The sequence below is a fragment of the Desulfomicrobium norvegicum genome, assembly GCF_900114595.1.
GTDB lineage: Bacteria > Desulfobacterota > Desulfovibrionia > Desulfovibrionales > Desulfomicrobiaceae > Desulfomicrobium > Desulfomicrobium macestii.
Genome location: NZ_FOTO01000004.1, coordinates 115,344 through 230,686, shown reverse-complemented (window position 1 = coordinate 230,686; position 115,343 = coordinate 115,344). Strand labels below are relative to the sequence as shown.

Annotated in this window: 91 protein-coding genes (1 of these 91 only partly in view); 27 read left to right on the top strand and 64 right to left on the bottom strand. The window is 61.1% G+C overall.

Going from position 1 to position 115,343, the window contains the following annotated elements:
• Positions 1 to 68, bottom strand: the beginning of a protein-coding gene (ilvN, locus tag BMZ24_RS08515) for an acetolactate synthase small subunit (protein ID WP_092191237.1). Its footprint begins 223 nt before the window's first position; the window shows 68 of its 291 coding nt (coding positions 1-68); its start codon is at positions 66 to 68; its stop codon lies off the left edge, out of view.
• Positions 61 to 1,740, bottom strand: coding sequence for an acetolactate synthase large subunit (gene ilvB / locus BMZ24_RS08510; RefSeq protein ID WP_092191235.1), 1,680 nt, complete (start codon positions 1,738 to 1,740; stop codon positions 61 to 63). Before ilvB ends, ilvN begins: the two co-directional genes overlap by 8 nt.
• A 436-nt stretch (positions 1,741 to 2,176) precedes the next feature.
• Here ilvB and BMZ24_RS08505 point away from each other — a divergent pair, with 436 nt between their 5' ends.
• Positions 2,177 to 2,728, top strand: coding sequence for a hypothetical protein (locus BMZ24_RS08505; protein ID WP_092191233.1), 552 nt, complete (start codon positions 2,177 to 2,179; stop codon positions 2,726 to 2,728).
• Positions 2,729 to 2,794: 66 nt separating this feature from the next.
• Here the strand turns inward: BMZ24_RS08505 and BMZ24_RS08500 are convergent, their stop codons facing one another.
• On the bottom strand, positions 2,795 to 4,336 hold the full coding sequence (locus BMZ24_RS08500; protein ID WP_092191231.1) for an NAD(P)/FAD-dependent oxidoreductase: 1,542 nt from the start codon (positions 4,334 to 4,336) through the stop codon (positions 2,795 to 2,797).
• A gap of 25 nt (positions 4,337 to 4,361) precedes the next feature.
• Positions 4,362 to 5,027 carry an HAD family hydrolase gene (locus BMZ24_RS08495; RefSeq protein WP_143077859.1) on the bottom strand — a complete coding sequence of 222 codons (666 nt, stop codon included), beginning with the start codon at positions 5,025 to 5,027 and terminating at the stop codon, positions 4,362 to 4,364.
• A gap of 156 nt (positions 5,028 to 5,183) precedes the next feature.
• Here BMZ24_RS08495 and BMZ24_RS08490 point away from each other — a divergent pair, with 156 nt between their 5' ends.
• The 4 genes from BMZ24_RS08490 to BMZ24_RS08475 all read left to right on the top strand — a co-directional run bounded on the left by BMZ24_RS08490 (position 5,184) and on the right by BMZ24_RS08475 (position 10,028).
• The gene (locus BMZ24_RS08490) at positions 5,184 to 5,495 is read left to right on the top strand and encodes a J domain-containing protein (RefSeq protein WP_092191227.1); all 312 of its coding nucleotides are present in this window, start codon (positions 5,184 to 5,186) and stop codon (positions 5,493 to 5,495) included.
• A 673-nt stretch (positions 5,496 to 6,168) separates the two neighbouring features.
• Positions 6,169 to 6,720 (top strand): cytochrome c3 family protein, encoded by a 552-nt coding sequence (locus BMZ24_RS08485; protein ID WP_092191225.1) that lies wholly within the window; start codon positions 6,169 to 6,171, stop codon positions 6,718 to 6,720.
• 34 nt (positions 6,721 to 6,754) lie between these two features.
• Positions 6,755 to 8,140, top strand: a complete 1,386-nt coding sequence (locus BMZ24_RS08480) for a multiheme c-type cytochrome (RefSeq protein ID WP_092191223.1) — start codon at positions 6,755 to 6,757, stop codon at positions 8,138 to 8,140.
• Positions 8,141 to 8,327: 187 nt separating this feature from the next.
• Positions 8,328 to 10,028 carry a potassium channel family protein gene (locus BMZ24_RS08475; protein WP_092191221.1) on the top strand — a complete coding sequence of 567 codons (1,701 nt, stop codon included), beginning with the start codon at positions 8,328 to 8,330 and terminating at the stop codon, positions 10,026 to 10,028.
• Positions 10,029 to 10,081: 53 nt separating this feature from the next.
• On the opposite strand, the gene BMZ24_RS08470 is transcribed toward BMZ24_RS08475, so the two are convergent.
• From BMZ24_RS08470 to BMZ24_RS08455, 4 genes are all read right to left on the bottom strand, one after another.
• On the bottom strand, positions 10,082 to 11,254 hold the full coding sequence (locus tag BMZ24_RS08470; RefSeq protein ID WP_092191219.1) for an iron-containing alcohol dehydrogenase: 1,173 nt from the start codon (positions 11,252 to 11,254) through the stop codon (positions 10,082 to 10,084).
• Between the two features lie 126 nt (positions 11,255 to 11,380).
• Positions 11,381 to 12,274: a serine O-acetyltransferase EpsC gene (gene epsC / locus BMZ24_RS08465; RefSeq protein WP_092191217.1), complete on the bottom strand. Its 894-nt coding sequence runs from the start codon at positions 12,272 to 12,274 to the stop codon at positions 11,381 to 11,383.
• A gap of 2 nt (positions 12,275 to 12,276) precedes the next feature.
• The gene (gene cysK, locus BMZ24_RS08460; RefSeq protein WP_092191215.1) at positions 12,277 to 13,206 is read right to left on the bottom strand and encodes a cysteine synthase A; all 930 of its coding nucleotides are present in this window, start codon (positions 13,204 to 13,206) and stop codon (positions 12,277 to 12,279) included.
• Positions 13,207 to 13,315: 109 nt separating this feature from the next.
• Positions 13,316 to 13,621 carry an HU family DNA-binding protein gene (locus tag BMZ24_RS08455; RefSeq protein ID WP_092191213.1) on the bottom strand — a complete coding sequence of 102 codons (306 nt, stop codon included), beginning with the start codon at positions 13,619 to 13,621 and terminating at the stop codon, positions 13,316 to 13,318.
• Positions 13,622 to 13,780: 159 nt separating this feature from the next.
• Between BMZ24_RS08455 and BMZ24_RS08450 the strand changes: the two genes are divergently transcribed.
• Entirely contained in the window at positions 13,781 to 18,346 is a 4,566-nt protein-coding gene (locus BMZ24_RS08450) for a glutamate synthase-related protein (protein ID WP_092191211.1), read from the top strand.
• 82 nt (positions 18,347 to 18,428) lie between these two features.
• On the opposite strand, the gene BMZ24_RS08445 is transcribed toward BMZ24_RS08450, so the two are convergent.
• The 7 genes from BMZ24_RS08445 to BMZ24_RS08405 form a co-directional block, all read right to left on the bottom strand.
• A complete protein-coding gene (locus BMZ24_RS08445) occupies positions 18,429 to 18,743 on the bottom strand; it encodes a hypothetical protein (RefSeq protein ID WP_092191209.1) in 315 nt (104 codons plus the stop codon).
• A gap of 75 nt (positions 18,744 to 18,818) precedes the next feature.
• A complete protein-coding gene (locus tag BMZ24_RS08440; RefSeq protein WP_092191207.1) occupies positions 18,819 to 19,463 on the bottom strand; it encodes a GNAT family N-acetyltransferase in 645 nt (214 codons plus the stop codon).
• Positions 19,464 to 19,663: 200 nt separating this feature from the next.
• Positions 19,664 to 20,392, bottom strand: coding sequence for a GNAT family N-acetyltransferase (locus tag BMZ24_RS08435; RefSeq protein WP_244150310.1), 729 nt, complete (start codon positions 20,390 to 20,392; stop codon positions 19,664 to 19,666).
• Between the two features lie 926 nt (positions 20,393 to 21,318).
• The gene (locus tag BMZ24_RS19975; RefSeq protein WP_092191203.1) at positions 21,319 to 22,320 is read right to left on the bottom strand and encodes an MBL fold metallo-hydrolase; all 1,002 of its coding nucleotides are present in this window, start codon (positions 22,318 to 22,320) and stop codon (positions 21,319 to 21,321) included.
• A 618-nt stretch (positions 22,321 to 22,938) separates the two neighbouring features.
• The gene (locus BMZ24_RS08415) at positions 22,939 to 24,234 is read right to left on the bottom strand and encodes a glycosyltransferase (protein WP_092191199.1); all 1,296 of its coding nucleotides are present in this window, start codon (positions 24,232 to 24,234) and stop codon (positions 22,939 to 22,941) included.
• Complete coding sequence (locus BMZ24_RS08410; RefSeq protein ID WP_092191197.1) at positions 24,231 to 26,498, bottom strand: hypothetical protein; 2,268 nt, start codon at positions 26,496 to 26,498, stop codon at positions 24,231 to 24,233. Before BMZ24_RS08410 ends, BMZ24_RS08415 begins: the two co-directional genes overlap by 4 nt.
• Entirely contained in the window at positions 26,495 to 27,259 is a 765-nt protein-coding gene (locus BMZ24_RS08405; protein WP_167364140.1) for a TVP38/TMEM64 family protein, read from the bottom strand. The genes BMZ24_RS08410 and BMZ24_RS08405 overlap by 4 nt, the downstream gene beginning before the upstream one ends.
• 438 nt (positions 27,260 to 27,697) lie before the next feature.
• Here BMZ24_RS08405 and BMZ24_RS08400 point away from each other — a divergent pair, with 438 nt between their 5' ends.
• Together BMZ24_RS08400 and BMZ24_RS08395 are read left to right on the top strand one after the other, a co-directional pair.
• Positions 27,698 to 28,561, top strand: a complete 864-nt coding sequence (locus BMZ24_RS08400) for a hypothetical protein (protein WP_092191193.1) — start codon at positions 27,698 to 27,700, stop codon at positions 28,559 to 28,561.
• A 12-nt stretch (positions 28,562 to 28,573) separates the two neighbouring features.
• Positions 28,574 to 31,114, top strand: coding sequence for a hypothetical protein (locus BMZ24_RS08395; protein ID WP_092191191.1), 2,541 nt, complete (start codon positions 28,574 to 28,576; stop codon positions 31,112 to 31,114).
• A gap of 92 nt (positions 31,115 to 31,206) precedes the next feature.
• On the opposite strand, the gene BMZ24_RS08390 is transcribed toward BMZ24_RS08395, so the two are convergent.
• Positions 31,207 to 32,574, bottom strand: coding sequence for a peptidoglycan DD-metalloendopeptidase family protein (locus tag BMZ24_RS08390; protein WP_161949089.1), 1,368 nt, complete (start codon positions 32,572 to 32,574; stop codon positions 31,207 to 31,209).
• A gap of 307 nt (positions 32,575 to 32,881) precedes the next feature.
• Between BMZ24_RS08390 and BMZ24_RS08385 the strand changes: the two genes are divergently transcribed.
• Both BMZ24_RS08385 and BMZ24_RS19675 read left to right on the top strand, forming a co-directional pair.
• On the top strand, positions 32,882 to 34,399 hold the full coding sequence (locus tag BMZ24_RS08385) for a B12-binding domain-containing radical SAM protein (protein ID WP_092191187.1): 1,518 nt from the start codon (positions 32,882 to 32,884) through the stop codon (positions 34,397 to 34,399).
• A gap of 252 nt (positions 34,400 to 34,651) precedes the next feature.
• Positions 34,652 to 34,828, top strand: coding sequence for a hypothetical protein (locus BMZ24_RS19675; RefSeq protein ID WP_153304607.1), 177 nt, complete (start codon positions 34,652 to 34,654; stop codon positions 34,826 to 34,828).
• Between the two features lie 84 nt (positions 34,829 to 34,912).
• Here BMZ24_RS19675 and BMZ24_RS08380 read toward each other — a convergent pair whose 3' ends face one another.
• A complete protein-coding gene (locus tag BMZ24_RS08380; protein WP_092191453.1) occupies positions 34,913 to 35,758 on the bottom strand; it encodes a TylF/MycF/NovP-related O-methyltransferase in 846 nt (281 codons plus the stop codon).
• 326 nt (positions 35,759 to 36,084) lie between these two features.
• On the opposite strand from BMZ24_RS08380, the gene BMZ24_RS08375 reads away from it, so the two are divergent.
• Positions 36,085 to 36,387, top strand: a complete 303-nt coding sequence (locus BMZ24_RS08375) for a nucleotidyltransferase domain-containing protein (RefSeq protein ID WP_092191185.1) — start codon at positions 36,085 to 36,087, stop codon at positions 36,385 to 36,387.
• Here BMZ24_RS08375 and BMZ24_RS08370 read toward each other — a convergent pair.
• Positions 36,384 to 44,168, bottom strand: coding sequence for a tetratricopeptide repeat protein (locus BMZ24_RS08370; protein ID WP_143077858.1), 7,785 nt, complete (start codon positions 44,166 to 44,168; stop codon positions 36,384 to 36,386). The genes BMZ24_RS08375 and BMZ24_RS08370 overlap by 4 nt on opposite strands.
• A gap of 440 nt (positions 44,169 to 44,608) precedes the next feature.
• Here BMZ24_RS08370 and BMZ24_RS19670 point away from each other — a divergent pair, with 440 nt between their 5' ends.
• Positions 44,609 to 48,529, top strand: a complete 3,921-nt coding sequence (locus BMZ24_RS19670; protein ID WP_092191181.1) for a hypothetical protein — start codon at positions 44,609 to 44,611, stop codon at positions 48,527 to 48,529.
• A 100-nt stretch (positions 48,530 to 48,629) separates the two neighbouring features.
• Here the strand turns inward: BMZ24_RS19670 and BMZ24_RS08360 are convergent, their stop codons facing one another.
• From BMZ24_RS08360 to BMZ24_RS08295, 14 genes are all read right to left on the bottom strand, one after another.
• Positions 48,630 to 49,250, bottom strand: coding sequence for a hypothetical protein (locus tag BMZ24_RS08360; RefSeq protein WP_143077857.1), 621 nt, complete (start codon positions 49,248 to 49,250; stop codon positions 48,630 to 48,632).
• Between the two features lie 65 nt (positions 49,251 to 49,315).
• On the bottom strand, positions 49,316 to 51,931 hold the full coding sequence (locus BMZ24_RS19895; protein ID WP_167364138.1) for a TolB family protein: 2,616 nt from the start codon (positions 51,929 to 51,931) through the stop codon (positions 49,316 to 49,318).
• A 23-nt stretch (positions 51,932 to 51,954) separates the two neighbouring features.
• On the bottom strand, positions 51,955 to 54,099 hold the full coding sequence (locus tag BMZ24_RS08350) for a hypothetical protein (protein ID WP_092191175.1): 2,145 nt from the start codon (positions 54,097 to 54,099) through the stop codon (positions 51,955 to 51,957).
• Positions 54,096 to 54,806, bottom strand: coding sequence for an SEL1-like repeat protein (locus BMZ24_RS08345; protein WP_143077856.1), 711 nt, complete (start codon positions 54,804 to 54,806; stop codon positions 54,096 to 54,098). The genes BMZ24_RS08350 and BMZ24_RS08345 overlap by 4 nt, the downstream gene beginning before the upstream one ends.
• A 261-nt stretch (positions 54,807 to 55,067) precedes the next feature.
• Positions 55,068 to 56,171, bottom strand: coding sequence for a TolB-like translocation protein (locus BMZ24_RS08340; protein ID WP_092191171.1), 1,104 nt, complete (start codon positions 56,169 to 56,171; stop codon positions 55,068 to 55,070).
• 113 nt (positions 56,172 to 56,284) lie between these two features.
• Complete coding sequence (locus BMZ24_RS08335) at positions 56,285 to 57,388, bottom strand: S41 family peptidase (RefSeq protein WP_092191169.1); 1,104 nt, start codon at positions 57,386 to 57,388, stop codon at positions 56,285 to 56,287.
• Positions 57,385 to 57,927, bottom strand: coding sequence for a hypothetical protein (locus tag BMZ24_RS08330; RefSeq protein WP_092191167.1), 543 nt, complete (start codon positions 57,925 to 57,927; stop codon positions 57,385 to 57,387). The genes BMZ24_RS08335 and BMZ24_RS08330 overlap by 4 nt, the downstream gene beginning before the upstream one ends.
• Positions 57,924 to 58,571 carry a glycine zipper domain-containing protein gene (locus tag BMZ24_RS08325; RefSeq protein WP_092191165.1) on the bottom strand — a complete coding sequence of 216 codons (648 nt, stop codon included), beginning with the start codon at positions 58,569 to 58,571 and terminating at the stop codon, positions 57,924 to 57,926. Before BMZ24_RS08325 ends, BMZ24_RS08330 begins: the two co-directional genes overlap by 4 nt.
• Before the next feature lie 27 nt (positions 58,572 to 58,598).
• Positions 58,599 to 60,308: a formylglycine-generating enzyme family protein gene (locus tag BMZ24_RS08320; protein WP_208599818.1), complete on the bottom strand. Its 1,710-nt coding sequence runs from the start codon at positions 60,306 to 60,308 to the stop codon at positions 58,599 to 58,601.
• Complete coding sequence (locus tag BMZ24_RS08315; protein ID WP_092191163.1) at positions 60,298 to 62,127, bottom strand: ABC transporter permease; 1,830 nt, start codon at positions 62,125 to 62,127, stop codon at positions 60,298 to 60,300. Before BMZ24_RS08315 ends, BMZ24_RS08320 begins: the two co-directional genes overlap by 11 nt.
• A complete protein-coding gene (locus BMZ24_RS08310; protein ID WP_092191162.1) occupies positions 62,124 to 62,882 on the bottom strand; it encodes an ABC transporter ATP-binding protein in 759 nt (252 codons plus the stop codon). The genes BMZ24_RS08315 and BMZ24_RS08310 overlap by 4 nt, the downstream gene beginning before the upstream one ends.
• An 11-nt stretch (positions 62,883 to 62,893) precedes the next feature.
• Positions 62,894 to 65,002, bottom strand: a complete 2,109-nt coding sequence (locus BMZ24_RS08305) for a vWA domain-containing protein (RefSeq protein ID WP_208599817.1) — start codon at positions 65,000 to 65,002, stop codon at positions 62,894 to 62,896.
• Positions 65,003 to 65,297: 295 nt separating this feature from the next.
• Positions 65,298 to 67,829, bottom strand: coding sequence for an ABC transporter permease (locus tag BMZ24_RS08300; protein WP_161949088.1), 2,532 nt, complete (start codon positions 67,827 to 67,829; stop codon positions 65,298 to 65,300).
• The gene (locus BMZ24_RS08295) at positions 67,829 to 68,503 is read right to left on the bottom strand and encodes an ABC transporter ATP-binding protein (protein ID WP_161949087.1); all 675 of its coding nucleotides are present in this window, start codon (positions 68,501 to 68,503) and stop codon (positions 67,829 to 67,831) included. Before BMZ24_RS08295 ends, BMZ24_RS08300 begins: the two co-directional genes overlap by 1 nt.
• On the opposite strand from BMZ24_RS08295, the gene BMZ24_RS08290 reads away from it, so the two are divergent.
• From BMZ24_RS08290 to BMZ24_RS08270, 6 genes are all read left to right on the top strand, one after another.
• On the top strand, positions 68,502 to 69,152 hold the full coding sequence (locus BMZ24_RS08290) for an arylesterase (RefSeq protein ID WP_092191447.1): 651 nt from the start codon (positions 68,502 to 68,504) through the stop codon (positions 69,150 to 69,152). The two genes, BMZ24_RS08295 and BMZ24_RS08290, sit on opposite strands and share 2 nt — an antisense overlap.
• A 33-nt stretch (positions 69,153 to 69,185) precedes the next feature.
• Positions 69,186 to 69,899, top strand: a complete 714-nt coding sequence (locus BMZ24_RS08285; protein ID WP_092191157.1) for a hypothetical protein — start codon at positions 69,186 to 69,188, stop codon at positions 69,897 to 69,899.
• A complete protein-coding gene (locus BMZ24_RS20355) occupies positions 69,896 to 70,024 on the top strand; it encodes a hypothetical protein (protein WP_279625519.1) in 129 nt (42 codons plus the stop codon). The genes BMZ24_RS08285 and BMZ24_RS20355 overlap by 4 nt, the downstream gene beginning before the upstream one ends.
• On the top strand, positions 70,021 to 70,728 hold the full coding sequence (locus BMZ24_RS08280; RefSeq protein ID WP_092191155.1) for a pseudouridine synthase: 708 nt from the start codon (positions 70,021 to 70,023) through the stop codon (positions 70,726 to 70,728). The genes BMZ24_RS20355 and BMZ24_RS08280 overlap by 4 nt, the downstream gene beginning before the upstream one ends.
• Positions 70,729 to 70,882: 154 nt before the next feature.
• Positions 70,883 to 71,386, top strand: a complete 504-nt coding sequence (locus BMZ24_RS08275) for a DoxX family protein (RefSeq protein ID WP_092191153.1) — start codon at positions 70,883 to 70,885, stop codon at positions 71,384 to 71,386.
• A complete protein-coding gene (locus BMZ24_RS08270; RefSeq protein ID WP_092191151.1) occupies positions 71,383 to 71,907 on the top strand; it encodes a rhodanese-like domain-containing protein in 525 nt (174 codons plus the stop codon). Before BMZ24_RS08275 ends, BMZ24_RS08270 begins: the two co-directional genes overlap by 4 nt.
• Before the next feature lie 141 nt (positions 71,908 to 72,048).
• On the opposite strand, the gene BMZ24_RS08265 is transcribed toward BMZ24_RS08270, so the two are convergent.
• From BMZ24_RS08265 to BMZ24_RS08210, 12 genes are all read right to left on the bottom strand, one after another.
• On the bottom strand, positions 72,049 to 72,474 hold the full coding sequence (locus tag BMZ24_RS08265; protein ID WP_092191149.1) for a type II toxin-antitoxin system VapC family toxin: 426 nt from the start codon (positions 72,472 to 72,474) through the stop codon (positions 72,049 to 72,051).
• On the bottom strand, positions 72,471 to 72,722 hold the full coding sequence (locus tag BMZ24_RS08260; protein WP_092191147.1) for a type II toxin-antitoxin system Phd/YefM family antitoxin: 252 nt from the start codon (positions 72,720 to 72,722) through the stop codon (positions 72,471 to 72,473). Before BMZ24_RS08260 ends, BMZ24_RS08265 begins: the two co-directional genes overlap by 4 nt.
• Before the next feature lie 89 nt (positions 72,723 to 72,811).
• Positions 72,812 to 74,818, bottom strand: coding sequence for an elongation factor G (locus BMZ24_RS08255; protein ID WP_092191145.1), 2,007 nt, complete (start codon positions 74,816 to 74,818; stop codon positions 72,812 to 72,814).
• 20 nt (positions 74,819 to 74,838) lie between these two features.
• Positions 74,839 to 75,552, bottom strand: coding sequence for a hypothetical protein (locus BMZ24_RS08250; protein ID WP_092191143.1), 714 nt, complete (start codon positions 75,550 to 75,552; stop codon positions 74,839 to 74,841).
• A gap of 97 nt (positions 75,553 to 75,649) precedes the next feature.
• Positions 75,650 to 76,723 carry a 3-isopropylmalate dehydrogenase gene (leuB, locus tag BMZ24_RS08245; protein ID WP_092191142.1) on the bottom strand — a complete coding sequence of 358 codons (1,074 nt, stop codon included), beginning with the start codon at positions 76,721 to 76,723 and terminating at the stop codon, positions 75,650 to 75,652.
• 225 nt (positions 76,724 to 76,948) lie between these two features.
• Entirely contained in the window at positions 76,949 to 77,443 is a 495-nt protein-coding gene (locus BMZ24_RS08240) for a 3-isopropylmalate dehydratase small subunit (RefSeq protein ID WP_092191141.1), read from the bottom strand.
• Between the two features lie 12 nt (positions 77,444 to 77,455).
• A complete protein-coding gene (leuC, locus tag BMZ24_RS08235) occupies positions 77,456 to 78,718 on the bottom strand; it encodes a 3-isopropylmalate dehydratase large subunit (RefSeq protein ID WP_092191139.1) in 1,263 nt (420 codons plus the stop codon).
• Positions 78,703 to 80,235 (bottom strand): 2-isopropylmalate synthase, encoded by a 1,533-nt coding sequence (locus tag BMZ24_RS08230; RefSeq protein WP_092191137.1) that lies wholly within the window; start codon positions 80,233 to 80,235, stop codon positions 78,703 to 78,705. The genes leuC and BMZ24_RS08230 overlap by 16 nt, the downstream gene beginning before the upstream one ends.
• 124 nt (positions 80,236 to 80,359) lie before the next feature.
• Complete coding sequence (pssA, locus tag BMZ24_RS08225; protein ID WP_092191135.1) at positions 80,360 to 81,118, bottom strand: CDP-diacylglycerol--serine O-phosphatidyltransferase; 759 nt, start codon at positions 81,116 to 81,118, stop codon at positions 80,360 to 80,362.
• A gap of 26 nt (positions 81,119 to 81,144) precedes the next feature.
• The gene (locus BMZ24_RS08220) at positions 81,145 to 81,786 is read right to left on the bottom strand and encodes a phosphatidylserine decarboxylase family protein (RefSeq protein ID WP_092191133.1); all 642 of its coding nucleotides are present in this window, start codon (positions 81,784 to 81,786) and stop codon (positions 81,145 to 81,147) included.
• Positions 81,787 to 81,863: 77 nt separating this feature from the next.
• Entirely contained in the window at positions 81,864 to 83,138 is a 1,275-nt protein-coding gene (locus BMZ24_RS08215) for a CgeB family protein (protein ID WP_092191131.1), read from the bottom strand.
• On the bottom strand, positions 83,131 to 84,393 hold the full coding sequence (locus tag BMZ24_RS08210; RefSeq protein ID WP_244150308.1) for a glycosyltransferase family 9 protein: 1,263 nt from the start codon (positions 84,391 to 84,393) through the stop codon (positions 83,131 to 83,133). Before BMZ24_RS08210 ends, BMZ24_RS08215 begins: the two co-directional genes overlap by 8 nt.
• Positions 84,394 to 84,532: 139 nt before the next feature.
• Between BMZ24_RS08210 and BMZ24_RS08205 the strand changes: the two genes are divergently transcribed.
• The 6 genes from BMZ24_RS08205 to BMZ24_RS08180 all read left to right on the top strand — a co-directional run bounded on the left by BMZ24_RS08205 (position 84,533) and on the right by BMZ24_RS08180 (position 89,392).
• Positions 84,533 to 85,222 (top strand): precorrin-2 dehydrogenase/sirohydrochlorin ferrochelatase family protein, encoded by a 690-nt coding sequence (locus tag BMZ24_RS08205; RefSeq protein WP_092191129.1) that lies wholly within the window; start codon positions 84,533 to 84,535, stop codon positions 85,220 to 85,222.
• Positions 85,200 to 86,027 carry a cytochrome C assembly family protein gene (locus BMZ24_RS08200; RefSeq protein ID WP_092191127.1) on the top strand — a complete coding sequence of 276 codons (828 nt, stop codon included), beginning with the start codon at positions 85,200 to 85,202 and terminating at the stop codon, positions 86,025 to 86,027. Before BMZ24_RS08205 ends, BMZ24_RS08200 begins: the two co-directional genes overlap by 23 nt.
• A 21-nt stretch (positions 86,028 to 86,048) precedes the next feature.
• Positions 86,049 to 87,377, top strand: a complete 1,329-nt coding sequence (gene hemA / locus BMZ24_RS08195; RefSeq protein WP_092191125.1) for a glutamyl-tRNA reductase — start codon at positions 86,049 to 86,051, stop codon at positions 87,375 to 87,377.
• A gap of 11 nt (positions 87,378 to 87,388) precedes the next feature.
• Positions 87,389 to 87,721, top strand: a complete 333-nt coding sequence (locus BMZ24_RS08190) for a hypothetical protein (RefSeq protein ID WP_092191123.1) — start codon at positions 87,389 to 87,391, stop codon at positions 87,719 to 87,721.
• 11 nt (positions 87,722 to 87,732) lie between these two features.
• Entirely contained in the window at positions 87,733 to 88,737 is a 1,005-nt protein-coding gene (gene tilS, locus BMZ24_RS08185; protein ID WP_161949086.1) for a tRNA lysidine(34) synthetase TilS, read from the top strand.
• A 310-nt stretch (positions 88,738 to 89,047) separates the two neighbouring features.
• Positions 89,048 to 89,392 (top strand): PilZ domain-containing protein, encoded by a 345-nt coding sequence (locus BMZ24_RS08180; protein ID WP_092191119.1) that lies wholly within the window; start codon positions 89,048 to 89,050, stop codon positions 89,390 to 89,392.
• A gap of 39 nt (positions 89,393 to 89,431) precedes the next feature.
• On the opposite strand, the gene BMZ24_RS08175 is transcribed toward BMZ24_RS08180, so the two are convergent.
• The 10 genes from BMZ24_RS08175 to BMZ24_RS08130 form a co-directional block, all read right to left on the bottom strand.
• Positions 89,432 to 91,069, bottom strand: coding sequence for an FAD-dependent oxidoreductase (locus BMZ24_RS08175; protein ID WP_092191117.1), 1,638 nt, complete (start codon positions 91,067 to 91,069; stop codon positions 89,432 to 89,434).
• Between the two features lie 177 nt (positions 91,070 to 91,246).
• The gene (locus BMZ24_RS08170) at positions 91,247 to 92,329 is read right to left on the bottom strand and encodes a glycosyltransferase family 4 protein (RefSeq protein WP_092191115.1); all 1,083 of its coding nucleotides are present in this window, start codon (positions 92,327 to 92,329) and stop codon (positions 91,247 to 91,249) included.
• Complete coding sequence (locus BMZ24_RS08165) at positions 92,326 to 93,276, bottom strand: aminotransferase class IV (RefSeq protein WP_092191113.1); 951 nt, start codon at positions 93,274 to 93,276, stop codon at positions 92,326 to 92,328. The genes BMZ24_RS08170 and BMZ24_RS08165 overlap by 4 nt, the downstream gene beginning before the upstream one ends.
• A 111-nt stretch (positions 93,277 to 93,387) precedes the next feature.
• Positions 93,388 to 94,413, bottom strand: coding sequence for an aspartate-semialdehyde dehydrogenase (locus tag BMZ24_RS08160; RefSeq protein ID WP_425266268.1), 1,026 nt, complete (start codon positions 94,411 to 94,413; stop codon positions 93,388 to 93,390).
• 18 nt (positions 94,414 to 94,431) lie between these two features.
• Positions 94,432 to 95,319 carry a methylenetetrahydrofolate reductase [NAD(P)H] gene (gene metF / locus BMZ24_RS08155; protein WP_092191109.1) on the bottom strand — a complete coding sequence of 296 codons (888 nt, stop codon included), beginning with the start codon at positions 95,317 to 95,319 and terminating at the stop codon, positions 94,432 to 94,434.
• Between the two features lie 170 nt (positions 95,320 to 95,489).
• Positions 95,490 to 96,695 carry a type II secretion system F family protein gene (locus tag BMZ24_RS08150; protein WP_092191107.1) on the bottom strand — a complete coding sequence of 402 codons (1,206 nt, stop codon included), beginning with the start codon at positions 96,693 to 96,695 and terminating at the stop codon, positions 95,490 to 95,492.
• 66 nt (positions 96,696 to 96,761) lie between these two features.
• Complete coding sequence (locus tag BMZ24_RS08145; RefSeq protein WP_092191105.1) at positions 96,762 to 97,166, bottom strand: (deoxy)nucleoside triphosphate pyrophosphohydrolase; 405 nt, start codon at positions 97,164 to 97,166, stop codon at positions 96,762 to 96,764.
• On the bottom strand, positions 97,163 to 99,106 hold the full coding sequence (gene abc-f, locus BMZ24_RS08140) for a ribosomal protection-like ABC-F family protein (protein WP_092191103.1): 1,944 nt from the start codon (positions 99,104 to 99,106) through the stop codon (positions 97,163 to 97,165). Before abc-f ends, BMZ24_RS08145 begins: the two co-directional genes overlap by 4 nt.
• The gene (locus tag BMZ24_RS08135; protein ID WP_092191101.1) at positions 99,106 to 99,528 is read right to left on the bottom strand and encodes a hypothetical protein; all 423 of its coding nucleotides are present in this window, start codon (positions 99,526 to 99,528) and stop codon (positions 99,106 to 99,108) included. Before BMZ24_RS08135 ends, abc-f begins: the two co-directional genes overlap by 1 nt.
• Positions 99,529 to 99,567: 39 nt before the next feature.
• A complete protein-coding gene (locus tag BMZ24_RS08130) occupies positions 99,568 to 100,569 on the bottom strand; it encodes a glycosyltransferase family 2 protein (RefSeq protein ID WP_092191099.1) in 1,002 nt (333 codons plus the stop codon).
• Between the two features lie 210 nt (positions 100,570 to 100,779).
• On the opposite strand from BMZ24_RS08130, the gene mutY reads away from it, so the two are divergent.
• Together mutY and BMZ24_RS08120 are read left to right on the top strand one after the other, a co-directional pair.
• On the top strand, positions 100,780 to 101,904 hold the full coding sequence (gene mutY / locus BMZ24_RS08125; RefSeq protein ID WP_167364139.1) for an A/G-specific adenine glycosylase: 1,125 nt from the start codon (positions 100,780 to 100,782) through the stop codon (positions 101,902 to 101,904).
• Positions 101,901 to 102,752, top strand: a complete 852-nt coding sequence (locus BMZ24_RS08120; protein WP_092191097.1) for an alpha/beta fold hydrolase — start codon at positions 101,901 to 101,903, stop codon at positions 102,750 to 102,752. The genes mutY and BMZ24_RS08120 overlap by 4 nt, the downstream gene beginning before the upstream one ends.
• A gap of 44 nt (positions 102,753 to 102,796) precedes the next feature.
• On the opposite strand, the gene BMZ24_RS08115 is transcribed toward BMZ24_RS08120, so the two are convergent.
• The 6 genes from BMZ24_RS08115 to BMZ24_RS08090 all read right to left on the bottom strand — a co-directional run bounded on the left by BMZ24_RS08115 (position 102,797) and on the right by BMZ24_RS08090 (position 110,350).
• Positions 102,797 to 103,657, bottom strand: a complete 861-nt coding sequence (locus BMZ24_RS08115) for an ABC transporter permease (RefSeq protein ID WP_092191095.1) — start codon at positions 103,655 to 103,657, stop codon at positions 102,797 to 102,799.
• Positions 103,654 to 104,490, bottom strand: coding sequence for an ABC transporter permease (locus BMZ24_RS08110; RefSeq protein ID WP_092191093.1), 837 nt, complete (start codon positions 104,488 to 104,490; stop codon positions 103,654 to 103,656). The genes BMZ24_RS08115 and BMZ24_RS08110 overlap by 4 nt, the downstream gene beginning before the upstream one ends.
• The gene (locus tag BMZ24_RS08105; protein ID WP_092191091.1) at positions 104,487 to 105,572 is read right to left on the bottom strand and encodes an ABC transporter ATP-binding protein; all 1,086 of its coding nucleotides are present in this window, start codon (positions 105,570 to 105,572) and stop codon (positions 104,487 to 104,489) included. The genes BMZ24_RS08110 and BMZ24_RS08105 overlap by 4 nt, the downstream gene beginning before the upstream one ends.
• Before the next feature lie 68 nt (positions 105,573 to 105,640).
• Positions 105,641 to 106,696 (bottom strand): extracellular solute-binding protein, encoded by a 1,056-nt coding sequence (locus BMZ24_RS08100; RefSeq protein WP_092191089.1) that lies wholly within the window; start codon positions 106,694 to 106,696, stop codon positions 105,641 to 105,643.
• A 203-nt stretch (positions 106,697 to 106,899) separates the two neighbouring features.
• On the bottom strand, positions 106,900 to 109,134 hold the full coding sequence (locus tag BMZ24_RS08095; protein ID WP_092191087.1) for a response regulator: 2,235 nt from the start codon (positions 109,132 to 109,134) through the stop codon (positions 106,900 to 106,902).
• 178 nt (positions 109,135 to 109,312) lie between these two features.
• On the bottom strand, positions 109,313 to 110,350 hold the full coding sequence (locus BMZ24_RS08090; protein WP_092191085.1) for an acyltransferase family protein: 1,038 nt from the start codon (positions 110,348 to 110,350) through the stop codon (positions 109,313 to 109,315).
• A gap of 212 nt (positions 110,351 to 110,562) precedes the next feature.
• Between BMZ24_RS08090 and BMZ24_RS08085 the strand changes: the two genes are divergently transcribed.
• Positions 110,563 to 111,468, top strand: coding sequence for a VgrG-related protein (locus BMZ24_RS08085; RefSeq protein WP_092191083.1), 906 nt, complete (start codon positions 110,563 to 110,565; stop codon positions 111,466 to 111,468).
• 1 nt (position 111,469) lies between these two features.
• Here the strand turns inward: BMZ24_RS08085 and BMZ24_RS08080 are convergent, their stop codons facing one another.
• From BMZ24_RS08080 to BMZ24_RS08065, 4 genes are read right to left on the bottom strand one after another with little or no spacing between them, the layout of a single operon-like run.
• The gene (locus tag BMZ24_RS08080) at positions 111,470 to 111,973 is read right to left on the bottom strand and encodes a GNAT family N-acetyltransferase (RefSeq protein WP_092191081.1); all 504 of its coding nucleotides are present in this window, start codon (positions 111,971 to 111,973) and stop codon (positions 111,470 to 111,472) included.
• Entirely contained in the window at positions 111,966 to 112,988 is a 1,023-nt protein-coding gene (locus BMZ24_RS08075; RefSeq protein ID WP_092191079.1) for a D-alanine--D-alanine ligase family protein, read from the bottom strand. Before BMZ24_RS08075 ends, BMZ24_RS08080 begins: the two co-directional genes overlap by 8 nt.
• Positions 112,985 to 113,983, bottom strand: coding sequence for a D-alanine--D-alanine ligase family protein (locus BMZ24_RS08070; protein ID WP_092191077.1), 999 nt, complete (start codon positions 113,981 to 113,983; stop codon positions 112,985 to 112,987). The genes BMZ24_RS08075 and BMZ24_RS08070 overlap by 4 nt, the downstream gene beginning before the upstream one ends.
• Positions 113,968 to 115,203 (bottom strand): KamA family radical SAM protein, encoded by a 1,236-nt coding sequence (locus tag BMZ24_RS08065; protein ID WP_092191075.1) that lies wholly within the window; start codon positions 115,201 to 115,203, stop codon positions 113,968 to 113,970. The genes BMZ24_RS08070 and BMZ24_RS08065 overlap by 16 nt, the downstream gene beginning before the upstream one ends.
• Positions 115,204 to 115,343 lie beyond the last annotated feature (140 nt).

The following is a 115,343-nucleotide window of genomic DNA, read 5'->3' as shown; positions in this document are numbered from 1 at the left end:
TGGGACATGACCCCGGGATGGTTCTTGACCAGCACATCGAGGACGGTGCGTGACGTGTTGCTATGCATGGCATTCACCTCCCAGCATGATTCTGTTGGCGGACCCGGGAGGGACCATGGGCCAGACTTTCTCGTCGCGGTCCACCGGGACATGGATCAGGGTCGGCCCCCTGTGGGCCAGGGCCTCGCTCAGCACGGCATCGGGATCGGCGGCTCCGGCCAGGTCCCAGGTCTTCCATCTGAACCCTGTGGCAATGAGCGGAAAATCGACGCTCACGTCGTAAATGGATGAAAAATAATTGGCCTTGAAAAAAAGCTCCTGCTGCTGGTGCACAAGGCCGAGGCAGGCGTTGTTCATGAGGATGATAGTCACGTCCACGCCCTGTTCGGCGGCCGTGGCCATCTCCTGGATGTTCATGAGCAGGCTGCCGTCGCCGCTGAAGCAGACGACCTTGCGCTCGGGAGCGGCCAGGGCCGCGCCGATGGCCGTGGGCAGGCCAAAACCCATGGTGCCGAGCCCGCCCGAGGTCAGCCAGCCGGTCCCGGGCATGAAGGGATAGCTCTGGGCCGTCCACATCTGATGCTTGCCCACGTCCGTGACCACGATGGCGTTTTCTCCGGCCAGTTCCCCGACCCGGCGGATCAGTTCCTGCGGGGTGTCGTGCCCGCCCTGCTCCGGGACCTGGGAGGGAAAGGCCAGCTTCAGGGCCTCGATGTACCCGATCCATTCCTGGCGCTCGGCCGGTGCGATCCTGGGCAAAAGAGCGCCGACGACTTCGCGCACGTCGCCAAGGATCGCCACGGAGGCGGCCCTGAGCTTGTCCAATTCGCTGTGGTCGATGTCGATATGAATGACCTTGGCCTGGGGGCAGAACTCCTGCACCTTGCCCGTGGCGCGGTCGTCGAAGCGCACCCCGGCAGCCAGGATCAGGTCGCAGGCTTCAAGCGCCATGTTGGTGTGACGCTGGGCGTGCATTCCAAGCATGCCCATGTTCAGCGGATGGTCATGCGGCACGGCTGTCAGTCCCATCAGCGTCGATGTCACGGGCATGGAGGCGCGTTCGGCGAGGGTCAGCATCTCCTGGCCCGCGCCCGAGGCGACCACCCCTCCGCCGAGCCACAGAATGGGCCGCCGGGCGGAATTGAGCATTTCCACGGCCGCGTCCAGATCCCCGTCGAAACAGGACGGAACGGGTTCGCGCTCGCCTATCTCGGGCCAGTGAGTAAAATCGGCCGTCTCCAGCTGGACGTCGCGCGGGATGTCGATCAGCACCGGTCCGGGACGGCCGCTGGTGGCGATGGCGAAGGCCTCGGGGATGATGTGCAGCAGGTCGCGGGCCTCGCGCACCAGAAAATTGTGCTTGGTGATGGGGATGCTCATCCCGTAGGTGTCCACCTCCTGGAAGGCGTCGGTGCCGATCATGGCCCGGGGGACCTGGCCGGTGATGCAGATGACGGGGATCGAATCGAGCTTGGCGTCGGCGATGGCGGTCAGGATGTTGGTCGCGCCGGGCCCGGAGGTGGCGAAACAGACCGCGGGCAAGCCAGTGACCCGGGCCATGCCCTGGGCCAGAAAGCCCGCGCCCTGCTCGTGCCGGGTCAGGACGTGACGGATGCGTGTGCTGCGGGAAAGTGCGTCGTAGAGGGGGAGATTTGCGCCGCCGGGGATGCCCGCGATGGTGCGGATGCCCTGACGTTCAAGAAGGCTGATGGTCAGCTGCGCGCCGGTCATGGAAAACATCGTGCACTCCTTTTTCAGCTCGTCTGTAGACCGGCGGAGGGTGAGCTGAAAAAGGAAAACCCCCGCCGGCGCCTGCGCTGGCGGGGGAAGAATTCGTCCGTATCCCGTTACAGCGTCAGGGCGTCCATAACGACGCATACTACTACGACTACTACTAGGCTTACGGAGACGTCGGTAGTGATGCGGTTCATGGGGCTCTTCCTTGGGATTTGGATAATCAAGTATCGAAAGAATTTTTTAGGCTGTTCAAAAAAAACTGTCAAGCAGGCGCTTGACCTCGAAGACTCCGGCAGGACAGATAAAGCTTCCCCGGCCACACCGGTCCATGACACTCGAAAACAATGCCGGACCTTGATTCAGAAACGGTTTGCGGGCATGGTGCTCTTGCGGCCGACAGATTCATCGTATCGAACTTCAACCACTCACAGGAGGGCTCATGCCCACATCGGAATACACGCTTTTCAGCGGCGGCGCCCAGGGTACTGAAACGGAATTTGGCCGTCTGGCCGAACAATACGGCATTCAGGAAGTGACCTACACCTTTGAAGGCCACAAGATCGAGCGGACCCGAGGGCTGCGCGTGCTGACCCCCGAAGAGTTGATGCGCAAGGATGTGAGCCTGAGCTATGTCTCCAAGCTCCTGAACCGGACCTTTACCAACGCCCCCATGATGCGCAGCATCCTGCAGACCGTCATGTACCAGATCGAATCCGGTTACGAGATCTTCGTGGTCGGAAGCATCATGGAAGACGGCACGGTCAAGGGCGGAACGGGCTGGGGCACGGAATTCGCCAAGATCTGCAACAAACCCCTGTACTGCTTCGGCCAGGTCCGCAATTCCTGGCACAAATGGACCGGTGAGATCTGGGAACGCTGCGAAACCCCGACCATCACCAGCCACCATTTCTGCGGCACGGGCACCCGTTTCCTGGAAGACAACGGCCGCCAGGCCATCGCCGACCTGTTCGCAAAATCTTTCGCAAAATAGCTCGGCAGCGCAGTAGCGCAGCCTGCCTTTTCATAGGTCCTATAGGTCCCATAAGACCCATAGGACCTATTTTTTCAGCTTGCGCACCACTGCCTTGGCCACCGCCACCCCATCCATGGCAGCCGAAACAATGCCGCCCGCATACCCGGCCCCCTCGCCGCACGGGAAAAGGCCGCGCACCTGCGGGTGCATGAGCGTCTCGCGATCACGCGGGATGCGTACCGGGGAGCTGGTTCGTGATTCCACGGCCAGAAGCGTCGCCTCGGCGCTGTCGAATCCCTTGTGTTTCCCGCCCAGAATGGTCAGCCCCTCCTGCAGGGCCCGGACCACGAAGCCCGGCAGCAGGTCGTGCAGCGGCGCGCTGTGGATGCCGGGAATGTACGATGTCGCGCCCAGATTCTCAGACACCCTGCCCTGCAGAAAATCATCGGCCCGCTGGGCCGGAGCGCGCTGAGTCCGGCCGTCTCCGGCGCGGAACATGGTCTGCTCGACCTCGGACTGAAAGCGCAGCAGCGCCAGCGGATCGTCGCCCGGCACGTCGGAAGGACGGATCTCGGCCACCAGTCCCGCGTTGGCGAAGGGAGCCTTGCGGCTGGCCAGGCTCATGCCGTTCAGGACCAACTCGCCCGGAGCGGTTGACGCCGGAACCACGAATCCGCCGGGGCACATACAGAACGAAAAGACGCCCCGCTCACCCGTCTGGCAGGACAGGCGGTAGCTGGCCGCGGGCAGGGCCGGATGGCGCGGGCTGTGATGGTAGAACATCCGGTCGACCAGCTCCTGCGGATGTTCGATGCGCACGCCCAGGGCGAAGGGCTTGGCCTCGATGAGCACCCCGCGTTTGAGCAACAGATCGTAGATGTCGCGGGCCGAATGCCCGGTGGCCAGGATCACGGCATCGCCCTCCACCGTCTCTCCCCCGGCCAGGCGCACTCCGCGAACCTCCCCGGAGTCCAGGACCAGATCGGTCACATGCGCCTCGAAATGAATCTCTCCGCCGGCGGCGATGATGGCATCGCGCATGTTGCGTACCAGCTTCGGTAGCACGTTGGACCCAAGATGCGGGTGCGCGTCCACGCCGATATCCGGGGACGCCCCGTGGGCCACGAAAAGATCGAGAATGCGGTCCACATCGCCACGCTTCTTGGACCGGGTGTAAAGCTTGCCGTCGGAATAGGTGCCCGCCCCACCTTCGCCGAAGCAGTAGTTGGAGTGCGGGTTGACCAGTCCTTCGGAGTAGATCTTCTTCACGTCCTTGAGCCGGGCGCGAACGTCGCGTCCGCGCTCCAGCAGCACGGGCTTTATGCCTGCCTCAAGCAGGGTCATGGCCGCGAAATATCCGCCCGGACCGGCTCCGACCACGACCACCCGCTCCCCGCCCAGGGGCCTTGGCGTGAACACAGAGGGGGCCGTGTCGTTCCCGCCCACGGCGATGCGCAGCAGAAAACGAGGCATCTTGGCCCGCGCATCCACCGAGCGGCGCACCACACGCACCCTGACGCCGCCGTCGTCATCCATTCCGGCCTTGGCCAGGGCCTGGGCCCGTATGTACGCCGCGTCATCGATATTGTCGGGCTCCACGAGCAGATCGACGTGAATGAGTTCCATGAGGTGTCTCCGTATTGAAATATTTTTAAAACCATTCTTCGCGGCTGGCCAAAGCCTGCGTCAGCGAAGGATAAATTCGGGCCGCGCCCTCGCGCACGTCGGGCTCCGGCGTGGACAGATCGGGAATCATCATGGCGCGCGCCCCGGAGGCGATGGCCGCGCGCATGCCGGGATTGGAATCCTCGAAGATGACGCAGTCCCCCGGCTGCACCTTGAGGGCGGCGCAGGTCCGCAGATAGATGTCCGGGTCCGGCTTGGGCCGCTCGATCTGCTCAATGGTCATGATCGACGCGAAACGGAACAGTTCCGGCCAGGCCTCGCGATTGCGCTCGACCATCTCGCGCCGGGACGATGTGGCCAGGGCCAGCGGCACTCCCTGCCCGTCAAGCCAGGTCACAAGCTCGACCGCTCCAGGCATGGGCGGTATGGCGCATGCGCGGCGTTCCTCTTCGCGCACCGCTTTCCAGTTCGCCCGAAATTCAGCCAAAGGAAAGTCTTTAAACCAGCACTTGAGCTTTTCCTCGCAGAGCACATTGGGAACCCCTACCAGGTGGGCATACAGACCGTCATTCAAGTCAAAGCCCAAACGGGCCGACTCGCGCTGCCAGATCCGCTTCAGGGTGGCCTCGGTATCCAGGAGCAGCCCGTCCATGTCAAAAAGGACGGCCGCGGGTCGTTGCGCTTTCTTCATGGCGTTGGAGCTAAGCGCGAACTGGGGAAGTGGCAAGGGGAATTGCGTCGCAGCCTCCGGCGGATCGTCTTTACAGGCGGATTCGCCGGGGATACTCGTTGTGCATGTTCACGGTCAAAACCGCCCAGACCGCTCGGAGCAAGCAGGAAAATCAAAATGGCCACCTACAAGGAACTCATCGCGGCAAAAGCCGTGCTGGAATTGCCCGATCGCGCCTCATTGCGGGAAATCAGAACCTCCTACATAAGCCTGCTCAAGCGCTGGCATCCCGACACGTGCACAGAAGGCAAAGAAAAATGCAGTGAAATGACCCAGAGAATCGTGTCAGCCTACAGGACGGTTTGCGCCTACTGCGAAGCCTACGAATATTCCTTCGATGATCAGGAACTCAGGCGCCATCTCTCCAATGAGGAATGGTGGCTGGAAAAATTCGGCGAAGACCCCTTGTGGTCAAAAAATCATAAATGACAGACTATTAAATCACTCCCAGCCTTCCCCCACCTTCATAGACAAGACTTTTTGGCGGCACTCCGAAACCGAACGCTGCAACGGCAAAGTCTTCTTCATCAAAGCTCCGGTCGAAAGCTCCTTGCGCCTGGCAATCTCTCCAATCCAAAAGACTCCTCCTCACACGCACTCTTCCGTATTTTAAAGACATACCAATGCTCTTTTGAAATTGCGGTAAAAACATCAATTATTTTATTTATAAAATCATTTGATTCTTATATTATATTTGATATGATTCTTTTAAAAATTCATAATTATAGTTCATCGTATTGAAATTTAAATACTTTTTAATTCAATAATATTTTTTTTGGAATCTTTGAATGATAGATTAATTCTTGACAAAATCAATCAACAAAAAAACAAACTTCGACCCAGCAATGCAAATCATAACATTTCAACTCTTGAAATAAAGCACGCACAATGCACACAACCAGAAAAGAAAATCTGAAATAAAGTAGGCTCTTGTACAAAAAAAATAAGACATTTTTTTGAAATGGACATTTCGAAGAAAAATCAAAACGCAGGAAAACGGGAAAGACAATCATAAGTACAGCCGCATTCGCCCCCAAGTCAGGATAAAAACAGACTGAACGTCCAAACTTGATTCTTGCCGGGTATGCAAAAGGGGAAGTCCATGAAAAAATTCCTGAAGCCGACCCTTCTCATTGTTTTTGGAATCGTCATCGCTTTTCCACTCTTCAGCATGACCTATTACACGATGGTCAGGACCAGCACGCCGCAGTTCTGCGCTTCATGTCATGAAATCCAGTGGGCGTACAACACCTGGAAGACATCGACCCATGTCAACAACATGCAGGGTTTCGTGGCCGATTGCATGGACTGTCATCTTCCTGCACCGCATGACACGGCAAACTTCTTCTACATGAAGACAATGCACGGCCTCAAAGACGTGATCGCTCACTTCATGATGGATTCCCCCGACGATTACGATCATGCCAAAAATCGCAGGAATGCTTACGCTTCCTTCAAAAATGACCAGTGCCTCAAATGCCACCGCAATATCGAAAACATTCCCTACAAGCGAGGCGCCATGCTCGCCCACAAGCAGGTTCTGCATCCGATGCCTGGAATGGAAAAGCGCTGCGTCGAATGCCACTACGACCTCGTGCACAACGATCGCACATATTATGACTACAACAACCCGGATTTGCTTGCGAAAAAATAATCATTTCGGGGAGTCCACCTCAAGGAGGAAACGAATGAAACACCGTTACGCTTTTTTCATCATCTCCACCCTGCTCATCCTCGGCCTTGGCGCATGGGCAGGAGCGGACATGAACAAGGTCAAGGAGTTCCGCATCGAGCGGGGCATGTCCGAACAGGCCAGGGCCTGCATTGAATGTCACAAGGCCGAAACTCCCGGCCTGTTCGCGGACTGGGCGAACAGCAGACACGCAAGCGCCAATATCGGCTGCCTGGACTGCCATCAGGCCGAGGCGCATGACGCCGATGTGTCCGAACCCCACTACAAGCAGTATCAGCGGGCGGACAACAAATGGGGCAAGCAGGAGTACCGCATGCCCATCGCCGCGGCCGTGACGCCCAAGGACTGCTCGCGCTGCCATCCGGACGAGGTCAAGCAGTACGCCAAGAGCAAGCACGCCAACACCATCGAGATCATGTGGAAGATCGATCCCTGGCTCAACAACGGCATGAACAGCGACTGGGAGCGCACCGCCGGGTGCTACTACTGCCATGGCACGGTGCTCAAGAAGGACAAGGACGGCAACCTCGACGCCTCGACCTGGCCCAACGTCGGCGTCGGACGGGCGAATCTGGACGGCTCGCTCGGAAGCTGCACATCCTGCCACACCCGGCACCGCTTTTCCGTGGCCGAAGCCCGCAAGCCCGAAGCCTGCGGCCAGTGCCATCTTGGTCCGGACCACCCGCAGATCGAAATCTACACCGAGTCCAAGCACGGAGCCATCACGGAAGCCAACAAGCATGAATATCGCTGGGATTCCGCGCCCGGAACCTGGACGGCAGGCGTGGACTACCGCACGCCGAGCTGCGCTGGCTGCCACATGTCCGGCTCGGGAGCCGTCATCGGCACCCATGACGTGACGGAGCGCCTGGGCTGGGAACTGCAAGCCCCGCTGACCGTCCGGCCGCAGGATTTCGCACCTTTCCCGGCCCAGACCAGCTGGCAGGACGAACAGGAGAAGATGAAGACGATCTGCGTGCAGTGTCACGCAAGAAGCTGGGTCGACGCCCATTACGTCAAGACGGACAACTCCGTGACCGAATACAACGAGGTCTATTTCAAGCCCGCCAAGGCCATGCTCGACCAACTGTACGAGAAGGGTCTTCTGGATAAAACCCGGTTCTTCGACGAAAAGCTGGAGGTCGAATTCTACGAACTCTGGCACCACGAAGGACGTCGGGCCCGCATGGGCACGGCCATGATGGCTCCGGACTACACGTGGTGGCACGGCTTCTACGAGTGCAAGCACCGCTTCAACAATTTCATGGCCGAAGCGCGCCACCTCATCGCCACCAACCAGAAGGCCGAGATCTTCAAGGATTTCCCCAACGCCAACGGCGACACCACCAAGCCGGAGGTCATTTTCGGCCCGAAACAGTGATCGTCCCCAAACAACTCGATAAAGGCGGCGGGGTCCTGGGCGCAGTGCCCAGGACCCCGCCGCCTTTATGCAACTTTCATCTCCGTCCCGCCCCAATCCGCCCCTCCGAGCTCTTGAAGCTGCCTTGATCCCCCATGCCCGTTAAGCTAGGGTCCTATAATCCCACCGAAAAACAGTGAGCGCAGCAATGAAATTTCTCGTTTCTCAAATGGCGGCCCTGGTCAAAAGCGGCCAACAAAAGGCCAATACGCGACTGATGATCCGTTTTCTGTTCATCCTGCTCAGCTTCTTTGCCGCCTTCACCGTTCTGTTCCACTTCCTGATGGCCTACGAAGGTCAGACACATTCCTGGATCACCGGTCTGTACTGGACCCTGACGGTCATGAGCACCCTGGGCTTCGGAGATATCACCTTCACCTCGGATCCTGGGCGCCTCTTCTCCATTTTCGTGATGCTGAGCGGCGTCGTGTTCATGCTCATCGTCCTGCCCTTCACCTTCATCCAGTTTTTCTACGCGCCCTGGCTTGAAGAACAGAACAAGGCCAGGGCCCCGCGCAAGGTTCCCGAGACCATGTCGAACCACGTCATCCTGACCTTCTGCGACGCGGTCACCCTCAATCTGGTGGAAAAGCTCAACCAGTACGGCATCCGGAGCGTGATCCTGGTTTCGGATCTGCAAGAGGCCCTCAATCTGCATGAGACGGGCCTGAACGTGGTCCTCGGCGAACTTGACGACCCGGAAACATATCTGCGGCTGCGTGTGCGCGAAGCGGCCATGGTCGTGGTCATGAACGATGACGTGGCCAGCACCAACATCATCTTCACCATCCGCGAGGTCGCGGACAAGATCCCCGTCATCACCAACGCCGATCAGGAGGACTCCGTGGATATCCTGGACCTCGCGGGCAGCACGCACACCTACCAGTTCACCAGGATGCTGGGACAGGTACTGGCGCGGCGGGTCATGGGGGTCAGCATGAAGGCCAACATCATCGGCAATTTCGATGAACTGCTCATCGCCGAGGCGCCCGCCATGCATTCCGCCCTCCAGGGACGTACCCTGGCCGAAAGCAGGCTGCGCGAACTGACCGGCGTGAACGTGGTCGGCATCTGGGAGCAGGGCCGCTTTCAGCTGCCCGACCCCATGACCATGATCGGCGCTTCCACGGTGCTGGTTCTGGCGGGTTCCGAGGCGCAGCTCGACACCTATGACGCGCTCATGGGCGCGACAAAGCTCAGCAGGGAACACAGCGGGCCGGTGGTGGTTCTGGGTGGGGGCAGGGTCGGCATGTCCGTGGCCAGGACCTTGACCGAAAGGGGCGTCGACTATCGCGTGGTTGAAAAGAAGACACTCAGGAACACGGAGGATTCGAGAATCATCCAGGGCAGCGCGGCCGATCTGGACATCCTTGTCCTGGCCGGAATCAACGAGACGCCGTCCATCATCATCACCACCCACGACGATGATCTGAACATCTTCCTGACCATCTACTGCCGCCGCCTGCGGCCCGACGTCCAGATCATCAGCCGGGCCAGTCTGGACCGCAACATCAACACCCTGCACCGCGCCGGGGCCAATCTGGTCATGTCCTTTTCATCCCTGTTCTCGACCACCATCCTGAACCTGCTCAATCCGCACAAACTGCTCATGCTCTCCGAAGGGCTGAACATCTTCCGCTCGGAACCGAGCCCGGCCATCGTGGGCAAGCCCCTGCGCGAACAGAAGATCCGCCAGTCCACCGGGTGCAGCATCATCGCCATCAAGCGGGGCGAGGAAATGCTCCTGAATCCCGAGCCGGATACCATCGTGTCCAAGGATGACGAGCTCATCCTGATCGGAACGGCGCAGGCGGAGAAGAACTTCATGGAGCAGTACCCGGCCTCCTAGAAAAACGGCCCGGGCGCACGTTCACGAACCGGCGCGCGCAGTGCCCTGCTCCGTCACTGCGTGGAGGAGCCACTGTCCATGGCCCGGCGCAAGATGCCTAGCAGTTCGCCCTTGTCCAGCACGATCGGATTTCCGTGCATGCTCGATGCCCGAGCAGCCTTTTCGACCGCCTCCTCCATGACCTCCCCGGTCAGCCCCAGCGCCCCGAGCCCCCGGATGCCAAGCTCGGAGCAAAGCGCCCGCACGAATTCCAGTCCGTCCTCGGCCCGGGCGTCCTGAGTGCCGGTCAGCAGTCTTCCGACCTCGTCGTATCTGGCAAGCGCCGGATGTTCCGGGGCCACGTGACGCAAAACACGGATATTGGCCTCCATGACATGAGGCAACAGGGCCGCGCAGATCTCGCCATGCGCCGCGCCGAGCATTCCCCCCAGGGGCGCGGCGAAACCGTGCACGGCTCCGAGCTTGGCGTTGGCCAGGGCCATGCCCGAAAACAGGCTGGCCAGGGCCATGTCCGAACGCGCGCGCATGTTTGCCCCGTCCTGCACCGCGACGCGCAGCGAACGCGCCGCCCGCGTCAGACCGTCGCGACAGAGCGGATCGGTCAGAGGGCTGGCCGCGTGGGACACGAAGCACTCCATGAGCTGGGTCAGGGCGTCCATGCCGGAGGCGGCGGTCTGCGCGGGGGGCAGGGACACGGCCAGCTCGGGATCGACGACGGCCAGGGTAGGGATCAGATCCGACGCGCGCAGACTGGCCTTGACCCCGTGCGCGGGGGAAAGGAGCACGGCGTTGGCCGTGACCTCGGACCCGGTCCCGGCCGTGGTCGGCACCGCGACCATGGGCAGGGGCTCATGCTCAAGGGGCGCGCCGCGTCCGACCACCTCCAGGTAATCGAACAGGTCGCCCGTATTGGCGGCCAGGGCGGCCAGGGCCTTGCCCGCGTCGATGACGCTCCCGCCCCCGACGGCCACGACCACATCGCAACGCGCCCGCCGCGCGGATTCGGCCTGCGCGGAGATGAACCCGGTTTCGGGCTCGCCGCCGGCGGCCACACAGAGCACGTCATCCATGACGGCCTTCAAATCCTCAAGCAGCCAGTCATAGCGCTCGGGGCGGCTCCCGGTCACAAGCAGGCAGCGTCTGCCCATGTGGGAGGCGTGCGTGGCTACGCCCGCCCTTGAACCAATGCCGAAAACCACGCGCGCGGTGGAAAAGGAATATATCATGTCGCCTCCAGAACTCCCCTTTTATGCCCTCGCGCAGCCGTCCACAAGCAGGAGCGTTCCGACCGGCGCAAAAAAAAACCGCAATCTCTTGCGAGTGCGGTTTTTAAAATGGGAAAGCAGCCGGTTCTAGAGGTTGCGATAAACCCTGCTCCCGGGAGCCACGTCGTCCACGACCCAGACATTGCCGCCGATGACCGCGCCCTCTCCGATGGTGATGCGCCCGAGGATGGTCGCGCCGGAATAGATGGTCGCGTTGTCCTCGACGATGGGATGACGGGCGATGCCCTTGACCAGATGTCCGTTCTCGCCCTTGGGGAAGCTCTTGGCACCCAGGGTCACGCCCTGGTAGAGGCGCACGTTCCGACCGATGATGCAGGTCTCGCCGATGACCGTGCCCGTGCCGTGATCGATGAAGAAGGACTCGCCGATGGTCGCGCCGGGATGGATGTCGATGCCGGTGGCCGAATGGGCCATCTCGGTGATGATGCGCGGGATGAGCGGCACGCCCAGCAGATAGAGCTCGTGGGCGATGCGGTAGTTGGTCACGGCCCTGATGGACGGATAGCAGAAAATCGTCTCACCCGGATTCTTGGCCGCCGGATCGCCGGCAAAGGCGGCCTGCACGTCCGTGGCCAGCATGTGTCGGATGCGCGGCAGGGTCTTCAGGAATTCATTGGAAAGATTTTCGGCCCTCACCTCGCATTCCACGGAACATGAGTTCTCGTCCTTCTCGCAGGCGAAGCAAAAACCGCGCTCCACCTGCTGGGTCAGTTCGCGGCGCACCTTCTCAAGCTTCGAGCCCACGAAATAGGCCATGTTCTGGGGCGTGATGAAGGATTCCTTGAAAAAACCCGGAAAAAGCACGGAGCGCAGCCGTTCCACGATCTCCGAAAGGAGCTCCACCGAAGGCATGGGCGAACCAAAAGACGGCTGGTGGTAGACGCCTCTGTAGGATTCCGGGGCGCACAGGCTTTCCACCACCCCGCTCAGGACATTGTCGATCTTCAAATATTTGGCCATGCTCAGCTCTTGGATGCAAAAAGTTCAGTGGACAGATAGCGCTCGCCTGTGTCGCAGATGATGGCGACGATGAGCTTGCCTTCCATTTCCGGTTCCCGGGCAAGCTGCAAGGCAGCCCAGACATTGGCTCCCGAAGAAATCCCGCACAGGATTCCCTCTTCGCGGGCAAGGCGGCGGGCCATGATCATGGCGTCCTCGTTGGAAACGGCGACTATGCGGTCAATGGTGCCGCGATCAAGCACTTCGGGAATGAAATTGGCGCCGATGCCCTGGATCTTGTGCGGTCCGGCCTTCCCGCCGCCAAGGAGCGGAGAGGCTGCCGGCTCCACGGCCACGGCCATGAAACCCTGCTTGCGGCGCTTCAGGGTGCGGCCAACCCCGGTGATGGTCCCGCCCGTGCCCACCCCGGCCACCAATACGTCGATGCGGCCGTCGGTGTCGTGCCAGAGCTCTTCGGCCGTGGTGCGTTCGTGCGCGGCCGGATTGGCCGGGTTGACGAACTGCCCGGGCATGAACCCGTCCTCAAGGGACGCCAGGATCTTTTCCGCCTCGGCCACGGCTCCGGCCATGCCCGCCGACGCAGGCGTGAGCACGAGCTCCGCGCCCATGGCGGCAAGGAGCATGCGTCGCTCAACGCTCATGGACTCGGGCATGGTCAAAATGAGATGATAGCCGCGCACGGCGCAGACAAAGGCCAGACCCACGCCGGTGTTGCCGCTGGTGGGCTCGACAATGACCGAACCGGGACGAAGCCTGCCGCTACGTTCGGCCTCGTCGATCATACTCAGCGCGATGCGGTCCTTGATCGAGGACAGGGGGTTGAAAAATTCGAGCTTGACCACAACATCGGCCAGACAGCCGGTGGCCATGCGGTTCAGGCGAACCAGGGGGGTATTGCCGACCAGGTCGGTCATGGAATTTGCGATCTTCATAAAGCCTCCTGAAAAGGACTGACGGCGCGAAAATGAACCAGGACGCGGGGTAAGTCCAGGCAAAAAAAATCCGGCCCTGAGGCCGGACGGGTGCTTGAAAAAATTGTTTTTACTCCAATCCCTTGGTTATAAAATCAAGAGAAGTGAGAGCATCTTTCAGGCGCTTGCCGGGAGAAAATTTGATGTCTTTTCCCGGATGCGGATCCTCGCCCTTGCGCGGGGCGCGCTCGACCACGGCCATGGTCCCGATGCCAGGCAGGTTGATCTTGTCCCCCTTGCTCAAGGACTCGGTGATGCTCTCCATCATGGCGTCCACGACCCGTTCGGCCTCCTCCTCGGAGTAGCCCATTTCGGCCTTCAGGCGTTCGATGAGATCGGCTTTTTCAACTTGAATCTCGGCGTTGTCCGCTACCATAAACGTCACCTCGCATTGGTATGGCTCATTAGATAGACAAAACCGGCCATGCGGTAAAGAGCTTCACAAAGCTTTGTGAAATATTTATTGAAATGGCCCCCAATACCACTTCAGGCTATGGGGATTTATCCTTGCCTTGTCAATCCCGGGAGATCCGTAATGAATAGACCACACCTGCTCGTGGAAGAACGTGACGCCTGCGCCATAATCGCCTTCGTGGACAAACGCGGTCGCGCCACCCACGCCAATATCGTCAAGACCATCGACGCCTTGAAAAAAATGGCTCACCGCTCCGGCGACATCAACAGCGAAGGCGACGGCTGCGGCATCCTGACCGACATTCCACGCTCCATCTGGGGGCAACGGCTGGAAGATGCGGGACTGAGCCGCCACCTGAGCGAAAGCCGGGGCTTTTTCGTCGGCCACTTTTTCCTGCCCATGGATGCGCCGGCGCAAACCGGGGAACTCAAGGAGCGGCTGCGGGCCATCCTGACCGCATCCGGCGCGGAAACTCTCCTGGAGGTGGACGACCAGATGCACCCCTCCGAGCTCGGGCCCATGGCCCGGACCGAAGCGCCCCTTTTCCTGCAGATCTGCGGCCTGGTCCGCGACGACACCCGACAGGAAGGCGGCAAGCGCCTCTTCAACATCCAAATGGAACTGGAACGCGACCTGCCCGAAGCGCACGTCTGCTCGCTCAGCCTCGACAGCGTCATCTACAAGCTGCGCGGCACTCCCGATCTTCTGATCCGGGTCTACCCGGACCTGCAGAACCCGGACAGCAAGGCGCTCATCACCCTCGGCCACAGCCGCTACTCCACCAACACCCTGCCCACGGCCCACCGCGCCCAGCCCTTCTCGCTGCTGGGGCACAACGGGGAGATCAACACCATCGAGAAGCTGCGCAGCTCGGCCCGCGCGCTCGGCATCATGCCCACGCCCGGAGGCAGCGACTCCCAGGACCTGAACCGCATCCTCGAAGGGCTCATTCATGTGCACGGCTTTGAATTCATGGAAGCGCTGGAGATGGTCTTCCCGGCCATCCATACCGAAGTCGAGCGCATGCCCGCCGATCTGCGCCGCATGTACGGCTTCTACCGCTGGTTCTTCGCCCCTTCCGCCCAGGGCCCGGCGGCCGTGGTTTCGAGGTTCGGGGACATGTGCATGGGCAGCGTCGACGCCCTGGGCCTTCGCCCGCTCTGGTTCGGGGAGAGCGACTACGACTATTTCCTGTCCTCGGAGAAGGGTGTGGTCGATCTGCAAAGCACCATCCACGACCCGCGCCCGCTGGCCCCGGGCGAAAAAATCGCCATCATTTCCGGCGCGGGCAAGCGCGGCGAGGTGCTTGACTATTGCGCCCTGCAGGAGCGCCTGAAGCGCCTGTTCGAGCAGGGACGCCTGACCCCGCTGGCCGACAACCTGCACGGCAAGATCCCCGAATCCATCCTGAACTGCCCGGAAGGGGCCTGCCACGAGCTGCGCCGCTTCTTCCTGGACCGGCCCGTGTTCGACGACGGGGCGTGCCCGGCCGTCTCGGCCCTGCTGGCGGCTTTCGGCTGGCACAAGTACGACCAGAACATGCGCAAACACGTCGCGGCCACGGGCAAGGGGCCCATCGGCTCCATGGGTCATCAGGGCCCGCTGTCCTGCATGGACGACAAGAGCCTGTCCAACGTGAGCGACTATTTCAAGGAAAACGTGGCCGTGGTCACCAACCCGGCCATCGACCGCGAGCGCGAGGCCGAGCATTTCTCCACGGCCGTCATCCTCGGCGACCGCCCGGACAACCCGGATCGCCCGCCCGTTGGCCTGCGCCTGAGGACCCCCATCCTGCTCGGCGGCGAGTTCAGCCCGGCCCTGTCCTCCCTCGATATCCTGTCCGTATGCCGGGAGCACGGCACGCACACCCTGGAGCAGGTCCTGGATTTCTTCACCGCCCAGCAACGCGACCCCTCGCGCATGGCCATCCTCGACGCCACCTATGTCCCGGACCAGGGACTGGCTGCGCGGCTGGACGAGCTTGAGGACGAAGCCTCCCAGGCCGTCGGGCGCGGAGCCGCCATCCTCGTTCTGGACGACAGCGCGAGCTTTGTGGACGGACGGGTCTACATCGATCCGGGCCTGACCGTGGCCCGGCTGCACCGCGCCGCCGAAACGGGCCGCATCCCCCGCCTGCCCTCGCTCATCGTGCGCAGCGGAGCCATCCGCAACCTGCACGACATCATGTTCATGCTCGGTCTCGGCGCCGCCGCCGTGAACCCCTACATGCTCTGGAAACAGGCCTATGCCCAGGCCGAGAGCGCCGAAGGTCTCCAGCGCACCCTCTCCAACACCCTGACCGCGCTGCAGACGGGCGTGGAAAAGATCATGTCCACCATGGGCATCCACGAGCTGTGCGGATATGGCCGGATCTTCTCCTCCATCGGCCTCAAACGGGAGCTTGAGGAAGTTTTCGGATGCGCCAATTTCTGCTCTTCCGCATCCGCGGGCCTTGGCTACACGGAGCTTGAAGCGCAGGGCCGCAAGCGCGCGGAGCTGGTCCGCCAGGGCCTTGAACGCAAACTCGCTGGCGACCCCAAGCGCAACGCCAGGACCGGAAAAATCCTGCGCTCCGTGGCCGTGGGCAAGACAGGCTACCTGCAAATGGGCGAGGCCCTGGACGAGGTTGACCGGGACAACCCCGTCGGACTGCGGCATCTGCTGGACATCGCCACCCGCGACACCGCGCCCCTGCCTCTTGAGAACGTGGACATCTCCATCGGCCGGCACTCCATGCCGATTCTGATCTGCGCCATGTCCTTCGGCTCCCAGGGGGAAAGCTCATTTCGGGCCTATGCCGAGGCCGCGCGCAAGACGAACATCGTGTGCATGAACGGCGAAGGCGGCGAAATCCCGGACATGCTCGGCAAATATCGGGAAAATCGCGGCCAGCAGGTTGCCTCGGGACGCTTTGGCGTGTCCATGGAACTTCTGAACTCCGCCCGCTACCTCGAAATCAAGGTCGGACAGGGCGCCAAGCCCGGCGAGGGCGGACACCTGCCCGGCTCCAAGGTGACCGAGATGGTGGCCCAGGCCCGGCACTGCAAGCCCGGCATCGCGCTCATTTCACCGTCCAACCATCACGACATCTATTCCATCGAAGATCTCTGTCAGATCATCACCGAGCTCAAGACCGCAAACCCCGAGGCGCGCATATCCGTCAAGATCCCGGTCACCAGCGGCGTGGCCACCATCGCAGTGGGCGTGGCCAAGGCCGGGGCGCACATCGTCAACATCAGCGGCTTCGAGGGCGGCACGGGGGCGGCACGCGAACACGCCAAGAAATATGTCGGCCTGCCCGTGGAGATTGGCGTCACACAAGCCCACCGGGGGCTGGTCGAGGCGGGACTTCGGCATCAGGTCGAGCTGTGGTGCGACGGGGGCGTGCGCTCCGGAGCGGACGTGGTCAAGCTCATCTGCCTTGGTGCGGACCGGGTCGGGGTGGGCACGGTCGCGCTCATGGGCGTGGGCTGCATCAGCTGCGAGCAATGCCACCTGGACACCTGCCCGCGCGGAATCTCCACCCAGATCCGTACCGTGGAAGAGGCCAAGGCTCGCGGCGTGAAGCTCTTCAAGCCCCTGCAGAGCGATGTCGAGGCCGAGAACCTGGCCCGCCTGCTGCGCGCTTTCGGCGACCAGATCCGTCACATCCTGGCCGGACTCGGCGAAAGGAAACTGGCCGACCTGGTCGGGCGCACGGACCTTCTGGTCCAGGCCAGGGGCCGTGATCAGGTCGACCTGACCGACCTCCTCGTGCCCGCGCCCATGGACTCCGCGAAATCGTACTGCCCGGTGCCGCGCATCGTGCGCAGGCCGCTGGACAACCTGACCCGGCTCATCTCCGACATGGCCCTCTCGACCCTCGGCCAGGAGTGCGGATTCGTGCAGTACAAGGAAGAGAACGTGCGCTCGGTGGACCGCGCCGTGGGCACCTATCTTGCGGGAGCCATGGTCCGGGAGCGCGCGGCGGGCGACCGGGGCAAGGTGGAGCTGCTCCTGACCTCCTCGGTTCCCGGCAACGGCCTGTGCGCCTTCAATATCGACGGGATCGGCACCGTGGTCGAGGGCGGCGGCCAGGACGGCATTGCCAAGGGGGCGCGCGGCGGAGAGGTCTGCATCCTCAAAGGCGTGAACATCCTCGGCCAGCGCGTGGACGGATCCGTAGGCAAGTCCCTGGCCTACGGCGCGCTTTCCGGCACGATCATGGTCCAGAACCAGGCCGACTCGCGCGCCTGCGTGCGCATGTCCGGAGCCGACGCCATCTTCGGGGGACGCATCACCGCGTCCGTGCGCGACGAACTCGGGAACATCGCCTCAAGAGCGCACCTGAAGGGCTTTGCCTTCGAATACATGACCGGCGGCCGCGCCGTGGTCCTGGGCGATCCGGGCCCCTGGATGTGCGCAGGCATGACCGGCGGCGTCATCTACCAGTGCCTCTACCCGGAATGGAACTTCGGACGCGAAAATCTGCAGCGCCGCTTTTCGAGCGGAGCGCACGTGGTCATCAAAAACCTGGACGAAGACGACATCGTGCAGGTGCGGGAATTGCTGGGTAAATATGTGAGCACCCTGGAGCAGAGCTTCCAGAAGGAGGAGGCGGTGATCGTGCAGGGATTGGCGGACGAGGCCCAGGAGCGCTTCGTCAAGATCGTGCCGGGGAAAGGCACGGGCATCAAGCCGGAATAAAAAGGCACATGGCGCCGGGACATCCAATCCGGCGCCATGCCGCCATACATTGACGGACGGCGTGCGACGCAACCGCTGGGAGTCAAATCAGGCTGAAACCGCCGTACATGATCCCGGCGAAAATGCCGAAATTGAAGGCGCTGATCCAGGTCGTCCACGTGTAGCGACTCTTGTATATGGCCACTGCAATGACCCCAACGGTGATGAGTATGACGGCCAGCCATTCCAGGCTGCCCCCACCCCATTCCAGCAGATCCCTGGCGACATAGATCTGCCCATAACCGAGCAACCCGCCATGCAACGCCGAAACCACACCGAAATGACTCAAGAAATCGTCGATAGCCTGGATGAACAGACAGATGATCACGGCGCCTATGACCAAGATGAATTGCGTCATGCTCCTCTCCTGAACTGCGCATAAGGCTTGACGGAAATTCCAGACAAAACCTCTGCAATAAACAGGTTACACCAATCAACTTTTTTTCAAAAGCGGCGCCTTGAGCCGCATCCTGGAAAAATCCGCCTCCAGTACCGGGACTCCCAAGACAAATCTGTTCCGAACTTGCATGGCGGCTTGCGGGCGGGGAACGTATTCACAGCAGGCGTGGGGCAATCTTTCCAGGACGCACTCCCCGCTTGAATCAGAGCGTGTCAGATCCAGGGTGAGAACAACGTGTTCTCGCTCATCCTCGAAGCCCTTCTTGGCGAAGAACCTGATGGCCGCCGCATTGCCGGCATCCGTATCCACGACGAACTGGCAGGCTCCGGCGTTGACCATGCGCTCCTGCAACTCATCGTAGAGTTTGTGAGCCACGCCCATGGACTGAAATTCCCTTTCCACTCCCACCCAGACAATATAGCCGTACGCCCATGAATCCTTGCAGGTGAGGGTGCCGATGATGAATCCGGCCAGGGTGTCGCCCGCATGGGCCACGAGGCTGAGTTCTGGTTCCGTGCTGAAGTGTCCGACTACCTCCCGCTTGTCCCAGGTGCTGTACAGGAAGGGGTAGAGCTCTTTTGTGAAAAGACGCTCGCCCATGTGATAGACCTCGGCCAGATCGTCCAGCTCCATCTCACGGATGCAGATTTTACTGGCAGAGTGATTTTTTGTGCCCATGATTCAGCTCACTTCCTGTTTACGGTTGCACAACCATTTTATGAAATATTCACGATCCGCTTCACTTCCTGCACCATCAAACCAGATAATGCTCCCTTACCGTTGAACGATTGCATCGAACTTTCGCTCAGGCCCTGTTTATCCTTATCTTCGAACTGCCACCAAGAGTACATCTTGAGCATGATGCATATACAGCGATCTCATTTGATGTTTCTTGAATCTGCATTCAAGGTTGCGTCACCCTGCCCGAACAAAGCGCCATGAACCAGGCTGGTCAATGTGGCAATCCTGTTCCATGATCGCAGTCCGGCGGAAAAATTCTTCCATGATCGCCCGGCGGCCTTGGAGCGTGGTTCGCATTCGGGGCAGTCCTTGTCGCCTTTACCCGCAGCGGCATTCTTGGCACCGCCCAGACTCAAGGTCAGGACCACATGCTCCCGCTCATCCCTGAAGCCCTTCTTGGAAAAGAACCGGATGGCGGCGGTATTGCTGGCATCCGTGTCCACGACTATCTGGTGCGCCCCGGACTCGGCCATGCGCAGGGCCACTCTGCCGTAGAGCTCATGGGCCACGCCGAGCGACTGAAACCTGCTGTCCACACCCAGCCAGATAATATAGCCGTAGATACGTGATGTCTTGGTAATGAGGGAGCCGATGATGAACCCGGCCAGCTCGCCGTCCACATCGGCCACGAGACTGAGCCCTGGTTCGGTGTTGAAGTGCCCGACCACCTCGCGCTTGTCCCAGCTGCTGTACAGGAAAGGATAGAGCTCCTTGGTAAAGAGTCGCTCGCCCAGGTGATAGACTTGGGCCAGGTCGTCCAGCGCCATCTCGCGAATGGAGATCGGGGGAACTGTTCGAGGCGTTGTGCTCGTGATTTTTGCATCCCACTGCTTCACCATGGCGGACCAATTTCGCGAGGGTTCCATGCTTTCCTCCGTTGTCTGCATGATTCGTTCACCTGATTTTGCTCATTATTTGTTCCCTAATATTTTACTCTTACGCCAAAGTAATCTTATGCCCATACTTCTACCGATCGCATTCTGCGAATGTAATGCATAACAATATTAAAATATGAATGCCCATAATACGTATCTGTACGTATTATGGGCATTCAACACCTTGGGTATCTAACCCATCAATCGAAAATCATACTGAAATAATTGTATTTTATTTTTCAGAAGACTGTCGCCTGAGCGCCAAACGGCGTACTACTCAAACAATAACCGGAAAAAGATGTAGCATATCGAAATAAAAGAAAAATTTAACAAGAACACTAGGTAGTACGTAGTATCGAGCGGGACCACTCTTTCTCGGTCCGTCAAAGCAGGCTCCCTGCCGGCTTGGTTGCCCCGGGATTCACCGGCAGAAAAAATGAGCCTTCGGTCGCAGGCAAGCGCCTGTTTGGACGGAATTATGTCAGTCCGTCCAAGAGGACCAAAGGCTCATCTTCCCAAAATCACAAAGGCAGGCCCAAGGCGATAACGGCCACGGCGACACAAACCGGAGTAACCAGAAAGGCGGCCACGAAACGCCGCAGTCGTCTCTCCTTGATACAGACGGCACATATCCCCTTGCTGTCATCTGCAAAGTACAACCCGCATTTTGGACACGCATAAATAGTCATGAGAAAAACCTCCATTCATTTTCCGGATGACTATCATTTTTTGCGGACTCTTCCATCATTTACAGGGTGATATAGTAATAAATATGCATATATAATAAGCCAAAAACATTCAGTCATACTTATAAAAATAGGTATATAATTATATTCGCTACGTAGTTTATACTTATAAATCTGAAATGCAGCTAAAGAATCAATGACAAATCTGATCCCGAAATCCACCAACACCGCTTATTGCCGTGAAGACCCGGCCAGAAATTCGCCCACGCCGATCCGTCCTCCAGCATACGGGACGGGCGGATTGGCGGACAGCCCTTCAAAATACGCCCGTACGTCCGTCTCTGCATCTCTGTACCTCGCGTGCCATCCTGCAGGGACAGGCATTTCCTCGTAAAGCTCCACTCGCCTGGCCTCAAGCAGCCGCACGGGACGTCCCATCCATTCGGCGGCGCAGTACACCCGTCTTCCCGCATGTTCCGACAGAGCCTTCAGCCACTCCAGACCTTCCACGCAGCGCAGCAAATGATGATCAAGGATGACGTTCCCGACGTTTTCGACCAGACGCACGGCATTGCGCCAGGCCTGTTCACGCTCCGCCGCGCCCAGTTGGTCGCGATACAGGGGCGGACCAGCGGCGAACACGGTTGTCGGCCGCCACTCGATGATGTGGTCCACGGCGCGATCGTCCAGGAGCTGAATGTCGGAGGCATGCACGAAAACATGGCCGTGATCCGTGACCCTGGTCATCATGACCGAGCCACCACGACTTTCGCAAGCGCCATGGGGATAAAGGGGCGAAAAGGAGATTTCCCCGAGGTCCAAGCCTTGCGCAACGCGCAGTTTCAGACCGAATACGCGCATGAGATTGTCGAAACGATTGCGCATGCCGGGCAAAAGCGAGGTCGCGGATGGACACCAGCAGCGCCGCGAGCCTGTGCCCGGTGGCAGATGGCGGATATCCAGCTGGTAGGGATTGGCGTTTGCCAAGGGGATGTGGTCGCCGTGAAAATGGCTGAAGACAACGTCCGTCGCCGTTTTGAGCGCAGCCAGAATCCGCCTTCTGACCATGATTCCCATGGCGATCTGCATGGGATGAGGCAGCAGGCCGTGGCGAACATAGCCGAGGGCTATGCCGGGATCGATGACGATGCGCCGCTCCGACGTTTCGACCAGGCAACACAGTCCGCGAACCCCAAGGGATTCGGTGCCAAGGATGTCGATGGTCATGCCCATGGTCAGACTCCGCCGTAGTGCCCATATGCCTGATGAACGGCCTTGAGCGCCCCCGCCGTATTTTCGATCATGAAACTCCGCGCCCTTGGGCACGCAAAAAAAGATAAGACATCCGCCAAAGCCCAGGCAAGCCGCGACCCAGCCTTGCGATCCATCTCAGCTGACTTGCGCCCCCGGTACAAGCAGAAAAACTCCAATTCTGAACCGCCTGCCTCAGACAAATTTAACGCATTGTAATCAATGTAAATTTACCGACCTTAACTGCCACCCAAGCGAGCAGCGCGACGATCGTGATCCGAGCCGAGCCGAGCCCCATCGATGAGAGATTTCAGACAGTTTCAGATCTTTAATATATTGAAATTTCATCATGGAAACGACTGTAACAATTGTCGACGCGAGGAGCCTGCAGCGAATGTAGTCGGGGCAAATTCAAACACTGATTCAAAGAGTTACATGGATGCCTAGCGATGTAAGAAATTCCGAAAAACATTGTTACTTTTAACCTTGAAGCCACAGCCCGGTCACTCGGCATGGGCACTCAGCTGCGTTTTCGTTCATGGAGCGGCTCAGGTGACGGCGCACCTCCCTGCATAGCGGAGCCGGGATCAAACGGCAGCTTCACCGCTTCATTTTCCGGTCGGAGGAGAAGAGGCTTTCGTTCAGCGCTTCGTCGCCGGCCTGCGCAAATGTCTTCAGGATATCCCATTCGGCCTTGATGCGGACCCTGATCTGATCCCAGCCGAGTTCGTCATCATGCCACCGGGTGGAGGGACCGGATCGCAGGTTTTCATACGCCGCGAGGGCCTTGCGCGCGGAAGCCGCCATCGAAAAGACATCGGCCGTGGCGCGGGCGGAGGCGGCCAGGGCCTCTTTCTGGTCCCGCGAGCGCGCATGAACCCACTGTAGCGCAGCGGCGAAGGCCTCCCTGGTTTCCTCCCTGATCATCCTACCGTTGTCCCCGTCCACGACGACTTCCCTGACACCCGGCGCATCGAGGGCCACCACCGGAAGGCCTGCTGCCATCGCTTCGGTCAGGACCATGCCCTGGGTTTCGCTTTTCGACGCGAACGCGAACACGTCCATCGCATTGAGCGCATCGGCGAGATCGTCCTTCTCCAGCACGCCGCAGGCATGGAGGCGCTCGGTCATGCCGGCCTCGGCAAAGATATGCCCGATCGCCTCCAGCGAAGGTCCGGCGCCGACCAGCAGAAACACCGCCGCGCCATGCTCCTCCATGAAGTCCGCAACCGATCTTGCGAGAAACTCCAAATTCTTTTCAGGCGCCAGGCGGCCCATGTGCCCGACCACGAACGCATCCTCGGGGATATGCTTTTTCATCCTGAAATCCCGACCCTTGCCCCTTGCAAAACGCTCCACGCTGACCCCCGTGGGCACCACCAGCACCGGCGAGGTGACTCCGCGCCGGATCAGCATGTCGCGAATGCTCTCGCTTGGCGCAAAAACCTGATCGGCGAGATTCGCATAGCGGGTGGACAGCTCGATGACGAAACGCTTCATCGCCGGCGAATCACCCGGCACATAGTGCGTGTACTGCTCGTAAAGCGTGTGGTGTGTGAACACCAGCGGCAGGTCGAACTTTCGCGCTATCCGCAGGGCGGTCATGCCGAGCAGGAAAGGATGCTGGGAGTGGATGACGTCGGGGGCGAAGTCCTCCATCCTGTCGTACAGTCCCCGCGATACTGGCAGCACCACCGAAAAGTCGCTGCCGTTGAAATGCTGGATGGCGGGAATGCGGAAGACATCGGTTTCATACTCCGGCGCATTCTCGAATTCCGGCGCCACGACCAGCACGCGGTGACCCATTTCCCGGTATGCCTTCGCGAACGCTTCCACCGAGCGCGCCACGCCCCCCACGTGCGGCGTGAAGGTATTCGTGATGAGCGCGATGTTCATGCAGGGAGTTCCTCTCTTGTGACGATCACGGTTGTGGTGCTTTGTTCCAGCGTGACAGGCTCATGGCCCGGGAGACGAACGTCGATGGGTGGTTGCTGACCGCGCCATGCCGTCCGCAGGACGATTTCGACGCTGGTGTCCGAGACTGGATTCAGGGCAATCGACACCGGACCGAAGCTTGTGGGAGCCGGTCCGAACAGCACGGGTCTGCCCTCTTTCAGCCAGCGCACGGGAATACCCGCGCACAGAATCAGACGATCGCCCTCTTCGCGCACAAAAGAGTTGCGCACCATCAGGACCCATTCGGCCGCCGCCCACACATGATGGCCATCACCCATGCACCCTCCCCGGGTTTGCGGATGAATCGCTTCAGGCCACTGGCCCGTCGGCGTCGCCAGCCCTGCCACCGCGTCCATCAGTTCCAGATGCCGGGGGTCATTGGCACGTAGCAACACCTGCGCCACATGCAGGGTCAGATACGCGTTGAGACCGGAATGGATCATGTCCTGAAAAAAAGCGCCGTCGATGAAACAGGCTTTCAGCAGAAACTCCGCGCAGTCGAGCAGCCGGGGATCGTCCGCGGCATGCAGTTGCAGGGGGTAGCCGGATACGATCGACCCGATGGCGCCGGAATCCAGCCGCCGGTAGGGCGAAGCCGGCATGCCCGGACCTCCCAGCCGCTGCGCGCAGGAAGCCAGGCTGCGGTCCACCGACGCGGTGAAATCGACGGCGGCGCGCGTAAACTCGGCGGCCATGTCGGCATCATGGCCGAGGACCAGGTCCGCGGCGCAATGCAGTCCGGCGATGCCCCAGAAGTCATCCCAGTAGTAGTAATCGTTGGGACCGAGGTGCTCGGCGCTGAATCCCGCGGGCAGCAAACCCGCATGCGGCGCGGCGAGCTTGCCGGAAAGCCGCTTGCGCATGATCCAGCGCGCACCGCGTGCTATCACGTTGCGCCAGTCGGCGGTCAGTTTCCTGCCGGTGAGTTCCTGGTAGCGGTGCAGGATCCACAGCACCTCACCGTTGGAATCCCACTCGCCGTCCTGCGACCGGAAATAGCCAAGCGGAGTCTGCCGTTCCGGAAAGCGCCTCAGCGCGCGTTCGGCCCGCGCTTCCAGGCCCACGCACAGCAGGGCATGGATGATGTAGGCGGCATCACGAAACCAGAAACGCCTGTAGGTCGATGGGCCCGGATACACATCGTCCGGCGAATGCAGAATCAACGAGGTGATCGCCGCGTCATAGAGTTCCTGGTATCTGCGCTCGGGACACTGCAACATGCACGCGGATTCGCGAAGGTCCGCCCAGGCATTTTGCGCAAGTACGGGCGTCTTGTGCGGCAGCGGAATACGGGCGGTCAGGACCCTCTCGCCGTCTTCGGGTATCGCGAACAGCGCCGCCGCCGTCACCATGCCGTGGTCGCAGCTGCCTGCGCCGTGTTCTTCGATTTCGGCACGGGCTTGCGCCTGCTTCAAATGGAGCGCGACATCGCCATGACCATAATCGGATACCAGGTGACGTTCCACCGGCACGCTGAACACGACACTCTGTTCCTCGTTCACGGTCCAGGTCCTGCGATCAGGGGAAAGTGCCACGTCGTTGATGAAGCTGATCCCTTCCGCATTGGCCGGGCGCAACGCGAGCGCCAGCCAGGCGGGACCGTCGGCCCGGGCCGTCAGGGTCAGCACGCACACCGGCATTCCGCCTTCGAGCTCGACGCTCGCCGTGCTGCTAAGGATAAGGCCGCCCTCCTGGATCCGTGTCGTGATCGCAAGGCCCCTGGACATGTCCTGCCGCTGATCGCCGCTTAGGCAACGCGACGGAAACAGGTTGCGCCCACCTTCCGTGCACACCCAGCCATCTAGGGACCAGCCGTCCAGGCAGGGCGTCAGGAGGCCGCGCGGATCGACCAGCGGAAATTCCTCGCAGTCGGGATAACCGAGCGCGGTCCAGTTGCGATGGGTGAGATTGATATGCGAGACCGAAAAGGCGCGTGGAATGAATGATTCGTCATTGGGGTTGAACTGGCGTTCGACCCAGTAGGGCCACACCCAGTCCATGTTGTACTGGATCACGCGACTGTTGATCAGGCCGCGCGCGTGAAACACGACACCCGCACGCAACAGTTCAACCGGTTCGCCCACTTCGGAGGGCTGCGCGAAACTGCGGAGCCGCGCGAGCAGTTCGATCGGATCGAGGAAACCCTGGCGACGCGCCGCACGCCGTATGATGTATTGCAAAAAGGTCCATTTCGAAAATTTCATGAGCTGTCCTTGGCGGGTCCTGCCCTTTCCCCTGCTTCAGGCCCGGGCTTGCCGCCCTGCGCGCCTTCGCTTTCCCGCGAATACTCCGCCAGGGCCCGCCGCGCCAGTTTGTTGAAATAGAGCAACGCAACGATCGTCATGACGAACCCCAGGCCATATATCGCCCACTGCAACGGCGAGCGCTCCATCTCGCCCCGCAAAAGGCTTGCCAGATCGGCGGTGATCGAGCCCAGGTAGACGTTGTGCAACGAAAACGGAATGAACCCGATCAGCGAACCGAGCACGAAGCCCTTGAACGTGAACCGTGTCAGTCCGAAGAGATAATTGGAAATCTTGCCCGGAAAGAACGGGATCAGCCGGGTGAGCATCACGACTTTCAAGTCGTGACGCGCCATTTCGTCGCTGACGACCTGCAACCTGCCGTGGCTGACGATGAACCGCGAGGCGCGCTCGCCAAGCAGGTGGCGGGCGATCAGAAAGGCCAGCGACGCGCCGATGGCCGTGCCCGCCACGACCAGCGCGGTCCCCTCGATGACGCCGAACACGAAGCCGGCACCCGTGGTGACGAAAAAGCCCGGCAAAAGGAGGACCACTACCGCCGCCATCAGCAGGATGAAGTAGACTCCGGCCATCACACCCTGCGCGTCTATCCACTCCAGCAATGCGACCAGCTGCTCGTGAAGATCAAAATAGACGAGCACCGCGAGAATCAGGCCGACGAACACAATGCCGGAGGCGATCCCAAGCAGAGGTCTTTTCATGCCTGTTGCGGCGAGTGAAGCTAAAGCACTGGAGCAGGATTTAACCATTTTCTTTTTTACCTGCGCTGTGAAATTGATTCGAAAATTTGAAATCCACTTACAAATGCTGGAAATTTTCTGAATCTGATTTCATTTAAGCATAATTAACTGATATAATTACATGGCTATTCCGGAATATATTTTCAAACAAAACAAAAAAAGAAGCCTTCAAGTCCTCCGCTAGCATGGTTGACGTGCCGTGTCCAAAAAAGTCTGCCCCCATCAGGATCGACGTCGACAGGCGACGCCGACTGCACTCCCGGCAGCGCGGACTCCGGTAACCCAATAAAGTCGAAGCAGGACGCGCGCCATGCGCGGCACAAACGAAAACTATTTTTTGTGCCCCGATTCGGGTATGGACGTGTGGAAACTGAACTCTGGGGAGAGGGAGACGCGAACATGGCGGTTTTGCATACGTTGAGATTGGCGGCGGTGTTGACAGGCACCCTTTGCTTCCTGATTTGGCCCCTGTCCAACCCGGCCACCTGCGCGCCGGATTCCGCCGGACAGGAGATGCGGGAACTGGAACAGGAGGGCAAACTCACCGTCCGGGCCCTGCGTGGCTGGAACATGCTGCCTGCCCCGTTCATGCGGCTTGCCCTGGAGCTGCATCAAGGCGGAATCGACATTCTCGGAGCAGACGTGCAGAAAATTCAGTCTCTGGCCCAAGAGGCAAAAAGCGCAAATGCCGGGTCCCTGGCCAAACATGTCGACGCCCTGGAAGCGCTGGCCAAATACATGCAGGAATTCGCGGCCCGTCAGGCGAACGCCACTGCCGCGACTCTGCCCGATGGACCGGAACACGCGGGCGGCGAACCGCAGACGGCCCCGCCTGTCCCGGCGCCTGTCCCGGTGCCTGTCCCGGTGCTTGGCGCGGCGCCCGTACAAGACTCTGATCTGCTCGGTACGGACGATTACGACTGGCGAAACACTCCGGACCTGCAGGCCGAGAAGCAGGCCATCGGACAGCGGCAGAACGATTTCCGGCAGGCCATGGACCGCAAGGACATCACGGGGGCTACGGCCCACATCGCCAAGGACCGGCGCGACGTCTACGCGGCGCTGTTCGCGGCCAATCCCGACGCCATGCCGTCGTTTGGCGCCCTGTTCGAATCGGCGGAAATCACGTTCCTGAGCCCTCCCGCCGAGCCGGAAAAGGACGCAACGCTCAGAACCGCCGAGTATGCATTGGAACTGGACGGATTCACCTTCTATGCAAGGTGGATGAAAGATGGCGACACCTGGTTTCTGGCCGATTTCTGAAGGGGCTTGCTCATGAGGACCAAATTTTTCTGCACTGCGCTTCTGCTTCTTTTTCTTGCCGCAACGCATGACGGCCTGGCCTGGAACCAGGGAACGCATCGGCAGATCAACTACGAAGCGGTCAATGTTTTTTACAGGCAGATGGAAGGCAAGAAGAAGTATCTTCTGGGACCATTGCCGGACGAATTGCGCCAGCAACCCTGCAGGGGCATCGCCGTGACCAGCTCCGGCCTTGACATCGGGCATTACACGATCGCCGAGGGTTCCTTCACGATGCCGCAGTGGATCATCGTGGGCGGAGACTGGGCCGACGAACCGCACCTGTATGCCTCGGTACGGCATTTCTACGACCCCCTTGGCCTTGTGAAGCCATACCTGACGGATCAGTTCTGGGCCCATGGAGTCCTGTATGAAGCTCCCGGCATCGACGCAAAGACCTGGGGGCTGGACCACCCGGACAATCCGTTCAGCTTCCGGCAGGGGCTGACCTATTACAAGCTCGCCATGGAGGTCGACGACAGCGTTCCCCTGCCGCCCACGCTCGCCCCGAACCATTTCAAGCTCAACCTGAATCTGGCTCCGGTTGATCATGCCGACCAACGCAGCGTCTATCTCGCCCTGGCGTACCGGGCGCTGGGCGAGGCCATGCACATGATGGGCGACATGACGCAGCCAGCGCACGTCCGCAACGACTCCCACCCCCTCGACGAACCCATCGAGACGCGCATCTTCAGCGAACATGTCCGTGCCGCCGCCGCAGACCCTTTCCTTGATCCGCGACTGCAGCCCATCCTGGCCAGCGCTGGCGGAACCCTCCAGGATCCCGAGCGTCTGGTCCGCGAAGTGGCGGGCTTCACCAACAGGCATTTCTATTCCGAGGACACGATCCACGACAAGGCTTCCAAAATCATTCCGAACAATTACGACCCACTCCTGGCGCACGCCTATCCGTCTCCGCAATTTTCCGATCTGCGTGAAAGCGCGACCCTTGTTCAGGGCTATCTGATCAAGCGCAGGGTCAAACGCTACGACGGGCAAGGGGGAGCCTTCGACTGGACGCGGGTACCCATGGCGCAGGAGCGCCTCAGTTTTCACTGGTTCGACCCGGACCAGTCCATCTGGATCGACCCACTGGAGTCCGCGGCCTCCTTCTCGGGCGCCACGGGGCGCTATCACATCCCGAACGCCTACGCGCCCAGTCAGGCCAAGGTGCTGCTGCCCATCGCCATCCATGCCAACGCGGATCTGATGGACATGTTTTTTCCGACCATGGAGCTTGTCTCGGCCTTTGCCGAAAAAGGCGTCGAAAAAGGGGAAGTACCCGGCGAGGCCGAGTATTCGAGGTACGTGATCGAGGTCGATACGGACATGACGCATCACCAGGAACAGGATGTGGCCTGGAAGGCGTACGGGCTTGCGATCGAATACACGGGTCCGGCGACACTGGTCATCGCCCGCGACGGGAAGCCGGTCAGCAGGCGCGCGCTGCATTTCCGCAAGGGCAAACTCGAAGCCATCGAAAAGGCCGACGGCACCCTTGAGAAGAGGAAATTGCGCCTTTACGCGCCCCTGGGCGAACACGCCCTGACCGAGGAAGAGGAATTCTATGGCATCGAGGACGGCCAGACGGCCCATGTGGAGATCGAAGCGGGAACAAGGCGCTTCAAAAGCGAACCCTGGACCTATAAGGAAAAGGAGACAACGGTCACCATCCAGCCGCCGCGCATCGTGACATACGAGATGGCCGAGGGCGCCACCCAGGTCACGCACGAGTTCGAGGCGGCCGCCCGCCCCGATGACGCCTATCGCTTCGTGTGGAATTTCGGCGACGGGGCAACCTTCTCCGAAGACCTGCGACCGGGCGTCACATCAAAAACCAGCCATACCTACGCAAATCTGAAGACCGGGGACCGCTTCCACCCCGAAGTCCGGCTGGAAAGCACGAGCGGGGCGGTGCTGGCCAAGGACGCCATAACGATCGAAATTGCGGAAAAAGAGGACGCCCTCGAGCCCGCTCCGGTGGTAGCCGAAGGCGGCGGACGCTGGATGCTGACAAGAACCTGGCAGGACATCCTCGAAAGCTCCCGTTTCAATACCGTCAAGGCTCAGGGCGCGGAGACATCCGCCTCGATCCACATCGCCGTGAAGGATCGAAGCGCCACCTGGATATTCGACTACGCGGCCAGCTGGTCGCCGCTGCCGGTCTCGGCCGCGCCGGGAGAAGAGGTGGAAATCCAGCTGAAAGTCGACAAGGCGGAAGGCTCTACGGGGCCGGTCTGGTCATGCGGACTCGAAATTTACGACGGCCGCCACAGGGAGCACAACTACCCGCCCCCCAAGGCGAGCCTTTTCTCCTCCGGGTTCCAATGGAAATCTGTCTGGGTCGACAAAAACCCCAAGGTTACGCAGACAACCTACAAAATCTCGTTTGGGAACAACCCCAAGAAGGGAGACAAGCAGGTCGTGACCGTTCGTTTCGTGGGCCATGGCTGCGGAGCGGCCATCGCCCACGGTGCCGTGCACCAGTATTACGAGTACACCTTTCAGCCCTGAAAATGCCCGGAAGCGCTTGCGCCTGCGGCACGGGCCATCGATAGAAAAACAGGAACGCCTGGCGATCGAAAGAGACGCGCCCTGCCGGCGGGTCAGTTCGTGGTCACGGCCTGCGTGAGGCGCGGGCCGTCGGCGGCTTTGGTCAGGTCCATATCGGCCGTCAGCTCCGCAACCTTGGTCTTGAAGGCGGCGCGATCCTTCTTGGAAATGGAGGACATGATCGGGATGGGCGCCGTGACCGGGTCGACAGGACGCCCCGCGACATGGAACTCGTAATGCAGATGGGGGCCTGTGGACCGGCCGGTGTTGCCGGACAGGGCGATCTTGTCGCCGCGTTTGACCCTTTGCCCCTTGCGGACCAGGAATTTGCTCAAATGCAGGTAGCGGGTCGAGTAGCGGTCGCTGTGCCGGATTTCGATGTATTTACCGGCGAAACGGTGCTGGAGGGTGCGTGTGACCACGCCATCGCCCGGGGCGAATACGGGCGTGCCCACGGACATGCGGAAATCGGCTCCGTTGTGCGGGGAGACCCTGCCGGTGACCGGATGGCGCCGCCTGGGATTGAAGGCCGACGACAGCCGCTGGCTGCCCTTGAACGGATAGCGGACAAAGGCGCGCATGAGGCTGTTGCCGTCGCGGTCGTAGTACTTGCCGTCCGAGAACAGATAGGCGTCATAGGACCGTTTCCGGCAGATGATGCGGATGCCCAGGATCTGGCTCTCGCCCGTGAACTCGTCGCCGACGAACTGCTGCCTGCGCACGACCTGAAACGTGTCCCCGGCCTGCAGATCGCGACGGAAGTTGATGCGTCCCTTGAGCAGATCCGCGATGCTCGCCACTTCCTGATCGTCCAGGCCCGCGCTCTGGGCGGAGACAAAAAAGCTGCCCTCTATGCCGCCAGCCAGGGTCTGCTGCACCCAGGTGCCGGGGTGGATGACTTCCTCGAACTCGAAATTTTCCGCGTCAACCCTCCGATAGACGACCTGCCGGGCCGGATTCACGGAGAGCACCATCCGTTCCAGGCTCCAGTCGGGATTGAAGGTGAACGTCAGCGTGTTCCCGGGGCGCAGGATGTCCAGGGCCAGAATCTGCTCGTCGGCGTCCATGATCTGGAACAGGGTCGTCTGGGAGATAAGGTGCTTATCGAAGATGGAGCTCAGGGTGTCGCCGTCCTGGATCCGACATTCCTGCACGGGCTCCCGCCTGGGCGGTTCCGGCACTTCGGCCGCGACCGCCGTGGCGTTGGCCATGGTGGCGTTGCCCATGGTCGTGTTGTCTGTGGTGGCGTTGTCCGTGGCGACGGAGTCCTCGGAGGGGCTGCCGAACACGGCGAGGATATCCTGCCGGTGCGACCATGCCAGGTACAGCGCGCAAACAATAACCAGACCGGCCAGGAGGATCGGGATGAGCCGACGTCGGCGCGCCAGTTTCCGTTTATCGTTGATATAGTAATTTTTCATGAGGTGTTGCGATTGTATCCGGGGTCGGCCCATGGTCCGGGCCCAAGGGCGGCGCCGTGTCTTCAGCGATGCAACGAAGTGCCTGCAAAAATATTCAGCGTGGGTCAAGCGTTACGGAAAAGCGGCACGACGAACAGACCATTGCCTTGACTCCATCGACTTGACTGGAGATATTGAAAAACGTCAGCGAGAACGAGGCCTCCATCGCCAGAATGCGGCAGGCCAGGCCAGCGCCACCTTACGAAAATCGCCGACAGCATCCCGCAAACGTCGGCCGGTTCAACAGGGGCAACACCAACATCCGCCTATGCATGACATTGTTCTCACCACGCTCAATGCGCGGTATATCCACCCCGCCATCGGCCTGCGCTACCTGCATGCCAATCTGCATGACCTGCGGCCACGGGCCGTTATCCAGGAATTCGTCATTTCGGAACAACTGATCGACATTGCTGAAAAAATCCTGGCGCACCGTCCCAGAATCATCGGCCTTGGCGTCTACATCTGGAACGGGAGAGAATGTGAACAGCTGGTACTCATTCTCAAAACCCTCGCGCCCGAGACGCTGCTTGTTCTGGGCGGGCCGGAAGTCAGCCATTTTCCGCACCGGCTTGATTTTTCCCTGGCCGACCACGTGATCCGCGGCGAAGGAGAAGAGCAATTCCATCAGCTCTGCTCCTCGTATCTGTCAGGCGACACCGGGATGCCCCGGATCATCACGGCCAGCCCGCCCGATCCGGACCGCCTTGTCATGCCGTACGACCTGTACACCGACGAGGACATCGCCCACCGGGTCATTTATGTGGAAGCCTCCAGAGGATGCCCCTTTTCCTGTGAATTCTGCCTGTCCTCCATCGACAAAAAGGTCCGCTATTTCGACCCGGAGCGGTTTCTGCGCGAACTGGCCACGCTCTGGGAGCGGGGGGCACGCAATTTCAAGTTCATCGACCGGACTTTCAACCTGAGCATGCAGCGGGTCGGGCCGATCCTGGATTTTTTCCTGCGCCGGGAACCACCGTTTCTGGTCCATTTTGAAGTCGTGCCCGAACATTTTCCCGATGAATTGCGGGAACAGCTTGCCAAGTTTCCTCCGGGCACCCTGCAACTGGAAGTCGGCATCCAGACCCTGAATGCGGATGTGGCCGCGTCCATCCACCGGCGACTGGACATGGACAGGATCACGGCCAACCTGCGCTTTCTGGAAGAAAAGACCAATGCCCACCTGCATGTGGACCTGATCATAGGGCTACCCGGGGAAAGCGCGGACAGCTTTGGCCGCAACCTGAACCGCCTGGCGGGCCTGACCAGGGCGGAAATCCAGCTGGGCGTCCTGAAAAAACTGTCCGGCACCACCCTGAACAGGCACGATGCCGTACATGGAATGACCTATCTGCCATATCCCCCATACGAAATACTGGCCAACAACCTGATTGATTTCAACCCCATGCAGGATTTGAAACGCATGGCCCGGTTCTGGGATCTGCTCTACAACAGCGGAAACTTCAATGGCAGTGTGCGCCTGCTGTGGCCGGATCAGGATGTCTACGCGGGATTTCTGCGGTTTTCGAAATGGCTGTACGGCGCGACGCTGTCCACCTGGCAGATTGCCCTGAAACGCCTGGCGGAACTGCTTTTCGCCTACCTGACCGAGGAGCTTGGGCTATCTAAAAACGAGGCGGCCAACGCCATTGCCGCCGACCTTCTGAAAGTCAAGGGCCGCCCCCTGCCCCTGGTGATTTCGGACAACATGACTTTTCATCCCAGGTCGCTGGAAGCCATAAATACATCCGGCCCCGGAAAGAGGCAGGCCAAGCATCTGGAGTGACGCCCGCTGCTCATGCCCAAGAAATTGCAGGGTTTATAATGTACCTTTGCGCCGTGACATTTCGATAAGATAACAGAGCGTTACATGCCCTCAGCCCGACTCGATGCCGGACGACTATCCCCCGCCGCGCACCACATGCCCTTCTTGACATAATTCCCGCAAAGAGCGGAAGAAGACTTTCCGCCGGCGACGGATGCCAGTTATTCGGATGCTTGCGGCGGAATCGATCCCCAAACTCAAGGAGAATCCGCCATGGAACAAAAAAAAGACGTCTGCCCGAGTTGCGGCAAGGAAATACCGCACCCCGTGCTGTATCGGTGCATCAGCTGCTTTGCGAAGTATTGCGTGGAATGCGAAGGGTCGGAGTCCGGCATCCGCTGCCCCAAATGCGGACAATCCGGACGCATGGTCCTGGACCAGTGCAAGTAGGCAGGGCGCGGCTCAGGCGCGGCTGACCCGCCAGAGGGGCCGTCCGCTCGGGACGGCCCGCCCGGGAAGGAAGACGGACCGGGCTTACGGCCTGACGATGATCCCCGTGCCGTGCAGGTCGGACAGGGGGACGACGAACACTCCCTGCTCCTCGCAGAACTCCCGCACGGCCTGCCTGACGCCGCTGAATCTGGCGTTGTTGTAGTCGTGGATGATGATGTATCCGCCATGCGACATCCGCGGGTAGAAATAATGCAGGCCGTCGAGAATGGGCTTGTAGAGATCCGCGTCCAGGCTGACCACGGCGAATTCCTCATCCAGCCCCCTGGCCGTTTCCGGAAAATAGCCGACCCTAAACACGGCCCTGTCAGGGAATGGCAGCCGCTCGCGCACCGCTTCGACGCTGGTGTCCGCGAAGTCCCCCACTGCCGCCCGTGAAAATTTCCCGTCCCCCTCTACCGCCACGTCTCGCGGATCGAACCCGCTGAAGGTGTCGAAGAGGTAGAGGCTGCGTTCGGGAAAGAGGCGGTTCAGTTCCACGGCGAAGTCCCCCCGATACACGCCAAGCTCGGCCACGGCCCCGGGCACGCCCCGCTCCCGCACCTCCATGGCGATCATCTTCAGCGCGGCCAGACGCAGGTCGAAGGTCTGGCGCAGTTCCGGCGCCGTTACGACCCTCGCGGCGATATTCATGCCCTCCAGACGCGCCCGCACCTCGGCGCAGGCGTCCTTGTTGAGCATGGAGATGAAGACGGCGTCGGGTGCCAGCTCCGGAACAGCCTCGGGCGGGACGACGGGGATTTTGTCCACCATGCCGCCCCATTTTTTTTCATCGCTGTCGCAATAGGCCCTGACGGTGATGTCGGCGTTCAGCAGGCTCGCGATCATACGCCCGCCCTGCCCTGTACCCCAGATGATGACGTCCTTCATGCCCATCCCCCCTTTTTTTCAAGAATGTGCCGGGCTTCCGTCCGCGGCCAGGCCATGGGATATCGTCCGGGCCGGAAACCGTCAAAGGCATTATGGGAGATTTGACGCGATGCCCGCCATGGCTGAACGCTTGCCTGATCGGGCAACCCCATCTAAAATATGAAAATTGTCAGATATGGATGGACATGAGCAAGGACCGCAATCTGAGTTCACATGCCTGTCATCCGGACGTGGCAAACCGTATCGCGGTTAACGTGCCAACACTCTCACGCTTTTAATGCTCTGTCGGCCAGGCTTGAGGCCGGCATGAACGAGGAAGACATCTGATGCGTTTCGGACTGCCCGAAGAGGCCATCCAGGAAATCCAGGCCGCCCTGGCCCTGTACCCGGAAGTGGAAAAGGCCATTCTTTACGGTTCCCGCGCCACGGGCACGTTCAAGCCCGGGTCGGACATCGAACTGACCCTGGTCGGCGAAAAACTGACCCACAACCACCTTTTGGGCATCATGAGCGACCTTGACGACCTGCTCCTGCCCTGGATGATCGACCTGTCCCTTCTGGACACCATCGACCGCCCCGGACTGCGCGACCACATAGACCGCGAGGGGCAGACGCTCTACGAGCGCTAAAGGCTACTTCCAGCCGCCCTGGTGCGAACCCAGCTTCCTGCCGTCCCGGCTGAATTCAAACCTGTCCGGATACAGCACGCCGAGATGTTTCGTGACGGATCAAAGATCGTGACGGAGCCATGCGTGCTCGACCCGCCCTTCTCCTCGAATTCGAACAGCACCTTGCCGCCATCGTGCTCGATCCAGCGCACGCCCTTGGCCGTGGTCCTGCGTTCCAGATAATGGCCCGGATTCGACGCGCTCACCCAGCGCATCCCCTCTCGATATTTCTGCCCGGTGGTCAGGGCCTTGCCGTCGCCCGGCACGGCCTGACCATTGACGCGAAAGGTTTTCAGCAGCGCATCGATGGTGGCCTGATTGCCGCCCGGTCCACGAAAGACCACCAGAGCCACGCCCCGGTTGCCGGACATGGGCGGAAAAAGCAGGTTCATGGCAGGGCCATCGTCGACCCGCAGGACTTCCACCCCACCCAGGCGCAAGGTTCGAGATCCGGATAGATCGGATTTGGCACGGGCGTAATCGGTCGAGACTCCTCCGGATACCCCATGCAGAGGCGCATCAAAACTGCCGTCCCAGTAAAGATTAAGTTCCTCCACGCTCGGCTCTTTCATGGTCTTGTGTCCCCATGATGCCGGAACCGCGAAGCTCACATTGCCTATGGTCACGGCTTTCCAGCCCGCCCCGCCAGATGTTTTCGCATCGGCTTCGTTGTCTGGTGAAGCGGATGAAAGGGGCGGGGACGTTTGCTGACCAGCCGTCTGTGACTCTTCCTGCGGAGCCGGTTTGCTGGAAGACCATTTATACAATCCTTTTGAACCTTTCTGCGTAAACGTTCCGCTCATGCTCATGGCGCCGTCGGGCCCGACCGTGAGCGTTCCCGTATAATCCTGACGCTGGGGAATATCGCGGGTGAAGGTGACTTTGTTTCCGTCAACCAACCCGTTTATCAGCGGGTTTCCATGCATGACTCCGGAAAATGCATTGCCGTCCTGCTTGCCGACGATCAATTTTGTCCTGTGCCCGTTCCCGACATGGTTCCACTCACCAAGCATATTGATGGAGCTTGCGGCCGGGGCGACATCCGCGTCCCTGGCTGCCGCAGGTGGCGCGGCTGACGGTGCCTCGGCGGCGGGCCCCTTCTCCGGAACGGACGGCACAGCCTGGACGGGCCCGACCCGTGTCGCCGACCATTTGGTTGAACCCTTGCCGTTCTGGGAGAACGAGCCCTTCATCACATCCTTCCCCGCATCATCGACCCCAAGAGTACCTGTGAAGTCCTGACGCAGGTTGGCGAACCGCTTCCAGCCAGTCCTGACGAAGGAGATCCTGGTTCCATCGATGCGGCCCTCAATCACGGTGTCGTGATCAGGCTGATCGGGATAGGCACGGCCGGAAAAGCCCGCTCCGCCCTGTTCCAGAATCAGCAGCTTCCCCTTGTGGCCGGGGCTCAGAATCTCCCACTCGCCCACCAGACTGCCCGACTTCGTCGCGTCAGCATGTTGTTTGGCCGGCAGAGTGTCCACAGGCTTGGTCGAAGCTGGTTCAGTCTGGACGGATTTACCGGAAGTCGCAGGCTTTGCGCCCTTGGTCACCGCCACGTATTTTTCAAGCGTCCTGACCCGATTCTCGATGGCCGGATCCGCATGAAGCTTAAGGCCTTCCCTGTATTTCTGCAGCGCCCCGGCATAGTCGTTCTCAAGCTGCAATTTTTCGGCTTCCTGCCACAATTCCCTTGCGGCCTGCTCGCCTGACGCAGTCCCGCCCCCGCCGCCCTGGCCCGGAGCCGTCCCTGCACCATCGCGCAGCATGTCGCGCCACTGCGTAAACTGCCGGTTATTCGGTTGCAGGGCCACGGCCTCATCGGCCATTCGGGTGCCCCGTTCGATATCGGCAGGCGAGCGCGTCTTGGTCCTGATCACCGTTTCCAGCAGGGGGACGATCTCGCGCAGGCGCTTGTCGGCCTTGGTTGCCCGGGCCTGTAGTTCCCTGGCCTCCCTGTATTCCGGCTCGCTGCCACTGAAGACATTGTTCCAGTTCAAAAATCCCTGCTCGAAACGCTTCAATGCACCGGCATAGTCGTACTCTTTGACCATTTCCCCGGCTTCCCGCAGCAGCGTGACCTGTACCTTTTTTTGGGTCTGCCACTTGCGCGCCCAATCCTCGTTCTGCCTGAGCTCCTTTTCCGAGTGAGGAGCAATGACCGTCGAGGCCCGCCAGGCAGCCGCCATTTCCAGAGCCTTGCCGAATTCCTTCTTTTCGATTGCGTCCCGGATCTCGTAATTCTTCTGGTTGGCTTCCTGATTCCAGGCGCTCCAATGTTTCCTGAGGGCCTCCTCCATCTCATGAATGGGTGGATAGTAACTGTTCAGATTCTGGGCGACAGTAAGCTCCCTCTGCGCCTCGTTGTACCGCCTCTCCTCCATGAACTTCCTGGTCTTCTCCAGCTGCGCATGAATCCTTTCCTTCTCACTTCGCAGCTTGTCCGCCAGTGCCTTGGCCGCCGTGTTTTTGGGATCAAGCCGGGCTGCTTCCTCGGCGTCCCCTATGGCGCCGTCGTAATCGCCCTTGCGCGCCTTGGCCGGAGCGTTCTGCACCAGTTTTTGCGCTTCGCCGCCGGCTTGCGCCTTCTGCTCGCCCTGCCTGACGGCTTCCTGGGTCACGCTGGCGCTGAAACTGCCCTGCCCGACTCCCAGCTCCACATTGTTGCGGTCGCGCACGGTCACGGACAACTCGCATGTCCCGGCGGCGTTGGCGGTGACGCGGGCCACGCTTGAACTTGGGTTGCTGACGCGGCAGGGACCATTCTCGACTTTCCACTGGTATTTGACCGGCCCGCTGAGTGCCGCAGGCTGCAAGGCCACGGAGAATTCCACTATCTGGTCCACGGCGATGGCCTTGTCCACGGTCACAAGGCCCACCCCTTCCTTCCAAACCCGAGGCGGCGGTCCCTGCGCCTTGGGCGCGGAAACCGTGACCGCATACTTCCTGGCGGCAGCCGAGGCCTTGGCCTCGCCCAGATCCTCGCCGCTGAAGGGCACGCGCGCACTGACCTGGATTTCGGCCGCCTTTTCATCCTTCAAGTAAAAGACGAGCTCTCTGTTATCCTTGGAGGTCGATATGTGCTTGGCATTGCCGGGCACGGGCATCCAGCGAAAATCAATGTCCTTGACCTCGGGTTTGACCGTAAGCCTGGCCTTGACCTCCTGCCCCACGAAGGGAGCTTTTGGCTCCATGGACAACTCCAGGACGGGCTTTTGAATCTCGATTTCCAGCTGATCGGAAGTTGCGATGGTGCCCGTCTTGTCCACGGCAGTGACCCACACGCCGACCTTTCCGGGCACGGAGAACACGGCCGTGGTCGAGGCCGAGGGTCCCTCATGGGGCGTGAAGGCCACGTCCGGGTGCGGCTCGAACTGGTAGCGCACCTCGCCCTCGGGCTTGTCGCCGCTCAAAGTGGCCTTGAAGGTCACGGGAATGCCGACGATCACAGGCCCCGACGCGGGAGACACGCGGGTCAGGGTGAGCTGATATTTCTTATCCTTTTCCTTTTCCTCGTCGGCCTGCTCAACTTGAACGACGGGAACTCCTGCCGTGACCGGGCTCTCCTGCTCGGTCTCGTGCAGGCTGAGGCCCTGGATAATGCCCAAAGCCTCGCCCCGAGCCGCCTTGACTTGGGCCAGGGCGTTGTCCTTGCCGGAATTGTCCCAGCAGCTTCCGGCCGAGACGCTGAAATTGACGCTGATCATGCGCCGCTCGGTCTCGTGCAGGACGATGGCATAGCCAAAAGAGTGAGCCGTTCCGTCCCGGTACCCGGCCATGGGATTGCCAAAGCCGTTCTTGTACTTGAAGGTGGTGGTGATCATGCGGCCCTTGTACTTGCCGATGGAAAAAGACTGAATGCCCTCTTCGTCTGGATAGAAGCCGTTGTTTTCGACGAGATAGCGCAACTTGGCGTCGATCTCTCCGGGCTTGGGCACAAAACTGCTTTCAAGCTTGGCGCTGATGGTTCCGCGCACGGTCTGCGGCCGACACATATCGGATTTGCCCGCGATCTCGCGAGTCATCCTGACCGCCCAGAGACGTGCCCTGTTATGTTCGATCTTCCAGCCACCTGACAGGCTCGACTTGAACCAGGCTTCCTCCGCCGCAGGCCGTGCGGACGACTGTCCGGGAGCCTGACCGTCTCCGGCTGGAGTCGCATCGACAGCCTGTTTTTCTGGCGGCTTCACGTCTTTTTCCTGCTCATCCTTGGCCTTCGGCTGCGGATCTGCTTCCACGGTTTTCTTCTGCTTGTCCTGTTCCTTGTCCGCGCCCTCCGCTGCCTCGGGCTCCTTTTCGGTTTTAGGCGGAAGCGCTTGATCCTGCACGACAAACCCTGCCCGTCCCGAAGCCAGCACAAGCATCTCGCCATCCGGTCCGGCCACGACCAGATCGACCACGGCAGCCCCTTTACCGGGCTTCCCTGCGCTGAGTCCGACAGAGGACAGGTCCCTGGCGTCCAGTTCGCAGTTTTCGCAACGCCAGCGATAACCAAACCCGGCGTCTCCGAAAAAACGTTCAGGAACGGCGGCCACAGCCGTCAGCTTTTGTCCCGGAGCAGCCTCGGCGGGCTGAACGCTTACAGACAGGAAGCCGTCTCCGGCGCGCACGGGCAGGGTCAGGGCCAGCGCCCCCTGGGCCTTGGTGACGCCCGTCTGCTCAAAAAGGACCGTGACCGTAACCGGTTCAAGCTGCGGGGTGGTGATCCTGGCATGCAGGACGTCATCGTTTCTGACCGTGTTGTGCGGCCCGGCCGACCAGGTGAGTTTCAGGCTTCCATCGGCCAGGGACTCGGCCAGACGCTTGTCGTTCAGCAGCAGTTCAGCCTTGAGCGGGGTGTCCAGCACAAAGAAATTCCGATCCGTTTTCAGGATCGCACCCTTGTCCACCTGATCCTGCAATTCCAGACTCAAGCCATAAAGAGCCCTGACCTTTTCCAGTGCCTGCGCGTATTCCTTTTCAAAGGCGGAACTTCTGGTCGTTCCGGGATTGTCGGAAGCGTCAAGCACGGTTCTCCAGGGAAAAACCACGCCACACAAAATCTCAAACGCCTGCCCGTCAACGGGATCGTTCACATCAGGCGCATGTTTGGCTATCCTGATCAAATCCCGCCTGATCAGACCCAGATCCAGGGCGAACCCTTCCTTGGACTGCTCCGCCTTGCGCAGATCATCGACAGGATCACCGGTCCATGCGAAACCAAGCGGCTTGACCCTTGAGTAACCGGTTCTTTCTTCAATACCCGGCTGAATTGGAACGCTCAGATTCCAGATGCGCTGATAGAGGTTCAAGGCATTCTGCCAGTATTCTCCCGAAGCAAGCAGCTTATCTTCCGCGGTTCCCTGACTCAGCTTGTCTCCTTCCCTGCCAGCCTGAGCGCCGACGACATCGGCCAGGCGGACCTCCAGGGAAGATCCCCGCATCTGTTCAAACTTCTCCTGCAAAGCGGCGAGCTGCCCAGGCAATTCCCGGGAAGCGTCGAGAGTGGCCCTCTTTTCCTCGGCCATCAGGATGAGCTGCGGCACCATGATGGTCTGGGCCACGATGGTGCGCCGATCAGCCATCTGTTGCTTGAGATGCTCGTACAGCCTGGCCCACGGCTGGCCCTTATCCGCGTTGACTACAAACTCGAATCCTGCGAGATAATTGAGATATCCTACCCATGCCCCTCCAAGGTCGCCCCTGGAAAAATATTTGGAGGCCTCGCTCCAGTTTATGGCGTCCAGGTGCTGCTGGATGGCCAGGCGCATCTGCTGAACGGTGGCGTCATTGGGAACAAACTGTTCATCCAGGACCTTGAAGGATTTTTCCGAAAGGTTGTTTATGTAATACTCAAACCCGGAGATTGCATGTCGAACCTTGACCGCCTTGGTCTTGAACAGAAAATCGTGGATTTGATCACGGTCGAAGTACTGGCCATCGGGAAGGGAAACGCCCTTGAGATGCGGCTTGCCGTCAACGTCCTCGAATTCACTCGTGTACACCAGAACATCGACTAGTCCTTCCCCGATGCTTTGCAGCTGAATGGCGCCCCCCACTGTCCACGACAGATACAGAACGTCCCCGGCCAGGACAAAGGGCCAGGCGGGAGTGAAATAGAGAGCCTCCTTGGCGAACATGAGCACCGTTGACGGAGTGAGGCCGTCGGTGCCCAGCGACTTGACGGACATGCCTCCGGGCACGAAATCAATGAGCACGAAGGCGGCGGTGCTCAGGTCCTTCATTTCTCCGCGCTGCCACTCCTGATACATGGTATAGGCGGCAAAAGGCGCCAGCGAGATGCCCTCGACCAGGAATTTCTTGGCGGTATTGCTGGTGAGCATTTTCCATAGAAAATCGTCGCCGTGCTGCTCGGCAAGAATTTTCCGCAACTGGGTCGCGCCCTCGGCCCCTTTTCCGGGCAGGCGTTTCGCCCCGACTTCGGTCAGGGTCTGCCGCAGCTGGCGACCCTCCGGACCGGCCTTGCGCATCCCCTCGACGAGCCCTTCGGCTGTCCGGGCCTCTGACCATACCGCCACGGCATTTCCCACCGCAGCCTCCGCTCCCTTGGGGGAAAGCGTGGCCGCGTCAAAAGTTGCCGTATAGAGCACCTTGTAAAACAGGTTGATGTCGGCGTCAGAGCCCAGATTTCTGAGGATCGTCGGCACCACTTCGTCGATGACCTTCTTGTGGCCGGTCTGGTTGAACAGTGCGAATCCCGCGGCCATTTCGCGAATCATGCGCCGAAGTTCAGGATGGCCGGCAATATTGACCGCGCCCTTGCCCGCCTCTTTTTCCGCTTGGGCAACCATCTTCTGCAGTTTGCGGGTCGTGCTCAGCATCACGGCTTCGAAGGCATCGCTCTGCAAGGTCACCGGATTTCTGCGCTTGAGAAAAGCGGCCGCCGCCTGACCCGTCTTGTCGTCATATACGTCTTTGAGCTCTTGCCCGAGCGTCTTGAAATACGAAGAGCTGCGCCCACCACCGATGAGCTCGGCCTCATCGAGAGATCCGGCTGCGTCCAGGGCGGCATGGATGCGGAGCAGGTATTTGACCTTCTCCCGCTGCGCGCCGGTCTTTTCCATCTGGCGCACGGCGCTGGCATACATGGTCAGTGGCCCGAATTTCTTGAGATCCTCCGCGATGGTGGCCACGTCCATGATTTCGGCCAGAGAGCTGCCCGCATTCTTGGCGACGTAGTCCTGAACCGTCTGGGCCACGGGAACGACTTTTCCGCCCTTCCTGGTCAATATGACCGCGCCCCCCTTTTCCACCATTTCCTGACGGATCCTTCCGAAACCGGCAGCCCCCACGAAAGCCTCCCTGTTGCGAATCTGCTCCACCAAAAGATCGTAACTGGTGGAGTCGGTGATGGTCGACAGAGAGAATGCCGTGCACCGGGCGTTGCCAAGCCCCTTGCTCTTTTTCAGCACGTTGAAGCGTTCGGCCGCTTCTTTCGCCCGCGCGCCCACAAAGGAAATATCGTCATCGGAAACCAGCAGATCGTAACGGATATCCTTTATCTCATTGCCGCTCAGCTGCATGTGCCGCGAACCGGACGATCCCGTCCGGACGACCATTTCAACACCTTCCCCAAGTTCTTCGGCCACCTGCACGGCCAGTTCATCCGCCAGCTTGAACTGACGCCGATCCATGGCCTCGAAAACTCTTTTCTTGAATTCAAGACCATTATCACCACCACCGCCAATGCGGACGGCCTCTTGTGCAAACAGCTCCCGAATACTTTGCTTGTCACGATTCACAATCTCTTGCAGGGCATTGATGACTTCTGGAGGCGTATATGAAGGAGAAGAAAGACATTGCTGCAACAATTGCGTCACCTCAGGATCCAATTCATCCGCAGCAGCATTACATGAAAAAAGAACAGAAATGAATAATGACAAGACACATACTGCAATTTTTTGACGTATCATGGATTTTCCTTTCATACCCAGGAAATGCATCTGCAATTTTTCCCAAGTTTTGATGATGTTCCATCAGCTCTATCAACGCGATGAACGGTAATCTTCCAGAATCCAGCATCAGCTTCCAGACAATTGAACCGATACCCGCAAATACCGCTTCGGGCAAGCCAAAGGCCTGTTCAGGACACTACCCTCGCCAGCGCAATTGCATTTTTCCCTGAACTTATATATAGTTTATATTCAAATAATTAAAACAACTTATCTGGAGTCAGCGCCGCATGATCACGTCAAATTGCGTTCAAGTACGAGCCTGCATTCGCGCCACGCTCTTTCTTTGCATCCTTTGCATCTTCAGCGCCGCTTCGGCCCTTGGGCAAAGTGGACAGAGTCCCGTTACGGCAGCGGCCGGTTCGAACGCCAAAGTTTCGGGAAGGACCGATTCCGCGGCTGCCGTCTCCCAGGCAGCCGGGGCGGATGCGGCCCTGCGCGGCCTGGCCGAGAAAAACGTCCTGACCGTGCGCGCCCTGGTCGGCTACGGCCGCATCCCCGCCGCCGACATGGCGCCCCTGGCCGGACTGCGCGGCAAGGGCATCGATGTGCTCGGGGCCACGCCCGAGCAGCTTGGCGCCATCCTCAAGGAGCACGGCGCGGCGCTCTCCCCAGCTGAGCGGGACAGCCTGGGCCGGGTCGTCGAGGTCATGCGGGAGGCTGGAGCTATGGAGACGACCGCGGACAGCGCTCCACAGGAGACTGCCTCAGGCTTCACGCAAGGCGAACCGGGCGATGACGAGGCCCTGGAGGCGGAACTGGCCGCGATCCTGGCCGAAGAGGTCCCGGAAATCCCGGCACAGGAGGACGAATCCGCGCCGATCCGGGACAACGCCGTTGCCAATACAGCAGGCGTCTCCTTCACCGCCTCAAACGTCGAGTCGGCCGCCCTGCCGCCCATGAAGCCCGCCCCCTTCCTGGACATCAACGCCCTGACCCCGACCCAGTGGGACGGAGCCGTGGCCGCCGCCATGGAAGGCATGCGCATGGTCTACGGCCCCATGTCCGAGGCCGACGAGGAATCCTTCCGCAAGACCTGGGGCGTGCTGCGCCAGTATCCTTCTCCGGACGCAGTGGACTACCTGAACAAATTCAACCCGCTGCTGGGCGAATTCCTGTCCCTGCGAGGGGCCGTGGCCGAGGCCGGAGCCCGGCTTGAAGAGTCCGTGGAGGAGATCGCCTGGGCGGCCGAGGCCGACGACCCGGCCCTGGCCATGAACGCCATGACCCTGGCCCGGCAACACCGCAACACGATCCTGTCCTGCCAGAAGCGCTTGGACGAGATCGTGGCCGAACTGGTCGCCCTGGGCAATCCGCCCGACGGCAAGGCTCTGATGGCCGAAGGCCAGAAGCAGTACAAGAGCGCCAAGGATTTTCTGCGGGCCCTGGTGGAGCAGCCGGGCCCCGAAGGCGAATGGGTCGGCTACATCATCTACCCCAAATACTTCGTGGGCAAGGACGGCGGTGCCATCAAGCATCAGCCCTACCACTTCCTGATTTATTCCCATGGAGAGCCCAAAAAGTATTCCGGAATCGCTCTGGACACAGGCACCTACGACGATAAGGAATACGGCTACGTCGAGGGCATCGATCTGGACACCGTCGATATGCTGTCCGGCCTGGAGGGCGATACAATCAATTACACATTCACGGACGAGGACGGGGAACCATGGATCCTCCACGCCCAGCGCTACACGGGCGGTCCTTTCCCGGAATTTTCCGAGATCTCCCAGGACCTGTTCGAGGAGGCTCGCATCAAGAACGACCGCATCCAAGCGGAACGTCTGGAAGCAGCCAAGCTCATCGAAGACCCCGAGGCTCAGCTGAAGGAGATCCTCGGTGCGGGCATCGGCCACGAACTGAACGACTCGTCCATTCAGGAAGCCCTGGCCCATTACCGCATGCGCGAATCCTTCCATGCCGCCGCCGTGAAGTGGGCTTCCATGAGTGAAAAGCTGGCCGACTCCGAAGAGGCCCGCCTGAAACAGTTCGACGCGCTTATTGCCGGCGGCGCCCCGCAGCAGGTCGCCGAGGCAGGCACCGCAAAGCAGAAGCCCCAGGAAGAGAAAAAGGAGGAAGCCAAGGAAGCGCAGGAACCCGAGGTCGCAATTGGCCCCGAGGACACACCCCTGCACATCGTCGACGACCAGCCCGCCGAAGATCGGCGCGTCATCGACCAGGAGGCCATCGATTTCCACTCGGCCAACGTGGCCATCATCCAGCGCAACATGGACAGGGACATCGCCGACATCACAAAGGAAACGAACCCTGACCGCCGCCACGACCTGGAGATGCGCGTCCTCAACGCCAAGGCCAACCTCCAGTCCGAACAGGACCGCATCGAGACCCTCAAGACCGGCGTCATCGTGCACACCCGCTCCGAGTGGGACGACTTCGCCCGCAGCCAGTTCATCCAGAACATCGCCGCCGACCAGCGCAAGATGGAGAAGGTCGACCGGGCCATGAAGAAGGCTCTGGCCATGGCCGACACCCTGCCCTACGACAAGGCCGCCCAGGTGCGCGCGATCGTGGCCAAGGGCTTCAGCCCCGAGGTCATGACGGCCACGGACACGGCCAAAGCCTCGGAGGTCATCAAGGAAGTGTACGGGGTAGCCACGGGGCACTGGGAAGGGGAAAAGAAAAAGGCCGACGCCGACGCCGAGTGGGCCGACACCTGTCTGCAAACGGCGGAAACCGTCAAGAGCACTGCGGACAAATCCCTCATGGTCCTGTCCTTCGTGGGCGGTCCGGCCGTGAACAGGGTCTACCAGGGCGCGGTCGGCTACGTCGAGGGTGGCCCCAAGGAAGCCTTCCTGCGTGTGGGCGGTTCCTACAACCAGCTCACCGGCATCGCCGTGGACGGCTACCGGGGCTTCGAGGCCGCCGTAGAGAGCGGCGGCGGCTGGGAGGAAGGCTTCAAGGGCGCGGGCTGGGAAGTTGCAAAGGGCATCGCCATGGACAAGGCCATGGGGTTCGTGGCCAGGGGAGTATCCCGGGGCTATGGAGCCGTGAAGGGCCGTGGGGGCGCTCGCGCCGACGCGCCGGATGCGCCCAAGACGTCGGGCAAGGTCGAGGCCCCGGACGCGCAGAACACGGCGGGCCTCGGCAAGATCAAACCTTCCGGCATCCCCGATGACGGATTCAACCGGCCCCTGACCGAGGCCGACCGGCAGGCCTACAAGGCGCAGATGGCCGACGCCCGCACGCGCGTCACATCCTACAAGAAAACCTTCGACAAGCTCCAGCAGGCCCGCCGCGACAAGGCCCCGCCCACGGAGATCAAGAAGATCCTGCGCGAACTCGACGACCGCTCGGCCAAGATCCACGCCTCGCCGCAGGCCAAGATGATCATGAAGACCCATCAGCGCAGCCCCAAGAACAAGGAGATGGTCAAGCGTTTCGTGAACAGCATGGACCGCGTCCACAACCGCGTGCAGAAGCGCTTTCACGACAAGATGGATGCCGAGTGGGACCGCGAGGGCCTCGCCCCCATCCGCAACGCCGACAGCGGCAAGAGCGTCAACACGGACTACGACATCGCGCGCCAGGTCAAGTTCGACGAAAACGGGCTGCCTATCGCGCCCAAGAAGAACGGCCGCCCCGTGCCCGAAAGTCTTTGGCAGGCCGATGCCCAGAAAAAATGGGACGAGGCCTACGCGGAAGTCACGGGTCAGAGCCCCAAACGCTCCTGGGAGACGGTGACCACCAAAGGCCACTCCGAAGCCTACAATGATCTGGCTGTCATCGAGAAAAACGGCATCCTGCGGGCCAACAAAGCCTGGGCCGGGCAGACCTCCGACGTCAACCAGTTCAAGGGCGACCATCTGCGCGGCGACCCCAACTTCAGCCGCGTCGAGAAACACGTGGAGGTCTCGCGCAGCACGTCCAAGGAATGCCAGAAACGCCTGCTGCCCCTCATGGAAGACAAGACCCCGCCCAAGACGGACAAGGCCAACTACGAGGCCTTCATGAAGCACAAGAACTACTGGGAAAAGATGAACAAGATCATGGAAGACATGGGCTCGGGCCGCCTCGACCCCCTGGAGGGCGACCGCCGTATCCGCCTGCTCTCGGGCGGAAAGAGTTCCCTCGAAGTGACGCACGACCTGCGCAATTTCCTGGAGTCGCTGATCAAGTTCGGAAAGTCCTAGGCTGACGGAGCGCGAGGCACATCACGGGCCCCTCTGCAAAAAGACAGGCCGGGCACCGCTCATCGCGGTGCCCGGCCTTTTTGATGCGCCCAGGACCGCTTTACCCGGCCAGGCTCACCAGAGTCTCGTGATCCGGCTCGGGGGCCCGGCAGCGGGGGCATGTGCCGATTCCCTGGCTGTAGAGGCTGCCGCAGGCCAGGCAGACTCGGCGGTCGCCGTCCAGCGTGACCTTCTCCGGAACTTCAAGGCCCGAAACCTTGAAAACCCTGTCACCGGGCCGAAAATACTCAAACAGTTCCTGTGAGAGATGCTGGGTGCTTTTTTTCCCGTTGTCGGTCCTGATCCTGGCCATGGGCTTGTAGGAAATGTCGTCGTGCTGGTCCCCGTCACGGCGCACGCGCACCTTTTTCATGAACAGTTCCTCCACCACCCCGATCCAGCTTTTCGCCGTCTGCTTGCGGGACCATTTGGCCAGGAGAAAGGTCACCACGGCCGCGAAGCCGAAGGAATAGAGCACATCCTCGTTTATCTCCCCCATTTCCCACCAGATCACGCCCAGGATCACGGGCATGAGCAGGGCAAAAAAGCCCCAGGCGTAGATGCGCGAATGGCGGCCGTAGGTCTGCACCCAAGTCTTCGTCTGCTCCGGGGTCAGCGGGGCCGAGTTCAAAGAGGCTTTCTTTGCTGACGAACTTCTCGAACCTGCGCTCCGTAAACTCATTTTTTCCACTCCTTCTTCATAAATGCGAAAACGGCCCGCCCCTCACTCAGGAACGGGCCGGGCCTTTATTTTAGAGGCATGCTCTCGCGCCGGAAGCGGTTCGCGTCGATAGCCAGGTATTCGATGCCACCCTTCGTGAACACGGCCCGGGGCGGGATGAGGTCGTGCATGCGATCCTCTCCCCCGAACTCGGTCACGTGCATTTTCTTGTCCTTGTCCCGATAGAAGTAAACCAGCGTGCTTCCGTCAGGACTGAACTGGGGCGGCTCCTCGTCGTAAATCGCACGCACCTCAGGTCCTTCCTCGCCATCCAGAATGGCCCGCCAGGTGCTGCCCGCATCCTCAAGCCAGGCCACCCTCTCACCATCAGGACTGAACACTATCTTGCGCGGCTTGCCCTTGCGCCGGGCAAACTCCTTGCCGTCGACCATCATGACATATTCGTCGTCGTTGGGCCGGAAACCCGCTGCCCAGCGCGTTCCGTCGGGGCTGAAGGTGAAGCCCCAGATCCCCTTGAGCGCCTTGACGCCGGAGGAAAACTCCGCGTCATCGATCACCAGCACGGACTCGTTTCCGCGCTTGGCGTCATAGGCGTGACGTGTGCCGTCGGCGTTGAACTCGCCCGCGCCCCAGATGCTGGAAAAATCAGGGCCGATCTTGCCGTTGACGACCATGGTCTCCCCGTCATTCCCGTTCGGCGCGGCATAGGCGTAAAAGGTGCTGTCCGGAGTGACGGCGAATTCGTACCCGACACCCATGCCGGGCTTGAGTTCTTCCCCGTTGCGCACCAGATAGCGCTGGTCCCCGTCTTTATCGGCGATGTAATACAGTTCCACCCGTCGCGTGGTGAACTCCGGCGTCTCGATAATGGATTTATACGCGGGCCCCTCGTACCCTGCGGAAGTGAACACTCTTTCCCCCCCCGCCTTGTCGCTCTCGACCCAGGCGGCCGTGCCGTCCACGGCCAGGACAGGCTTGCGGACTCTGGCAGAGGTTTCGCGGATCATGACCCCGTCCAGATAGACCCGGTACACCCCCTCGCCGACATGTCCGGCCGCCAGGGTATGCGCGCCGTCCTCGCTGAGACGCAACATCTCGAGGTCCTCGAAAATGGCCCCTTCGACCCCGTTGAACACGGGAATCTTCCGGTCGCCGAGTTCGGCGACAAAGCAAAAACTTTCCCCATTCCTGGAGAACTGCATCATGTAGCTCGGCACTTCGTTGTACCATTTGCCGGGCACCCCATTGAGCACCACGCGCTGACGGCCCTCCGTCCCTTCGACCCAGGCTACCTTGCGCAGGTCCTCGGACAGCTTGACCTCCATCTTCTTCAATGTTTCTTCGGGAAGTTCGAAATCGAATTTTTCCGGAGCGGCCACCGGCCAGGTCCAATTGGGCTCGGCCCCGGCTCCGGCCAGTGGTTTTTCCTGGCCCACGGCAAACATGCTTGCGCCATCGGAGTATATATCCCCGGGCATGGCGACGACGACCCAGCCGATGCGCCTAAAATCCGCGCGCAGTCTGCCGAATTCATGTTTGCCGATGAATTTCTTGATCTTGTAGGCCATATAGATGCCGATGACGCGCGGCCCGACAGGCTGTCCTGACTCGGAATCAAGCTGGGGCGTCCAGGACACGGAACCGTCATTTTTACCCCACTTGTCCTCCTCGAACCCGATCTCGGCCTCTCCGGAAGCCGAATCCGCCAGGATGAAGCGGTATTCGCGGCCCGTGATCTCATAGCGCACGTTGTCCTTGGCTTCCTGCTCGGTCAGTTCGATGACCGGACTCTGCGGAGCTTCCACACGGATGGATACCGGCGTACCCAGCTGGGCATAACCGAACCGGGTTTCATAGGGCGCATCGCTGCTCCAGGCTCCATTGCTGCTGGACAGCTCTTCGGCCTCCATGCCCTTGACCCGCTCAGTTTCAAGCCAGCGTGACGGATCCTGTTGCTGAAAATAGAGTTCTTCTCTTCCACCCGCAGCCTGAAGACCCTCCACGACCAGTCTGGCCCGATAGGTTCCGGACTTGCCTCCGTAGATGGGAAATTCCAGCCCCTCACCCTGGGTTTCGGATGAAACGACAGGCGCGGTCGAAACAGGCTCCGGCAAAGGTGCGGGAGGCTCCGCCGCCGGAGCGGGTTCGGGTGCCGGTACGGGAGCGGATTCCGCTGGCAACGACTCGGGAGCGGCCGGTGCCGTGGCCATCGTCATCGACGCTCCGGGGATATGGGTCCAGCGCTTCCCCTCCTGCCGCACCAGGGCCCCTTCGGGCAGGCTGGACTGGTCCTGGACCGGGGTCCAGTCCAGGTGCTCGCCCCCGTCCATGAACGTCGCCAGGCTCTCAAGTTCGACCAGATGCCCGGCCAGAACCGCATCACCGCCCTGGGCCTGAGCGATCCAGGCCCTGATCTGCGCCAGGTCAGCGCCCAGCAGGTCAAGCCCACCCTGCTGGCGAAGCTGCTGGGCCAGTTTCATGTATGTATCGGGCAACCGGCCCCAACCGCGCAGGGCCCGGACCGTGACCTTGCCCTGCTGCTCCATCTGCAGGAGCCCGTCGGGACCGGTGGCGATCTCGACGGTGGCGGCAAAGGCGTCGCCATGAGGTGGACACAAGGGAAACAAAACCATCCCAAACATCGATACGGCCAATAACTGTACCATGAGAACTCGTCTCATTCTTCCTCCTTGATGATCGATACTTATTCTTCATTCTCCAGAAAATGAATATATATCGTCTCGAAGTGTGAGTAGTAATTGGATGTGGTGTCAAGCCGTTGCACTTCATGCCATTTGAAACCCTGTTTAACGAAATTATTGCTGCTGTCGTACCCGAATTCCGCTTCTCCCATGCGCAGAGTACCCCTGTCTTCTTTGAATCCAGAAGCGTAGACATAGTAAAGTCTGTAGGCGTTTGTTATGGAAGATGGAGCGTCATGATTTCTCTTGTCCGCAGTGTGCAGTTTAAAAGGCCCGACCCGCAACTCTTCCTGCCCCCAGACCTCCCCGGATTTGATGTCGATACTTTCGGTATCCATGCTCAAGAGTTCGATCATTCGTCCGTCTTTGGACAGCGTCAAGGCGCCCGTGCCCTTTATCTGGAAATCGCCCGACTTGTAATCCACGGGAAAAGAGATTCTCCCGCCAGGGGTAATGATCATTTCGAACGTTTTGAGCGGCATGGTGATTCTCATTTTCGGCGTGTGCTTCAAGATTTCCCATATCTCGCCCGTTACTTCCGTGCCCTGCGTTTCACCGGCCACCTCCACGTCCTTGGCCACCTCGGCAATCTTTCCCGAATCGTCCCGAATCCTGAACGTAACGGTCTGCACACCCGGTTCTGCCGGGGCTTCCCAGTAATACACCGCGCCTGTGGACAATCCGTGGCCGCTCATGTCCACCGGCTGGTAGTCGGGGATGCCCCCGGTCAGACTGACCTCGAAATGCGCGACCTCTCCAGGCGCCACCGAATCCGGCCCGCTGACCGTGGCCTGCCCCAGGGGGGGAGCCTGGGCGATCATGCTGTCGATCTGCGCAATCAGCCCCTGCACCTGACTCACCCTGTCTTTAAGCTCGGGATACCGACCAAGTGCCTCCTGAAGCACGGCCAGTGCCTCCTCGACGTGCGTCCGGGCCAGACTCAGATTGCGTCCCTGGCTGGCCAGCCGGTAACCGTACATATACGGCACCCGCGCCCGCGCGATGATCTGGTTGGCGGCTCCGCGCTTCTCGGCCTTGGCCACGATGCCTTTCAAGTCCTGTATTTTTTCGAAAATACCCTCGCTCGGGAAATTCTGTTCCATGGCGTAACGTTCGACCTTGGCCAGATAGTCGGCGGCCTTGGAAACATCGCCGGACTTGAGCAGTTCATCGACCTTGAGCATGCCGCGAATGGCGTTCATGCGCAGCTCCATACTGGCCCACTGCGCCTTCATGGCGGCATTGGCGCGGTCGTACTGAAGCATGATCATCTCCGTGACCAACTCCTTGACCTGCGAACTCGTCCAGCTGACCACAAGGCCTGGCAGGAAGCCACCTCCCAGGGCGGCGGTGGCCGCCGTCCCGGCCGTCTGGGCGGCAAAGCCGAAACCCGTGCCCGTGGCGCTGGCCGCCGCCTCCTCGGCGTCGCTCAGGGCCAAGAGGGCAGGCACGTCGAAGGCCAGAACGAAGACGCCGTCGACAAAGGTGCCTATGACTCCGGGATTCTTGACCAGGTAATCCTTGACGGCGGCCTTGGTTCCCTTTTCGGACAGGAGTTTCCGGGCGGCCCGAAGCTGCGAGGGAGAAAGTTGATTCAGGGCAGTCTTCAGATCGTCGGCCAGATGCGCCGGGACCTTGCCTGTCGCGGTGATGGCATCCTCGACCCGGTTCAGGAGGCTCAGCGCCCTGACCCCGGCATCGTCCAGGGTGTCGCCGCTGTAGGCCACGAGCTTTTTCAGGCCGTCGGGGCCCACATTGTGAAAAGCCCCCGAAGCGCTCTCATCCAGCGCGACGACGGCAAACTCCCGAAGCTTCTTGCTCCGGATCATCTCCAGCAGCTCCTCGCGGTTGGAACCGGCCAGCTTGCCGAGCCTGCCCGCAAACTCCTTGAGCCCGTCCTTGTTCCCCTTCCAGTACTCAAGCGCCGCGCGAACCTCCGCTCCGGCTCCCGCTGGGAGGGAATCGTACGTCAGACCGGCCTTGAGAAAGGATTTCATGACCGCCTTCATGCTGTCGTCCACTACGACCTGCTGTGCGATCTCGGCCTGTGTGGGCTGCTTCAATTCATTGGCGAGAGATGCGCCGCCACCTGCAAGCACCAAAACCAGAAATAAAACGCCCGCCCTTTGCAATGCCCTGATGTTCATTCGAGCCCCCACTGCGCCAGTTGTGATCCTGCCTGGGCGGCTTTGCGTCGCAGCTGCCCCGCCTTTTCCGCATTCTGGGGCACCCACAGACCGGATTCGTATTCATCAGCCAAAAGGGCCATGGCATCGGCATCACCCGCTGCCGCGGCATCCTCAAGCAGGGCCACGGACCGGATCGGATCTGGCGATCCACCAGCGCCAGCCTTGACCGCCAGGGCCAGGCTGACCTTCGCCTTCGGATCGCCGCCTTCTGCCTGAGCACCAAGTTCCCTGATCATTTCGCCAAGATCCTTGGCCTCGCCTTTGCCATTGGCACTGGCATCGAGAACGGAAGGCTCCTGGGCAACGGGCGTCTCTGAAGCGGGCTGCTCACCCGAAGGCAACCCTTCATCCATGCGGCTGATCAGCTGTCCCAGAACATCACGCTGGGCTTCGCTGAGGTCAAGCTGCCCCTCGTCTGCCTGCCCCAGCCAGGAAGCAAGCTGCGCCCTGTCGGCGGAAATGAGGTCCAGGCCCAATGCACGAAACTCCATGGCCATTCCCGCAGTGGACTCCGGGACCAGCTTCCAGGCCCACAGGGCCCTGACTGTGAGCTGCCCTTCGTCCCGCAGCCTGACCAGCTCGGGCGGAAGCGTGTCCACGGCCGGCTCCGAAGCGTGCAGCGGAGAGGCGAGGAAAAGAATAACAAAGCACAACCAAACCCTCATGATTCCTCCACACACGGCACTCATGCCGCGGCAATTCGCATTTCACGATAAAATCAACCTTAATACACTGCTTTTTCGAGCCCATGACAAAGGACTCCCCGGCCTCAGCCCGGGTGCGCCCTTAGCTGATTCTTGAAAAATTCAAAATTCTCAGACCGTTCAAAAATGGTGAGATTTTTTCGCTGACGCAGCAGATCGCCGTTTTTGAACGGGCTGTTAGGGGTGGCCGGACGTCATCCCTGATTGCATGATGCCGTGCGCTCATCGGACTTCCTCGGGGAGAGCCGTGACATAGAGATCGTAGCCGCCTTTACCACCGGGGCGATCGGACGAAAACATGAGCACCCGCAGATCATAAAGGTTCTTGAGCCCCAGGCCGAGGATGGAGGGCCTGAACTCGTTACCAAGGGTGTTCACATGCACATTTTTGGGCATGAATTCCTGAAGGTTGCGGGGCGCCTGCCAACCATTTTCAGACCTGATCGACACAAAGAGGTCAAACCCGCCCAGGGTGCCCGGACGATCGGAGGCCATGAAAAGTTGATCGTCATGGACAAAAGGGGCCATGGTGTTGCCGGAGGAAACAAATTCTTCCACCGGTTCGATGCCGTCCGCCCGCGAGGGCTCCGCAAGCCAGTGCGCGAAATCGAGACTGCCGCCCTGATTGCGGTAACGGTAGATGCTGTATTTTCCGGAGCGGTTGGAACTGAAATACAGCTCATGCCGCTTGAAATCGTAGGTGGCGTAGGCTTCGTCCGAGTCGGCGCGATTGCCGAAAAAGGGGCGCACATCCCCGGCCGTATCGACCAGATACAGGTTGCGCCGGCCCTCGTGATCCGAATCGAAGACCCACACCCCGCCGCCGGGAAGCTCTCCGGTGCCGTTCCAGGGCAAAGGCTCTTCCGTCAGGAGGTAGCCCCTGGTCATGTGCGGCGGGAAAGGCTCGTCATAAACGCGGCCCGGATCAGCAGGCGGGAACAGGGGCGTCGGCCCGCGTACGTTGCCGGAAAAGAAGGGGATGGCGGAAAAGGCCCCGTAGCGCTCCACGCTCAACTTCGGCGCGGGAGGACGGGCCTGCCTGCGGTCAGGATACGGATTCTGCAAAAGGCGCAGGCGACCGGTGTCGATGGTGAAATGCTGTCCCTTGCTGTCCGCGTTACTGGCAAAAGCGATGAAGGCGTCCATCTTCAACGGCGGCGGCCCGGCCACGGCATTGAAATCGTCGTAGGGGCTATTCAATCCGGCAAGCGCATGAATGCCCGGCTCCATGCGCACCGTGTCGGGCAAGTCCCCGTACAGGGCGTCCATGAGACAGCCGGACAGCACCAGCGGGACCATTGCGGTCAGGGCGAGGCGACGTATCATGCTCGTTCTCCGTTTGAAGACTCACTTACCCTGGATCATTTTGCCATCCGTCACGATGCTCTCAAGACATTTCGCCTGCTCAATCCGCGTTCCGGTCCGCCGGGACCGCGGGCTCATTTCGGGGCGAATGCGCTGTCCACCTCCTGCACGAGCATGGGCAGATTCCCAAGCGTAGCGCCGGACATCTCCAGGTCCGGGGCCAGGCCCGCGCCGGAACAGGAATCCCCGCCGGGAAGCAGCACGTCCCGGTTCGTATACCGCAGGACCGAACCATCGGACAGGCGGACATCGGTCTGGGAGCTGCATTTGCCGTAGGTGCGCTGGCCCACGAGCTTCGCCCTGCCCTGCCGGTGCAATGCCCCGGCGAAAATTTCGGCCGCGCTGGCCGTGTCCGGACCCACGATGAGGATCAGCGGCATGGAATTTTTGTCTCCGGACGAAGCGCGAACCTCGCGCGGCTGGCCATCGCGGCCCTGTATCGAACCCAGGAGCGTGCCCGCCGGGAGAAACATTCCCGCGATGTCGAAGGCCTCGTAAAGATCCCCGCCTCCTGCGTCGCGCAGGTCGATGATGAGCTGCCCGTCCCGCGCCGCGCCCTTTCGGGCCAGAAAATCAATGGTGGCCTGCAACGCGGGCCTAGTCATCCCGGCCACGAATTCGCGGATGCGCAACACCTGGCGGTCGCCCGGAGGGACCGGCTCCACATCAAGGGGTTTGAAGGGCTCGCGGATGATCGTGACCGCCTTCTGCCGCCCGTCCGGCCGCACGAGCATCAGGCGCACGGCGGTGCCCTCCCCGCCTTTCAAGGCAGATGCCACGGCCGCGGGCTCAAGCCCGGCGACGCTTCTGCCGTCGATTTCGAGCAGCCTTGAACGGTCGGGCACTCCGGCCAGATCCGCCGCCCCGCCCCTGTAGACCGAAAGGAAAATCCCGTCGTCGCGCACCACAAGTTCCGCGCCGATGCCGATCCAGGCTTCGCGTCCGGTCGCGGGGGACTGATACTCACGGGCCGGGAAAAACCGCGCATACGGATCGATCCGCTTCAAAAGCTCCGGCAGGCGGGCCTCGTCCAGGGCCTCAAGGACCTCCGGGGCAGGCGGCACAAGGGCATCCTCCCGCAGAATCCGGCGGATCTCATCCAGGGGCGCGCAGAGCGCCCCCGCATGAGTGGCGAAAACCGCCGTCACGGCCAGGACCAGAAGACCGGCAATCCTCACTGAGCCAGCTCCATCTGCATCTTCATGAGCAGATCGTATTCCTTGCGCAGCGAGTCGCGCTGCTTTTCGAGCTGCTTGCGGCGCAGGTCCATGTCCGCATCCCCAAGCCCGCTGCCTTCCAGATCATCCAGAGAGGACGCCTGCTTGTTCATTTTCCCTTTCAGGTCGGTGACCCTTTTTTGCAGGTCAGCCACGCGCTGCTTGTCCGCGCCATCCTTGGCGGCGAGGCTTTTGGTCTTCTTGTCGAGGGCCGTTATCTCGGTCTGCATGGCCTTCACGCGCGCCTGATCCTTGTCGAGTTGGGCCTGGGCCGCCGATTTCTGGGCCTCAAGCTGACCTTTCTCAGCATCGAGCTGGCTCTGCGTGGCCCGCAACTCCTGGAGCCGGGCTTCGCGTTCCGCCACGCGATCCTTGTAGCCGCCCCCGCCCAGACCGGCGACACCGCCGAAAAAGCCGCCCGTGCGCGGATCATGCTGACCGGCGCAACCGGCAAGGAGCATCGCCGCGAACAGCATCGGGATGAGAAGCTTCCTCCTCATACGGATAACCTCTGATCGATCTGGGCCAGCTGGGTGCTCCCGTCGCGCAGCTTGTCCAGGTTCTTCTGCAGCGTGTTCACTTCCTTTTGCAGACGCACGATGTACTGGTCATCGGCCGGACGGGTCTTTTTCTCGTCGGCCAGGATGGCGGTCTGGACCTCAAGCTCCTTGGCCAGGGTGTCCTCAAGCTTCTTGCTGGCATCGATCTTCTTCTGCAGCTCGTCGCTCTTGGCCACCAGCACCTTCTTGTCCACGGTGCCCTTGTCGTACTGGGCGCGCAGGGTCTTCGACTGCTTTTCCAGCGCGGTCACGTCCTTGGACAGCTTGGCGTTGTAGGCGATGGCGGTCTTGTTGAACTCCTGGGTGTTTGCGATCTCGGCATCGAGGAAATCCTCGGTGCTGGCATAGGCCTGCTTGCGCTTGGCGATCTCGTTGCCGACCAGAAAACCCAGGCCCGCACCGGCCGCCGCTCCGATGGCCGCGCCGCGTCCGCCGCCAATGGCGAAGCCGAGCAATCCGCCGACAACCGCGCCGACGCCCGTGCCCTCGGCCTTGGTGCGGTTCTGGTCGGACATGGTGGCGCACCCTGGCAACAGAGCGAAGACCAGAAGCACCACAACGAGCACCTTCGCTATCTTTTTCATCTCGTCATCCTCCTGAAACTGTTTGTTTTATGAATCTGAAAATTCGGCGAATCCCTTGCGGAACTCTTCCAGCCAAAGATCCGTGTCGGCCCGGCGCTGATCCGCGAAGCTCTGGGCGTGCCCCTTGAGCAGCTTCATGACCAGACGTTCGCGCTTGGTCATTTCCCGGGCCTCAAGCTCCGTGAAGGCGAAATCGATGTACGCTTTCTCGTATTCGCCAAGAGTGCCGATCTTGTCCTTGTAGCCCTGCATCTGCTCGCCAAGCGCGGCCTCAAGCTCGCCCATGGATTTCTCCACTGCCGCGACCTGTTCCTGATAGCGTGCGGATGTTTCCGCGAGTTCCCTGGCCAGGGCCAGGGTATCCGTCAGCCTCGCCAGCCGGGAAAGATACACGGACAGGTTGACCCCGTTGCGGGCCGCGTCCTGGGCCAGGCTGCGCGCGCTCTCGCGCTGGGCCAGTTCCAGGCGCTCGCGGGCCTTTTCCAGGGTGGACTGCACGGCGCCAAGCGGTTCGCGCAGGCCCGGATTCTCCTTGATCAGCCGCTCGATGATGGGGTCGGCGGACCCGATCTGCACCGAAGCCTGGCTGACCAGGTTGTCCAGGGTGCGGCCCACGGGCATGGTCTTGCGCAGCTCGGCCTTGTATGCCTCGTATTCCTTCTCGATGCGGGTGCGCTGGGCCGAGGTCACGACCACGTTGGCCCCGATGGCCAGGCGCGCCCCGGTGTTGAAGGATCGCCGCTCCTCGACCTTTTTCTCGTCCACGTTCCAGGCGTAGACGTCGAGCTCGGCCCGCAGCGCGCTGCGCAGGTCCGCCGGAGGGGTCGAGACGCTTCCGCCGCGCACGGCCACGCCGCCGGGCTTGCCCTGCCAGATTTCCGGCCGGAACAGGCCCGAGGTCATTTCCTGGGCGTTGCCGAAGATGTCGTGAAAGCCGCCCGCGTCGGGCTTACGCAGCCCCACCGGACGCAATTGATGCTTGGCGTTGCCGAGGTGCCACGCGAACTCGTTGGCCTCGGCCGCCGGAAAAGGCAGACCGTTGTCGAAAGTCCCGGCCTGGATGGCTGTAAGGCCGCCACGGGCGCAGTATTCCCATTCGTCCTCGGTGGGCAGGCGCATGAACCCGGGCGCCTCGTCCACACGCGGCATGGCCTCGACGCGTTCGGGGTGGGCGGGATCGAACAGCCACTGGTTGTAGCGACGGATGAACTCAAGCACATCCCCATGACCGACATAGGCCAGCGGCATCATGAGCGCGTCGCGAAGCTCGCGGCCCTTCAGCGTCGGGAGCTTCTGGTCCTCCGGATCGCCGCTGGCGGCCAGGAGCGCGTCCATGCCCATGACCGCGACAAACTGGCCCCGGGTCAGCTCGTACTTGGCCATGACCAGCTCCCAGGTTCCGTCCGGGCCGGATGGAAAGGAGCCGCTGATCTGGGTGCGTTGCAGCCCCTCGAAGATCCCGCCGGCCGCGTCCCCGATCTGGATGATGCGGCTCTGATCGCCCCAGAAGCCGCTGCCAGGCACCGGGACCCTGCGAAAAACCATCTGACCGTCGCCTGGCATGGGCAGGATCAGGTCGCCCTCGGCCGGTTTCGGGTTGAAAGGGGTCTGCGGCGGCGCTTCGGCCAGGGCCGCCGTGATCGGAAAGGCGTGACTGAGCACGCATGCCGCCGCGAAAAAGAGAAAAAACATCACGGCCGAAAGTCGCCGGCCCGGCCTCACGCCATCATTGCTCACGAATGACCTCCGCAGGATCAATGCATGTCGCCCGCCACGCGGCAGCCAGAGAGGCAAGAGCCGCCAGGGCGAGGGTTGTCAGACAGAAAACCGGAACATACGGCCCCGGCAAGACGCAAAAAGCCTCGCCCGGAGCAAGCTCCGAGGCGAAGGCATGGTTGATGGTCGCAGCCAGGGCCGCATAGCCGCCAAATCCGGCCGCAAGGCCCAGCGCGGCGATCATGAGCCCCTGTGCGATGGGAAAGAAAAAGACATGCCTGCGCGCGAAACCGAGCAGCCTGAGCACCCCAAGGTCGCGCCTGCGCCGCTCCACGGCTGCGTACAGGCTGGCCACCAGCACCGCCGTTCCCCCGAAAAGCCCCAGCAGCGCGATGAGCCAGAAGAGACGGGTCAGACCCCGGTCCAGGACCTGGATACGCTCGATGGCCTCGACCTCGGCGATGACCTCGATGCCCTGCCCCTTGAGCCGGTGGTACAGTCCGGGCACATCGTCGATGCCTTGGGCATAGAGCCGAAAGCCCCGGTACCCGCCGCGCGCCATTTCAAAACGCCCCGTGCCGCGATCAAAAGCCACGGCGCGCTGCGTGGCGGTGCGCAGCACCCCCAAAAGCTCCACCGGCACCACCGGATGCTCAAGGGCGGTCTCCCCGACCGCACGCAGATCGAAGTCCAGTTCGGACACGCCCTGGCTGCGCAGCGACGGCGTTTCTCCGGCGGGCACACCCTGGCCGGCGGGCCACAGGACGCCGGGAATTCCCTCTGGCAGCCTACCGGCGTATCCGCCCCACGGCGTCGGCGGAACCCCGAGCAACCGCGCCTCTTCCTCGTCCAGGGACAGGCCCACGAGGCGCAGCTCCTCTGCCCCGCGCCTGACCACGACATCACGGACATAGGGCAGGAGCACGCGGGTGTATCCGCGCAGCTTCTGCTCGATGGCCCGCAGGTTGGAGGCGGTCAGGGAAGTCCCCGGTGAAAGCAGATTGTAGATCGCAAGGCCCGGGGGCGGCGAAAATCCGAGCAGCTCCCGCGCCCCTTCCGGGGTCAGGTCGGCAATGCGGCCGAACCCGGTGTTGATGACCAGCCCCGAGCGGCTGATGGGAAGGAGTGGTTCGGGCAGCACGAGCACGGCCCCGTCGAAGCTGGCATAGGGCTCCGGAGTATCCCCGGCCCAGCCGCGCGCCGGGGCCGCGTAGCCCTCCTTGTAGGCCTCGACGTCGAGTACGAACGAAAGAGGCGCATAAACCCGCGCCAGGGAGCCTGCCCGCGCATCGAGCACGGCCGCGACCTTGAGCCGGACCTCCACATTCTCCGTGCGCCCTCCCCGGGAGCGCGTCACACGTGCCACGACCTCCCCACCGGATTTCACGCCGAGACGCCGGGCGGCCTCGGCCGTGAGCACCGCCGCGCCGTCCTCGGGCACGATGCCCCCGTTCTCAAGCAGCAGCGGATCGCCGGGCGCGGTCGGGATGAGGTCGAAGAGTTCGGCCTTGCCCGTCTCACCGCGCACCACGCTGATGACCGAGGACAGGGGCAGGATGGTCGGGGTCAGAAAACCGATGCCGGGCCAGGAGGCGACATCCTCGAACCACTCGGGCCTGTATTCCCTGGTTTGCGAGGGGCGGATCTCACGGAAAACCGGGTCCTCGACCAGGCGTTCGCGCAGGGTCTGGATGGTGCCGTGTTTCAGGCCAAGCAGGACAAGCAGGGGGGAGATCACCGCAGCCAGGGCGATGACCAGACAGAGGGTCAGAATCCATTCGTGCCGCAGGTGCAGGGCGGCGAGGGCGGGGATGAGCTTCAGGGGACGCGGGGCGGTCATGGGGCGGCCTCCCGGACCGGCCTGCACAGCGAGCTGGTGACGTGTTCGGAGACCTGGCGCGTATCGAAGGTGTAGGCGACGTCGGCGCGGTCCATGACCAGATCCACGTCATGGGTGACCACGACCACGGCCACGGCTTCGTCGCGGGCCAGACGGTGCATGTCGTCCATGATGGCCCGCGCCCGGGCCTTGTCCACGGCCGCCGTGGGCTCGTCGGCCAGGACCACGCGCGGCTGGTGTGCCAGGGCACGCAGGATGGCCACCCGCTGTCGCTGCCCGATGGACAGGGCCACGGGCATCCGGTCCAGGCATCCGGCAACCCCGAGACGATCGGCCAGACTCTCCACCCGGGACGCGAGCATGTCGCCGCCCTTGATCCGCGCGGGCAGGCAGATGTTCTGCCGCACGCTCAGAAAAGGCAGCAGGCCGCCGGTCTGCAGAACGTAGCCGAACAGATCGCGACGCAACGCAGACAAGCCGTCCTCGTCGTCCCGGGCCCACAGGGCGGCCACGTCGCTGGGAGCCGTCGCTTCCCCGGAGGCGATCTCGAAGCGCTCGACCCTTGTCGGAGCCATGACCAGGGCGAGCGTGTCCAGCAGCGTGCTCTTGCCGCAGCCGCTCTCGCCGATGACCGCGACCATCTGCCCGGGCCGAACCGCGAAATGCGGCACGTGCAGCTCGAAAACGCTCTCGCTCTGGGAACGCGTCTTGACGAGCCCGTCCAGGCGGATCATGGGCGCGATCGCTTCAGTCATGCCTCTCCCGCCTAAGGCAGGTAGTCCAGATGCAGCGGGTAGACCAGATCCTGGTCGGGGTCCGTGTCGTTGAGACGGAACCACGCATCGACCTGTTCATTGATGGTACGGTACTGGTCGAGTTTGGCCAGGACGCTCCACTCCAGCTGCGAACGCTGCTCCGCCGTCATGCTCGCGAACATGTCATCGGTCAGGGACAGGATGTCGCTCTTGTAGGGCAGGCTCTGGATGAAGGCGGGCAAAAGCCCGGACTCGGCCAGCGTTGCCGCCCCTCCGATGTCGTCAGGGCGCTTCATTGTCTGCCCGGAGACGCTCTGCAGGGCCTCGAAAAACTGCCCCTGGGTGACCTGAGCGCGCATCAGCGCCTGCACGACCTGATCCAGGGACTGGGCCAGGGAGGACAGCTGTTCCCGCGTGACCAGAACGCGCACGTCGAGAGCGCGGTCGGCGGGGTTGATCAGGTCGCGGTCCAGGGTCCAGGCCACGATATCCTTGGGCGGGGTCGCCTCCTTGCCGACGTACTCGATGAGCGCGGCCTCCCAGAGCTTGTCGAACTCCTCAAGCGGAGCCTCTCCGGCGGTGTCGGCGCTGGCGGAACCGCCCATGGTCTCATTGAGCTTGGCGTTGATGCGGCTGGTCAGATGTTCGGCCAGGTCGCGGTACTGCTGTTCCTCGAAGGCGTTGACTTCCCTGATGGCGGAACTCTCGGCGTCGCCGCGCACCCGGGCGAGATGGGAAAACTGGGCCAGGGCCCGGGGATGATCCTCGGCGGCGCGGGGATCCTGCAGATGGATGGCGAAAAGATGCACTTGGGCGTCGTCGTATTCGCGGCGCAGGTCGGTCTCATCCTTGCCGGTGGTGTTCTGGGGGTGGCCCTTGGGATGGGAGCTGGCGTCGCCGACGAAAATGACGAAGCGCAGCGCCCCTTCGCGCCATTTGGAATGCAGGGCCATGTCCACTCCGGCAAAGGCTTCCTCGGCATAATCCACGCTGCCAACGGCCGTGGCTCCTGCGTCCTTTTCAAGTAATTCGACCAGCTGCTCGCCGGGCACCAGTTCGGGCGTCAAGTTGCGGGTCACGTATTCGAGCTGCGGCGCGGCCGCCAGGGAATCCCGGAAGACCACAAGGCCGAAGCGAAAACGGTCGGCGGTCTCGGCGCTGAATTTCCTGGACATCCCGGCCACGGCCTCGCGGGTCATGTCGATGAAGGGCTGCATGCTGCGGCTGGTGTCGATGACGAAGACCACGTCGGCCATCACGTCGCGCATGGTGGCCCCGCCCGCCGAGCGGCCCACCTGCGCCTGTTCCAGATAATCGGGACTCTGAAGGGTGTCCGCCCCCCGGCTGTTCGGCACGGCGGCGGCCAGCTGCAAAAGACGCGCGTCGTCGCCGTCGATCCTGGTCTGCGACCATTGCAGGATGGGCAGGACGTAGAATTTGCGGGTGATGTCCACAAAGCGCTGCGGCTCCATGCTGACCACGCTGTCCGGGATGTTCTTGGCGTCTATAGCGTCGTAGATGCCCTTGGCCTTGCCGGCCATGTCCATGTCGTCGACCACGGCTTCAAGCGCGGCGCGGTCGTTGAACATGAGCACGGGCCTGCGTCCCTCAAGAGGGTTGCCGGGATGGGTGTAGGAGACCAGCAGGGCCTGCCGCCATTCGAGCACGTCCTTGGCCTGCATCCAGCCCTCGGGCTCGGTCTTGGAACGGCCGACCTGGTACCACCCGCGCGGATCCGAAGCCTGGCTCAGGTCAAGGCCCTGGCGGTCGAACACATAGAGGGGGCGAAAAGCGGGAACATTGGCCAGGACGATTCCGTCCTCGCTCGCGGCCGCATCGCGGTACATGGCGGAAAACGGACGCGGCAGGATGCGCAGCGGCAGTTGGGTGGCCGCCTCCAGACAAGGTGCTCCGGGCTGGCATACGATGCCGTCATCGAGCGGGGTGGCCCCGGCATGTCCGACATCTCCTTCCAACGCGGCAAGACCGTCCGCCGGCGCATGCCCCTGAGTCCCTTCGAGATCCGCGAGGGCCGCGAGTCCTGTTCCGGCAAAGGCTGTCAGGCACAGAACCGTGCCCAGAGCGAGGATTCTCCGAGCGGACGCGAGATAACGAGACATGACACCTCCTGACTGCGTGAGTTGGAATTCTACGTATTGCAATGAACGGCTTTACAAAAATTAACCACAAAATTGCTAAAATAAATTGAACAATAATGCAAACTTATATTAGGTAAACCGAGCCCAAAAGAACAAAATAAGTATATAATTTCTGAATGTAATCAAAAAAACCACCGAAGAAGCGTCTCAATTTCAGCACGTTGAAAAATGGGCGCTGCGCTGAACTCAATTCCAACCAAAAGGATTCGGATAAATCGCGAATCAGGCAAGAGTGGACGCAAAAACTCCATCTGCATCATTCATTGCGCAGAAACGGCGCGGCCTTTCTGCCCAGAACGCGCCAGGTGCCAAGCAGACCCATGAACAGCGACACCCCGACACCGGCCAGTACGGTCAAAAAACCCATGGCGAGGTCCGGCATGAACTGCATTCGCAGCAGCCCCTGGACCACGCCCCAGGCCGTGAGCGTGCCGAGCGCAAGGCTGCCAAGGCCCGTGAACAGTCCGGCCAGGGAAAACTCGGCCACGAGGATGGCCAGTATGTCGCGCCGTGTCGCGCCGCAGACCTTGTAGATGACGCTGTCGTAAATGCGCCGGTGCTGGTCCGCCGAGAAGGCTCCGGCCAACACCAGAAACCCGACCAGCAGCGCCACTCCGGCCATGACCTGGAAGATGCGCACCGTGCGGGTCAGAATCAGCGCCGCGTTGTCGAGCACTTCGCGGATGGTGATCACGGCCACCTCCGGAAAGGCCTGGGTGGCGCGGGCGTACAGATCCTCCGTGTTGTCCACGCCGTAGGCCGCCCCAAGCCAGGTCTGCGGGGCATTGTCGAGGGTGCCGGGAGAGAAGATGATGGCGAACTGCATGGCCAGGGTCTGCCAGTTGACCTCGCGGATGCTGGCGATGGTCCCGGTCAGGTTGCGGCCCAGAACGTTGACGGTCAACGTGTCGCCAAGGTCCACACCGAACCCCTTGGCCAGGTCGGAAGTCAGGGAAATGAGCGGCGGACCGGCATACCCGCCCTCCCACCACTGGCCCCGCAGGAGGGTGCTGCCGCGCGGAAATTCCTCGCTGTAGGAAAGGCCCCGGTCCCCGCGCACGGCCCAGGCCACCTCCTCGGCCACGGTGGCGTTTTCCACCGGCGTGTCGCCGATGCGCACGATGCGCCCCCGGATCATGGGGCGCAGATCCAGCCGCGACAGGCCGGGGGTGTCGTTGGCCAGGGCGCGAAACCGCTCGACCTGGTCGGGACGGATGTCCATGAAGAAAAAGTCCGGGGCCTCCTCGGCCAGCTCGGCGGTCAGCGCCCTGGTCAGACTGGAATTGACCATGACCACGGCCACCAGGGCCGTAAGTCCAAAACCCAGGGCAAAGACCAGGCTCACGCCGGGCGAGCCCGGGCGATGGATGTTGGCCACGCCGATGCGGGCGCTGGGCCAGGGCAAGCGCGGCGCCCTGGCCGCCAGCCAGCGGATGATCCGGGCCAGCCCCTTGAAGAGCACGAAGGCCATGATGGTGCCGCCCACGAACCATGCCGAGAGCCTGTTGTTGCCCGCGAACCAGAAGACCATCAGCGCCAGCAGGGCAAAGGCGGCGGCCGTGGGCAGGATCGCGGCTCGCGGGATGCGCGCCATGTCGGCCGAGACGTAGCCCCGGAAAATCCCCGAGGGGCGCACCATGACCGCGCGAAAGAGGGGCGGCATGGAAAAGGCCAGGGTCGTGACCAGCCCGAAGAGGGCGGCCTGAATCAGCGGGGCGAGATAAATGCCGCTGCGGACCTGGATGGGCAGGACTTCGGAAAAGAACCGCCCGGCCAGCCAGGGCACAAGGCTCCCGGCCAGCATCCCGGCGCAGGCGCCGACAAAGCCCAGGAACAGGACCTGCGCCAGATACGAGATGAACAGCACCCTGCTCGAACCGCCCATGCACTTCATTGCGGCCATGTGGTTGAGCCGCCCGCCAAGGTACCCGCGCACACCCCCGGCGATGCCGAGCCCGCCGACCAGAAGCGCGCCCAGCCCGACCAGGGTCAGATCCACGCTCAGGCGCTCCAGCACGGTGCGGATTCGCGGCGCGGCATGCATGTAATCGCGCACCCGCCAACCCGAATCGGGATTGTCGGCGCGAATCCGGCCGACCACCTGCTCGGCGTCCCCGCCGTCAAGACGCAGCAGATATTCGGCGCGGAACAGGCTGCCCGGCTGGGTCAGGCCGGTCTGCCCGAAGGCGTCGGCGGAGACCATGAGCCGGGGCCCCAGGCTGAAGAATTCGACCACGCGGTCCGGCTCGCGCTCGATGATCCCGCGCAGGGCGAAGCGCACGTCGCCGACACGGATCTCATCCCCCACCGCAACCTGAAGTCTGGTCAGGAGTCCCCGGTCGGCCACGGCTCCGGGCAGACCGTCCCTGACGGCCAGCAGCTCCTGCACCTCTTTGCCGCCTTCCAGCTCCATGCGCCCGTACAGGGGATAGAGCGCGTCCACGCCCTTGAACTCGACCAGCACGGACCTGGCGGACGCTTCCTGTGCGTCGGTGCGGGCCATGGTCCGCGTGGAAAGGGTCCGGCTCAGTGCGCCGAAACCACCGAGATATGCCGCTTCGTCCTCGCTCAAGCTTCGCGAGGTGAGACTCACGCTCACGTCCCCGCCGAGGATGGCCTTGGCGTCACCGGCAAGTCCGGCTTCGAGGGCGCGCCCCAGAGACCCCACGGCGCTGATGGCCAGAACGCCCAGAAACAGGCAGCCCAGAAAGACGCCAAAACCGCGCAGGCCGCCCCTCAGCTCGCGGCGGCACAGCGTCAGGGCCAGTCGCAGATCCCTGGTGTCCATCATGCCTCCATGCGCCCGGAGTGCATGGTGGCCACCCGGTCGCAACGTTCGGCCAGGGAGCGGTCATGGGTGACCAGGACCAGGGTCGCGTTCTCTTCGGCCTGCAGGGTAAAAAGCAGCTCCATGACCCGCGCCCCGGTCTCTTCGTCCAGATTGCCCGTGGGCTCGTCGGCAAGAATGATCCGTGGCCGCGCGGCAAAGGCGCGGGCCAGGGCCACGCGCTGCTGCTCGCCGCCGGAGAGCTGCGAGGGATAATGGCTTCCGCGATGCCCGAGGCCGACCTGCTCCAGCGCTTCCAGGGCCCGGCCGCGAGCCTGCGGATGATGGGCGAATTCCAGCGGCAGGGCCGCGTTTTCAAGAGCCGTCATGGTCGGGATGAGATGAAAGGCCTGAAAGACGATGCCCAGATGCTCGCGTCTGAAGCGTGACAGCGCGTCCTCGGTCAGGGCGGTCAGGTCCACGCCTGCCACCTGCACCTGGCCCAGGGTCGGCCGCTCCAGCCCGGCCATGAGCATGAGCATGGTCGTCTTGCCCGAACCGGAAGGGCCGACCACGGCCAGGGTCTCGCCCTGGGTGACCCGCAGATTGACCCCGCTCAATATGTTGACCGGCCCCGAGCCGGCGGTTAGCGTCAAGTGCACGTCAGAGAGTTCAACAGAAGGGGAAGCATTCATGTCGTCCATCCTTGTATGGGGTATCACCTGGGCCGTGGCCCTGATCGTATTGTGTCCGGTCCGCGGAGTTTGCGCGGAGCCCGAAATCCATATTCTCGCCTTCGGAGACAGCCTGACCGCAGGCTACAATCTGCCGCCCTCCAAGTCTTTCGCCGCCCAGCTGGAGCAGCGGGTGCTCAGCCAGGGACGCAAGGTCCGGGTCACCAACGCCGGCCTGTCCGGCGACACCTCAAGCGGCGGGCGGGCACGCCTGGCCTGGTCCCTGCAGGACAAGCCCGACCTGGTCATCCTGGAGCTCGGCGCCAACGACGGCCTGCGCGGCCTTGACCCCGCGCCCATGCGCGCCAACCTCGAAGCCATGATCAAGGAGTGCCTTGAGGCCGGAGCCCGTGTAATACTGGCCGGAATGCGTGCTCCGGTCAATTGGGGAGTGGCTTATCGCAAAGAGTTCGAGCAGGTTTTTCCCGATCTGGCCCAAAAGTATGACCTTCCCCTGTACCCTTTTTTCCTGGACGGGGTCATCTCCGACCCTGGCCTGCTGCTTGAGGACGGCCTGCATCCCAATGCCGACGGTGTGGGACGCATCGTGGACGGCATCCTGCCCATGGTCCTGGACGAAGTGGACGCGCTGTTGCACAGTCCGGCATAGTCGAAAAATCAACATCCTTTTCGTGGGGAAATCATGACCACTCTGCCTTTCGTGCTGCTGGGCATCCTCATCGGAGCCTGGTTTCTGTCCGTCAAGATCATGCGCATCACCGTCGATGCGCTGTCCTCCCCCCGAGAGCGAATGGTCCCGCGCTCGCATGTTCCCTCGGATCAGGAGCTGCGCCAGCCGCTCCGCCAGGCCGAGGATTGGGCCCACGAGCATGGATTCGACGACGACATCATGTTCGACTTCCAGATCGCGGCCAAGGAGCAGGCCCTGTTTTGCCGGACCTGGAAAAACGCGGAAGAGAAAACCTATCTGGTTTTCTATTACGGGATGGGCAAGCACTTCGTGGAACTGGTCACCATTTACGACGACAAGACCGGCGTGACGACCACCAACGCGCCGGACGCGCACACCCTGCCGGCGGTGCCCGGAGCCTTCATCCAGAGCTTTCCCGGAAACGGGCTGACCGACCTGCTCGGACTGCATCTGCAGGGCCGCGCCACGCTGGAGAGACGCACCGGGCTCACCCCGCAGGAACGTCGGGAGGACACCGTCGATCTCATCGCCAGATCCCTGCAACGCCAGGCCACCTACGTCATGTCCCTCCCCGGATGGCAATGGAAGGGGATCTGGTGGATCACCGTGCGCAAGAAGAAAATGATCGGCAAGGATGTCGGCTGGCAACTCGACCAGCTCGGCGTGTTCGAGCCCACCGCCGAGTCTCCGGAGATTCTGCAGTGAATGCCCGAGTCCGCACGGCGGCGCCCCGGTTCCCCCTCATGGTCTGCCTGAGCGCAAGCAACCCGGTCATGGAAGCCCTGAAAGATCAGGACGCCCTTCCCGCGCAGGCAACGGCCGCACCATGACCCTCACGCCCCTGGACTACAATCCTCCGACCGAACCCTGGCTGACCGTCATCCACGAAGACCGGGACATGATCGTGGTCAACAAGCCGGGCGGCCTTCTGTCCGTGCCCGGCCGCACTCCGGAGCTTTTGGACTCGGTCCTGTCGCGGGTGCGCGCAATCCATCCCGGGGCACAGGCCGTGCATCGCCTGGACCTTGGCACCTCGGGAGTGCTGGTCGTGGCCACGCGGCGCAAGGCCGAAGCGACCCTGCGCGGGCAATTCCAGGACCGCCTGACCCGCAAGGTATATCTGGCGAGGGTTACCGGCGTGCTGGCCGAGGACTCGGGGCAGGTGGATCTGCCGCTCATCTGCGATTGGCCCAACCGTCCAAGGCAGATGGTCTGCCACGACACGGGCAAACCGGCCCTGACGGACTATTTCGTGCTTGAACGCGCCGAAGAGAGCACCCTGGTCCTGCTGCGCCCCCACACCGGCCGATCCCACCAGCTGCGGGTGCACATGGCCAGCCTTGGCCACCCCATCATCGGCGACAACCTCTACGGCGACGCCCGGCAGGGCGACCGCCTGCATCTCCACGCAAGCCAGCTTGGCCTGCATCACCCCTACAGCGGCGAATGGGTCGTGTTCCACGCCCCCTGCGACTTCGCACCGCACGTGCCGCCCGTCACACTGGAGCCGCCCGCCTCCCCATCCGAAACCTGACTTCTGCCTCGGTCAACGGCCGGCCTGCGCCCGCGAAATCCTGTCATCAAAGCCGTACTCCGAAGCACACATCGATAATCCCGATCCGTTTTCGACCCACGGATCAAAAATTACGATTTGACCGCAAGCCCGCCTCGGGCCAGATAGTCATTGAATGATCCCAATTCACTGGAAATCCTGGTCTTATGCCGCAGTGCGCATCGCGCTGGCGCTGGCTTTTCTTGTGGCCGGAATCACCAAGATTCTGGACCCCATGACCTTTGCCGTGACCATCGACGCCTTCGGCATCCTGCCGGGTCCATTGATCCCGCCCGTGGCCGTTTTCCTGCCCCTCCTCGAAATCATGGGCGCGGTGGCGCTCATTTTCGATATCCGGGGCAGCCTTGGCCTCATCACCCTCATGATCCTCATGTTCATCGCCGTCCTCGGCTACGGGATGCACATGGGCCTGGACATCGACTGCGGCTGCTACGGCCCCGGAGACACCGAAGGCGAAGCCTTTGCAGGGATTCGCGACGCGCTGTGGAGGGATCTGATCATGCTCGGATGCGCGGCAACACTGTATGCGTGGCGAAAGGTCATGGGCGTGCGCCCAGGGACGTTCGCCGGTCATTACCGATCCATCAAAACCTTTATCTCCAAGGAAGAAACTGCATGAAGAAAATCGCCATCCTCGCGGTGAGCCTGTTTTGCCTGCTCGTTGCAAGCCCATCCTTCGCCCTCTTCGATACCAAGTTCGAGGCCGAAGTCACCAAGGAAGCCGAAGCCGTGAAACTGTTCCGCGACACCACCGCCGCCGGTTACGACCTGGTCACGGGCGCGGAACTGAAGAAGATGATGGACGAAGGCAAGGACATGGTCATCATCGACACCATGCCCTACGAAGACAGTTACAAGAAGGAGCACGTGCCCGGCGCGCTGCAGTTCCTCTTCCCCATCCCGGATATGAAGGAATGGGACACCAAGGAAACCGGCGGCAAGTCCCAGGCCGACTTCGAGGCCATGCTCGGCCCCGACAAGGACAAGACCATCGTCGTCTACTGCGGCTTCGTGAAATGCACGCGCAGCCACAACGGCGCGATGTGGGCCAAGAAACTGGGCTACAAGAACGTCTACCGCTTCCCCGGCGGCATCTTCGGATGGAAGGGCCTGGATTACCCGATCGAAAAGGTGCAGTAGGCGCGGACTCGCTCATTTTTCGGCAGCGCGCCCATGACAGCAAAAAAGCCCTTGATCTCATTGTGGATCAGGGGCTTTTTTTGAACCGCTTGTTCAACACTGACTCCCAGAGAGTCATTCCCATTGATTGATGACAGCTTTTTACATCCAGGGATTGAGCAAGCTCAGCCCGATATTCTTGAAATCGGCCGTATTTCGGGTCACGAGAACCATATCATGCCGCAAAGCAGTAGCCGCGATAAGCGAATCCATGACACCCATCGGTTCTCCTTTCTGCTTCCTGGCAGCGGTCATTTTTCCCCACACAACAAAGACCTTTGCATCCAGAGGGATGATGCGACCGTTGAACTGCCCGGCAAGTTCCTCATTCAGCCAAACTTCAAGTTCCGTCCGGCGATTTGACGCTGGACGATTGCTGATCCCGAACTGAATTTCGCCGATGGTCACCGCACTCAGATACGCATTGTCCATCTCAACGGAATTCAGCCACTCCACGACCTTCGGCTCCGGTCTTGGCTTTACGAATTCAGAAATGACACAGGTATCGAGAAGGTATCTCTGACTCAAAGGTCGATCTCGCGCAGATCAGTTCGCCGATCCCTTTCAATGCAGACACCACTACTCCTTAAAGGCGAGTCCATCAGAAAATCGCCCAGTCGCTTTTTCGGAGCCGTCAGTTTTCTGTAGCCTGCGATAGGCATCACCACTGCTACTTCGATCCCGTGGCGCGTAATGACCTGCGGTCCTTCCGACGTGGCTCGGTCGATCAATTCGGAAAACTTGTTCTTTGCTTCCTGCAATTGCCAAGAAATCATGATGCCCCCTTTAATCTGTCTAGACTGTCCAGACTATAATACCCACTGCGAGCAATCGCAAGAGTTCTAAAGCAGGCCCATTGCCGTGGTTATCCCACCACGTCATACCGGCTGAAAACCAGCGAATAGAACGCCTTGCCCTTGGTCCGGGACCGAAGCTCCGTGGAGAAGCCGAAGAGCTGACGCATGGGGGCCGTGGCCGTGATGCCGGACTCGTAATCCGAAGTGCGTACATCGAGGATGCGCGCGTTCTTTGCTCCAAGCAGATTGACACAGTCGCCGACATATTCCTGCGGCATGCGCAGCTCCACGTCCATGATCGGTTCGAGCAGGACCGGCGAGGCCTTGACCAGGGCCGACTTCATGGCCTCCAGCGCGGCCATGCGCACGCCCAGATCCGTGAGCCCATCCTCGAAATGGGCAACTTCAAGCAATGTCGCCTCCACGTCCGAAACCAGGCAACCCTGGAGCATTCCGGCCTGCAGCGCGTCCTCCATGGCCTTCAGGGCGATGTCCGTGTGATTCGTGGCCGGCAGTTCGGTGACGCAACGGTTGCCCTGCCCACGCGCGGCCGGTCGGACCATGACCCGGACCAGGGCGCGGTGCTGCTGATCCCCGATGAGCTTGCGGCAGCTTCCCTCGGCCGTCGCATCGGCGGCGATGGTCTCGCGGAAAATGACCTGCGGGTTGCCGTAGCGGAAAGTCACCCCGCTCTCGCGGCGCAGCCGCTCCAGAACCACCTCCAGGTGCAGCTCGCCAAGGCCCGCCACGATGAGCTGATCCGTGTCCTCGTCCGTGAAGGATTGCAGGGTCGGATCTTCGATGCAGTATCTTTGAAGCAAAGCTTGAAGTTTGTCCGTGTCGCTGGCACTGCCCGGCACCAGGGCCACGTTCAGGACCGGCTGGATGATGTCGATGTTCTCAAGGCGCAACGTGGCCTTGCCGGAAAAAAGCGTGTCTCCGGTGATGCATTCCTTGAGACCGGTGGCCAGGACGATCTCGCCGGTCCTGGCCTCGGGAATGGGCTCGTAGCGGTTGGCATGCACCGTGTAGAGCTTGTGGATCTTTTCGAAGCGCTCCAGCCGGGAATTGTACACAGCGCTATTTTCACCGATGCGGCCGTTGTAGACGCGCATGAAGATCTTCTTGTGCGCGCCTTCGAAGAGAACCTTGAAGACAAAGCCCACGAACTGGTCCGCGCGCACGTTCTGCTCCTCCATGCGCCGCAGCACGTGGGCATGGGAGTGCGATTCATCCGGAGAGGGCAAGAAATGAACGATCCCGTTCATGAGCGGCTGCACGCCTATGTTCTTGAGCGCGCTGCCGCAATAGACAGGCACGGCCTGCCCGGTCAGGGTCGCCTTGCGCAGGGCCGACCGCAGCTCGGTTTCGCCAATGACTTCGTCAGCCAGGTAGCGCTCCATGACCAGATCGTCGAAATCGGCCGCGGCTTCCGTCAGTTCCTTGCGTCTGGCTTCGAGAAGTTCGCGGTCCCCGTCCGTGGGATCAAACTCATGCACCGTCGCGCCCTGATCCGTCGCATCGAAGACAAGGACCTTGCCGCGCAAAAGATGCAGCACCCCGCCCTCCACGCATACGGACGGCACCGTCACCGGCAGCGGCCTGACCGCGAGGCGGGCCTGGATATCCGCGACCACCTTCCAGTAATCAGCGCCGGGGCGGTCGGTCTTGTTGACGAAAACGAGCCTCGGGAGCCCGTACTTGCGGGCCTGCCGCCAGACGGTCTCGCTCTGGGACTCGATGCCGTTGACCCCGCAGAAGACGACGATCGCGCCGTCGCAGACCCGCAGGGAGCGTTCCACCTCGACGTTGAAATCAACGTGCCCGGGAGTGTCTATGATGTTGACCTGACTGCCTTCCCAAACCACGGAGGTGCAGGCCGAGGTGATGGTAATGCCCCGCTTCTGCTCTTCCTCAAGGTAGTCCATGGTCGCGTTGCCGTCATGGACCTCGCCAATCTTGTGGATCTTGTGCGCATAAAAAAGCAGGCGCTCGGTCAGCGTGGTCTTGCCAGCGTCGATGTGGGCGATGATGCCGATATTTCGTGTGGAGGAATCGATGTCGTGTTTTTTCATGGGCTTTGAATCAAATCGGGTTAGGAAAAGGTGGAAGTGCACTTGCGAAACGTATCCGGGCTGATCACGTCCCAGACCCAGCAGCCAAGCAGCCGCTCGGCCATGACCACCGGAGCCTGCCCCGGCTCGCCACCGTAGCTGATGTAGGGGCGGCCGACAACGGACACATCGGAGGTGACGGCATTGTAGGCCTGGACGTATTCGCTGTCGGGGGTGGCCAGTTCCACCCCGTATCCTGCCGGATCAGGGCGCAGCGTCCGGGGATATTCAAGATCGAGTCCGGCCAGATCGATGCATATTCCGGGGCCGCTGCCGGCCAGAAGTTCGACCAGGGGCCGAGGGTCGGAGGTGAAGACCTGATGCACGGACAGAAAATCGCACCCGAACAGGAAGGGATCAGTAACAGGCCCGCTGACGTGCACGACGATTCCCCCGACCTTGGCCACCAGGGCCTGGACCATGGCGGAAAAAAGGGCCGGGAGGGAAAAACGGCGCGGGTCCACCGCAAAAAGGGCCCACTCCAGCCGCTCGAAGCTGATGGAGTGCTCCACGTGACCGAGCCGCCGGGTCTGCATGACCGGCTCTGTGCCGTTCTGGGCCAGGGCATAGGCAAAGCTCACCGCGTTCTTGATCACCGATTTCTGGACCGCCGGACAGCGTTCGTACGCCTCGCCAAACGCATCGTCATCAATGTCCGGGACAAATCCGTTCTCGGCCAACAGCTCTTCGATCACCTTGTGCTCCTTGCAAAAAAAATGGGCAGGCCATGCATGACCTGCCCGACATTTCCACATTTCAAGGCGTTGCACAACAGGGTGCGCGCCAGGAAGTTCAGATCGCGTCCAGCACCAGCGCGCCCATGGCGGAGCAGCCGACCTTCTCTCCTTCGCCGACATAAATGTCTCCGGTGCGGTAGCCCTTGGCCAGCACGGCCTTGACCGCCGCGTCGATGGCCGCGGCCTCTTTTTCAAGACCGAAGGCGAAGCGGAGCATCATGGACACGGACAGGATGGTGGCCAGGGGATTGGCGATGTCCTGACCGGCGATGTCCGGTGCCGAGCCGTGGATGGGCTCGAACAGCGCGGGACCGCCCGATCCCATGGAGGCCGAAGGCAGCATGCCGATGGAGCCGGTGATGATGGAGGCTTCGTCGGAGAGGATGTCGCCGAACAGGTTCTCGGTCACGATGACGTCGAACTGCGAGGGATCGCGGATGAGCTGCATGGCCGCGTTGTCCACGTACATGTGCGAAAGCGCAACGTCCGGGTACTCCGCCGCCGTGCGGATGGCCACCTCGCGCCACAGGCGGGACACGTCGAGCACGTTGGCCTTGTCCACGGAGCACAGCTTTTTGCCGCGCTTGCGGGCGATCTCGCAGGCCACGCGCACGATGCGCTCGATCTCGGACTCGGAGTAGATCATGGTGTTGAAGGCGGCGCGTTCGCCGTTCACCACGGTCTCGCCGCGCGGTTCGCCGAAATAGGCGCCGCCGGTCAGCTCACGCACGACCATGATGTCAAGGCCCTGCCCGATGATGTCCGGACGCAGATAGGACGCCGCCGCCAGCTCCGGAAAAAGCACGGCCGGACGCAGATTGGAAAAAAGGCCCAGGGCCTTGCGGATGCCGAGCAGCCCCTTTTCGGGCCGGATGGCCGGATCGATGGTGTCCCACTTGGGGCCACCCACGGCGCCCAGCAGCACCGCGTCGGCGGCCTTGCAGGCGGCCACGGTGGCCTCGGGCAGAGGATTGCCCGCAGCATCGATGGCCGCGCCGCCGATAAGCGCGGTCTCTGTCTGGACCGTGTGTCCGAACTTCTTCGCCACCTTCTCCAGAACCTTCACGGCCTGGGTGACTATCTCGGGGCCTATGCCGTCACCGGGCATGAGGCAGATGTTCATGTTCATTGATATCTCCAGCATGAATAAACCATATGTTGTTTCAATGCGTCGGTTCGGAAAGGCATGGATTCCCGCGTGCGCGGGAATGACACCTCAGCCAGGGCGACCCTGCTGAACGTTTTCCTGACGGCGGCTTTCCGTATTGCCACAACGTCATCCCCGCGCAGGCGGGGATCCATGCCTCTCGCCTTCGATGCCGCAGCGTGTCCAAGCCGCGCGCCAGCCACGGTCCTACTGCGCCACCTTGCGCTTCACGTACTCCACCAGCCCGCCGCCGGAGAGCATTTCCATCATGAACGGGGCCACGGGAATGAAACCGATGGTCTCGCCCGTGGTCAGGTTCCTGATCGTGCCCGCGGCCACGTCGATCTCAAGCTCGTTGCCTTCCTTGATGCGCTCGATGTCGTCACCCAGTTCCAGTAGCAAAAGGCCCATGTTGAAGGAGTTGCGGTAGAAGATGCGAGCGTAGCTCCGCGCCAGGACCACGGGGATGCCAGCGCCCAGGATGGCCAGTGGAGCGTGCTCGCGCGAGGAACCGCAACCGAAGTTGTCACCGGCGACCAGGATGTCGCCGGGGGTGACGCGTTTGACCCAGCCGGGCTCAAGGCCTTCGAAACAGTTCTTGCCAAGCTCCGCCGTATCGGCCGTGACCAGAAACCGGGCCGGGATGATCGCGTCCGTATCTATATGATCGCCCACCACGTGGGTTATTCCCTTGAATGTCATGACTGCTCTCCTTTAACCAAGTTTGCCCGGATGGGTGATAAGCCCGGTCACGGCCGTGGCCGCCGCCACCGCCGGATTGGCCAGGTAGACTTCGGACTGCAGGCTGCCCATGCGTCCCTTGAAATTGCGGTTGGTCGTGGCCAGGCAACGCTCGCCTCCGGCCAGAATGCCCATGTGCCCGCCAAGGCACGGCCCGCAGGTAGGCGGACTGATGATGGCGCCCGCGTCGAGGAAAATGCGCAGCAAGCCCTCGTCCAGGGCCATCGAATACGCGCCGGGAGAGGCCGGGATGACGATGAAACGCACACCCTTGGCCACCTTGCGACCCTTGATGATCCTGGCCGCCTCACGCAGGTCGCTGATGCGGCCGTTGGTGCAGGAACCGAGCACGACCTGATCGACACGCACGTCGGAAACTTCCTCCACCGGCTTCACATTGTCCGGCAGGTGCGGGCAGGCGATCTGGGGCGAGAAGGAGGACACGTCAAAGGTCATCTCCTTCCAGTAATGCGCGCCCTCGTCGGCGACGATGGGACTGTCGCCCATGCGCCCATGCGCCTGGCAATAGGCCAGGGTCTTCTCGTCAGCGGCAAAGAGCCCGGCCTTGCCACCGGCCTCGATGGCCATGTTGGCCATGGTCATGCGCGCCTCGACCGAAAGGCCCTCGATGACCTCGCCGCCGAATTCGAGCGCCTTGTACAGGGCCCCGGCCACGCCGGTCTGACCGATGGTGAAAAGGACCAGATCCTTGCCGCCGACATGCTCGGGCAGCTTGCCGGTGAAGTTGACGCGGATGGTCTCCGGCACCTTGAACCAGGTCTCGCCAAGGGCCATGGCCGCGGCGATGTCCGTGCTGCCGAGACCCGTGGCGAAAGCGCCGAGGCCGCCGTAGGTGCAGGTATGGCTGTCCGCCCCGACCACGATATCGCCGGGTCCGACCAGTCCGTATTCGGGCAGGATGGCATGCTCGACGCCCACGTTGCCGCCCTCGTAATAGTGGGTGATGTCCATCTCGCGGGCAAAGTCGCGCACGACCTTGACCTGCTCGGCAGAGTCGATGTCCTTGTTGGGGGTGAAGTGGTCGCAGACCAGGGCCACGCGGTCCTTGTCGAAAACCTGTTTCACGCCCATGCCCCGAATGGACTTGATGGCGAGCGGCGCGGTTATATCATTGGCCAGCACCATGGACACGCGGCACTGGACGATCTGTCCGTCCGCGGTGATGGGCTGGTCCGTATGCCTCTGCAATATTTTCTGAGCTAAAGTCTGGCGCATATGCTGTCCTCCTGTCTTTTGGCCAAGCGGTTCAGGGCGTTCAGATACGCCTTGGCGCTGGCCACGATGATGTCCGCATCGGATGCGCGACCCACCGAGGTTTTTCCGTTTTCTTCTATCTTGACGGTTACCTCGCCCTGGGCGTCGGTGCCGCCGGTTATGGCGTTGACCGCATAGCGGACCAGTTTGGGGCTGCGCCCCACGACCTTGCCGATGGTGTTGAAAACAGCATCGATGGGGCCTGTCCCGAAATCCGACAGGATGCGTTCTTCGCCGTCCACATACATTTTGACGACCGCGTTGGGGATGGCCATGTTGCCGCTCAGGGCGCTCAGGTATTCCAGGCGGTACTTGTCCGGAAGGCGGAAAATCTCATCGAGGACGACGGCTTCGAGGTCTTCGACGAAAATTTCCTTCTTGCGGTCGGCCAGCTTTTTCATGGCCGTGAAAACAATGCCGAGCTGTTCCTCGTCAAGGCGGTAGCCAAGATCCTTGAGGCGCTTGTCGAAGGCGGCGCGACCCGAATGCTTGCCCAGTACCATGTCCTCTTCCTGGCGCCCCACGGACTCGGGGGTCATGATCTCGTAGGTTTGGCGATTCTTGAGCACGCCATCCTGGTGGATTCCAGATTCATGGGCAAACGCGTTAGCACCGATAATCGATTTGTAAGGGGGTATAGGCTGACCGATGATCAAAGACAAGAGCCGGGTGGAGGGGAAAATCTGCTCTTTGTTGATGTTTGTGGTCAACTGATAGAAATCCTTGCGCACATCCATGGACATGACCACCTCTTCCAGCGCCGCGTTGCCGGCGCGTTCGCCGATGCCGCTCAGCGTCACCTCGGCCTGGCGTGCGCCCGCCTTGAGCGCCGCCAGGGTGTTGGCCGTGGCCAGGCCCAGGTCATTGTGGCAGTGCACGGAAAAGACGGCCTTGTGGCTGCCCTTCACGTTCTCCAGCAAATACCTGATCAGCTCCGCGAATTCCTGCGGCTGCGTATAGCCGACGGTGTCCGGAACGTTGATGGTCGTGGCCCCGGCCGCGATGACGCGCTCGAAGACCTGCGCCAGAAAGGGCCAGTCGGAACGGGACGCGTCCTCGGCCGAGAATTCGACGTTGGAGGTCTTCGAGGCCGCGTATTTGACGGCGGCCTCGGCCATGTCCAGCACCTCGTGACGTTCCTTGCGCAGCTTGTACTTCATGTGAATGTCCGAGGTGGCCAGGAAGGTGTGAATGCGGGCCTGGGGATTGCCCTTGACCGCCTCCCAGGCACGATCGATGTCGCTGGGCAGCGCCCGGCAAAGCCCGGCCACCTGGCAATTCTGCACGGCCAGGGCGATGTCGCGAACGGCCTCGAAATCACCCTGGCTCGCGGCCGGAAAACCGGCCTCGATGATGTCGACACCAAGTATTTCAAGCTGACGGGCCAGACGAACCTTCTCATCGCGGTTCATGGTTGCGCCGGGAGACTGCTCGCCGTCACGCAAGGTCGTGTCGAAAATGTAAATTCTTTCTGACATGAGGCACTCCTTTTGATGGATGATGTATAATCGATAGTTGATAAAGACAACGACTGACCCTGGCTGAATGTACGCCTGGATGGCCGTTTTCTGCAAACGATGCTGAGGGGGTTACGTTTTTCCTTTACGAGATCTTGTGAGAAGACTCTCGTAGGAAGGATTTCCCGCGCAGGGGTAGAAAGAAGTAGGTGTAGATGAGGCCGGAGATGATGTAGCCGATGAAGAACACAAAGCTCAGAAGCTTTGGTTCGGATGCGACGAGCACGAAAATGAGCAGTGCCGTGACCGTGGCGCTGAAGCGATGCGCGCGAATGACCTCGGCGTCCTTGAAGGATGCGTAGCGGACATTGCTGACCATGAGAATGGAGACCAGAAAGGCGAGCCCGAGCGTGATGCCGGGCACCAGATCGGCCATGGATTCGGGGATATAGGAAGAAAAGAGCACGAAGGTGGCCAAGGTGCAGGCCGCTGCGGGAATGGGCAGACCGATGAAGAACTTCTTGCTGATCTTGCCCGTCTGGATGTTGAAGCGTGCCAGCCGGAGAGCGCCGCAGGCCATGACCAGAAAGGAGGCCATGATGCCCAGGCGGCCGAACTCGAAGGTGTTCCACTGGTGGATCATGACCGCCGGGCCAACGCCGAAAGCGATGAGATCGACCAGGGAGTCCAGCTGGACGCCGAAATCCGAGGCCGAATTGGTCAGACGCGCCAGCTTTCCATCCAGCCCGTCAAAGACGCAGCTGACGATGATGGCCACTGCAGCCATCTCGAAACGACCGTCGATGGACCACAGAATACCCAGGAAGCCGGTCAGCAGACTGGCCATGGTCATCATGTTGGGGAGCAGATAGTATCCCCGATGCTTGGGTTTCAAGTGTTCCATTAACGGTCCTGAATAAATCTCTTTTTTTATTTTTTGCGGGCCAGTATCGACTGCCCTGCAAAAACCTTGTCACCAATTCGAACAGTTGGTTCATACTCGGCGGGCAGGTAAAGGTCAACTCTGGATCCGAACTTGATCAGTCCGAAACGCTGTCCCCGGCCCAGGGAGTCGCCCTCCTCGCCCCAGCAGATGATGCGCCGTGCGATGAGCCCGGCAATCTGAACCATGGTCCAGGACCGGCCGTCCCCGTCCTCGATCAAAAGCGAGTTGCGCTCGTTGTCGGTGGAAGCCTTGTCGAAGGAGGCGTTCAGGAATTTCCCACCGAAATAGGAGATGCGCGCAATGCGGCCGGCCACGGGCATCCGGTTCACATGCACGTTGAAGACGTTCATGAACACGCAGACGGCGGTACGGTCCTCGCCGGTCATGGGATCGCGCATGGTTTCGACCTTGATGACCTTGCCGTCGGCCGGAGAAACGGCCACGCCCGGCTCCTGGGGCACCACGCGCTCAGGATCGCGGAAAAAATTGAGCACGAAGAAAAGAGCCACGAGCAGGACGGTCGCCATGAACCAGCAGTCGAGAAGGGCGAAGGTCAGGGTGGCCATGGCCGTGAAGAAGATAAAAGGCAGGCCTTCAAGAGAAAGGCCGATCGAGGGCTTATGCATGAGAACTCCTGGTCAATTTATGGGCAAGGGTCTGACTACTCGCGGGGAATGAGAGTTTCAAGCCAAATTTTCCCCGATCATTTCCCCGGCCGTGGACCTGAATACAGTTTTTTCCATTCATCAAGAAAGAGGATGGCCGTTTCGAGTCGGCCAAGGCGCCCTTCCCGGCCACGCAGGGTCCAGACCAGATCCTCGAAGCTCACCGTGGGCGCAAGGTTCAATCCGGCCAACAGGGCCTCCACTTCCGAACGCAACTGCGGCGCGATTTGCGCCCGCCAATCATCGGGCGGGATGTCCTTGACCGACATGAATTTTTCCGCGTGTTGCAAAAGGGTCTGCATGCGGTGGGCGTAGGTATGTTCGGCCAGCACCCGGGCCCGTCCCCTGGCCGCGACCTCGGCCCTGGCCTCGGGATGGGCGAGGTAATGTGCGATGCCTTGCAGCAACTCGGGCATGTCGGAAAAAAGGGCCAGCTCGCCTTCGGCGAAAAGCTCGGGCAAGAGCGCACGCCGATCCACCAGCTGAAAAGCGCCGCAGGCCGCAAGCTCGAAGGTGCGCGGATTTACGAAATCCCCGTCCCCGACCAATACGCCGGGTCTGACGGAGGAGTGCAGATTCACGTTGATGGTCGTGGCATTGAAGATGCGCACCACTTCCTCGGTGTCAATGCGCGCTCCGCCTTTTTGCAGATAGGGCGCAAGGGTCGTCTCCCCGTCCCAGTCATTGCCCCAGATGCGCAGGTCGTGGCCTGTCAGTTGCCGAAAAGCCAGCCTCCGATTGGGGTAACCCGCGCCCACAAAGGATATTTCGCTGCCGCACTTGCGCCGCTCCACGGCTGAAAGTTCCAGCGGCCGATGCACGGACGGATCCGCCGCCAGGGGCAGATAGAATGAATCGTGCTGCCCCAGCGCCGCCAGCTGCTCCGCGAAATCCCCCTTCTGGATGACCGCGAACAGATCGTAATGGGGAGCGAAGGCCTTCCAGTACGGAAAGACCTCGCGGTCCTCCACGAACCACATGGCCGTGGGCACCCCGTCGCGGCGCAGTCGTTTGAGGGCCTGCCTGGACAGGGGTGCCTGCGCCATGGCCAGGACCAGATCGGGGCAGAACGTCTCGACCTTGGCCAGGACGGCCTGGGACACGACCTGCAGAAAGCTGTTCTCCAGATAGTCGAGACGGTCCGTACCCACGCGCAGGCCCTTCAGGGCCGAGAAGGCGGAGAAAAAATCCGGAGCCTCGAAATATTCGACCACGTGCCCAAGCTCCCTCAGGGCGTTCCCGCAGTAGCGTCCGATGGGCAGGGAGCCGCCGTACATGGGCAGCACAACCAGAATTCGTCGGGTTTCAGTCATGGGCCCGTCCTCGCAGTGTTTGGGGCAGCATCCAGTCGCGCTCCTGCATCCAGGTTTCCTCCGGCAAGAATTCCGCATCGTTCTGCATGGACAGCCCGGCATAGGCGGCGGCCATCGCCCTGAACGCCTTTCGCCGCGCGGACTCGGGGTCCGTGCCGGCAACGGCGGTGAAAGTCAGGCCCAGTTCGTCGAAGCCCCCGGCCATGAGCGCGCACCCGGGCGCAAGCTCCCTGGCCGTGTGCCCGCTGACATGACGCAACACCGACGGATCGCCGAAGACCCGGCGACAGGCGACGTCGTGCGGACAGGGCGCGGTCTCCAGGCAGGGCGCGCACTCTCTTGTGGCCTGCAGGACCAAGTGTCCCCGGCCGTAGGGGCCGGTCTCGTGACACCAGGCCGAGGAAAGAAAAAAGGCCAGCACGGGCACGCCCAGATGGGCAGCCAGATGCATGGTCCCGGTATCCGGCGAGACGAGCAGATCGAGCCCGCCCACGGTGTCATGGAGTTCCTGCCAGCCGGTGCGGCCGACCAGATCACGAACCTCGCCCCGGAGCGACGCGGGCAACAGGGCGGCAAGCTCCCTGGCCGCCCGCCGCTCGCCGCCGGAGCCGAGCAGATGAATAGGGCCGTGCCCAACGCGCCCGGCCGCAGCCTGGACCAACGGGGCCAGCATCCCGGCCGGAAGGGACCTGCGCGCGTTCTGCCCGGCCATGACCACGCCAATGCCGCCGCCGCGCGGGACCGCGTCTGGATTGACCCGCTCCGGAAGCACCGGCTGCTCGGCATAGAGCCCCCACACGTCGACCAGATTGAGGCCGCTCAAGGCGCGGGTTCTGGTCCAGCGCATGATCTGCCCGGGCCAGGAGTCGATCAGCCGCTGTCCCCGATGCGACCGGTAGCCCCGGACCGTCGAGCACGGAAACATCCCGGCCAAGGCAAAACTTAGCCCGGAAAAATTGAGATTGTAGACGCGGTGGAAATCAAGCTCCATGATCCCGGCCAGTTCCTCGTGCACCCTGGCCAGAATGTCGGGGCCGTGAGTTCCGTGGGCGGCGATGCCGTGCACTTCAATCCCCGGATAGACGATATGGGCCAGGGATTTGAGGGAATCGTCCACCAGCAGATGCACCTCGCCGTCGGCCTGCAGGGAACGCAGCAGGCGCTTGGTCTGGAGCAGGTCGCCGAACCGGGCCAGCTGGATGACCAGATATCTGGGGGAGGATTTGCAATGCATGTCGGAATCGCCGGAATTCATGACCCTTCATCCGGCAAAAACCCGCAAAAGTCCAGAACTCCCCGGATTATCAGGCCCTCTCAGCCGGCAGGACCAGGCAGGGCGGGACCGGGGTCCCGACGTCTTGGACAAGCGGGGCCTGCTCTGCTAGACGGCGGGCATGCGTTACTACCCTCTGCTTTTGGATCTGACCGGCATGCAGTGCCTGGTCGTCGGCGCCGGCGAAGTCGGCCTGCGCAAGATCGAGGGGCTGCTGCAATGCGGCCCGGAACTGGTCACGGCCGTCGATCCCGCGCCGCCGAGCACCGGACTGACCGAGCTTCTTGCAAGGCAGGGCAACTTCTCGTATGAACAGCGGCCCTTCGCCGAAACGGACCTGGACCGGGCGCGGCTGGTCTTTGCCTGCACCAGCGATCGCGCCGTGAACGCCGCAATCGGCCAGATCTGCATGGAGCGGGGGATTCTGTGCAACATGACCGATGCCCCCGAGCACGGCAGTTTCGTGCTCCCGGCCAGCATCACCCGCGGCGATCTGACCATCTCCATTTCCACCAGCGGAGCCAGCCCGGCCCTGGCCCGGGTCATCCGCCGGGATCTGGAAACGCGATACGGACCGGAATACGAGGCCATGACCCGTCTTCTGGCCGACATCAGAACCGCGCTTCTGGCCCTTGGGCGAAGCAGCGGCGAGAACAGGGAGATCTTTCGCAGGCTGGCCGCCTCCTCCCTGCCGGACCTGATCAGAAACGACGACCGGCACGGCTGTCTGGAACTGCTCCGGAGCGTGCTTCCCACTGACCTGCATACAAGAATCGGAGAATGGTGTGATGACTGCTTCCCGACTTTTTGAACTGATCATAGCACTGCTCTACCTGTCAGGCTCGGTTTCGTACCCCCTGGGACTGGTCCTGCGCCGCGCGTTCCTCAAACGCCTCGCGGCCTGGACATCAGCTGCGGCCTTCGGACTGCACACCGTGGACCTGGCCCTGCGCTCTCTTGAACTGGGGGCCGCCAACCTGCAGCACGGCCAGTTCTACATGAGCCTCATGGCCTGGTTTTTCGTGCTCATCTTTTTTGTCCTGTGGTGGCGCCTCAAGCATGATTTTCTATCCATGATCACCGCGCCCCTGGCGCTGATCCTCTTCAGTTCGTCCCTGGCAGTACGCACCCAGGTCCTGGCCGTGCCCGAACAGTTCAGCGTGTTGTGGTTCAGCCTGCATGTCGGCACCATCTTCGTCTCGCTCGCGCTCATCGCCATGGCCTTTGGCGCCGGGGTGGCCTATCTGCACCTGGAACGGCTGATCAAGACCAAGGCCAAGCTGCCCGGCTTCTCCAAGGAACTGCCCTCCCTTGAGACCTTCGACAAAGCCAACCACTGGGCGGTGAGCATCGGATTCCCGCTTTACACCATTAGCCTGCTGGCCGGATTTCTGTGGGCCTCCTTCACCTGGAAGAAGGTAATCAGCTGGGACCCCAAGGAACTGATCTCCATCGTCATCTGGGTCCTTTTCGCCCTGCTTTTCCATCAGCGCATGGCGCTGGGCTGGCGGGGCCGCAAACCAGCCAAAACGGCCATAATCCTTTTCATTCTTTGTCTTGTGTCCCTGGTCGGAGTCAACTTCCTGTTGCCGTCACACCATAGCTTTAGACAGTAATCCTATAGACATCACCAATCCATGAATCAGGAAATCTATCTCGTTGGTTTGAATCACAAGACAGCCGGTGTCGACATCAGGGAACGTTTCGCGCTGACCGATTGCGACCCCGCCGCCACAGGACTGGTCAGCGACGACGGAGTCGTGAGCGAAGCCATGATCCTCTCGACCTGCAACCGCGTCGAATTTCTGGTCGTCGGATCGGAAGAAGCGGACATGCGCGCGAAAATCCTGCGCTTTTGGGCCGACCAGTGCGGACAGCCCTCCGGCGATCTGGAGGGTCACACCTACTGTCACGTCGGCGATGATGCCGTGAACCACCTCTTCACCGTGGCCTCCAGCCTCGATTCCATGATCCTGGGCGAGCCCCAGATTCTGGGTCAGCTCAAGACGGCTTACCGCAACGCCGTGGAAAAGGGAGTGGCCAAGGTCATCGTCAACCGCTTGCTGCACAAGGCCTTTTCCACGGCCAAGAGGGTCCGCACCGAGACGGCCATCGCTTCCAGCGCCGTATCCATCAGCTATGCGGCCGTGGAATTGGCGCGCAAGATCTTCACCGACCTGACCAACCACCGCGCCCTCTTGATCGGCGCGGGGGAAATGGCCGAACTGGCGGCGACGCACCTTCTTTCCTCGGGCGTGCGCGACATCACCGTGGTCAACCGCACCCTGGCCAAGGGCGAGGAGCTGGCCAGACAATTCAAGGGGCGCGCCATGCCCTTCGAGGAGTTGCATCAGGCGCTTCTTGAAACGGACATCGTCATCAGCTCCACGGGTTCGCCCACGGCCATCATCCGCGCCAAGGACATGAAGGACGTATTGCGCAAGCGCCGCCACAAGCCGATCTTCTTCATCGACATCGCCGTACCGCGCGACATCGATCCCGACATCAACGGGCTCGACAACGTCTATCTCTACGACATCGACGATCTCAAGGAAGTGGTCGAGGAGAACCTGGCCGGAAGGATGCAGGAGGCGCAGAAAGCGCGGGGCATCGTGGCCGAGGAGGTCATGGCCTTCATGCGCTGGCGTGACGGTCTGGCCCTGCAGCCGACCATCGTCGCGCTGCTGGACCAGGGTGAATGCATCGCGCGCAAGGAACTCAGGAAATCCATCAAGCAGCTCGGCCCCAACCCGGACCCGCAGATGGTCGCCATCCTTGAACGACTGGCCAAATCCCTGTGCCACAAGATCTATCACGAGCCCATCAGCTACCTCAAGCGCCGCTCTCTGGAAGAAGGGTCGGCCCAGCGTTTCATCCACAACGCCCGCCGGATGTTCAATCTGGACGAGGAAGCCATCCCCGAGGACGCCCATCTGGACCGAAAGCCCCAGACCGGCAGCAAATAACGGAGAATCCCATGCGCGCCTTTGTCATTGACGAAATCACCCCTGAAGACATGGAAAAGCTCGAAAGCAGGCTCAAGGAGCAGGAAATGCTGAGCATCGAGCACCTCTATCACTTCAACCTGCCGCCCTCGTTGCTCACGCCCATGCAGCAGGAGCACGCCCCCGAATGCGGACCGTTCTACATGGCCGTTGAAACCGGGCGCGACTGGGTCCGGCTTGAACTTCTGGTTCGGGCCAAGCGCATACTGCGCTGCGCATGCATCGCCTACGCCACTCCCGAGCAGCAGGAACACATGATCTCCTACCTGGAAAACCTGCTGAAAGACCTGAACATTCCCCTCTAATCCCAAAGACCATGCGACTTCAGGAGCTTCCCCGACACCTGGCCCGGCGCTGCCTTGGCATCCCGCGCTTTTGTCGGGAAACCCTTGGAGTCGATCTGCGCGGCACGCGCCTGGTGGTCGCCTATTCCACGGGCCTCGATTCCACGGCCCTCCTGCACCTGCTCGCCCTGCTGCGAGCGCCGCTTGACCTCACCCTTGTCGCCGCTCATGCCCATCACGGGCTCAGGCCCGAATCGGACCGGGAACTGGAGCACGCCGAGGCGGTCTGCGCGCGGCTTGAAATCTCCGTCCACACGGCGCGGCTCGACGTCCCCGCGCTTCAGGCCACGTCAGGACAGGGCCAGGAGGAATGCGCCCGCCGGGCGCGCTATGCATTTCTGGATTCCGTACGCCGGAATCAGCGAGCGGACTGGGTCGTGACGGCCCACCATGGCGACGATCTGACCGAAGACATCATCATGCGACTGCTGCGCGGCACGGGCTGGCCCGGCCTTGGCGGAATGCCGGGCGTGGACCCTGGACGCGCCCTGCTGCGGCCGCTGCTTGATTGGGAAAAACGCGAACTGCGCGCCTTTTTGGAAGAAACCGGGACAGATTGGTGCGAAGACCTGTCCAACGCCTCGCCGGAGCGCACCCGCAACAGGGTCCGCCATGACATCCTGCCGCTCCTGCGCCGCGAAAATCCCTCGCTTTTCAAGACCGCCACGCAGCTCTGGACCCAGGCCCGCATCGACGAGGAATACTGGAACCGGGAACTGCCGGAACTGCCCGCCCCGGGGCGGGATTTTCTGCTGGATTCGGCATTGCTTGGCGGGCATCAGGCAAAACGCCTGCGCCTCTACAAGACCATCCTTGACTCCATGGGTCCGGGTCAAACCCTGGCGAGCCATCTTTTGCTCCTCGACAAGGCCTGGATGCGCAAAAATTGTGGTCGGACCATTCAGTTTCCCGGCGACAAGATCGCCTCCGTGGAACCAGGCGGCATCCGTTTTCACTTCCAAAAACGGACTCCGTAAAATCCGGAATTTCCGGAAGCTGCCCCACCCTTCCCTCCAGATTCAAAGTCACGGCGGTTTTCACCGCCAAAAGCCCGAAATATAAAAACAGAATCATCCCATAATCTGATCCGCCTGGATGATCCGCATCCAAGATTGATCCGGCAAAACTGGAACAATTTCTTCACCCGACCGATTGCGCTCCGTATCCATACCGAGGTACACGGATACAAAAATCCGCACTATTTGGCATATAATTTGCTTATTAAATACGGACAAATAGGTAGTTCGGGTTCACGCAGCCTGACGCCTCAGAAAGGACGAGGTACGCATGAGAGTCAGAAACACGAGAGACAATCGGGAAAAGGATCGCATTCCGCACAATGCCGTCATCCGCTTTTGCGCCGGAGAACAGGATGAATGCCGGACTGCCAGGATGATCAATTACAGCAGCACCGGCATGTATCTGGAATTGAACTACCCTCCGCCGAAGCTCGGTGCCAATCTGCTCATCGAAGTTCTGGAGAACGAAGAACTCCAGAACCCGATGGAGGAATATCGTAATCCGAAGACATGCTATTACGCGAAGGTCATCTGGAAAAAAAACCTGCCTGATTCCAACTCCGAGTACGGGGTAGGTCTGCGCTATCTGTCTTCGGTCCCTCCGGAAAGCTGACCGTGCGCGGCAGGTTAATGGCCCTTTGCAGGGCCATTTTCATTTGTGCGCGGCCAGTTCAGCCTTGCGTCTCGTCAGATCCTCGAAAACCGCCATGGCCGCCGAAGCGCCCTCGCTGACGGCCGTGACGATCTGCTGTACTCCCCCGGTGATGTCTCCGGCCGCATAGATGCGCGGAATGCTGGTCCGGCCCTGTCTGTCGACTCGGATATAGCCGCCCGGTTCCTGGGCCAGGCCCAGATGGGACACGACCTGCACGTTGGGCACGATACCGATGGCCAGAAAGACCCCGTCCACGTCGACCCGCTCCGTCTCACCGCTCTTGACATGCCTGAGGCTTATGAAGCGGAGGGTCTCCTTGCCCCCGATCTCTTCCACGACGCTGTTCCAGCGCACGGGGATTTCCTCCCTGAGCACGGAATCGACAAGATGCTGCTCGGCCCGAAAGCTGTCGCGGCGATGCACGATGAACACGTCCACGCCCAGATTCTTCAGATGCAGGGCGTCGGTCAGGGCGGTGTTACCCCCTCCGACGACGGCAACCTTCTTGCCCTTGAACATGAATCCATCACAGGAGGCGCAAAAGGACACGCCCTTGCTCATGAAACGATCCTCGCCGGGCACTTCGAGCTTCTTCCAGGCCGCCCCCGCCGCGTAGATCACGGCATCCGCCAGGAAAACCCGATCCTGGGTCAGGACCTCGATATTCCGGCCTATCTTGATCTCCTCGACGGTCTGACCGGTGATGACGTCCACGTACTGTTTGGCCTGCTCGTGGATCATGTCCATGAGCATCTTGCCGCCGATGTTTATGAAACCGGGATAGTTCTCCACTTCCGGGGTGATGCTGACCAGGCCGCCGACAATGCCTTTTTCCAGAACCACGGCATCGAGACCGGCGCGTTTGGCGTAGATTCCGGCCGTAAGTCCGGCAGGCCCCGACCCGATGATGACCACGTCGTGATGACTCGCATTCGCAGCGTCCACGCCTTCCCTTTCCTCGGCCAGGTCCTTGGCGGCCTTGAGGGTCAAAAGCTGAACGACAAAGGCCAGCTCCGATTCCATGCCCACGGTGGAGAGCTTTTCATCGTAAACCGTATGCGGGATGGAGCCTACTGAATATTCCTCGGCATACTCGGGGTTCTCCCCGGTCTCGACGCACTCGACGCTGACCAGGAGCGGCTTCTCGACGGCCGTCTTGATGGCGTTGACGCACTGCCCGGGACAGTACGGACAGGTCGGGCTGACAAAGACCTTGACCTGCCTCGGCTCCTGCAATTCCTGCAACAGATCCCTGGCGCGCTCGGACAAAAAGCTTTTTCCCGTGGAAACCATCATCAGGGCATGCAAAAAGGCCTGCCCCTCCTCTCCTGCAGGAGCTCCGGTGAAACGGATGGAATATTTTTCAGGCGCAATGAGCAGCGTGGGAAATCGCTCCACGCCAAACTCGGCGTTGGCCGCCTCGTCCTGCGAGTGCACGCTGAGCGTGACCTTGTCGGTGAGGCGGACGAGGTCCTGCATCAGGTTGCGCGCAAAATCGGCATAGGCGTCGTTCTGCCCCGGCTTCACAAAAAGATGCACAGGCACCACGTCCTTGAAGTCCTTAAGATAGGAAGCCAGGGCCTTGCGTTGATCCTCGGGCAGAAACCATTCGTCTTTTTTGTTGGCTTTGGTCATGAAAACCTCCGGAGAAAGAGTGACGAGCAATGCGAACTTTTCCTCTAACGTCTTCCGCGCATTTGTCAAAGCAGCTGCAAAGGTTGCGATGAAACGTCACGCGGGGGCAGTGAGAAAAAAAGGGACTCGAGGAGAAAGCCAAAACGATGCAAAGGCCATGGAGGCCTTGATCGACCGTCAGGGAAGGGGAGAAAGAACCGAGGCGTAGGCCCGCAGATATGCAGTATGCATCGCGGATGCATCATAGGCCGCGACATCATGGTTTCCTGCCCGGGCGAGCTTTTCACCTAGGGCAGAGTCTTCAAGCAGGCGCTCAAGTTGCCGCGCAAGGGAAGACGGATCGCCGTTGGCGAAGACAAGCCCGTTGGCCTCGTCGCGGACCAGTTCGAGGTTGGCGGGGAGATCGGAGCAGACCACGGGCACGCCCGCGGCCCATCCCTCCTTGACGACCCCGCTGGACCCCTCGCCATGAGCCGAGGGCACAACCAGTATGTCAAGGCTGGGGAGAACCAGGGAGCTCTCGACGTACCCTTTCCACACGATTCGTCCGGAAAGGCCCAGGCTTTCGGCCTGACGCCTGAGTTCGGCTTCCAAAGCCCCTGCGCCCACCACCCAGACCTCCGGGACATATGGCAGAAGGGAGAGCGCCTCAAAAAACTGGGCATGTCCCTTCTGCGGGGAGAGAGCGCCGATGATACCCATCCGCCCCCCGTTTCCGGGCTCCCTGCGCGCATACCTGCCAAGCACGATGGCGCTGGGAATGACCATGGTCCGGGAAATTCCCGCGCGGCGAACCACATCCTCCACTTCCCGGCTGACACAGGCCACCAGGGTCCCAAGGCGGTATTTCCAGCGGCTCCAGCCTTGACCCAGGGCATAGGAAACCCGCCTGGTATGAACCAGGGTCAGGTCCCGCCGGAAAAGATGTGCCAAGGCCCCAAGGGAGGCGGCACGGGCGTCGTGAGTGTGAAGAATGTGCGGCGAGGCCGGAAGACGGCGGAGCAGCGCGGCCAGATTCAGGGGATGGTAATCACGCCTGCGGGGCAACGGCGCAATCGCCAGCCCGGACTCAAGGGCCGCATCAAGGATGGGCGAACCCTGCGGCGCGGCCACGAGCACCTGCATCCCGGCCTTGTGCTGCTCAACGGCAAGATAAATGACCTGGCGCTGGCCTCCGCGGTATTCGCATCCAAGATCCAGATGCGTCACCCCCGCAGCCCCGAGCGCCGCCCTGTCACTGGCCGCCATCTGATCGTTCATGTCCGCAGCAGCGGCTGGCCATGGGCCTTGCGGTCCGCCACCAGCAGTTCGCGCAGACGCAGGCTGACCGGGCCGGGGACGCCGTCGCCCACGACGCGGCCGTTGTACCGGACCACGCCGACCGCGTCGATGCTCGTCCCGAGAAGAATGATCTCGCGGCAGTCGTAAAGTTCGGACTCGGGCACGGGACGGGTGGCGACCGGCATGAAACCTCCGGCCAGGCTCATGGCCCGTTTGAGGGTCGTACCCATGAGGGCATTCTTGAGCTCCGGCACGACGAAAACCCCGTCCCGGTCCACCAGAACGGCGTTCTCGGTGGAACCTTCGGCCAGGAATCCGTCACCGTCGAAGCACAGCGGGTAGTCGGCGCCCTGCTCCACGGCGTCCTTTTTCATGAGCACGTTGGGCAGATAGTTCACGCTCTTGATCTGGGACATCCAGCCCTGTTTGGCCGGAATGCGCGTGCGCACCGCGCTGACCCCGGCGGTCCAGAAGGATTCGGGCTTGCGGGCGAAACGCTTGACCACGATGTAAAGGCTCGGATGCGGGCATTCGCGGGTATCCAGGGTGAACCCGCCAGGACCGCGCCCCACAAAAACCATGACATTGCCTTCGTCCGCCTTGCTGACCACGCAGACCTGCCGGATCAGGTCATCGAGTTCGGCGGTGCCGATCGGCAGCGCAAGTCCGATGGCGCCTGCGGAACGCTCCAGGCGCAGCAGATGCTCGCCCAGCTGATAGATGGCCCCGTCCTCGAAACGCAGCGCCTCGAAAACGCCGTCGCCGCGATGCACGAGGTGGTCATCGAGGGGGATGAGCATGAGGCGCGGATTGGTAAAAATCGCACCCAGCCGGTGATCGTAGAAAGCCAGGAAATTCTCCTCGCCGGGACGCGGGAGTGCCTGCAACCGCTCCCAAAAGAGCTGCTCATTGCCGATTTCGACCATTTTTCCCTCCATGACGGCAAGCCGCGCTTCATTGCGCCCCGCTCGCAAAACACGCCCCAAGCCGATATTCGGTTCGGGGCGTGCGGACAAACCAGAAAACGCGTCCAGCGTTTACGCTATGCGCAAAAGACCTCTTTCCAGGAGCACTTCCGCGATCTGGACGGCGTTCAGGGCCGCTCCCTTACGGATGTTGTCGGCCACGATGAACATGTTCAGACCGTTCTCGATGCTCTCGTCCTCGCGGATGCGACCCACGAAGGTTTCATCCTCGCCCGCCGCGAGAATGGGCATGGGATAGATCTTCTCGCCAGGATTATCGAGAACGCGCACGCCGGGAGCCTGGGACAGGATGGCGCGGGCCTCCTTGGAAGTCAGCTTCTTCTCGGTCTCGATGTTCACGCTCTCGCTGTGCCCGTAGAAGACAGGCACGCGCACCGTTGTGGCCGTGAGGCGGATGGAGTCGTCGCCCATGATCTTCTTGGTCTCAAGGACCATCTTCATCTCTTCCTTGGTGTACTCGTTGTCCAGGAAGACGTCGATCTGCGGCAGGCAGTTGAAGGCGATGCGATGCGGATAGACCGAATTGGTGCTCTCCTGACCGTTGAAAAGCTGGCGCACCTGATTTTCCAGTTCGACGATGGCCTTCTGGCCGGTGCCGGAAACAGCCTGATAGGTGGAGACCACGACACGCTTGATGCGGGCCGCGTCATGGATGGGTTTCAGGGCCACGACCATCTGGATGGTCGAACAGTTGGGGTTGGCGATGATGCCCTTGTGCCAGGAAAGGTCGTCCGGATTGACTTCGGGCACGACCAGGGGAACGGCCGGGTCCATGCGCCAGGCGCTGGAGTTGTCGACCACCACGCAGCCGGACTTGACCGCGCAGGGCGCAAATTTCTCGGACGTGGAGCCACCGGCGGAAAAAAGGGCCAGATCAACGCCGACGAAGGAATCTTCGGTCAGCTCCTGCACCGTCAGCGTCTTCGAACCGAATTCCACCTTGCTGCCCGCGGAGCGCGAAGAGGCAAGAGCCCGCACTTCCGAGTGGGGAAAATTCCGGCGAACCAACGTATCGAGCATCTCTCTGCCAACGGCGCCAGTCGCGCCAACCACGGCCACTACGGGATTCTTCTTCATCATCGCCTCCAAAATATGTTACTTCAGCCCGTCCCTGCGCAAAAAATCCTTCCAGATATCAAGGCAAGTGTCAGCTTTGTTAAGAGTGTAGAGATGCACTCCAGGGGCTCCCCGGTCAAGCAGATTTCGGATCTGGCTCTTGGCGTAGCCAAGCCCCAGTCCCCGCACCCCGCTCTCTCCGTAGACCTTGTGCACGTGTTCCAGGTCGCTCATGTAGCCTTCGGGCACGGAAGCGCCGCAAAAGGAAAGCATCCGCTTCAGGGCCGCCAGGTTCTGGACCGGCAGAATACCCGGAATGATGGGCACGCCGATGCCGACCGCCCTGGCCCGGGCCACGAAATCGAAATAGGCGTCGTTGTCGAAAAATAGCTGCGTGATGATGAAATCCGCCCCGCAGGCCACCTTGTGCCGCAGGCGCTCAAGATCGTCATCCATGCTTGGGGCCTCGGGATGCTTTTCGGGATACCCGGCCACGCCGATGGACAGATCGGAAAAATCCTGCCGGATGAAGGAGACCAGATCGCTGCCGTGCTGGAACTCCTCGCTGTCGGGTGTGAAGGTGCTCTCGCCGCGCGGGGGATCGCCGCGCAGGGCCAGGACGTTGTCCACCCCAGCCTGGGCCAGACCGGACAGGAAGGAGCCGATGCGCGCCCTGTCCGCGCCGACACAGGTCAGGTGCGCCAGCGGCTCAAGGCCGTATTCCTGCTTCATGCGGGTCACGATCTCAAGCGTGTTGTGCTGAGTGCTCCCGCCCGCACCGTAGGTCACGGAGCAGAACAGGGGGCCAAGGTCGCGCAGTTGGCGTACGACGTCAAAAAAACCGGGCCACTGCGCCCGGTCCTTGGGGGGAAAGAACTCCAGTGACAGGAATGGTTCCTGCTGCTGGAGCAACTGGGCAATGCGCACGAAAAACTCCCGGACTTTGACTGATTGTTGAAAAATCCAAAATTCACAGGCCGCTTGAAAAATGATGCAATGCAAGGACGCGAAAAAAGCCAGGACGCGCAGTCATGCGCATGCACAAGCCGTCCGGCTTTTTTCGCTGACGCAGCAGGTCGCCGTTTTTGGGCGACCTGTCAGGCTACGGTGTCGGCGATGGAGAAGATGGGCAGGTACATGCTGATGACCAGTCCGCCAACGACGACGCCAAGGAAAACGATCATGATGGGTTCGATGAGTGAAGTCAGGGCGTCCACGGCCACATCGACCTCGTCATCGTAGAAATCCGCGATTTTCGAGAGCATGGAGTCAAGGGCGCCCGTGGTCTCGCCGATGGCTATCATGTGGATGACCATGGGGGGAAATACGCCCGTGTCATCCAGGGGCTCGGCCAGGCTCTGGCCCTCGGCGATGGATTTTTTGGCTTCGAGCACGCCTTTTTCCACGGTCTTGTTGCCCGATGTGCGCGAGACGATGTCGAGGGCGTTCAGGATCGGCACGCCGCTTGAGACCATGGTGGCCAGCGTCCGGCTGAACTTGGCCACGGCGGCCTTGCGCAGCAGGGGCCCGAAGACGGGCACGAAAAGTATCCAGCGATCGACGATGATCTGCCCCTTCTCCCACTTGTAGAAGAACTTGAAGGCGACAATGAAGGCGATGATGCCCGCGACAAGCAACATGAAATTGTTGATGACGAAATTACTCATGTTGATGACTATCTGGGTCGGCAGGGGAAGCGCGCCGCCCGATTCGCTGAACATCTGCTCGAAGGTCGGGATGACGAAGATGAGGATGACCGCGATGACCGCCACGGCCACGGTCACGACCACGCCCGGATAAATCATGGCACCCTTGATCTTGGCTTTGAGCTTGGCGGCTTTTTCGATGTATTCGGCCAGACGCAGCAGGACCTGGTCCAGGATACCGCCGGTCTCGCCGGCGTTGACCATGTTGGAGTAGAGGGCGTCAAAAATGTCGGGATGCTTTTTGAGGGCTTCGTACAGGGAGCTGCCGCCCTCGATGTCGTTTCTGACCGCGTAGAGCTTGCGGCGCAGCTTTGGATTTTCGGTCTGCTCGCACATGATCTGCAAGGCCTGCAGGATGGGCACGCCTGCATTGATCATGGTGGCGAACTGCCGACTGAAGACGACCATGTCCCGATCGGACACACCGCCCTCAAGAAAGGTGCCTTCCAGGATGTCCTTGGGTTTCGGCTTGACCCGAACATTGCCGTATCCCTTGCGCCGCAGGATGTTTTCGGCAAATTCAAGGCTTGGAGCGTCCAAATCCCCTTTGACCGATCTACCGCCGCGTGTTTTAGCCTTATAGATGAAGACAGGCATGAACGTCCTCCAGAAGTTGGGTCGGAAAAATACGTAACCAATCGCTGCCGCGAATCCGGTGGGGGGTCAAAGCGTTTGCAGGCATGCAGAAAGTTCGGACAGAATTTCCTCGTCGGCCGGCAAAAAAGAGTAACCCCGGGCTTCTTCACAAGTGATCCAGGCCAGTTCCTGACCTTCACGCGGCGTTGGTGCGCCGGAAAATTCCGTCACAAGATGAAAGAAGAGCCGAATTGCACCTGCCTTAACCTTTTTTTCCTTTACTTTCCAGAGGGAAAAAGCATCTATTGCAATGGATAATTCCTCTTCCAGTTCCCGCACAAGTGCCTGACCAAGCGTCTCCTCGGCCTCGACCTTGCCGCCCGGAAACTCCCAGAATCCCGGCTCGGTCATGGATGCCGAGCGCCGGGCGGCCAGGAACCTGCCTTCGCGCACGATGATCGCGGCCACCACGTCAATGGCGTCCGCGCTCATGCATCCCTCTGAATCTCAAGCTCCTGGAGTTCCTTTTCCAGATAGGCCAGATCCGACATCAGCTCTTCGGCCCTGTCCTGCAATGCCGCGAAGCGCTGCCCGAGTTCCCGGGACAGGACCACGTCTTCATAGGTTGCAGGATCGGCCAGCCGCGTCTCCAGGGTTTCCTGCTCGACCAGATTGGCTTCAAGCTCAGCTTCGAGCTTCTCGTATTTCTTGCGCAGGGGCTTGAGCTGCTGATAGATCCTGTTGCGCATCTCGGCCTGCTCGCGCTTCTTGAGCTTCTGCTCGTTGCGCACCGCACGGGTCATGTCTGGCTTTTCCTGCTCCTGAGCCTCCCGCGCCTTCTTGCGGGCGTGGTATTCGTCAAAGCCGCACTGATGCACCTCGATGCCGTCGGCATGCAGTTCCCAGATTTCGCTCACCACCTCGCTCAAGAGGTACCTGTCATGGGCGACCACCAGCATGGTGCCCTGATACGCCGAGAGCGCGTCCATGAGGGCCTCGCGGCTCTCCATGTCCAGATGGTTGGTCGGTTCGTCCAGGATGAGGAAATTGGCACGGCTCAGGAAAAGGGTGCTCAGCACCAGGCGGTTCTTTTCGCCGCCGCTCAGGTCCTCGACCTTCTTTTCCCAGTAGCGTTCGCCAAGCATGAACAGGCCAAGGGCGGACTTGAGTTGCAGATCCGTGCATGACGGCGAGGCCAGCCGCTTGATCTCGGACATGACCGTGAAGGTCGGGCGCACGATGTCAGTCTGGTGCTGGCTGAAGTATCCGGTGACGATGCTCGACCCCATGTTGATCCGCCCCTGGCTCGGCTTCAACTGGCCGGTGATGAGCTTGATCAGGGTCGATTTGCCTCGGCCGTTGGGACCTACCAGGCCGATTTTTTGACCGCGATAGATATTGAAGGACAGGTCCGAAAACAGGGCCGAATCCGGAAAGGAAAAGGACAGTTCCACGGCGGACAGCACGGTCTGGTTGCCCCGCTCGGGCTCGGGCCAGCTAAAAGACAGGGTGCGGGCGCGGGTCTCGGGGGTCAGGGTCTGAAGCTCGTTTTGCAGCTTGCCGATCTGACCGAGCCGGCTCTGGGCCTGTTTGGCCTTGGTGGCCTTGGCCCGGAAACGATCCACGAAGGCCTGCTTCTTGCCTATTTCCGTGCGCAGCTTGTCCGCCTGTCGCCGGATCTGATCGTTGCGTTCGGCGTTCCATTCCAGAAACTGGGTGAAATTGCCGTCCCGCAGGAAGGGCTTCTCGCCGCCGAGAAACAGGACCTTGTTCGCGACCCGGTCCAGAAAATAGCGATCGTGAGCCACGAAGACGAGAACGCCCTCGAAGCTCAGCACATAGGATTCAAGCCACTCCACAGCCTCCAGGTCGAGGTGGTTGGTCGGCTCGTCCAGAAAGAGGATGTCCGCCCCGGCCACCAGCACCCGGGCCAGTTTGGCCCGTTCGCGCCAGCCGCCGCTCAGCTCGCCCACGGGACGGGAAAAGACGGAGGGCGCAAAGCCCAGACCGGAAAGGATGGCATGAGCCCTGTGCTCGGGGTTGTACCCGTACTGATGCTCAAGTTCCTCCTGCCGGTCGTGCAGCCGGATCAGGGCGGCCTCGTCGCCCCGATCCAGGGCGGCGCGCCACTGCGTCCAGAATTCCCCCCACGAGGGCAGCACTTCCAGCACGAACTCCTGCAGGGGCTTGGCCAGATCGACCGCACCCAGTTCCTGACGCACGAATCCTATCTGGGACCCCTTGGGCACCGTCACCTTGCCGGAATCGGGCGCGGTTTCACCGGCCATGATCCTGAGCAGCGTGGACTTGCCGCACCCGTTGGGACCAACCAGGGCGAGACGGGTCCCGGAATGGACCTCCATGGACAGGCCCATGAAGAGATCCACTCCGGAATACGCCTTGGAAACAGCTTGAACGGTAATCTTGGACATTATTCCGCTTCGAAGAAGATGGACATCTGGGTCATGAGGGAAGTGACGGACTTGTTGAACATGTCTTCGGAGAAGTCCGAAGCCACGAACTTGGTCTGCAGCATGAGGAACTCCTCCTGCTCTTCGCCAAGCGGCGGGGTGATGGTCAGGGAAGCACCGAGCAGGTCGCCGTTGATGATCAAGAGATCCATCAGGTCTTCCTTGCTCACCTCTTCGATGGAACCCAGGGACAGGGACACGGTCACCGTGGGCACATCGAGGGTGCCCTGGTTGGATTCCAGGGACAGAAAGCCGCTAGCGTCCTCGCCAAGTTCAAAACCCCAGATGGCGCCGTCTTCCGAGGCCGGAGAAACCAGCTCGCTTTCGGTCGCGGCCGCTTTGAGCACAGTCTCCATTTCTTCGGCAAATTTGATCAGATCCATAATAAGCACCTCAACGTGTAAAAGTGTGATGCCGGCCCTTCAGGCGGCCAGCAGAAAATGTATCCCGGCAATCCAGCCCCGCTCTTCCAGTTCCGAGGCGATGCGCGCCCCGGCTCCCCTGTTCCCCACATAGGACAGGAGAAATTCCCCCCGCGGAGCGCCCACTTCGTGCCATGAACAGACCGGACGACCGCCGGCCCGTCCGCCGATCTTGTTTTGATCGACCTCCAGCCAGCAATCGATGACAATGCCGTGTTCCTCAAGCATCAGGGCCCGACGCCGGGTGATGCGCCCGCCGCCGATGATCGACACCCGTTCGATCCCCCTCAAGGCAAGCCACCGGGCCAGGTATTCGGCCTTGGTACGGTAGAATGCATCGGGGTCGTAGCGGGGGTCCGTGCGCGTGAGCCGGGAAGGCGGATCATTCCAGATCAGCACCTCCTGGGGAACCTTGTCCATGCGCACGCCGGCGGCCATCAGGCGCAGCAAAAATTCGTAATCTTCGGGAAACGGGCCGTCATAAAACGGGCCGCACCGGCTGACAAGCTCTTTGCGGAACATTATGCTTGGATTGGCATAAGGCGATTCCACGAAACGTGACAGGGAGATCTCCTCCTCCGTCACCAGGGTGTTGGTCCAGTCCACGTAGGCCTTGTAGCCCCGGCCGGTCTCGGGATCGCCGCCGAAGCGGACCCGCCCGCCGACCAGGCCCAGGTGGGGGTGGCGGTCAAGATGGGCCTTTTGCAGCTCAAGACGGCGCGGCAGGCAGACATCGTCGCTGTCCATGCGGGCCACGTACTCGCCCTGGCACTGTTCCACGGCAAAATTCATGGCCTGCACCACGCCCCCGTGCGGGCGGTCGAAAACGCGGATTCTGGAATCCCGGGCCGCATAGCTCCGGAGCAGGGCGAGGGTGTCGTCAAGGGACCCGTCGTTGACGGCCACGACCTCGAAATCCTCCAAGGTCTGGGCCAGCAGGCTGTCCAGGCAGGCCGCAAGGCCGTCCCCGGAATTGTAGCACGGCAACGCGACGGATATCATGCTCCGGACCCGCCCAAGCAATGGTCATGGACACGGACCGCGATCACGGCCGCAAGCTGGACACAAGCAACAGACATCAAATCTCCCTGAGCGACAATTTCGGACCACCCTTGACAGCGCGCCGAGCGCTGACCATTGCAGAACACAGATTTCACATTTCCCGCGCAAGGTAAATCCATCCCGTCAACCCCGAACCACGGAAACCCGTCAATGCCTTCACTGCCACCAAACGGCGCAGCTTCCGAAACGCTCATCGCAGACGCCCTGCTGGACTGGTTTTCCCGCCACAAGCGAGACCTGCCATGGCGTGAGACCTACAGTCCCTATCACGTCTGGATCTCGGAGATCATGCTCCAGCAGACCCAGATGGAGCGCGGCGTCGAATACTTCAGACGCTGGATCGCACGCTTCCCGGACGTGAGCAGTCTGGCGCAGGCTCCGCAAGACGAGGTCCTGAAACTCTGGGAGGGCCTTGGCTACTATTCGCGCGCCCGCAATCTGCACAAGGCGGCGCAAATGGTCATGGAGCGCCACGGCGGAACCCTGCCGCCCTCGATGGAAGCGCTGCTGGCCCTGCCCGGGATCGGCCCCTACACTGCCCGGGCCATCGCCAGCATCGCCTTCGGGCAGGATGTCTGCGTCGTGGACGCCAACGTCGAACGGCTCGTTAGCCGTCTGTACAACATCGAGCAACCAGTAAAATCCCGTCAGGCCCAGAAAGAGATCAGCGAATACGGGCAGCGCCTCCTGCCAAAAGGACATGCGCGGGACTTCAACCAGGCGCTGATGGAATTCGGCAGCCTCGTCTGCACGCCCAGAAATCCATCCTGCCCGCGCTGCACGCTGGCGGACTGGTGCCGGGCCAGGGAAGCCGGAGTTCAGGAGGAACGGCCTGTCGTGACCAAAGCTCCCTCCCCCATCTATCTGACCATGGCCACGGGGATACTGATCCACGACGGCCGCATCCTGACGCAAAAAAGGCTGGCCGATGACGTCTGGGGCAACCTCTGGGAGTTTCCGGGCGGAGTCGTGGAAGCGGGAGAGACGCCGCGGGAGGCCGTGATCCGCGAATACATGGAAGAGACGCGGCTGATCGTGAACCATCCCGAGCCCATCGCCTCCTTCAAACATTCCTTCACGCGCTTTCGCGTGACCCTGCACGCCTTTGTCGTGACCCTGCTCTCAAGCCCGGAGGAGCTGAACCTCCAGGCCGCCCAGGAACATCGCTGGGCCAACTGGTCCGAAATCATGCAACTGGCCTTTCCGGCCGGTCATCGCAAACTCGTCCGCCACCTCGACAACGATCCGAAATTCCGGGCAAGGGTACACCCATGATCACATTTCTGCTGACCGTCTTTCTCGCGACGACACTCATTCTCGCCCTCCTGACCTACACGCTGTACTGTTACGAGGAGAGCAACCAGGCGGGCAAGCCGCTGGGACCCTTCCTGAGCCTGGCCGGGAAAACCGCCCTGCGCAGCATCGTCAGCGAAATGGCGATCCTGCTGCTGCACCCCCTGGGTCTGTGGCCGCGTCTCTGGAAGGAGCCGAGCGGCGGAGGGGAACTGGTGGTGCTCGTGCACGGGCTCTTCCACAACCAGAGCGCCTGGATTCTCTTTCGACGCTGGATGCAGGGCCACGGTTTCGCCACGGTCTGCTTCTCCTATGCGAGCTGGAACTCAGGATGGGACGAGACCGTCGCCGGTCTGCGCAAAGATCTCGAATCCCTGCTGGCCGCGCATCCGGACCGGGAGGTGCATCTGGTCGGGCACAGCATGGGCGGATTGCTCCTGTGGTCGGCGCTGGCGGGGCTTGAGGACTCAAGCCGCGTAAAGAGCCTCGTGACCATGGGCACGCCCTTCGCCGGAAGCAAGCTCTCGCCCTTTGCGCTGTCCTCGCTGGGCAGATATCTTCGCTACGAAGGCGAAACCGTGCGCGCGGTCACGCGCTTGCCGCTACCCTCCCACGTGCGCCGCCTGGCCCTGCATTCCCCCGCGGACAACATGGTGCTGCCCAACGCGGCCCTGCGCTGCAAGGCTCCGGGATGGGAAGAGATGACCACACGGCCGGTGAGCCATGTGGCCATGCTTCACTCTCGCGAGGTGTTCCGGGAAGTTCGGCGCTGGATCAGCCCCGGAGACGCAAGCGAACGCTCACGGGCAGCGGCCCGGGATCTTGCCTGAACCATCCGCCTGCCCCGCCGGCGCGTGACTGGCGGAGCGGGTTTTCACTTCAGGTCTTCCTTGCGATCAAGGTACAGATTGGTCAGGGCCAGCACGGACGTGCCGATGATGAGCAGAAGCGAGACGGCGTTTATGACCGGCGTCGAACCGTCGCGGACCTGCAGATACAGATTGATGGGCAGGGTGGGCTGCGAGCCGACCAGAAAGAGGGTGGTGTTGAAATTCTCGAAGCTCATCAGGAAGGCCACGGCCCCGGAGCCGATGATCGACGAACGCAGATAGCGCAGGGTGATGTGCCAGATGACCTGAAAACGTGTCGCGCCGAGGTTCAGGGCCGCCTCTTCCAGGGAGTGGTCGAACTTGCGCAGCTTGGCCGAAACCACCAGCGTGACGAAGGTGGTGATGAAGGAAAACTGCCCCACCACGACCAGCCAGAAGCTGGGCCTGAAAAGATCGAAATCCAGGTTCCAGTGATCCTCGAAATAGATTCCCGCCGTTGTCGCCCCCAGCAAAATGGAGATGCCAAGGATCACGCCCGGAATGACCAGCGGGGCGAGCATCAGGAAATACAGAAAATTCTTGCCCCTGAAATTCTCCTGCTCGAACAGAAACGCGGCGCACACCCCCACCACCACGCATGAAACCGAGACCCACAGCGCGGTCTGGAAACTGACCCAGATGGCGCGCAGGTTGTCTGCGTCCTCGAAGATGCCGACCCGTTTCGGCCCGGCCGAAAAGAACCAGTCCAGGGTGAAGCCGCGCCAGGGCAGGGACGGAAAATCGGAATTGTTGAAGGCCAGCACGCAGGTCACCAGGAGCGGCGCGAACAGAAAAAAGAAATAGAGCAGTATGAAGACCACGAAGGCGCGGTCGTAGGCCCGGGATCTGGGCAGCGAGCGGATCATGAGGCCACCTCGCCCAGGCGCTGGCCCGAGAGCCTGAGGCCCACCCAGATGATGCCCGAACTCAACACCAGCAGCAAAAAGCCAAAGGCAGCGCCCTGGTTCCAGTTGAAGCTGGCGATGAACTGGTTGTAGATCTGCTCCGTGAACCACAGCGAGTTCTTGCCGCCCATGAGGTTGGGGGTCAGGTAGTTGCCGAGCACCAGCATGAAGACCACGATGGAGCCGGACGTGATGCCCGGCTTGCAGTGCGGAATGATGATCGTGCGCCAGATGCAGGACTTGCTCGCGCCCAGGTCGTAGGCGGCCTCGACCAGGCTGTCGTCCAGGCTCTCCATGACCGAGACCAGCGGCACGACCATGAAGAGCATGGACGTGTACACAAGGCCCATGATCATGGTCGCGTCATTGTAGAGCATCTCGATGGGCCGCGAAACAAGGCCAAGCTGCAGCAGAAAATAATTGATGACCCCTGATTCGCGCAGCAGGATCATCCAGCCGTAAACCCGCACCAGTTCGCTGACCCAGAACGGCAGCAGCAGAAGGACCATCAGAAAACCGCGCACCCCCGGCCGGGAGAGTTTGGTGATGTAGAAGGCCACGGGCAGGGACACGATCAGGGTCAGAAAAGTGGTGATGACGGAATAGGCCGCCGTGCGCACGAAGGTCAGCCAGTAGATGGGCTCCAGAAAGAAATTGCCGTAATTTTCGAGGCTCCAGCTCTTGCCGACCCGGAAGCTCAGGATGAGCAGATCCAAATGCGGCAGCACGATGAGCAGAACAAGCCACATCAGCACCGGGGCCAGAAATATCCAGAACAGGCCGGAGCGCTTCATGGCGTCTCCTCCCGCGCGAATGCGATGCCGGACTCGGGATGCCAGCCCAGGGTGATGTCCTCGCCGGGACGGATGTGATCGAAGGCGCGGTTCTGGGGCAGGGCCACGAGCAATTCGTGACCGCTCGCGGTGGCGGTCAGCAGGCGGCTGTTGGCCCCGTCAAAGAGGATGGCCTTGACCGTGACGCCGAAGGTGTTGAGCCCGGCCGGGTCGGGCGGCTCGATGACCATGGCCTCGGGTCGCAGAAAAAGGGTGGCCGGGCCCTTGCGCGCATCGGCCTTCTTGCGGGCGCGAAAAACCAGGTTCTCATCCGTGCGGATGAGCACCGTGTGGTCGTCCATGTCCTCCACGCTTCCGGCCCAGCGGTTGTTGTCGCCCACGAATCCCGCCACGAAAGGGGTATGCGGATCGCCGTAGAGCTCCTGCGGGGAGCCGACCTGCTCAAAGCGTCCCCTGTTCATGACCGCCACGGTGTCGGACATAACCAGGGCTTCGGACTGATCGTGGGTGATGTAGACAAAGGTCGTGCCGATCTTGGCCTGGAGCTTCTTGAGCTCGACCTTCATCTGTTCCCTGAGCTTCAGGTCAAGGGCGCCCAGCGGCTCGTCCAGCAACAGGACCTTGGGATCGAGCACCAGGCACCGGGCGATGGCCACACGCTGCTTCTGACCGCCGGAGAGCTGCTGGATGCGCTTGGCGCCGAATCCGGGCAGGTCCACCCGTTCCAGGATTTCCTCCGTGCGACGGCGGATCTCGGCGGCAGGCACATTGCGCCGCTTCAGGCCGAAGGCGATGTTCTCGGCCACGTCCATCATCGGAAAAAGGGCCAGATGTTGAAAGACCAGATTGACGGGCCTGTTGTTGGGCGTCACCCCGCGCATGTCCTGTTCGCTGATCTCGATACTCCCGCTGGTGCACTCCTCGAATCCGGCGATCATGCGCAGAAGCGTGGTCTTGCCGCACCCGGAAGGACCGAGGATGGAGAAAAAGGAGCCCTTGGGCACGGAAAAGGAGACATCGTCAACAGCCGAAAACGTCCCGAACCTCTTGACCAGACCGGTAATGACCAAATCGAATTGCATGCGCCTTCCGTTGTGGGAAAAAAGAAAAAAATGAGGTCCGAAGCCGGCAGGCTTCGGACCTTTCGTGCTTAGTTGGAGGCCTTGACCTTGTCCAGCACCTTGCCTTCCATGGCCTCAAGGTTGGCGGGAACGGGCGGATACCATTTGATGTTGTCGATGGTCGCCTGCGGGAAGGAACGATCGAAATTGGCCTGGAAAGCCGGATCGATGAACGGACCGGCGCCCTTGGAGGCCGTGGGGGTCTTCTCGGCGGAAGTGAAATAGCCGCTGTTTTCGGGCTTCAGCATAAAGTTGATCCACTTGTAGGCCGCGTCGACGTTCTTGGCCTTGGCCGGAATGGTGAAGGTGTCGATCCAGCCCAGGGCGCCCTCGGCCGGAGCCACGAAGTCGATGTCCTTGTTGTCTTCGTGCAGCTTCCATCCGCCGTTGTCCCATGCCTCGGCCACGGTCACTTCGCCGGAACGCACGGATTCGAGCAACTGGTCGCCGTTGGCCCAGTAGTTCTTGACCAGGGGCTTGGCCTTGATCAGTTCGGCCTCGATCTTGGAGAGCATCTCGGCGTAGGCCTTTTCGTCACCGTAGAGGGCAAAGGGGTCGTAACCCAGCGCAAAACCCAGACCGATGAGGACCGGACGTTTCAGGCGGTAGCTGATGCGGCCCTTGTACTGCGGGTCGATGAGGGCTTTCCAGGAGGTCGCGTCCTTGGCCTTCGCGGTGTTGACCACCAGACCGGAGGTGCCCCAGCAGAAGGGAACCGCGTGCGACTGGCCGCCGACCAGTGTGTTCTTCTTCACGGCTTCGAGCATGGAGGGAATGAACAGATCGGCCTCGATTCTGGAGTAATCGATGGGCTGATAGATGCCAAACTCTTCCTGCACCGAGGAGATGCGGTCCTGACTGGGCTGGGCCAGATCAAAGCCCGCCCCGCGCGTAGCCCGCAGCTTGGCGATCATTTCCTCGTTGTTGGAATAGGTCACCTCGACCTTCACTCCCGTCTCGGCCTCGAACTTGTCCACCAGCTCCTTGGGGGCGTACCCTTTCCAGGTCAGCAGCTGGAGGGTATCGGCCATGGCCAGGGATGAACCGGCCATTAGAAAAACGATCATCAAAACAATCCGTTTCATGCGTAATTCTCCTTATAAGTGTGTAGGAAAAGCCAAATAAACATGTATCAATCTCAATCAATTTCGACAAGTGCATGACACCGTGAAGACAAGACAATGGCAAAAAAATTTTCAGCCCATTCCATGTCCGGCCGGCGCCGCAAGAGCCTGAACGCACACTCCGGTCCCGGCAGAAAAAACTTTCGCATCGGCCCCGTGAAATATCATCTTCTGGAGAGAATCGAGATGATGGTCTCTTTCAAATGCGCCATGTCCACGGGCTTGGCGATGTAGGCATCCATCCCGGCTTGCAGGAAGCGCTCCCGGTCTCCGGCCATGGCGTAGGCGGTCATGGCCACTATGGGGACGTCCTTGCCAAGCTCTTCCCGAATGATCCCCGTGGCCTCCATCCCGTCCATGACCGGCATCTGCACGTCCATGAAAACCAGATCGACGTGCTCGCGCTCAAGTATTTTGATGGCTTCACGGCCATTGGTGGCGCTTATGACCTCGCAGCCGAACTTTGCCAGAATCCGCTCCATGGCCATGCGGTTCACCCCGTCGTCCTCCACCAGCAGAAAGCGTCGCCCGCCAAGGTCTTCCTCCATCCCCTCGTATTGCGTCCGCGCAAGATCGCTCGACCCAACGGCAAAAGGAAGGGTCACGGCGACCGAGGTGCCCTCGCCCTGCACGCTTTCGATCTGTATCTGCCCATGCATGAGATCCACCAGACGACGCACGATGGCCAGCCCCAGGCCCGCGCCCTGATGCGTGCGCACACAGGAGCCGTCGACCTGAATGAACGGCTCGAAAATATCATTGAGACGTTCGCCTGGAATGCCCACTCCGCTGTCCTGGACCGTGCAGCGGATCCGGCAGGGAGATTCCCCCGCCGCCGAGACAAGGACAAAACGTACATCGATCCGCCCCTTCGGTGTGAACTTGACGGCGTTGCCCACCAGATTGAAGAGAATCTGCCTCAGTCTGACCTCATCGCCAAACAGATGGGCAGGGATGCGAGGGTCTGCACGCACTTCCAGCCGCACCCCCTTCTCGTGGGCCGGAACACCGAAAATATCGATGATGCTCTGCCGCACATCGGCAAAGGCGAAACTTTCCTCCTGGATGACCAGCTTGTTGGATTCGATGCGGGACAGATCGAGAATGTCGGAAAGCAGACGGGAGAGCCGATTCGTGGAGCGAATGGCCGCTTCGAGATATTCCTGCTGCTCGACATCGGGTTCCGTGGTCTGAAGCAGTTGCAACATGCTCAATACGCCATTGAGGGGCGTTCGTATTTCATGACTCATGTTGGCCAGAAATTCGGATTTGCTGCGGGATGCGTCCTCGGCAGCTTCCTTGGCCCTGTGCAGATCCTCCTGCGCTATCCGTCGCTCCAGCGCCATGCGGTCGAGGGCTTCGGCCACAAGCCCCAGTTCTCCGGCGTCATGGTCCACCCCGGTGGGCCTGGTGTAGTCGCCGGTCCGGAAACGCTCGGCGGCCATGACCAGCGCGTTGATTCTGGGCATGACAAAGGTCCTCTCCGCAACCCAGGCCATGACCAGGGCCAGCAGGGCCGCGCAGGCAGACAGAAGGAGGCCCGTGGCCATTGCTTTATGGGCGTCGGCGCCAATGGAAGCCTCGGGCACTCCGACAAAGAGGGTCATGTACGGTTCCGCCCCGTGTGCGTGTCTGATCTTGCAAAACGCGTTCATGCGGCTGAGGCCGTCGGAGCCCTTGCTGACAAAAACCCCGCTGTCCCCGCCCTGCTTCGATTTCGCCCAGGCTACAGGACTGACGAATTCCCCAAGGGGAAAAGATTCATCGACGACGGACCTGTAGATGCGTCTGCCCTCATGATCGGCAATGCCCAGAAAGGAATCGTCTGGTAGATGCTGCCCGACAAAAAATGAATGAAGCCTGGTCAGATCGAGAGCCACGGTAAGAACCCCTTTAACCTGCCCCCGCTCATCCAGGAGGGGATAGGCGAATGGAAAGGACGGAATCGAGGTCCCCCTGGAAACGATAAATTCTCCCGGAGAAAAATCCCTGGTGCGCATGGCGTCCCTGAAATGCTTGCGGTCCGCAAGACTGCCGAAGGACATGGGCACGGCCGAAGCCAGTACCTCCCCTTTTGGATCAGTCAGGGCGAGGTTGGTATAAAGAGGGTTGTGAAGCAGAATTCGCTTGAAGATCGCCATGCAGCCATCGACATCCCGGTTTTGAACCCGATCCATGACCGACAAGGTCGAAAGAGTCTGCCGGGTCACCTCGGAGGTCCTTTGCTGCACCCCGGCCATGGCCGTGACTATCCGGACCAACTCTCCCTCGGCGTGGCGAAATGCATTGTCGCGGCTCTGGAGTCCATTGAGCAAAATGATTCCCAGTGCCGGCAGCACCGACAGCAGTACCAGGCCGAAAAGCATGGCCCGCAAGGATTGGAAAAAAGCAAGACGCATGAGAAGGCTCCCAAGCCCTGGAACACGGGTGCATTCCTGGGCTTCTTGTATGCCTCATAACGCGCTGACGAAGAAAAGGGAAGGAATCAAGCAAAGCCGAATGCCTCCTTCCACGCGCCCGGGCCAGTGTCGGAACACTGCCCCGGCGTCATGAAAGGATAGCCAAACAGCTGATCTCTTACCAACCGATGAGCATGCGGCTTTTGTTGGGAAAGGCTCTTTTGACCCGTTTGGCCACTGCATAGGAGGCCCAGATGACAAGCGGCGACAGGATGGGCAAAAGATGCAGCCCGTAATAGGGCCTGTAATATGACTGAACCGTTGAAATGAGATAGATGATCCAGCCATGCAGAAAATAAATGGCAAAACTTGAGCCAGCCAGTGTTTTAAGCAGCGTGCTATCAATATGTTCGTATTTGTGCAGAAAAACCATAAAATAAACGCACAGAATCTGCTTCTGTATAAATGCTATGTCTATCCAGTTGAATTCAAATGGATTTTTCTGCAAGTTTCCGGATGCTTCGAAAAAAGCTGCCTGCACCAATGCCAGAAAAATCACACATCCCAGCAGGTGAAAATCCTTGCCCTTAAAGTTATCATATATAAAATCTCTTTCCATTGAACATAAAATACCAAACATGTAGACTGGAGAAAAATATATCACAGACTGAACTATGGACCAATTATTCACAGGCCTATGCATTAAAATCGATATCAAAGAAAGAATTGATATTATGTATATCTTTTTACGTAGATCTATTCTTATAAACCAAATAAACAAAGGAGATATTATAAACATGGCCATTATGAACGGAATATACCAATAAACCATGACGCCTCCATACCAGTAGTACAGAAGTGTCGGACGGACTATCTGATCGTAAAAAGTAGCTTCAGGACCAAAATAAAACTCCGGAAATGGCGCTTTTATGACCAATGCCCAGATAACGGGCAGAACGGACAAAATGAGATACGGTACGTACACATTCTTGAATTTCTTTTCCAAAAATTTGCGATAAACAAATTTGGGATAGAAAACATGATGAAAAAGAAATCCTGAAATGAAAACGAAAAGGGATGTCCCGCCTGAAATCAGATTGGCCAGCACCCGCTCGCCAAAACTGTCGATCACCCATCCGGTGATGCCGTAGCAATGGCCGATTACAATCAGAACAATCGCAACCGCTCGAAAATACTCAAAAGATCTCAGATGCATGCGTTCCACTCAAGGAAAAAGGTTGACGGCAGCCAAGCCGCCGCGATCACAATCAGACCAACCACATCCGACAAACCAGAAAAAAATTCCCGGCATCCCGCCGAAAAAACGCTCCGCCCGCGCCATGCCTGACCTGCCCGGGTCTGGCCCAAAATCTGCTAAGATTGCCCTGAAGCACCGCCAGCGACACGATTTTGACATGGAGACGTTACATGAGCCTTCTTGATCCCATCCAACTGATGACCCTCATGGGAACCAAGCCCGAGCGCAGGAGCCACAAGGCGGCGCTGGAGGACGGGTTTCAAAGCCACATGCGTCAGGCCCTGGGAACCAAAGACATAAATGAATTGAGCGCGAACCTTGGCGGCTCATCCATGGAAAATTCCCTCATGCGGGATGCCCTGCACGGACTGGCCGCCATCATGAAGCAGCAGTCTTCCTCGGACGCGGGGACAGGCCAGGCGCGAAGTTCCCGCAGGCAGAGCCCGACAGGCTCCCTGTCCGCGACCTTCGAGTCCGGAACATCGGGCGTGAACGCCATCGGCCATGACAGAAACGGCGGCACATCCTACGGAACCTATCAGATCGCGTCCAAGCCCGGCACCATGAAGGACTTCATCGCATTCCTGCGTGACAAGGAGCCAGGCTGGGCCTCGAAACTCAAGGCTGCCGGACCCGCGGACACGGGCTCGACCCGGGGACGCATGCCGGATGTCTGGCGTGAAATCGCGGCCGAAGACCCGGATAAATTCGGCGCGCTGCAACGAGATTTCATCGAGGCCACCCATTACGCCCCCGCCCGCGACAAGATTTTGGCACGAACCGGCGTGGACATGGACACCATGCCATCCGCGGCCCGCGAAGCGCTTTGGAGCACGGCGGTTCAGCATGGAGCCGGCGGAGCGGCCAGGATCTTCGGACGGGCCATCAAAGCCATCGGCACGGAACAACCTGAACACCAGTTCGCGCAAAAACTCATCGACAAGGTTTACGACAGCCGCAAATCACAATTCGGCTCCTCCACGGCCAGCGTGCAGGCCAGCGTGAAAAACCGCATGAACGTGGAGAAGGAAATGGTCCTGGCCATGCTAAGTGGCGACAACCAGTCCGTGGCCTAGTTCAATCCCGCTCCAGGGGCCCGATATTCTTTGTAAAATAGAGGATATCCTCGCCCGGGGCATAGTAATCGCGAATGCGGGCCTCCAGGCTGAAACCGCAGGACAGATAAAACCTTTGCGTCGGCGCGTACTGTTCCCGGGACGACGTCTCGGCGATGAGCTTGCCTCCCTTGCCCCTGCGCAGCCGCGCCTCCACTTCCGCCAGCAGCGTCCTGCCCAGCCCCTGACCGCGCATCTCTTCATGCACCGCGATCCAGTACAGATCATGGGTGCTTTCGGTGCACGGCGTCGGGCCATAGCACGCATAGCCCAGGGGGCCACGCTCCAGTGTTTCGGCGAAAACAAAAAAATATCCGCTCTCTTCTCCCTTGGCCAGACGCTCGGTCACCAGTTCCTCGGCCACATCCACCTCGGAAGCTGAAAAAAAGGCCGTGGAGGTCACGATTTCGCGCACGGCGTGTCTGTCCTCGGCGCGTACCTGATCGCGAAAGAAAATCTCATGCACGGCCGGTCTTCTCCCTCTGCCCCGCCCTCTCCAAGGCATCGAAGACGATGTCCCGGACCAGTGCGGCATGGTCCAGTCCGGCCTGCCTGGCCGCAGCCACAAAGCCCGCGTCCGGGGAAATGCACGGATTCGGATTAACGTCGATGATGTTGACCAGGCCGCCGTCGCCGACACGAAAGTCGATGCGTGCGTACCCGGCCAGATTGAAAAGTTCCCAGCAGGAAACGCCGATCCGCGTCATCTCCCGGGCCAGGGCTTCATCCCCGGCAAGATCGAAGCTGCGCGTGGAGGCGGCGTAATCCGCGCTGTCCTGTTCCCATTTGGCCGCATAGTGCAGGATGGCCGGACCGGGTGTCGCCGCATCGAAGACCATCTCCGCCAGGGGCAGCGCGCGGACCTTCCCGCCCGACTCCGCCAGCAGAGCCAGATTGAACTCCCGGCCGCTTACATAGCCTTCGGCCACGCAATCCCCGCCCATGCGCGGCGCCAGTTCCTTCATGACCGCCAGCAGCTCTTCGCGCGCACGCACCTTAACGACGCAGTCCGGGCCAAGGCCTAGGGAGGCATCCTCGAAACGCGCCTTGACGATGTATCTGCCAGGCCCGGGGAAAACGCCCCGCTGCAATTCCCCAAGCGTCGCACCGCAAGGCACGGGCAGCCCGGCCGCATGCATGAGCCGCCTGGCCAGGGCCTTGTCTCCGGCCAGACTCATGCTGCCCTCGTCCGCCCCGGTATAGACAAGCCCGGCCTTGCGAAAAAGGGCCGGCGCCAGGCATGCGAGGCTGGACACCCCATGACAGGACTCGACCAGGTTGAAGACCACATCGGGCCTGCGGTGCGCCAGGGCGGCCTCAAGCGCCGAGGGATCGGAACCAAGGACATGCTCCGAGGTCCGCCAGCCGCAACGGGCCAGGCTCTCGCGCACGCTGCGGGCCTGCAGCACCGTGTCGAGGGCGTCGGGGGAAGCGGCGTCAGGGACGCTCTCGCGTACCACGGCCACATGCAAAGGGCTCACGTGCGTGTCCTTGGAGCCCTGTTTTCGGCTCTGCGCATGGCTGAATCCATGATGCCCCTGATGAGTTCGGCATACTCCAGACCGATCTTGCCGCAGAGAATGGGCAGATCTGAGCTCTCCGGATTGAGGCCCGCCAACGGATTGACCTCGATGAACCGGGCCTCGCCCCGCTCGTCCAGACGCACATCGACACGCCCGGCGTCCAGGCATCCAAGGGCCTGCCATGCCGCGCGGGCCACCTCGGCGGCCTGCTCAGCCGGGCCGTCGGTGGCCAGTTCGTAGAGCGCCCGCTCGCGCCATTCCTGCTTGTTGGCGTAGGTGTAGGCGCAGGCGTCGCCCCGGGCGGTGGCGAGCACCTCCATGACCCCGAGCACCCTGCACTCCCGGCCGCTGCCCAAAATGCCTACCGTGAATTCCCGGCCCGGAAGAAACGTCTCGACCAGGGCGGGCTGACGATACGTGCGCAGGACATGCTCGCAGATCCCGCGCAATGCCTGCCGGTCCCTGACCAGGGACTTGTCGCTCACACCCTTGCTGGACCCTTCGGCTACGGGTTTGACAAAGAGCGGAAAAGGCAGATCGATTTTTTCCACCTCGTCCATGCTGTTCACGATCCTGAAATCGGCCGTGGGCACGTCGTGCGCCCGCAGCACCGCGTTGGTCCAACCCTTGTGCAGGGACAGGGCCAGCACTTCGGGCCCGGAAAAGGTGTAGGGAATGTCCCACGCGTCCAGCAGGGCCGGGACCTGGGCCTCGCGGGCCAATCCGAGCATGCCTTCGGCGAAATTGAAGACCAGGTCCCAGCGCCGCCCGTCAGCCAGGGCGCGCACCAGCGGCCCGACCCCGCCGATCAGCTCCACGTCGTGCCCCTGGGACAAAAGCGCCGCTTTGACGGCTTCGACGGTGACGGGACTGTCCAGCTCCGCCACCTCGTCCCTGTCGTATCCGGCAGCCAGATAGTCCTGCTGCAGATCGTAGGTCATGCCAACGAGCATGATCCCTCCTGCGGGCAAAGCTGGTCAGGGTAATGGAAAACACGGTTTTCATAGTTGCGCAGCACGATGCCCTGCTCGTCCCGACCCTGGAAATAATCCGGTTGCAGCGGCACCTTGCCACCGCCGCCGGGAGCGTCGATGACGTAGGTCGGGATGCAGTAGCCCGAAGTGTGCCCGCGCAGATTCCGGATGATGGTCAGCCCCGTCTCCACCGGAGTCCGGAAATGACTCGATCCGGGAATCGGGTCGCACTGGTACAGGTAGTAGGGCCGGACGCGGTTGCGGATCAGCCCGTGCATGAGCCGCTTCATGGTCGGCGCGTCGTCGTTGACTCCGGACAGAAGCACTGTCTGGCTCCCGAGGGGGATGCCGCCGTCGGCCAGCCGGTTGCAGGCCAGGGCCGTGTCCGGCGTCATCTCGTCGGGATGCGTGAAGTGCAGGCTGATGAACAGCGGATGATAGCGACGCAGCATGCGCACCAGCTTGGGCGTGATGCGCTGGGGAAGCACGGCCGGGACCTTGGAGCCGATGCGGATGATCTCCACATGTGGAATGGCGCGCAGTTGGGACAACAGCCACTCGATCTTCATGTCCGGCAGGGTCAGGGGGTCGCCACCGGAGAGCAGCACGTCGCGCACTTCATCATGTTCGCGGATATAGTCGAGGGCGGCCTGCCAGCTGCGCATGTCCGAGCGGTGTCCGACCTTGCCCACCAGCCGTGAGCGCGTGCAATAGCGGCAATAGGTCGAGCAGAACTCCGTGACCAGAAACAGCACCCTGTCCGGGTAGCGATGGACAATGCCAGGAACCGGGCTGTGCCCTTCTTCGCCGAGCGGGTCCGGAGTCTCGAAAGGCAGACTCAGCGTTTCGCGCACATCGGGCAGGATGCAGCGCCGCACGGACTCGCTGCGGGAGGCAACCCACAGGTAATAGGGCGTGGCGGCCGCGGGCAGTCGCCGCCTGGTCTTTTCGAAGACCGGGGCGGGCACGCCAAGAATCCGAGCCATGGCCTCCACGGAGGTGACACGGTTCTTCAACTGCCAGCGCCAGCTGTCCCAGTCCTTCTGCACGGCACCGGGAAAATGCGTGCTCATGAATTTCTTGCGATGCGCCCAGAGGCCAAGCTCCAGGTCTTCGGGAAGGGAAGATAAAGAGGGGGGTTCGGCCAGCTCCTGGTCGATTTCGGAAGGCTCTGCCGCGACTAATTCGACAACGTCCATGGTTTCCTCTGTGCACGTTAAATTATTCAAAAAATGAAAACGCGCCAATCCTTAACAATATATTGAAATAAAAACATAAAATCAGTGACAATCATCCATGCGCACCCGCTTTGGACAGCGAAAAAAACGCATGTTCCCTG

Bases quoted from the DNA above. Each gene is read 5' to 3' on its own strand.
- BMZ24_RS08260 (WP_092191147.1), bottom strand. From the start codon at position 72,722: ATGATTTCTTGGCAATTGCAGGAAGCAAAGAACAAGTTTTCCGAATTG.
- BMZ24_RS08385 (WP_092191187.1), top strand. From the start codon at position 32,882: ATGCATGACATTGTTCTCACCACGCTCAATGCGCGGTATATCCACCCC.
- BMZ24_RS08205 (WP_092191129.1), top strand. From the start codon at position 84,533: ATGCGTTACTACCCTCTGCTTTTGGATCTGACCGGCATGCAGTGCCTG.
- BMZ24_RS08280 (WP_092191155.1), top strand. From the start codon at position 70,021: ATGACCCTCACGCCCCTGGACTACAATCCTCCGACCGAACCCTGGCTG.
- BMZ24_RS08210 (WP_244150308.1), bottom strand. From the start codon at position 84,393: ATGAATTCCGGCGATTCCGACATGCATTGCAAATCCTCCCCCAGATAT.
- BMZ24_RS08305 (WP_208599817.1), bottom strand. From the start codon at position 65,002: ATGTCTCGTTATCTCGCGTCCGCTCGGAGAATCCTCGCTCTGGGCACG.
- BMZ24_RS08410 (WP_092191197.1), bottom strand. From the start codon at position 26,498: ATGAAATTTTCGAAATGGACCTTTTTGCAATACATCATACGGCGTGCG.
- BMZ24_RS08300 (WP_161949088.1), bottom strand. From the start codon at position 67,829: ATGGACACCAGGGATCTGCGACTGGCCCTGACGCTGTGCCGCCGCGAG.
- BMZ24_RS08490 (WP_092191227.1), top strand. From the start codon at position 5,184: ATGGCCACCTACAAGGAACTCATCGCGGCAAAAGCCGTGCTGGAATTG.
- BMZ24_RS08255 (WP_092191145.1), bottom strand. From the start codon at position 74,818: ATGAAAAAACACGACATCGATTCCTCCACACGAAATATCGGCATCATC.
- epsC (WP_092191217.1), bottom strand. From the start codon at position 12,274: ATGGCCAAATATTTGAAGATCGACAATGTCCTGAGCGGGGTGGTGGAA.
- hemA (WP_092191125.1), top strand. From the start codon at position 86,049: ATGAATCAGGAAATCTATCTCGTTGGTTTGAATCACAAGACAGCCGGT.
- BMZ24_RS08110 (WP_092191093.1), bottom strand. From the start codon at position 104,490: ATGAAGCGCTCCGGCCTGTTCTGGATATTTCTGGCCCCGGTGCTGATG.
- BMZ24_RS19895 (WP_167364138.1), bottom strand. From the start codon at position 51,931: ATGAGACGAGTTCTCATGGTACAGTTATTGGCCGTATCGATGTTTGGG.
- BMZ24_RS08145 (WP_092191105.1), bottom strand. From the start codon at position 97,166: ATGAGCGCGGACGCCATTGACGTGGTGGCCGCGATCATCGTGCGCGAA.
- BMZ24_RS08065 (WP_092191075.1), bottom strand. From the start codon at position 115,203: ATGGACGTTGTCGAATTAGTCGCGGCAGAGCCTTCCGAAATCGACCAG.
- BMZ24_RS08230 (WP_092191137.1), bottom strand. From the start codon at position 80,235: ATGTCAGAAAGAATTTACATTTTCGACACGACCTTGCGTGACGGCGAG.
- BMZ24_RS08500 (WP_092191231.1), bottom strand. From the start codon at position 4,336: ATGGAACTCATTCACGTCGATCTGCTCGTGGAGCCCGACAATATCGAT.
- BMZ24_RS08485 (WP_092191225.1), top strand. From the start codon at position 6,169: ATGAAAAAATTCCTGAAGCCGACCCTTCTCATTGTTTTTGGAATCGTC.
- BMZ24_RS08415 (WP_092191199.1), bottom strand. From the start codon at position 24,234: ATGAACATCGCGCTCATCACGAATACCTTCACGCCGCACGTGGGGGGC.
- leuB (WP_092191142.1), bottom strand. From the start codon at position 76,723: ATGAACATGAACATCTGCCTCATGCCCGGTGACGGCATAGGCCCCGAG.
- BMZ24_RS08435 (WP_244150310.1), bottom strand. From the start codon at position 20,392: ATGGAACCCTCGCGAAATTGGTCCGCCATGGTGAAGCAGTGGGATGCA.
- BMZ24_RS08135 (WP_092191101.1), bottom strand. From the start codon at position 99,528: ATGGATCTGATCAAATTTGCCGAAGAAATGGAGACTGTGCTCAAAGCG.
- BMZ24_RS08200 (WP_092191127.1), top strand. From the start codon at position 85,200: ATGACTGCTTCCCGACTTTTTGAACTGATCATAGCACTGCTCTACCTG.
- BMZ24_RS08090 (WP_092191085.1), bottom strand. From the start codon at position 110,350: ATGCATCTGAGATCTTTTGAGTATTTTCGAGCGGTTGCGATTGTTCTG.
- BMZ24_RS08190 (WP_092191123.1), top strand. From the start codon at position 87,389: ATGCGCGCCTTTGTCATTGACGAAATCACCCCTGAAGACATGGAAAAG.
- BMZ24_RS19670 (WP_092191181.1), top strand. From the start codon at position 44,609: ATGATCACGTCAAATTGCGTTCAAGTACGAGCCTGCATTCGCGCCACG.
- BMZ24_RS08360 (WP_143077857.1), bottom strand. From the start codon at position 49,250: ATGAGTTTACGGAGCGCAGGTTCGAGAAGTTCGTCAGCAAAGAAAGCC.
- BMZ24_RS19675 (WP_153304607.1), top strand. From the start codon at position 34,652: ATGGAACAAAAAAAAGACGTCTGCCCGAGTTGCGGCAAGGAAATACCG.
- BMZ24_RS08275 (WP_092191153.1), top strand. From the start codon at position 70,883: ATGATCCCAATTCACTGGAAATCCTGGTCTTATGCCGCAGTGCGCATC.
- BMZ24_RS08400 (WP_092191193.1), top strand. From the start codon at position 27,698: ATGGCGGTTTTGCATACGTTGAGATTGGCGGCGGTGTTGACAGGCACC.
- BMZ24_RS08470 (WP_092191219.1), bottom strand. From the start codon at position 11,254: ATGATATATTCCTTTTCCACCGCGCGCGTGGTTTTCGGCATTGGTTCA.
- BMZ24_RS08290 (WP_092191447.1), top strand. From the start codon at position 68,502: ATGTCGTCCATCCTTGTATGGGGTATCACCTGGGCCGTGGCCCTGATC.
- BMZ24_RS08325 (WP_092191165.1), bottom strand. From the start codon at position 58,571: ATGAAAAAGATAGCGAAGGTGCTCGTTGTGGTGCTTCTGGTCTTCGCT.
- BMZ24_RS08310 (WP_092191162.1), bottom strand. From the start codon at position 62,882: ATGACTGAAGCGATCGCGCCCATGATCCGCCTGGACGGGCTCGTCAAG.
- BMZ24_RS08170 (WP_092191115.1), bottom strand. From the start codon at position 92,329: ATGAACGATCAGATGGCGGCCAGTGACAGGGCGGCGCTCGGGGCTGCG.
- cysK (WP_092191215.1), bottom strand. From the start codon at position 13,206: ATGAAGATCGCAAATTCCATGACCGACCTGGTCGGCAATACCCCCCTG.
- BMZ24_RS08455 (WP_092191213.1), bottom strand. From the start codon at position 13,621: ATGGTAGCGGACAACGCCGAGATTCAAGTTGAAAAAGCCGATCTCATC.
- BMZ24_RS08130 (WP_092191099.1), bottom strand. From the start codon at position 100,569: ATGATATCCGTCGCGTTGCCGTGCTACAATTCCGGGGACGGCCTTGCG.
- mutY (WP_167364139.1), top strand. From the start codon at position 100,780: ATGCCTTCACTGCCACCAAACGGCGCAGCTTCCGAAACGCTCATCGCA.
- BMZ24_RS08395 (WP_092191191.1), top strand. From the start codon at position 28,574: ATGAGGACCAAATTTTTCTGCACTGCGCTTCTGCTTCTTTTTCTTGCC.
- BMZ24_RS08450 (WP_092191211.1), top strand. From the start codon at position 13,781: ATGAATAGACCACACCTGCTCGTGGAAGAACGTGACGCCTGCGCCATA.
- BMZ24_RS08085 (WP_092191083.1), top strand. From the start codon at position 110,563: ATGAGCCTTCTTGATCCCATCCAACTGATGACCCTCATGGGAACCAAG.
- BMZ24_RS08120 (WP_092191097.1), top strand. From the start codon at position 101,901: ATGATCACATTTCTGCTGACCGTCTTTCTCGCGACGACACTCATTCTC.
- BMZ24_RS08480 (WP_092191223.1), top strand. From the start codon at position 6,755: ATGAAACACCGTTACGCTTTTTTCATCATCTCCACCCTGCTCATCCTC.
- BMZ24_RS08475 (WP_092191221.1), top strand. From the start codon at position 8,328: ATGAAATTTCTCGTTTCTCAAATGGCGGCCCTGGTCAAAAGCGGCCAA.
- BMZ24_RS08100 (WP_092191089.1), bottom strand. From the start codon at position 106,696: ATGAAACGGATTGTTTTGATGATCGTTTTTCTAATGGCCGGTTCATCC.
- BMZ24_RS08345 (WP_143077856.1), bottom strand. From the start codon at position 54,806: ATGAGGGTTTGGTTGTGCTTTGTTATTCTTTTCCTCGCCTCTCCGCTG.
- BMZ24_RS08215 (WP_092191131.1), bottom strand. From the start codon at position 83,138: ATGACTGAAACCCGACGAATTCTGGTTGTGCTGCCCATGTACGGCGGC.
- BMZ24_RS08180 (WP_092191119.1), top strand. From the start codon at position 89,048: ATGAGAGTCAGAAACACGAGAGACAATCGGGAAAAGGATCGCATTCCG.
- BMZ24_RS19975 (WP_092191203.1), bottom strand. From the start codon at position 22,320: ATGGGCATGACCATCGACATCCTTGGCACCGAATCCCTTGGGGTTCGC.
- ilvB (WP_092191235.1), bottom strand. From the start codon at position 1,740: ATGTTTTCCATGACCGGCGCGCAGCTGACCATCAGCCTTCTTGAACGT.
- BMZ24_RS08440 (WP_092191207.1), bottom strand. From the start codon at position 19,463: ATGGGCACAAAAAATCACTCTGCCAGTAAAATCTGCATCCGTGAGATG.
- tilS (WP_161949086.1), top strand. From the start codon at position 87,733: ATGCGACTTCAGGAGCTTCCCCGACACCTGGCCCGGCGCTGCCTTGGC.
- BMZ24_RS08105 (WP_092191091.1), bottom strand. From the start codon at position 105,572: ATGCAATTCGATTTGGTCATTACCGGTCTGGTCAAGAGGTTCGGGACG.
- BMZ24_RS08445 (WP_092191209.1), bottom strand. From the start codon at position 18,743: ATGACGCAATTCATCTTGGTCATAGGCGCCGTGATCATCTGTCTGTTC.
- BMZ24_RS08160 (WP_425266268.1), bottom strand. From the start codon at position 94,413: ATGAAGAAGAATCCCGTAGTGGCCGTGGTTGGCGCGACTGGCGCCGTT.
- BMZ24_RS08405 (WP_167364140.1), bottom strand. From the start codon at position 27,259: ATGAAAAGACCTCTGCTTGGGATCGCCTCCGGCATTGTGTTCGTCGGC.
- BMZ24_RS08270 (WP_092191151.1), top strand. From the start codon at position 71,383: ATGAAGAAAATCGCCATCCTCGCGGTGAGCCTGTTTTGCCTGCTCGTT.
- BMZ24_RS08390 (WP_161949089.1), bottom strand. From the start codon at position 32,574: ATGAAAAATTACTATATCAACGATAAACGGAAACTGGCGCGCCGACGT.
- abc-f (WP_092191103.1), bottom strand. From the start codon at position 99,106: ATGTCCAAGATTACCGTTCAAGCTGTTTCCAAGGCGTATTCCGGAGTG.
- BMZ24_RS08220 (WP_092191133.1), bottom strand. From the start codon at position 81,786: ATGCATAAGCCCTCGATCGGCCTTTCTCTTGAAGGCCTGCCTTTTATC.
- pssA (WP_092191135.1), bottom strand. From the start codon at position 81,118: ATGGAACACTTGAAACCCAAGCATCGGGGATACTATCTGCTCCCCAAC.
- BMZ24_RS08070 (WP_092191077.1), bottom strand. From the start codon at position 113,983: ATGCTCGTTGGCATGACCTACGATCTGCAGCAGGACTATCTGGCTGCC.
- BMZ24_RS08340 (WP_092191171.1), bottom strand. From the start codon at position 56,171: ATGATACGTCGCCTCGCCCTGACCGCAATGGTCCCGCTGGTGCTGTCC.
- BMZ24_RS08115 (WP_092191095.1), bottom strand. From the start codon at position 103,657: ATGATCCGCTCGCTGCCCAGATCCCGGGCCTACGACCGCGCCTTCGTG.
- BMZ24_RS08380 (WP_092191453.1), bottom strand. From the start codon at position 35,758: ATGAAGGACGTCATCATCTGGGGTACAGGGCAGGGCGGGCGTATGATC.
- BMZ24_RS08240 (WP_092191141.1), bottom strand. From the start codon at position 77,443: ATGACATTCAAGGGAATAACCCACGTGGTGGGCGATCATATAGATACG.
- BMZ24_RS08150 (WP_092191107.1), bottom strand. From the start codon at position 96,695: ATGCCTGTCTTCATCTATAAGGCTAAAACACGCGGCGGTAGATCGGTC.
- leuC (WP_092191139.1), bottom strand. From the start codon at position 78,718: ATGCGCCAGACTTTAGCTCAGAAAATATTGCAGAGGCATACGGACCAG.
- BMZ24_RS08175 (WP_092191117.1), bottom strand. From the start codon at position 91,069: ATGACCAAAGCCAACAAAAAAGACGAATGGTTTCTGCCCGAGGATCAA.
- BMZ24_RS08375 (WP_092191185.1), top strand. From the start codon at position 36,085: ATGCGTTTCGGACTGCCCGAAGAGGCCATCCAGGAAATCCAGGCCGCC.
- BMZ24_RS08350 (WP_092191175.1), bottom strand. From the start codon at position 54,099: ATGAACATCAGGGCATTGCAAAGGGCGGGCGTTTTATTTCTGGTTTTG.
- BMZ24_RS08315 (WP_092191163.1), bottom strand. From the start codon at position 62,127: ATGACCGCCCCGCGTCCCCTGAAGCTCATCCCCGCCCTCGCCGCCCTG.
- BMZ24_RS08095 (WP_092191087.1), bottom strand. From the start codon at position 109,134: ATGCGTCTTGCTTTTTTCCAATCCTTGCGGGCCATGCTTTTCGGCCTG.
- BMZ24_RS08330 (WP_092191167.1), bottom strand. From the start codon at position 57,927: ATGAGGAGGAAGCTTCTCATCCCGATGCTGTTCGCGGCGATGCTCCTT.
- BMZ24_RS08295 (WP_161949087.1), bottom strand. From the start codon at position 68,503: ATGAATGCTTCCCCTTCTGTTGAACTCTCTGACGTGCACTTGACGCTA.
- BMZ24_RS08495 (WP_143077859.1), bottom strand. From the start codon at position 5,027: ATGAAGAAAGCGCAACGACCCGCGGCCGTCCTTTTTGACATGGACGGG.
- BMZ24_RS08165 (WP_092191113.1), bottom strand. From the start codon at position 93,276: ATGGTCGAAATCGGCAATGAGCAGCTCTTTTGGGAGCGGTTGCAGGCA.
- BMZ24_RS08505 (WP_092191233.1), top strand. From the start codon at position 2,177: ATGCCCACATCGGAATACACGCTTTTCAGCGGCGGCGCCCAGGGTACT.
- BMZ24_RS08285 (WP_092191157.1), top strand. From the start codon at position 69,186: ATGACCACTCTGCCTTTCGTGCTGCTGGGCATCCTCATCGGAGCCTGG.